This is a genomic window from Mesorhizobium sp. C264A (assembly GCF_040324515.1).
Classification (GTDB): Bacteria; Pseudomonadota; Alphaproteobacteria; order Rhizobiales; family Rhizobiaceae; genus Mesorhizobium.
In genome coordinates this window covers 959,791-1,073,674 of the sequence record NZ_JAMYVY010000001.1, presented here as the reverse complement: position 1 = coordinate 1,073,674, position 113,884 = coordinate 959,791, and the positions used below count along the sequence as shown (strand labels likewise).

Here is a 113,884-nt window from a genome sequence, read left to right as displayed (position 1 = left end):
GCCGTGTTGCCGGCCGGCATATTCGTCGCGGCTTTGCTCATCGCATGGAAAAAGCCGGCGCCGGCTCTGCAACCGGCGCCATGGACCGAGAAACTGGTGTGGCGCACCATCGCTTTTGCCCTGGCGATGACCATCGTGCTCGTCCTGGCGAGCGGGACGACGCAATTTCGCGATCGCTGGATGCTTCCCATTCTTGTGTTGCTGCCGGTCGCGCTGGCCTTGCGGATGGATGCCAGAGGCGACAAGGGAAGGAAGGTGCAGGACGTCGTCGTCTTTGTCGGCGCAACGCTTGCCATCCTCGTGCTGCCGGTGACCTGGTACACGCACCTCAATGGCGGCGACAGCCGCGGCAGCATCGTGCGTGTCGACTACCAGTCGCTCTATGGCCAGCTGACGGCAAACGGTCCGGTTCGCACGGCGATATCGAGCTGGCACTGGGTGGGAAATCTGCGTCTTGTCGATCCCGATCTGGTCGTGCTCGACGACGAGATGCCGGACTTCGGCCATTTGCTGATCGAGCCGGCGGTGCTCGTGATGGCCAATGACAAGGAACCTCCCGAGGGCATCCTGCGGGCCTTGAGCGAGGCCGGCTATGTCGCTGACGGCTCGCCGCAGCAGTTGGTCGTCCCGATGCTGTTCGACAGCGAGCCGCCCACCCGCACGCTGACGGTCACGCGGCTGAAGAAAGCGGCCGCGGGCGCAGCGCCACAGTAAGTCGGCAGGGAGGCGTCGGGTGGAGAAACAAGGGTTCGGCCGTCACCGCAAGATCATGCCGTTCGAGCCGGGCTCCGTCGAAGCCTTGCGCGACGCCTCGCGCCAGAAAGCGGCGTCGCTGAACCAGCATGTGCTGGGCTATGGCGCGCTGGCTGAAACCGAATGGCAAGCGGCAGGCATCGCCGCGCCCGATTTTGCCGCTATGCGCCAATACCGGCTCGAGCGCATCCGAGCCGAACTGAAGCGCCGAAACTACGCCGGCGCGCTGCTCTACGACCCCGTCAACATCCGCTACGCCACCGATTCGACCAACATGCAGCTGTGGGTCGCGCACAATCCGACCCGCCACTGCTTCATCGCCACTGAGGGACCCGTGGTGCTGTTCGACTATTTCTCCTGCGAGCATCTGTCCGACCATTCCGGCGTCGTCGACGAGGTGCGGCCGGCAGTGTCGTGGATGTACCTCTATGGCGGTGAGCTGACCGAGCACAAAGTCCGCCGCTGGGCGGCCGGCATCGCCGATCTGGTCAAGGAGCATGGCGGCGGCAACAGCCGCATTGCGGTCGACCACATCAACCCGGAAGGCGTCGAGGAACTCGCCCGGCTCGGCATCTCGATCGGCAATGGCGAAGCGGTGATGGAAAATGCGCGGCTGATCAAATCGCCGGACGAGATCCTCGCCATGCGCCGCGCAATCGTCGCTTGCGAAGCGGCGATGGGTGAAATGGAGAAGGCGCTGACGCCGGGCATTTCCGAAAACGAATTGTGGGCCGAACTCCACCGCGGCAACATTGCTCGCGGCGGCGAATGGATCGAAACCCGGCTGCTTGCCTCGGGGCCGCGCACCAATCCGTGGTTCCAGGAATGCTCATCGCGTGTGATCGAGGAAGGCGACCTCGTCGCCTTCGACACCGACCTGATCGGTCCCTACGGCTTCTGCGCCGATCTCTCCCGCACCTGGCTTTGCGGTGACGCCAGGCCGTCGAACGAGCAGCGCGACCTGTTCCGCATCGCCGCCGACCAGATCGCCCACAACACGCAATTGATGCAGCCCGGCATATCCTTTCGCGACCTGGTCGAACGCTCCGTGGTGCCGCCGGGAGATTGCTTCCCGACACGCTACGGCGTGCTCTATCACGGCGTCGGCCTGGCCGACGAGTACCCGACCCTGCCGCATGCAAGCGACTGGACGCCGGACACGCCCGACGGCGCGCTGGAGCCGGGAATGGTGCTGTGCGTGGAAAGCTATATCGGCCGTCTCGGCGGCCATGAGGGCGTCAAGATCGAGGAACAGATCCTGATCACCGCGACCGGTAACGAGCAGCTTTCAACCTACAAGCTGGATGCGAGGCTGCTCGGCTGATCCGGCAAGCGCCTCGCGCAGAGCCTTGAGCGTCTTTTCCGGCGTCGTCCTGGCGGTGATGTAGGGCAGGCCTTTGCGCCTTGCCGTCCAGCCGACGACCTTCACGGCGTTTGCCGCAGGTTCGAAACGCTGCGCCAGCGCCCAGCTCTCACAGTCGATGGCAGCTATATCCGCCTTGCCCTCGGCGACCGCGACGATCGAGCCGCGATGGCCACCGCTTTCGCTGCGCGAGGAAAAGATATCCAGGCTTTCGCCGGCGGCCTGCAGGTCGCGCGCCAGTGCAATGATGCCCGACATCGAATCGAGGCTGTTGTAGGTAAAACGCTTGCCGCGCATCAGATCGAGCGGCAGCGAGGCTTTGCCATCCGCGGGCGAGCTAACCTCCGGTCCCTCGCCCGTCCGCATCACCAGCGCGCTCGAATAGAGTTCGCCTTCGCCGCCCTCGTAAGCGTCGTAGCTCGGCTGGCCGACCACCTGCACATGCTTGCTCAGGCCGAGTTCCATCGGCCCCCAGCAGGTCTGCGCGAACAGCAGCGCCGGATGCAGCCAAAGCTGGTGATGGTCGAGTTCGTCCGGCGGCAGTGTCGCCGGATCGGGCGCGATCAGTCTGCCCTCGGCGTCGTGGATACCGCCCGGCACCGGCGGCAGGTCGCCATTGCGGCGCACGATTGTCTGCGGCCCATCGACGCCCTTGTGCCGAAAAGCATCACGCAACGCTGCCCATTGCGCGTCGACCTCGCCGCGCACTTCGGGCCAGTCATACATCGGCAATGCCGCAACCAAATCACTCATGCCGACACTCAATCATCATGGCTCGGGAAAGGATCGCAAAAACGCGGCGTCCAATCAGAATTGGCCGACACGGGTTCGGGAAGTCCGGGGATTATTCCTTCGGCGGCTCGGCCGGAACCGGCGCGCTGCCAAGCCCGCTGATGCTGCGCGCCCTGATGCGCGGCTTGAACGCCCTGCCCGGCTCGGGCTGGCGGCGCAGCACCGGGTGCACGATCGGCTCCTTGGCCTTGAAGGCGTAGGCTTTGATCAGTGCGAAATAGTTCGGATAGGCGTAGCCATTGTTCATCCGCAGCCACTCGTCGCGGCGGTCGGCAAACAGTTTTGGCAGCCTGTACCAGGCAACGGTCGGGGTCTTGTGGTGAACGAAGTGCAGATTGTTGTTGAGGAACAGGAACGACAGCGGCGAGCGCTCGATGATCACCGTGCGTCCTTCAGGGTGCTCGGACCACTGATGTTCGGCGAAAGTCCGGACCGCGATCAGCGACTGGCCGAGCCAGACCGGCACCAGAATGTAGAGCCATACCGGAATGCCGAAGCCGAACTGCACGATCGGCACCACGATGGCGAGGCCGATCGCATGCAGCAGCCATGCCTTGCCGATCACCTTGTCGCCGGCAATCACATGCCTGGCGTCGTCGACGAAGAAACCGATGCAGGACAGCCAGGGGCCGAGAAAGAAACGGCCGGCCATGGTGTTGTTGATCTTGAGCAGGAATTTCATCGTCGGCGGCAGATCGTCATGCATCCACAACGCCTGGTAATAGCTCTCTGGATCGTCGAGCGGATCGGTCAGGCGCTCGTCGGCGTGGTGGCGCAAATGGAGCGTCTTGAAGCGACGGAACGGCCATACCAGGCCGATCGGCAGGAAGACGAAGGCTTCGTTGATGAGCGCGCTGCGCGTCGGATGGCCATGCAGCACTTCGTGCATGATCGACGACTGCAAGGCCAGGATGAAGCCGAGGAGAAGAAGTGCCGGGGTCGGATAAGAGGGCCAGAGCAGGAGCCCGGCAGCGAGCCACATTCCGTAACAGAAGAAAGCGAGGACCACGGTCGGCCACTCGATGGCCGCTGCGTCGCGTCGCTTGATGCGCTTGCCTGTCATGCTATCGACCACTGTCCCTCAGTCGCCGGAATTGTTCCTGACAGCATAGTGTCAGGAGAAGCGATTCCGCTCAACGAGACAAAGTGTACAAAATGTTGCGATTGCGCATTTTTGACCGCAGATGTTATGCATTGTAAACAACCCTACGGATTCATTTACGCTGGAAGTGCTGATTCGACGGCTCGGGCGCAAATTTTTCCTAAGAGAGTGCGGAGAACGAACAGTGGACAAACGGGACCTTTCGGCAATCTTCCGGGAGCGCCTGAAGCTGCTCCTGACACGGTCCGATCTCAACCAGTCAGCTTTCGCGTCAGCAGTCGGCATCGACCGGTCGGCGCTGTCGCAACTGATGTCCGGCGCCTCGACGCGCCTGCCACGTGCCGAAACGCTGCTCAACATCGCCGCCGAATTCAAGATCTCGCTGGACTGGCTGCTCGGCCTCTCCCAGGATGAAGGCGTCACCGGCGAAATCCGCGAAAGCCTGGAGATCGAAGAGGCGCCCGACGGCTTCGACCGCACGCTGCTCGCCAAATGGTTCGCCGAGGCCGCAGGCACCAAGATCCGCTATGTGCCGGCCGGCATTCCCGATCTCCTGCGCACACGCCAGCTGGTCGACTACGAAGCCAACATCACCAACCGCAGCCGTCTGGCGCAGGCCAGCGAGACGCAGTACCGCATCGAGTACAACCGGCGCCCTGAGACCGACATGGAGGTCTGCATGCCGCGCCATACGCTTGAGATCTTTGCCCGCGGCCTGGGCGTCTGGGACCGCTTTCCCGAGGCTGACCGCCGGCAGCAGCTTGCCCATATGGCGACGCTGCTTGACGATCTCTACCCCACCTTCCGCCTGTTCCTCTATGACGGCCGCATGCGCTATTCCATCCCGCTGACCATCTTCGGCCCTTATCGCGCCGCCATCTATGTCGGCGACATGTATGTCGTGCTGAACGCCACCCAGCCGGTCCAAGCGCTGACCCAGCATTTCGACAATCTGATCCGGGCCGCCGACATCAACCCGCATGAGGCCGCCGCCTACGCGCGCAATCTGGCCGGCGCGTCATTTCCATCGGGTTCTGCCTGATCCCCAACGCCCCGGAAAGGTGCGCCGCGCGGCAATTGCAGGTCGCAAACACATTGACTGGACATAAAGACTTCTTTATATCCTTATTCCATTCAAATATCTGAAAGTCGATCCGATGACCGCGAACAATCCCATCGATGCTCTGCTGGCCGAAAAGGGCGTGCTGCTCGCCGATGGCGCCACCGGCACCAATCTGTTCGCCATGGGTCTGGAGGCCGGCGAAGCGCCGGAGTTGCTGAACGAGACAGCGCCCGATACCATCACCAGCCTGCACCAGAATTTCGTTGACGCTGGCGCCGATATCATTCTCACCAACTCGTTCGGCGGCACGCGCCACCGGCTGAAGCTGCACCATGCGCAGGACCGCGTGCATGCGCTGAACAAGCGCGCCGCAGAGATTGCCCGGGCGGTCGCCGACAAGGCCGGCAGGAAAGTCATCGTCGCCGGCTCGGTCGGGCCGACCGGCGAGTTGCTGGTGCCGCTCGGCGCCATGACCTATGACGAGGCGGTCGAGGCCTTCGCCGAACAGATCGAAGGCTTGAAGGAAGGCGGCGCCGAAGTCGCCTGGATCGAGACCATGTCGGCGCCGGACGAGATCCGCGCCGCGGCGCAAGCCGCTATCCGCGTCGGCCTGCCCTACACCTATACCGGCTCCTTCGACACTGCCGGCCGCACCATGATGGGCCTGCTGCCCAGGGATATCCACGGCGTCGCCGACGGACTTTCAGAGACGCCGCTCGGTGTCGGCGCCAATTGCGGTGTCGGCGCCTCCGACATCCTGGCCTCGCTGCTCGACATGACCGAGGCGAAGCCGGAAGCGACGGTGATCGTCAAGGGCAATTGCGGCATTCCCGAATTTCGTGGCACCGAGATCCATTATTCCGGCACGCCGGAGCTGATGGCCGACTATGTCCGGCTGGCGGTGGATGGCGGCGCGAAGATCATCGGCGGCTGCTGCGGCACCTCGTTCCAGCACCTTGCCGCCATGCGCAAGGCGCTCGACGCGCACACCAAATCCGAACGCCCGACCGTCGCGGGGATCATCGAGCGCATCGGTCCGATGCGCAACAAGGTGGCGACGGAAAACACCGCCGAGACCAGCGAAGCCCGCCGCGAACGCCGCCGCAGCCGGGCCTGATATCGAACTTATTCGCTGTTTTCAGCGTAACGCGATAGCGCCGTCGTGAAATCCAGGGCGGTGCTGTCGGCCCTTTCATTCATCGTCACCAGGTCACCCGACGACTGCGGATTGCCGATCTGCTCCAGCATGACGCGAAAGCGGTCATTGGTCAGCGCCGACTTTGCGGTATTCCGGGCTGCGTCGACGTCATCCATGATGCGCCTGGATTCTGGCGACAGCGTTCCCGACGCCTGCGTGTGTCTCACCGCCGGCGTCGTGTTTCCAATGTTCATGATCTGCAATTCCCGGCTCCCCAAGCCCAGTCCCGACCCCATGCAATAATAGCAGGGCATTGCGATGACGTTCCGGAAAAGCCGCGCAATTTAACGATCAGGCGGATCATCTGTGCGCTTCGGATCAATCGATCCGAAAAAAGGCCGGCAGGGTTTCCCCCGCCGGCCTGCCTCACCCGCCCGTAGCCGGTTCCCCGTATCAGAACGACCCCCGTCTGAAAGGAACCGGCTGTATTGCCACTACCGGTTACCGCCGAGCGCCGAGGCAAGGCGCACAAGCGAAAGGAACTCGGACCTGTACCCAAACGGGTCGGCTCCTCGGGCGGCGGTGGCAATCTCCATGATCTTGTCGTAGCCGAACTTCGCGGTCGCATCCTCGTCGCGCAGCTTCTGGCCGAAGGCGGCGACAGCGATGGAGAAACGCTGGTCGGTGCTGGCCTGGTCGAAGGACGCGACCTCGTTGGCCGACGTCACCGGCGTGGTGATCAGCTTCGAGACGTCTTCGTTCGGCAGCTTGTAGCGGATTTTCACGAAGGCATATTCGTCGGCATTGGCGACACCGCCATTGTTGACCGTCGCCTGGCCGTAGCGCAGCGGATCCATCTGCTCGCCGCCACTGCCCTTCGGCGTGATCTCGTAGATGGCGGTCACCGAATGACCGGAGCCGATATCGCCGGCATCGACGCGATCATTGTTGAAGTCCTCGCGGTTCAAGGCGCGGGTTTCATAGCCGATCAGCCGGTACTCCGAGACCTTGTCCGGATTGAACTCGACCTGGACCTTGACGTCCTTGGCGATGGTGAACAGCGTCGAGGAAGCATCCTCGACCAGAACCTTCTCGGCCTCGGCCAGCGTGTCGATATAGGCGGCGGTGCCGTTGCCGTTCTGGGCGATGGTCTGCATCATCTGGTCGTTCAGATTGCCGCGTCCAAAGCCGAACACCGACAGGAAGACGCCGGTCTTGCGCTCCTGCTCGATCAGTCGCTTCAGATCGTCGTCATCGGTCTGGCCGACATTGAAGTCGCCGTCCGTGGCCAGCATCACACGGTTGATGCCGTCCTTGACGAAGGACTGCTGGGCAAGCTTGTAGGCTTCCTTGATACCCGCCTCGCCGGCCGTCGAGCCGCCCGGCTGCAGATTGTCGATAGCGTTGAGGATCTTGTCCTTCTCGGTGACCTTGGTCGGCATCAGCACGGTGCCGGCGTCACCGGCATAGGTGACGATCGAGATGGTGTCGTCCGCCTTGAGCTTGCTGACCAGCAGCCGGAAAGCCGACTTGAGCAGCGGCAGCTTGTCCGGCTCATCCATCGAACCCGAGACGTCGATCAGGAACACCAGATTGGCCTTCGGCTGCTCGACCGGCTTGATGTCGAAGCCCTTGATGGCGACGTGCATCAGCTTGGTGTGCCCGTTCCACGGCGTCGGCATGACGCTTACGGTCGAGTTGAACGGCGTCGAAGCCGAGTCCGGACCCTTCCAGTCATAGGGGAAGTAATTGACCATCTCCTCGACGCGCACCGTGTCGGCCTGCGGCAGGTAGCCCTGCTTCAGCGAGCCGCGGACGAAGGAATAGGAAGCGGTGTCGACGTCGATCGAGAAGGTCGAGACCGGATCCTGAAGGGCTGCATGCACCGGATTGGTCTTGAAATCCTCGACGCGGTCGCGGTTTGGCTCCTGCGGCGCTATCTGGTCGGCCGGCATCGTCGAAGGCTGCGCCAGGTACTTGGACTCGGTCGCGCCGGCCATGCGGTCGACCCGCGCGCCGCCGGCCGGAGCAGCGGTGCCGTCAAGCGAAAACTCGCGGCTCCCAACTGGCGCAGGCTCGGCCAACACGCCGCGCCCCAGCGCATCCTGCTGCGCAGGGGCGACAGCAACGGTCGATTCGGGCTTCGGCGGCGCGGGCGGCGTAAGCGTCGTAGTGGTGTCGCGGCTTCGCACATCGGCGTCGGCCTTCTTGTCGCCTTCAGGCGCCTGCTTTTCTTTTACCGGCGCGTTGATCGCCGGCCCATTGGTTGCCGGCTTGTCGGCCAGCGTCTCAGTGATCTTCTCGTCGCTACCGAACGGCAACGGCTGTTCCCTCAGGATGTGGAAGGTGGCGTATCCGGCGATCGGCAGGGCGACGAGCCCGGCAATGGCTGGCGTGGCGATGAGTTTCTTTTGCATGATCTCGCTCCAGAGCTTTTGTGCTCGCTCTGTGAGACGAAGCCCGCCGACCGATCCTTGGGTGACGGCAGAAATATTTTCCTGATCATAGGCGCGCATGGCGGCTTCGAAGGCGCGTGTCTTCGCGCTCTCGCCCGGCGCCGGTACTGCTGCGTCGCGCAGCCTGTTGAGTTCGTTGTCGTCGACCATGGTCACACTTCCCCGGCTGAACGCATCAACGTCTTCAGCCGTTTCTTCGCTTCATGGATGTGCCAGGAAACCGTCGTCTCCGAGATTGCCATCGCCTCGGCGGCGGCCGCATGGCTCAAACCTTCGCCATAGACCAGAAGTACTGCATCGCGCTGCTTGTCCGGCAATTGCCGCACCGCTGCCCAGAGCGCCTCAGTCGGATCTTCGGGCTCGGCGGATGCCTCTCCCGATATCATGCTGTAGGCGCCGAAAGCCTCGGTCTTGACGTTTTCGCGCGTCGTCTTGCGCATCATGTCGCGCGCCGCGTTCAGCGTCACGGAATAGAGCCATGTCGTAAACGCGCCGCCGCCGCGGTAGTCGCGGATCGCCTTGCCGAGACGGACACAGACCTCCTGGGCGATGTCTTCGGCATCGGCCTTCTTTCCGCACCAGCGATAGGCGGCGCGATAGACGAAGTCGTAGTGCCGCTCCAGCAATTTGCCGAAGGCACCCCTGTCTCCGCCCTTCGCCCGCCCGATCAATTCGGCGTCGGAGGCTTCGCTTTCATCCAGCATCATCGCCATCATTTGCCTGTTGGACGAAGGCTAATGGCCAATCCTTGGGGTTATGGAAAGATTTTTTTCCGAGGCGACGGATGCACGCGCAACAGGTGCGCTGAGATTCAGGTGAGGCCGAGCCGAAAACGATGGATTTCGAGAACCGGAGTGGAGCGTACTTTTGGTACGCGAGCACCGGAAGCACTGAAAGCCGTCGTTTGCAGGCCGGCCTCACCTGAATATCAGCACACCTGGCCCGAGGCCCAGCCGGACGACCAAGCCCACTGAAAATTATAGCCGCCCAGCCAGCCCGTGACATCGACGACTTCGCCGATGAAAAACAGCCCCGGCACGGATTTCGCCTGCATCGTCTTCTGATCGAGCCCGTTGGTATCGACACCGCCAAGCGTCACTTCCGCCGTGCGGTAACCCTCGGAGCCGGCCGGCTTGATGCGCCAGTCGTTGACGGCGGCTTCGACGGTTTTCATTTGCAGGTCTGTCAAATCAGCGAGATTGCCATCGATCCCACTGCGCTCGGCGACTGCTTGCGCAAGGCGCTTCGGCAAATGGTTTGCAAGCACCGTCTGCACCGCTTGCCTGCCGTTGACGCGCCGGGCGGCGCGAAGCAGTTCCGCCACATCCCTCCCCGGCAGCATGGCGATGCGGATCTCGTCGCCCTCGCGCCAATAGGACGATATTTGCAGGATGGAAGGCCCGCTCAAGCCGCGATGCGTAAACAGCATCGCTTCTGAAAACCGCGTCTTGCCGCAGGCGACTTCGGCATCGACGGCATTGCCGGCCAAAGGCGCCAGCCGCTCCAGCGTTCTTGCGTCGAAGGTAAGCGGCACCAGCGCCGGCCGTGTTTCCACCACCGCAAGGCCGAATTGCGCCGCAAGCTCGTAGCCGAAACCGGACGCGCCCATTTTGGGGATCGACTTGCCCCCGCAAGCCACGACTAACGAGCTGCAAGCGACGCTGCCAGCGGAGAGCGTCAGCACAAACCCGTCCGCGGTCTTGCTGACGTTCCTCACCTCGGTCGACAACGCCAGTTCCACACCCCAATCCTGCATGTCGGAAACCAGCATGTCGATGACCTGGCGCGCCGAGCCGTCGCAAAACAGCTGTCCCAGCGTCTTCTCGTGATAGGCAATGCCATGGCGTTCGACGAGCGCGATGAAGTCGCCTTGCGTGTAGCGGCTGAGCGCCGAAATGCAGAAATGCGGATTGCCGGAGATGAAATTCTTCGGGCTGGTGTGGATGTTGGTGAAATTGCAGCGGCCACCGCCGGAGATGCGGATCTTCTCGCCGGGCTTTGCCGCGTGATCGAGCACCAGGACCGAGCGGCCGCGCTTGCCCGCCTCGATGGCGCACATCATTCCGGCCGCACCGGCGCCGATCACCACGACATCATAGGATTGCATCAGGCTGTTCGTTCCCGCTCGACTGGCGCTGTTTTAACAGGCCGCGCCAATCGTGCAGTCTCTACCCGTTCGTTGCGACTTCAGGCAACGCCTCGTTAGATCAGCGTCTCGGCGAACAGCGTCGTCAGTCGCTTCCAATGACGTTCGGCGCCGGCCGCGTTGAAGACGCTGTGGTCCGACACGCACCAGCCATGCGCCATGCCGGCATAGTTTTCGATGGCGTGGTCGACCTCCGCCACGCGCAGCGCCTCGACCAGCCGCGCCGACTGCTCCGGCGGAAAGCTGCGGTCGACGCCCGATGTCCCGACATAGACGCGCGCCTTGATCATTGCGGCCTTGCGGTGCGGGCTGTCGGCGGCATCGCTGGCCAGATTGCCGCCATGGAAGCTCGCCGCCGCCACGATGCGATCGGGATAGGTTGCAGCCGCATTCAAAGCCCGCGCCCCGCCCATGCAGTAACCGACGACACCGACCGGTCCGGTGACACCTTCAGCGGTAAGCGTGTCGAGGAACGCCCTGCTGTCGCGGATGGTCATGTCCTGTGTCGTGCCGTGGACCAACGCCGTCAGCGCGACCTTGGTCTCCTCGACGACGAAAGCGGTCTTGGGCTCGAACGGCCCGTAGGGTGCTTTGCGATAGAAAAGATCCGGCACCAGCACGGCATAGCCCTCGCCTGCCAGCCGTTCCGCCATTGCGTCGAGCGCCGGTCGCGGACCGAAAGCGTCCATATAGAGAATGATGCCGGCCCTGGACGAGGAAGCGGTCGCCGAGCGGAACAGCCCGGCTTTCGCCACGCCGTCCCCGGTCTTGATCTCAATGTCCTGCTTCGCCATGGCCCGCTCCGTTAAATGTCGTGCGATACATATAAGCAGGCACCGTCAGGGCAAGCCGTTCCCTGACAATCCCGTTCAACACTTTGTGCGGGCTTTCGACCCGGCTACAGGCCGGCAAACGCCGTCATGTGAAAGGCCTGAACCTCAGGCGGATAGCGATGGGCCGTGCCATACGGACAGGCGTTGCGGTCGAGGCAGCCGCCGCCGCGGCATGGTTCGCCCTTCGATCCCCGCACATGCGCCAGGCAAGCCTGATGAGCGAAACCATCCGCGGAATAGGCGTCAACCGGACAGGATTTCAGGCAAGGTTTTGCAACACAGGCGTCGCAAAGGTGAATCGCTTCGCGACGTTCAGGAAGCGCGATCTCATCCTCGAACAGCAACGCGCCGCGATAGGCATGCCAGAGCCCGTACTGCGGATGCATCAGGATGCCCAGCGGCGACGGTCTCAGCCCCTCCGCTCGCATCGCCCATTGCTGGAACGGCAGATAAGGTCTGTCCGAAGGCGAAACGGCGCGCGCGCCGAATTTCTCCGCCACCGCACCGATCACTGCGCGCGACCATGTGTCGAGCGGATTAGCAATGGTTTGCGGTTGCCGGTCGCGCCAGCGCAGGAAATGCGGCCAGGGTGCCGCTCCCGCCTGCCCCACCAACAGCACGGATTTGGCGGGGGCAACTGAAGGGCCATGCGGCGGCGTTTCGCTTGTTGCGAAATTGAAGCCGCCGCGCAGCATGAGGCCGTCGGCGGAAAGCGCGGCCGCTATCTCGTCAGCCCGGCGCCGCGCAATCATCCCTTCTTGTCCGGGTCGGAGAAAGCGCTCCGCCAGACTTCCTTGTGGATGATGTTGGCGACTTTAGCCCCGCCTGACTCGGGCTCCTTTCAGGTGAAGGCGTCAGCCATCGACGCCTTCTTCGTCGCGATGTAGTCCTTCAGCCCGTCGTCGATGCCCGGATCGAGATACGGCGCCTCATAGGTCTCCAGCCAGCGGCGGGCGAGTTCGTTGGCGCGCTGCGGCGCTGTCTTCTCGCCCTCGGCCAGCCACTGCTCGTAGGAATTGTTGTCGGCGATGCTGGAGCGGTAGAAGGCGGTCTGGAAATTGGCCTGGGTGTGGTCGCAGCCGAGATAGTGGCTGCCCGGGCCGACCTGGCGGATGGCGTCCATCGCCTGGCCGTTTTCCGAGAGGTCGACGCCTTCGGAAAACTTTTGCGTCATGCCGAGCTGATCGATGTCCATCATGAATTTTTCGTAGCAGGACGCCAGTCCGCCTTCGAGCCAGCCGGCCGAATGCAGGACGAAATTGGTGCCGGCAAGAATGGTCGAGTTGAGCGTGTTGGCGCTCTCGTAGGCGGCCTGCGCATCCGGAACCTTGGAGGCGCAGAGCGAGCCGCCGGTGCGGAACGGCAGACCGAGCCGGCGGGCAAGCTGTGCGGCGCCGTAGGAAACCAGCGACGGCTCCGGTGTGCCGAAGGTCGGCGCACCAGACTGCATGGAGATCGACGAGGCGAAGGTGCCGAACAGCACCGGCGCGCCGGGACGGATCAACTGCGTGAAAGAGGCGCCGGCCAGCACCTCTGCCAGAACCTGCGTCAGCGTGCCGGCCACCGTGACCGGGCTCATCGCGCCGGCAAGGATGAACGGCGTGACGATGCAAGCCTGGTTGTGACGCGAATAAACCTTCAGCGCGCCCAGCATGGTTTCGTCGAACACCATCGGCGAATTGGCGTTGATCAGGCTGGTCAGCACGGTGTTGTTTTCGACGAAATCGTCGCCGAACACGATCTTGGCCATGGCGACGGTGTCTTCGGCCCGCTCTGGCGCCGTCACCGAACCCATGAACGGTTTGTCAGAATATTTGATGTGGCTGTAGATCATGTCGAGATGGCGTTTGTTGACCGGCACGTCGACCGGCTCGCAAACCGTGCCGCCCGAATGGTGAATCGACGGCGCCATATAGGCGAGCTTCACGAAATTCCGGAAATCCTCGATCGTCGCGTAGCGCCTGACACCGTCGAGATCGCGCACGAAGGGCGGACCATAGACCGGCGCGAAGACCGTGGCGTTGCCGCCGATCTGCACCGAACGTTCGGCGTTGCGCGCATGCTGGGTGTAGATGGGCGGCGCGGTCTTCAGCAGCGAGCGGCAGAGGCCCTTGGGAAAATGCACGCGCTCGCCCTTGACGTCGGCGCCCGCCTCTTTCCAAAGCTGCAGCGCCTCGGCGTCGTCGCGAAAGATGATGCCGATCTCTTCCAGCACCGTATCGGTGTTGTTTTCGATAATCGCCAGGCCTTCCTCGTTGAGGACCTCATAGATGTTGATCTTGCGCTTGATATAGGTGAGCTGGGTGCCCGGTCCGCCGCCCGAGCGCGCCGCCCGCCTTGCAGCCGCGCCGCCGCTGGCAGCACGTCCACGTCGCGCATTGGACGCTTCCTGGTCGACTGACGCGTTTTCACTCATGATCGTTTTTCCCTAAAAACCGTTTGCGGCCGCGTAGGCGGCTTCTCGCCCGGATCGTAGCCATGCACCCTATTCGAAACGGCCCGCCAGCGCCAACGCCTGTCGCAAAATCGACAAGAATTCCAATAGATTTGCGGTCGCTTTCCTTTTGCGGGAAGTCGCAAATCAGCTATGGATACCTGCCCCCGCCGGGTTAGGTATTGACGCGATTATTTTAAGCCGCCGTGATCGCATCCGCGCGGCAAGGAGCCCGAGAAAAATGGCCGACGACGAGATCATCCTCTCCGAGCTTTCCGACGACGAGTTGGTGCAGCAGATGCACGACGATCTCTATGACGGACTGAAGGAAGAGATCGAGGAAGGCACCAACATCCTGCTCGAGCGCGGCTGGGTGCCCTACAAGGTGCTGACCGAAGCTCTGGTCGAAGGCATGCGCATCGTCGGCGAGGACTTTCGCGACGGCATCCTGTTCGTTCCCGAGGTGCTGCTGTCGGCCAACGCGATGAAAGCCGGCATGTTCATCCTGCGCCCGCTGCTGGCCGCCACCGGCGCGCCGAAGCAGGGCAAGATGGTGATCGGCACCGTCAAGGGCGACATCCACGACATCGGCAAGAACCTCGTCGGCATGATGATGGAAGGTGCCGGCTTCGACGTCATCGATCTCGGCATCAACAATGCGGTGGAAAAATACCTCGACGCCATCGAGCAGCACCAGCCCGACATTATCGGCATGTCGGCGCTTTTGACCACGACCATGCCTTACATGAAGGTCGTCATCGACACGATGAAGGAAAAGGGCATCCGCGACGACTATGTCGTCCTGGTCGGCGGCGCGCCGCTAAACGAGGAATTCGGCAAGGCCGTCGGCGCCGATGCCTATTGCCGCGACGCGGCTGTGGCGGTCGAGACCGCCAAGGACTTCATGAAGCGCAAGCATAACGTGCGCGCTTCAGCCTGATCTGTTACGCAAGGCGTCTGGGCCACAATCGAAAGCCGCGCCTTGCAGCGCGGCTTTTTTGTTCCAGCTATTGGAACGGATGGCTGCGTCAGGGTTTGGTGACGGTGTCGTCGACGGCTTTCGCAGTCGATTTGATATCCCGGCCGACACCACGGACGGTGTTGGCACAGGCCGTAAGCGCCAGGATGCAGGCAAGGATTGCAATCGGCGCAACGCGTAACAGTTTCATGGACGGTTTATCCCTCTCTCGATAGATTCGCCCCACAGCAACGAAGGCCGCTTCGACCGGGTTCCATGGCCAGAATGCAAAAAACGAAACCGAATCAGGACGACAGGCTGCTAGTCATCGCCTGCGGAATGATTGCGCGCGAAGTTTTGGCCGTCAAGGAGCAGCTCAAGCTCGACCATCTCGACCTGACCTGCCTGCCGGCGGAGTTCCATTTCTACCCCGACCGCATCGCACCGGCGATGGACAAGGCGATCGAAAAGGCCAAGGCGGAAGGCTATAGCAACATCTTCGTCGGCTATGCCGATTGCGGTACCGGCGGCATGCTCGACCGGGTCCTGGAGAAGCACGGCGTCGAGCGCATGGCCGGGCCGCACTGCTTTGCCTTCTACCAGGGCATGGACGCCTATGCGAAGGTCGCCGACGACGACATGATGTCGTTCTACATGACCGATTTCCTGTGCCGCCAGTTCGACGCCTTCTTCATGAAGCCGCTCGGCCTCGACAAGCACCCGGAGCTGATCAAGGACTATTTCGGCAACTACCAGAAGCTGATCTACATCGCCCAGACCGACGATCCGGAACTCGACAAGGTCGCCGAGAAGGCCGCGAAGATGCTTGGCCTCGCCTATGAGCGCCGCTCGACGGGCTATGGCGACCTGACGGCCGGACTGGCGCAGGCCGCCGCCCACGCCTGAAGCGGTTCTTGAGCCGGGACGCTGTCGAGAACAGATGACAGGCCGCCGCGAATGGTTAAGTTGTGAGCCAAAAGCAAACAGGCTGATTCAGCCATCCGAACACGGAACGTCCCGATGACCCCTCGCGTCCTGCTTGCCGCCCTTGGCCTCCTCTGCCTCGTCTTGCCCGCTCGCGCCGACGGCGAGGTGCAGAAGATCATCACGCCTGCCGACAAGGTTCGCCTCGACAAATATGGCGAGACCCGCAAGGCGGCGCTGGCCGAGGCAAAAGCGGGAGACCCGGCTGAGGTCAGCCAACTCGACGCGCTGCTGGCAAAGCCGATAGTGGCCTTTTCCGACAAGGACCTGAGCGGCAACTGGCAATGCCGAACCATCAAGGTGGGCCTGACCGGCCCGCTGGTCATCTATGGCTGGTTCAAGTGCAAGGTCACGGACGATGGCTCCGGCTGGCAGCTGGAAAAGGTCAGCGGCTCGCAACGCACCAAGGGCCGTTTCTTCGACGATGGCGAAAAACGCGCGATCTATCTCGGCTCCGGCTATGTCAATGACAACAAGCCAAAACCCTATGGCAGCGGCCCGGAAAGCGACCAGGTCGGCTATGCCTTCCGCACCAGCGCCAATGAATGGCGCATCGAATTCCCGGCGCCCTACTACGAATCGAAACTCGACATCATCGAGTTCAAGCGCTGATCCGTTGGTCTCTCGCTGGCCGGGCGGTCATCAAGATTTAACCTCGCCCGGCACAGAATTGAGCCGGGCAGCGCACGGCAAATGGTTGCGCGCCGGCAAGAAAGCGTGCCATGGCATCAGCGGTTGAAAAAAGTGCTGCGATCGTCATCGTCACCGAAGGCGGACCGCACATCTGGGCAATCGTCAACGCCATCGCCGACCAGTTCGGTCCTGTCAGCGTCATCCTCGAAAGCCCTGAATCCAAAAAACAATTGCTGCTCGGCCGGGCGCGCCGCCAGGGCTTGTTTTCGGCCATCGGTCAACTCGGCACGATGGTGTTGACGAGGCTCGGCAAGCGCTTCTTCGCTGGCCACGCAGAGCGGCTCATCGCCGATCAGAAGCTTGAGACCGAGCCGAAGCCGGGACAAAAGATCATCCACGTCTCCTCCGCCAACGCAGCCGATTGCCTGCAGGCGATCGCCGACATCCGCCCGGGCGTGGTGCTGCTCGCGGGCTGCCGGCTCTTGTCCCGGCAGACGCTGGCGCAAATGCCCTGCCCGGTGCTCAACTACCACGCCGGCATCGCGCCCAAATACCGCGGCATGAATGGCGGCTACTGGGCGCTGGCCTCCGGCGATCTCCAGAATTTCGGCACCACCGTGCATCTGGTCGACGCCGGCGTCGATACCGGCGGCGTGTTGAAACAGGCGCGCGGCAAGCCGGAGCCCGGCGACACTATTTCGAGCTATGCGTTGCGCCAGGCGGCGTTCTCGCGTGACATCTGCGTCGAGGCGGTCCGCGGTGCCTTGGACGGCAAGCTTGTCACGATCGACCCCGGCCTGCCGTCGAAACAATGGTACCATCCGACGATCTGGTTCTATCTCTGGACCGGCCTGACCAAGCGGGTTTGGTAGCCAGCCTTCCCTCGGAATCTCGCCTTTCTTTTTGCGACGTCCAATAGCGTCGCTTTTGAATGCGCGCGCGTCGTCCCATAACAAGCAGCCCCACTGCGCATCCGGCAATGCTCGCACCTGCTGGACAAAGTGGTGGAGCGTCGTTTCCCTCATGGACGCACGGCGCTCTACAGGGAGTGAGAGAATTCATGGCCGATCTGATCGTCGTCTATTGGCGCGACATCCCCGCCCAGGTCATCGTCAAGAAGGGCCGGCAGAACGCCAAGCGCGAACTGCCGCTGCGCTTCACCGAGGCGATCGATATGTGCGCCATGCGCACCGGCGCCGGCGGCACCGACGATTACCTCGCCGAATGGCGCAAGGCCGATCCGATCCCGGTCGGCGACGACCTCGAAGCCGAGGTCGAGAAGGCATTCAGCGACATCGACGCGAAATACGACCGCGAGCGGCTGGTCGCTCTGGTCAAGGCGGGCGGGAAAGAAAATGTCTGAAACGACTCCCGGCAAAGGGGGCCCGGCGGTGACCCAGGCCACGCAGGTCAAGAAGGCAGCGCCGAAATCCGACTACAAGCCGGCCGACGTATCGCCGCAGCGGCGCGTGCAGCGCTCGTTTGCGATCAGGCTGTGGTCGATCCGCCATTCGCGATTGCTCGAATGGTTCTACTCCAGATTCGCAGACATGTTCCTGCTGCTCCATCCGCTGTGGAAAGGCCTTGGCTACGGCCGCGTCGAAGCGCCGATCAAGTTCGTTGAAAAACGCGTAAAAGGCTTCATGTTCGACTGCCGCATGTGCGGTCAGTGCATATTGTCCTCGACCGGCATGTCGTGCCCGATGAACTGCCCCAAGCAGCTGCGCAACGGCCCGTGTGGCGGCGTGCGCGCCAACGGCAATTGCGAGGTCGAGCCCGACATGCCTTGCGTCTGGGTCAAGGCCTGGGAAGGTTCGCGGAACATGGAGCATGGCGACAAGATCCTGACCGTTCAGAAGCCCGTAGACCAGTCGCTGCGCGAAACCTCGGCCTGGCTGCGGGTGACGGCCCAGTCGGCAGCGGCCCGTGAAGCAGCGGCCAAAGCCAACACTGGAGCGGCCGCGTGATCGGCCGCCAGCGCGACGAAAACCCGGCCGGCATCCATCTGCCGCTCGATCCGCTGCCCGGCCACTCCTCGCGTGGCCGGCTGGAGCGTGTGCTGAGGCGCGGCGAATTCGCCGTCACCACCGAGCTCAACCCGCCCGACAGCGCCGATCCCGAAGACGTCTATAACCGCGCGAAAATCTTCGACGGCTGGGTCGACGCCATCAATGCCGTCGATGCCTCCGGCGCCAACTGCCACATGTCTTCGGTCGGCATTTGCGCGCTGCTCACCCGCATGGGCTACGCGCCGATCATGCAGATCGCCTGCCGCGACAGGAACCGCATCGCCATCCAGGGCGACGTGCTGGGCGGTGCCGCCATGGGGGTCGCCAACATGCTGTGCCTCACCGGCGACGGCGTCCAGGCCGGCGACCAGCCCGGCGCCAAGCCTGTCTTCGACCTCGATTCCATGTCGTTGCTGGAAACCTGCCGCATCATGCGCGACAACGGCAAGTTCCTGTCCGGCCGCAAGTTGACGACGCCGCCGCAAATTTTCCTCGGCGCCGCCGTCAACCCCTTCGCGCCACCCTTCGATTTCCGCCCGATCCATCTCGGCAAAAAGATCGCCGCCGGCGCGCAGTTCGTGCAGACGCAATACTGCTTCGACGTGCCGATGTTCAGAACCTTCATGCAGAGGGCGCGGGACTTGGGGCATACGGAAAAAGTTTTCATCCTGTGCGGCGTCGGCCCGCTGGCTTCGGCCAAGACGGCCAAATGGATCCGCTCCAACGTGCCCGGCATCCATATTCCCGATGCCATCATCAAGCGGCTGGAAGGTGCGCAGGACCAGAAGAAGGAAGGCAAGCAGCTCTGCACCGACATCATCAACGAGGTGAAGGAAATTCCTGGTGTCTCCGGCATCCATGTGATGGCCTACCGCCAGGAGGAATATGTCGCCGAGATCGTCGATGAATCGGGCGTGCTGAAAGGCCGCCAGCCATGGAAACGCGAGATCCGCCACGACGATCAGATGGTCGCCGACCGGCTCGAGAGCATACTGCACGACGACATTACCGAAACGCAGGTGGATATGGTGAAGACCGCGCACTGACAGCGCGGACGGCCAGCCATTCGCTTGAATGAAACCAGACAACGATATAAAGAAATCTTTATATCAGGCGGAGAGACTTCATGACCCGGACCATCGTCGCCTCGGCGACACGAGAGATCATCATCGGCTTCGACCAGCCTTTCTGCGTCATCGGCGAGCGCATCAACCCGACCGGCCGCAAGAAGCTGGCCGCCGAGATGATCGCCGGCAATTTCGAGACCGTCATCAAGGATGCGCTGGAACAGGCCGCCTGCGGCGCCACCATGCTCGACGTCAATGCCGGCGTCACCTCCGTTAATCCGAACGAAACCGAACCCGGCCTGCTGGTGCAGACGCTGGAGATCGTCCAGGGCCTGGTCGACCTGCCGCTGTCGATCGACTCGTCGGTCACCGCCGCCATCGAGGCAGCGCTCAAGGTCGCCAAGGGCCGCCCGCTGGTCAACTCCGTGACCGGCGAAGAGGAAAAGCTCGAAGCCATCCTGCCGCTGGTCAAGAAGTACAACGTTCCGGTCGTCGCGATCTCCAACGACGAGACCGGCATTTCGATGGATCCGGATGTGCGCTTCGCCGTCGCCAAGAAGATCGTGCAGCGCTGCGCCGATTTCGGCATTCCGGCGCATGACGTCGTCGTCGACCCGCTGGTGATGCCGATCGGCGCGCTCGGCGATGCCGGCCGCCAGGTCTTCGCGTTGCTGCGCCGTCTGCGCGAAGAGCTCAAGGTCAACACCACTTGCGGCCTGTCCAACATTTCGTTCGGCCTGCCGCACCGCCACGGCATCAACGCTGCCTTCATCCCGATGGTGATCGGCGCCGGTATGACGAGCGCTATCATGAACCCGGTGCGCCCGCAGGAAATGGAAGCCGTGCGCGGCGCCAATGTGCTCAACGGCACCGACGAGAACTGCACCAACTGGATCCGCACCTACAAGGATTACAAACCGGCCGAAGGCGGCCAGGCGGTCGCAGCGCCCACCGCCGTTAACGCTCCGGGCGAAGGCGGCGGCAATGGCGGTCGCCGTCGCGGCGGCCGTGAAGCCCGCATGGCCAGGGGATAAGCGCGCAATCGTGAACTCGCCTGCAAACATTACCGATCCGCTCGTGCTGTTCATGCCGTCAGGCAAACGCGGGCGGTTTCCCGTCGGCACACCGGTGCTCGATGCCGCACGTCAGCTCGGCGTCTATGTCGAGAGCGTCTGCGGTGGCCGCGCCACCTGCGGTCGCTGCCAGATCGAAGTGCAGGAAGGCAATTTCGCCAAGCACAAGATCGTCTCGTCCAACGACCACATCTCGCCCAAGGGCGCCAAGGAAGAGCGCTATGAGCGCGTCCGCGGCCTGCCCGAGCGGCGCCGCCTGTCCTGCTCGGCGCAGATTCTCGGCGACCTCGTCATCGACGTGCCGCAGGACACGGTCATCAACGCCCAGACCATCCGCAAGGATGCCGACACGCGCGTCATCGCCCGCGATGCGGCGATCCGCATGTGCTATGTCGAGATCGAAGAGCCCGACATGCACAAGCCGCTGGGCGATCTCGACCGCCTCAAGATCGCCTTGATGAAGGATTGGGGCTTTAAAAACCTCGAATTCGACTTCTACCTGATGCCGCAGATGCAAGGCATACTGCGCAAGGGTAACTGGACCGCGACCGCGGCCATCCACAAGGATGCCGAAAGCGACATCGCCCGCGTCATAGCACTCTGGCCCGGCCTCAAGAACGAGGCCTATGGACTGGCCTGCGACATCGGCTCGACCACCATCGCCATGCATCTGGTGTCGTTGCTGTCGGGCCGCGTCGCCGCTTCGTCGGGCACCTCCAACCCGCAGATCCGCTTCGGCGAGGATCTGATGAGCCGCGTCTCCTATGTGATGATGAACCCGGACGGCCGCGAAGGCATGACGGTCGCCGTGCGCGAGGCGATCTCGGGCCTGGTCGACAAGGTCTGCGCGGAAGGCAATGTCCAGCGCAACGACATCCTGGATTCCGTCTTTGTCGGCAATCCGATCATGCACCATCTGTTCCTCGGCATCGATCCGACCGAACTCGGCGGCGCGCCCTTCGCACTCGCCGTCTCGGGCGCGGTGCGCATCAAGGCCTCCGATATCGGCCTGAAGCTCAACCAGGGCGCCCGCCTCTATATGCTGCCTTGCATTGCCGGCCATGTCGGCGCCGACGCCGCAGCCGTGACGCTGTCGGAAGGCCCGCATCGCCAGGACGAGATGATGCTGATCGTCGACGTCGGCACCAATGCCGAGATCGTGCTTGGCAACCGCAAGCGGGTGGTCGCAGCCTCCTCGCCCACCGGTCCCGCCTTCGAGGGCGCGGAAATCTCCGGCGGCCAGCGCGCTGCCCCCGGTGCAATCGAGCGCGTGCGCATCGACCCCGATACGCTGGAGCCGAAATACCGCGTCATCGGCTCTGAACTCTGGTCCGACGACCCCGGCTTCCTGGATAGCGTGCAGGCGACCGGCGTCACCGGCATTTGCGGCTCCGGCATCATCGAGATCGTGGCCGAAATGTACCTCGCCGGCATCATCTCCGAGGATGGCGTCATCGACGGGTCGCTGGCCGAGCGGTCGCCGCGCATCACGGTCAACGGCCGCACCTTCTCTTATGTCTTGAAGGAAGGCGAACCCAAGATCACCATCACGCAGACCGACGTGCGCGCCATCCAGCTTGCCAAGGCGGCGCTCTATGCCGGCACCAAGCTTCTGATGGAAAAGCAGAACACCGAACACGTCGACCGCATCCATTTCGCCGGCGCCTTCGGCTCGTTCATCGATCCGAAATACGCCATGGTGCTTGGGCTGATCCCGGACTGCGACCTCGACAAGGTCTCGGCCGTCGGCAACGCCGCCGGTGCCGGCGCGCGGATGGCGCTGCTCAACCGCGGCTATCGCCGCGAGATCGAGGACACGGTCAGCCACATCGAGAAGATCGAGACCGCACTGGAGCCGAAATTCCAGGAGCATTTCGTCTACGCCATGGCGCTTCCCAACAAGGTCGATCCATTCCCGAAACTGTCGGCGGCGGTGAAATTGCCGCCACGCAAGACCGTCAGCGAGGATGGCGTCGCCGGCGACGCCGCCCCGCGCCGGCGTTCGCGCGAAGGCCATGCCGCCAGGCGCAGCCGGGAATAAGCCGCCTTACGAAGGCCGCCAATTCGACCAATTTCATTTGTATGCAAATGTTTCCAGATCGCACCGATCTGGAAACCGAGCCGCTGTTTTGGCGCAATACGTCCGATACAGACGTGAAGCATTTAACGGACATCGAATGGCGGACCGGACTATTCCGCCGCCACAATCCTCCAAAGGAGAATAGAGATGTTCGAGACCCTCGGCCGTTTTCGTGCGGCCATGAAGAATGCACAGGCCGTGCGCGCCATGAACAACCTGCCACCCGAAATCCAGAAGGACATCGGCTGGCCCGTGTCGCCGCGCATCGACGCCCAGACCAACCTGTCGCGCCTGATCCTGGGCTCGGGCCGCTGATGACCTTCGCCGACAAGTGCAAATTGCTGACTAAGCGCCGGGGCCGCCGCATGGTCCCGGCTGCGACCGACATCAAGCTGCGCGCCGCGCTGCTGCCCCGGCGCTGAGCCGCGCTGCCCAGAGCCGCGGACGTGGCTGATCAAACAACCGTGTTGGCTTGGGCCAGAATCTTGACATTTCGGCTGGAGGTACGATCTTCGAGATAGTGGGGAATTCTCTTAGTCGGCTGCTGCCGAGCTTGTGTATTCGAATGCCCAGTTTCAAAAGCCACCTCGTTTCCTTCATCCTCCGGCACAGCCGCAAGAAGGCATTTGCCAGCCCGGAAAACCTGCAGCGCTGGATCGCCTATGCCCGCAAGACCGAGGATCATCATCCCCCGGCATTGCTGCGGGAGCGGCTCGATATCACCGAGCGCAGCGTCGATGGCTTTCCCGTCTACGAGATCGCGCCGAAGGCGGGCGAACGCAGGCGCATCCTCTACATGCATGGCGGCGCCTATGTCTTCCAGATCACATCCTATCATTGGGGGTTGATCGCCGAGATGGCCGAGCGCTTGGGTTTCGGCATCACCGTGCCGATCTATCCCATCGCGCCGGAGCATGATTTCCACGCCATGTTCGGCATGGTCGGCGACGTCTACCGGCAGATGCTGGATGAGACCGACGCTGAAGACATCGTCTTCATGGGCGATTCCGCGGGCGGCAACATGGCCGTCGTGCTGACCATGATGGCGGCTGAGGAAGGCCTGCCCTTGCCGTCGCGCCACGTGCTGATTTCACCCGGCCTCGACATGTCGCTGTCCAACCCCGAAGTGTTCGAGGCGGAACGCAAAGATCCGTGGCTCGGCATTTCCGGCGGGCTGGAAGCGATCCGCATGTACAGTGCCGGCATCGATCGCAGGGACTGGCATATCAGTCCGCTCTATGGCGACCTCTCGGTGCTGCCGCAGACCCTGCTTCTGACCGGCTCGCACGACCTGCTCAGCCCCGACAATCTGATCTTCGCCAAAAAGGCACGCGCTGCCGGCGTCAACGTCGAGGTCGTCTACGGGGAAGGCATGTTCCACGTCTGGCCGCTGATCGAGATGCCGGAGGCGCGTCGCGCCAGGGACAGCATCGTCGCCTTCCTTGAAGGTGAGCCCACCAAGCGGCACGCAAGTGCGCGGCGCAGAGCGCGACCCGCTCTCGCGGCGCGCCCCGCCCAAGCAGCGGAATAGCAGAGCAATTCCAGGAAAAGTGTAAAACGGTTTTCCCGGGAAAGCGTGTAGCGCTTTCCCTTGGGAATTGCGTCAAAACAGGAGTTTGAGCGGCTCGCCGTTTCCGTGAAACGGTGAACCGCTCTAGAACTTGCCGGTTTCGCGAAACAGCTCGAACGTCGCGCGGATATGGTCGGCGACGGCCTTGACCGGCGCACTGGCGTCGGGCGACACCACCATCGCCAGATTGTAGGTGCCGATATCGGGCATGCCGTCCTTCGGGCAAAGCTCGACCATGTCGTTGCCCAGGAACGACTTCGGCAACGGCGCAACCGCGAGATCCGACATGATGGCGGCGCGCTGGCCGGCCGTGTGGGCGCTCATATAGGCGATGCGGTAATTGCGGCCTTCACGGCTCAGCGCATCGAGCGCGCCGGCCCGCCAGGCGCAGCCCTCTTCCCACAGCGACACCGGCAAAGGCTCGCGCAGATGCGCGCTGCCGCCCTTGGCGCCGGCCCAGACGATCGGCTCGGTGAGCAGCACCTCGGCGCCGAGCGCGCTGGTCTTGTAGGAATTGGTGAGCAGCGTGATGTCGAGCGCCCGGTCGTCCATGCGACGGCGCAGATTGCTGCTCTGGTCGATGGTGACGTCGACGGCGATCGACGGATGCGACTGCGCGAAACGCTTCAGCACATGCGGCAACACGCGCTCGCCATAATCGTCCGGCGATCCCAACCGCACCACGCCGACGATCTCGGGGATGATGAACTTCGACACCACCTCGCGGTTGATCGACAGCAGCCGGCGGGCATAACCGAGCAGCATCTCGCCATCGGTGGTCAGCGTCACCGAGCGCGCATCGCGCGCGAAGACTGAGCGCCCGAGAATGTCCTCGAGCTTCTTGATCTGCATGGAGACCGCCGACGGCGTGCGGAACACCGCATTGGCCGCCGTGGTGAAACTGCCGGTCTCGGCAATGGCCACGAAGGTGCGCAAAACGTCGAGATCGAGCAGCGGCAGCGGATGATTGAGTGGGGCGTTCATCGGGATCGACCTTCAATTTTTCTGATGTGAAGCATCATTCCATTTCGTTTGATTGAACATCAGATTGGGATGATAGTCAACTCCATCGAAGGCAGGACGTGCCATGGCTCCAACGCTCCTGACACGGAATTGCACTCGATGCGGAATATCCAGGCGACGGAACGCGTTCATGCGGGACGTGCCACAACCAAAGGAGAATGAAATGTCTATCCTGTCATCCATCGGTCGGCTTGCGACCGAGTTCAGCGCGGCCCGCGCCCGCTTCCAGACCGAACGTGCGATCCGCTCGCTGCCGATCGAACTGCAGAAGGATATCGGCTGGCCTGAAGCTGCCGACACCAAGACCGGTGCACGCCACGGCGTCGGATCCTGGGCTGGAGCAAAGTAAACCATTGTGTACCATGTGCTGAAGGCCTGCCGCGCAGACCAGCCCGGCAGGCCTTCTCTATTTGCCCCGCAGGCTTCTCCAACTTATTTGCATTCAAATGATTTTCAGAGCCGTGTCGCCGCTGCATGGCGCATATGCGTCACTTGCATGGCGCCTCAATGTCGCCGGTAACACGCTGTAAGTAATCGCAAATTTTGGGCACCATGCCCAATAATGTCGCAACCGATGTCGCATTTCCATTCAAGCGCTTCGCATTTGCGATTTAGTTTCTGCTCACGCAGGCCTATATCAACGCCAGCAAACGAGCTGCCCCACTCCATCAAGCGAAGGCGACCCGTCTGAGCAACCGATAGGAGATGATGATGAAGCTTTTTGCCCGCCTCTTTGCCCGCCGCGAAATGAACCTGACGACCGCTCTCGAGCGCCAGCGCCTTGCCAACACCATGCCCGGCCAGACCGGCGCCATGAATGCGGTGCGCCTCGGTTTCGTTGCCTGAGATAACGGCTAGCGCTCAGCGCTTCCCTGCCGCTGCCGATAGTCGATAACAGCGCCGCTTCGGTTTGACCGAAGCGGCGTTTCTCGTTTTTGGCACCTATGCCGCCACCACCATGCCCAATCCGTCGGCAGCCCGTCCCTGTCATCCCGGACGATTGCCCATTTGCGACCCATGTCGCAAATATAGTTTCCGCTTAGCCCCCTAGCCAATTGACAGGAATGGTTTTTCCTGATGTCGCTGTGCTGTTCGCGACATCCTGTTCGCGCCATGGCTGCGTGAGGTTCCCTTGAACGCCGTAAAGCATCCGATCAAGCGATCGTTTGTATTCTTCCTTGTCCCGGACTTCACCATGATCGCCTTTGCGACGGCGCTCGACCCGCTGCGCTCGGCCAACCGCATGCTTGGCTATGAGGCCTATCGCTGGCGCCTCGCCAGCATCGACGGCAAGCCGGTGCGCGCCTCCAATGGCGTCGAATGCGCCGTCAACACCTCGCTCGAGGAAGAGCGCAAGAAGATGGCCGGGCCGGATCGGCCGAACATGGCCATCGTCTGCAGCGGCATGAATGTCGAGCGCTACCAGAACAGGTCTGCCTTCGCCTGGCTGCGCGAGGAATATAACAGAGGCGTCGCCGTCGGTGGCCTGTGCACCGGCGCGCATATCCTTGCCGCCGCGGGCCTGCTCTCCAACAAGCGCTGCGCCATCCATTGGGAAAACCTGCCGGGCTTTTCCGAGGCTTTTCCGAAGGCCAATGTGTTTGCCGACCTCTTCGAGATCGACCAGAACATCTACACCTGCGCCGGCGGCACCGCCGCCCTCGACATGATGCTGAAGCTGATCGGCGACGATTTCGACGACAATCTGGTCAACCGCGTCTGCGAGCAGGTGTTGACCGACCGCGTGCGCAGCCCGACCGACCGCCAGCGCCTGCCGCTGCGCGCCCGCCTTGGCGTGCAGAATTCCAAGGTGCTGACCATCATCGAGCTGATGGAGGGCAACCTCTCCGAACCGCTGTCGCTGATCGAGATCGCCGACCATGTCGACCTGTCGCGCCGCCAGATCGAGCGCCTGTTCCGCACCGAGATGGGCCGCTCCCCTGCCCGCTACTATCTCGAGATTCGCCTCGACCGTGCCCGGCATCTGCTGATCCAGTCATCGATGCCGGTGGTCGAGGTAGCGGTCGCCTGCGGCTTCGTCTCGGCGTCGCATTTCTCCAAATGCTACCGCGAGCTCTATGCCCGCTCGCCGCAGCAGGAGCGCGTCGACCGCAAGCAATTGCTGGCGGCCTGATCCGAAAACGCACTCAGGCTTCGGCGGGCTGCGCCTCTACTGTCCGCATAGCCTCGACGCGGATATCCTCGGTCAGCCGCGCCTTCAGGCCTGAGAACTCCGGGCTGGTCTTCAGCGTGTAGTGGCGTGGATGCGGCAGGTCGATGGCGACATCCGACTTGATGCGGCCTGGCCGCGCGCTCATCACGATCACCCGCGAGGCCATGAAAATCGCCTCCTCGATGTCGTGGGTGACGAACAGCACTGTCTTCTTGCGCCGTTCCCAGATGCCGAGCAGCAGCTCCTGCATCAGTCCGCGGGTCTGGTTGTCGAGCGCGCCGAACGGCTCGTCGAGCAACAGGATCTCGGGGTCGTTGGCCAGCGCCCGGGCGATCGCTGTGCGCTGCTGCATGCCGCCGGACAGCTGCTTTGGCCAATGGTTCTCGAACCCTTTGAGCCCGACGAGATCGACATAGGAGGCGACGATCCCATCGCGCTCCTTGTCCGCCATGCCGCGTTCGCGCAGGCCGAAGGCGATATTCTGCGCCACCGTCAACCAGGGAAACAGCGTGTAGGACTGGAACACCATGCCGCGATCCGGTCCCGGCCGCGTCACCGCCTTGCCGTCAAGCAGCACACGGCCTTCGCTCGGCGCTTCCAGGCCGGCAACGATCCTGAGCAGCGTCGACTTCCCGCAGCCGGACGGCCCCAGAATGGTGATGAAGTCGTTGGCCGCGACCGCAAGGTCGACCGGCATCAGCGCCTTGACCGGCTGCCCGCCGCGCACGCCGGCGAAGGTTCGCGAGACGCCTTCGATAAGCAACTTGCTCATGCCAGGCTCCAGGGAAAGAGCCAGCGATTGAACGCCTTGAAGGCGAAGTCGGACAACAGTCCGATCAGCCCGATGACGATGATGCCGAATATGATCTGCCCTGTCGCCAGCCGCGACTGGCTGTTGATGATCATGTAGCCGATGCCTGAGGACGAACCGATCAGCTCGGCGACGATAACATAGGTCCAGGCCCAGCCGAGCACCAGCCGCAGCGTCTCGGCAATCTCGGGCGCATTGGCCGGCATGATGACCCGTTTGATGATGCCATTGTTGGTCGAGCCCAGCGTATAGGCCGCCTCGACCAGGTCGCGCCGCGTCGAGCCGACCTTGACCGCGACGATCAGGATGATCTGGAACACCGAGCCGACGAAGATGACCAGCAGCTTTTCCAGCTCGCCAATGCCGGCCCACAGGATGAGCAGCGGAATGAAGGCCGAAGCCGGGAGGTAGCGGGCGAAGGAGACGAACGGTTCCAGAAACGCCTCTATTGGCTTCCAGGCGCCCATGGCGATGCCGATCGGCACGGCGACGATCGACGCCAGCAGGAACCCGCCGAAGACCCGCCAGATGGTGATCAATATGTCGAGCCAGAAGCGATCCTCGACCAGCAGCCGCCAGCCATCCCGCAGCATTGACAGCGGATCGGCGAGGAAGATGCGGTTGACGTGGCCGCCAAGCGTGATCCACGCCCAGAAGGCGACGAACAGCACGAAGAAGGAAATGCCAAGCACGGTTCGAATGCCCGGCGACACCGGATGCAAGGGGCGCATCTTCAGATCGTCCGCATCGTCAGATCGTCCCCATGCTCAGTCGCGTTGCCCGGTAGAAAGCGGCGGCGCGCTGGCACCGCCGCATGATGGTCAAAGGCAGGACTATCAGTTCGCCACCGCGCTGGTATCGGCAAGCGCTGCAACATCTGGCGCTTCCTTGATCAACCCCATCTGCAGCAGAAGCTCGCCGGCGGTCTTGGAAAAGTCCTGGAATTCCTTGGTGAAGAACTGCTTGTTCTCCGCCTTGTCGGCCCATTTCAGGTATTTCGCCGAATCCTCGAATTCTTTCGCAGACTGCTTCACGTCGGCGCCCATGATCTCGTAGGATCTCTGCGGATCGCTCTTGATCAGCTCGAGCGCTTCGAAATAGCTGTCGGCCAGCGCCTTGGCGGCGTCGGGATTGGCGGTGAGGAATTCAGGCGTGCAGCCGACCGTGTCGAGCACCATCGGGTAGTCGAGCGTGGTCGCCAATATGTGGCCCTGATCGGACTTGTCGCGCACCGCCGAGATGAACGGCTCATAGGTGACCGCCGCATCGTTCTGGCCGGCGAGGAAGGCTTGCGCCGCCGCATCCGGTTCCAGGTTGACGACGGTCACATCCTTGGTCGACAGGCCGTTCTTGTTCAGCACCCAGGCCAGCATGAAATAGGGCGACGTGCCCGGCGCCGAGGACGCGACATTCTTGCCCTTGAGGTCGGCGACGGTCTTGATGTCGTTGCGCACGACAATGCCGTCGGCGCCATAGGATTTGTCGAGCTGGAAGATCTGCTTGGTGGTCACCCCTGAGGCGTTCCACACCAGCCAGGTCTCGACCGTGGTGGCGGCGCATTGCAGATCGCCGCTGGCGATGGCGAGCGGCCGGCTGGCCTGCGGCACTTTCTTCAGGGTCACGTCGAGGCCATGCTTCTCGAAGATGCCGGCCTGCTTGGCGAGCGTCAGCGGCGCAAAGCCGGTCCATCCGCTGATGCCGATGGTGACCGATGTGGCAGCCTCGGCCGGCACGGATATTGCAGCCGCAAGCGCCAATACCGCGGCAGCGACGATGGTCTTGTTCATGTCGGTTCCCCTTGTTTTTTCGGATGCCGAATTGTGTCACAGACGCCCATGGGCTTGTCAATGAAACCGGCCCTTCACGGCAGCGTGATGATTCGAACGCTAACGCGCATCGAACATCCAGCTGCGGTCGCGCCACATCTTTTCGCCGACCTGGCAGTCGGTCGGCCGGTCCTGCGCCAGCACCACCGGCGGATGCCCGGCCTCCTCGCGCGCCCGTTGCGGCGAAGCGGCGCCGGCCAGCTCCAGCACCAGCTTGCGGCGGATGGCTTCGGGAAACTGCGTCCAGTCATTGACCGGGATCATGAAGGATCCGGGACCGCCGATGACGCAGTCGCTGTAGTAGCGGTCGAGATTGTTGACGTCATAGGCGCCGCCGAACCCGCCGCGCGTCATCAGCGGCAGGCCGTTGATGATGATGCCTTGCTTGACCACCGCGTCGCGGGTGATGTCGACGGGCGCGCCCTGGTTGTTGGGCCCGTCGCCGGAAATATCGATGACGCGCTTTGTCCCCTGAAAACCGCTTTCGGCGAACAGATCGCTGCCGAATTCCAGCGCGCCGGAAATCGAGGTGCGCCGGGCGCTGGCCGGCGGATGGGCGGAAAGCTGCGCGGCCACCCGCTCGGCATCGGCCCGGCTGGCGATCACCGTCCACGGCACGACGACCTGCTGCGTGGTCGCACCCGCCCATTCGACATAGGTGACGGCGACCTTGCCGTAGGCGCCATCGGCGACAGCCTGCAGCACATTGTCGTGCGTCAGCGCCGCCGCATAGCCGTGACGCTGGATTTCGAGTTCGCCCGGCGACATCGACAGCGACACATCGACCGCCAGCACCAGCTCGACGTCGACCGGCTCGGCGGCTTGAACCGGCGGCACCAGCCAGAGCCCCAGCGCCAGTGCGACGCTGCCTGAAAGGAAATGTCGTGCGCAAGAAAAAGCAGACATACCCGAAGGTAAGCGAAAATCGGCTGCTGACAAAGCGAAAAGCCCGGCGAGGTGCCGGGCTTTTCGATGTGTTGGTTGGAACCTATGACGCTCAACTCCGCGGTTTCAAATTCTCCGGATCGTAGAGCGGCTTGTAGCCGACGGCAGCCACCTCGACCGGGTAGGTCTCGCCGAAATATTCGATGGCGAACTTGCGGCCCTCCTGGGCATGGGCCCAGGGCAGATAGGCGAGGCCGATGTTCTTGCCGATGGTCGGGCCATAGGCCATCGACGTGGTGAAGGAGCGGCGGCCGAGTTCGTCGACCAGCGTCTCGCCGGTCTTCGGATCCATCACCGGCATGGTGCCGACGGGATAGCGGGCAACACCCTTCGAATCGACGTTTTCCGTCATCACCAGTGTGCACAGGATCGCCGGCTGGTGCTCGCGGGCGCGGTATTCGACATGTTTGGCCTTGCCGCAGAAATCGTTCTCCTTGACCTTCGGTCGGGCAAGGTCGGCCTCAAGCAGATTATACTCGGTCAGAAGGTCGGCGTTCTGCAGGCGCAGGCTCTTTTCCATGCGCCGCGTGTTGGCATAGGTCTCGACGCCGAACGGCATGACGCCGGTCGAGCGCAGCGCGTCCCAAACGGCCAGGCCGTCCTCGTAGCGCATGTGCAGTTCCCAGCCCTGCTCGCCGACATAGGAGATGCGGAAGGCGGTGACGTCCTTGCCGCCGATCCTGACCGGCTTGATCGCCGCGAAGGGGAAGTTCTCCAGCGAGAGACCATCCGGATTTTCGACCACTTTCCGCAGTGTCGCCCGCGCATTCGGTCCCCAGATGCCGATGGTGACATATTTTTCCGTCACGTCGGTGATGGTGACGTCAAAGCCTTTATCCTGCGCGGTGCGCTGCATGTAGCGGAAGTCGCGCGGGCCGGCGTCGGCGCCGTCGATCAGCCGGCAGCGGTCGGCCATGCGGATGACGGTGAAGTCGGCGCGCACCATGCCTTCCTCGTCGAGAAAGTGGGTGTAGATACCCTTGCCGATATTGTTGTCGCCACCAATCTTGGCCGCGCACAGCCACTCCAGCAGCGCGACATGGTCCGGCCCTTCGATGTCGTACATCGAGAAATGCGAGAGGTTGACGATGCCGCAATCCTCGCTCATCGCCAGGTGCTCGGCATTGGACACCCGCCAGAAATGGCGATTGTCCCATTCGTTCTCACGTATGGGAACCCGGTTGCCATACTTCTCCAGCAGATGCTCGTTGGCGGCATAGCCATGCGCGCGCTCCCAGCCGCCCAGCTCCATGAAGTAGCCGCCAAGCTCCTTCTCGCGCTCCCAGAACGGCGAGCGGCGGATGTTGCGGCCTTTGGAGAACGGCTCGCGCGGATGCACCGCTGGATTGTAGACCTTCATCGCCGTCTCGGTGCAGCGATCCCAGATGAACTGCTCTTTCGTCTGGTGCGGATAGAAGCGCGCATAGTCGATGGCGTGATGGTCGATTTCCGTGCGGCCGTCCGTCATCCAGTCGGCGATCAGCTTGCCCATGCCGGGGCCGTCCTTGACCCAGATGGCGACGGCGTACCAGAGGCCCCTCACCTTCTGGCTCTCGCCCATGGACGGGCCGCCATCGGCGGTCACCTGCAACAGGCCGTTGAAGGAATGGCTTTCATTGTAGCCGAGTTCGCCCAGGATCGGCGTCAGTTCCATGGCGCGCTCAAGCGGCGCCAGGATCTGCTCCATGTCGAGATCGCGCTGCGACGGCGACAGCCGCGCCTGATCCTTTTCCAGCAAATCGCGCGGATGGCAAAGACGCGGATTGGTCTCTTCGTAGTAACCCCATTCGATCTGGCCGCCCTCGGCAGTCTTGGGATCGCCGGTGTCGCGCATATAGGCCGAATTGCCTTGGTCGCGCAGCAGCGGCCAGCCGATCTCCTTGCCGGTGCCGGCGAACTCGTTGTAAGGCCCGAAGAAAGTCAGCGGATGGTCGATCGGCATGACCGGCAGGTCTTCGCCGACCATTTCGGCGATCAGCCGGCCCCAGATGCCGGCGCAGACGATGACATAGTCGGCCATGATCGTGCCGCGGTCGGTGACGACGCCCTTGATGCGGCCTTCCTCGACAATGAGGGATTTGGCCGGCGTGTTGGCGAACGACTTCAACTTGCCGGACGCTTCCGCCTGGTCGACCAGCTTGCCGGCGACGGTCTGCGAGCGCGGGATGACCAGGCCGGCATCGGGATCCCAAAGGCCACCCTGCACCATGGACTCTTCGATCAGCGGGAATTTTTCCTTGATCTCGGCCGGTTCGATCAGCCGGGCGCGGGTGCCGAAGGATTTGGCCGAGGCGATCTTGCGCTTGATCTCGTCCATGCGGCTGTAGTCGCCGACGCGCGCCACTTCGAGGCCGCCGATGCGGGCATAATGGCCCATCTTTTCGTAGAAATCGATCGAGTAGAGCGTCGTCCAGCACGACAGGAAATCATGGCTGGTGGTGTAGCAGAAGTCCGAGGCATGCGCCGTCGAGCCGATGTCGGTCGGGATGCCCGATTTGTCGATGCCGACAATGTCGGTCCAGCCGCGTTCGATCAGATGATGGGCGATCGACGCGCCGACAATGCCACCCAGGCCGACGATGACGACCTTCGCCTGTTTCGGAAACTCTGCCATTGCCGCGACTCCAAGGGGATAAAGCGGGCGTGTCCGCGCCCGTTCGAATGGCGCACAATATGCAGAGGACGTGGATGGAGCTACCGCCTGTTTGCGACACGTCGCGGATGCGACGCGACCCGGCGCGCCGACGTGCCGCCAGTGGCGATCTATCTCAGGCGAAGGCCCAGATGTCCTCGGCCTGGAAGCCGACCTGGTAGCCTGATGTCTTGAGCTTGACCACTACCTCGCCGATTTCGGCCGCCGGCAGCGCGCCGACCTCGACCTTGATCATGCCCGGACGATAGCGCTTGAGATCGAGCTGTTCGAAGACGATCCAGTCGGCGCCCTCGCAATCGACCAGGAAGGCGTCGATATGCGTGATGCCGTTGCGGTCGAGCAGCGTCTGCAGCGTTTCCGACGGCACCTCGATATCCCTCACGTGCGGCGCGAACTTGTTGAAATTGGCGTCGTCCTCGCCCCAGGCATTTTTGCCCGACATCAGATTGGTGTCGGTGACCGACGAGCAGCCGATGAACTCGATCGGCAGCGTGCCGGCCTCGAGTGCCGCGGCATCGAAAGTGTGGACGGTGATCGTGCCCTTGGTCTTCGTCACCGCGACCGGTTCGATGACGAAGCGTTCCGTGTCGGGATAGTTGGCGCGCAACCGCTTCTGATTGTACGGGATCGGCTCGACCAGCACGGCCCGCGCCCGCGGAATGCGGTGCAGCCACGGCGTGACGTCGTCGAACAGCGCGCCGTCGCAAGCGCCGACATTGACCATCTGGAAGGCTTGCCCACCGCCAAACCGCGCCTTCAGCGCCGCCTTGGCCAGGAATTTCGTGCCACGCAACGCCGGCCCGCGATCGAGCAGGCCGGCGGGCAGGCCGAGCGAAAGGGCGATGCGCGCCAGCCCGGAAATGGAACTCATGGCTTACCTCCAGGTATGGCGATGGGCCGCCTTCCATTCAGGCTTGCCGACGCCCACAGCGCCATGATCGGGCCGACAAGCAAAAGGTAGGGCGGCAGAAGGTTCGGGAAGTAGATGCGGGTGTCGTGGATCGGAAAGACGGTGAATTTCGCCAGCACGCCGAGCACCAGTGCTGCAAGCAGGATGCCGGCGCGGCGATCGAGCCGGAAGCCGGCGCGGCCGAGCGCAAACCACGCGGCCAGCGCCAGAACCGAGACCCCGACCCAGCTGTTGATGCTGATAGCGCGAATGAAGGATGCGGCAAACGCCTTGAGATAGGCGCCAACCGAGAACGGCGGCTCGAAGCCATCCATATTGTAGTGCTGCTCGATGCTGGAGAACCACAGATGCGGCCACCAGCCGGGATGCTGGGCCCAGTGCGAAATCGCGAAATAGGCGACGAAGGACGCGGCAAAGCCGGCCAGCGCGCCCCACGCCCGCTGCCGGAAGACCAGCAGCAGCACGGCGAAAACGGCCAGGAACACGATGTTGTCCGGCCGCGCCATGAAGGCGAGGAAAAGCAGGACAGCGGTCGCTGCCTCGCGGCCGCGCATATAGGCAAGTAGGCCGCCGAGGAACAGGGCCGAGCACAACAGATCCGGGGTCGAGGCGCGTGCCGCGTCGCCGAAATCGGCCATGATCAGCACCGCGCCGGCCACCGGCGCCAGCGCCAACGCGCCTTCGGTTCGCAACCAGAGCAGCGTGATCATCCCGAACAGCAGCACCGAGACCACCTGCAGCACCCGCATCGCCTCGACCGGCGACATCACCGAACTCATCGTCGACAGCATCTCGGCATAGAGAAACTTGATCCGGTACATGCCGAGCAGCGAATGGAAGTCGGCGGCATTTTCAGCCATGTGGCTGCGGAAACCGCCGCCGTCGTCGGTCAGCGCCTTGTAGTCGGCGGCCGACACGCCGGCCTGGACCGTGCTGTAGGCGTAGTCATGCAATGCCTGCGCATCGGGATAAGCGCCCTCCTCGGCGACGGCGAGATAAGGCAGCATGTCCCAATTGGCATCGGGCATCGTCCAGGCCATGAACGCCGTCAGCAGGATATAGAGCGAAAACGCGATCGCGCCAACCGGAGCCGCCCATCGCGCATAAGTCCCCTCGCCCCACGCCAGAGCGGCCGCGGTCAGCCGGTCGAGTGTGTTTTGCGGGGCGGGAGACTTGCTCAGCATTGTCGGACTCGGGACTTCGCTCAACGGACTTCTTTTAACGGACTTGGCTTTTGACGAAATCCTTGACGATCCCCACGATGCCGCGCGACAGCAGGCTATCGAAGGCATCGACGAAATGGTCGACATGCTCGCGCTGGCAGATCAGCGGCGGCTCGAGACGGATGACGTTGCGGTTGTATTCGGTGAAGGCGACGAGCACGTCATAGTCGCGCAACAACAGCGCGCCGACGAAGCCCGACAGCGAGCCCTTCAGCTTGTCGTCGAGGACGCTGACGATCGGACGCAGCACCATCGGCAAGGTCTGCGAGAAGTCGTGGAACTCGAGCCCGACCATAAAGCCTTTGCCGCGCACATCCTTGATGATCTTCGGGTACTTCTCCTTCAGCGCCTGCAGGCGCTGAAGCAGATAGTCGCCGGTAGTGGCGGCGTTGTCGATCAGCCCCTCATCATAGAGCACGTTGATGCCCTCGATCGCGGTGACGCAGGCCTCGCCCATGCCGCCAAAGGTGGCCATGGCATGGATCATCGCCGTCTTCGGCGTGCCATAGGCCTTCATATAGACCTCGCGCCGGGCGATCATCGCGCCGACCGCCGCCTTGCCGGCGCCGAGCGATTTCGCCAGCGCCGTCACATCGGGCACGACGCCATAATGCTCGAAGGCATAGAAGCGTCCCGAACGGCCATAGCCGCACTGCACTTCGTCCGCCACCCACAGCACGCCATATTGGTCGCACAGCGCTCGCAGCTTCTGCCAATATTGCGCCTCTGCCTGGATGATGCCGCCGCCGCCCTGGATGGTCTCGAGCACTATGACGCCGACCTCCGGGTCGGAGCGGAACAGCCGCTCGACCGCTTCGATATCGGCGAACGGAATGCGCACGGTGTTCTCAGCCATCTTGAAGTCCGCGCGGTAGAGCTGGCCGTCGGTGATGCCGAGCACGCCCTTGGTCTTGCCGTGGAAGGAATTCTCGGCATAGACGACCTTCGGCCGCTTCGGCCCGGCGGCGCGCTCGGCGAGCTTCACCGCCGCTTCCATCGCTTCCGAACCCGACGAGCCCAGAAACACCATGTCGAGATCGCCGGGCGAGCATTTGGCGATGTTGTGCGCAAGGGCCGATGCATATTGCGACATGAAGGCGATGGCGATTTCCTGGCGCTTCTCCTCCTGGAATTTGCGCCGGGCCTCCAGGATGCGCGGATGGTTGTGGCCGAAGGCCAGCGAACCGAAGCCGCCGAAGAAGTCGAGAATCTTGCGGCCGTTCTGGTCGATGTAGAACATGCCTTCGGCACGCTCGATCTTGATCTTGTGGAAGCCGAGCAGCTTCATGAAATGCAGCTGGCCCGGATTGAGATGCGCCTTGAACAAGTCGGTCATGCGCGCAACATCCATCGCCTTCGCCTGCTCGACGCTGATCAGGTCGGGCTTGGCGATGGCGGTAGGCGACAACGCCGGCGCGCCGACCATGGTGCGCGCGTTCGTCTGCTCAGGCTTGGCCATGACGGTCATTTCGGAGTTCTCCTGGTCGTCCCACCTATTCGGCGGGGACATGATTTGCGGTGACGGCAAGCCCGTCTTTCTTGGCGCGGTATTCGCTGTAGGCGGCGATCAGCATGTCCTCGTCGCGATATTGCGGCACCCAGCCGAGCTGGCGCTCGGCCTTGGATACGTCGAGCACGCACTCCTCATCGGCGATCAGATATTGTTCGGGATCCATGATCGGCATGTTCATGAGATCGAGCAGGTCGAGGGTGCGCTTGACCGCCCAGCCCGGCGTCGGGATCAGCAGCGATTTCGAGCCGGCATGCTTGATCAGGTCGCCCAGCAATTTCTTCACCGGCGGCGGATTGAGGGAGCCCAGATTATAGGCCTGGTTGGGCACGCCTGCCTTCCAGGCCGCGCGGGCAGCTTCCGCGCAATCGAACACCGAGATGAACTGATAGGGGTTCTTGCCCGAGCCGATCATCGGCACAGGAAAATTCCAGTCGATCAGTTTGAACAGCTTTTCCAGGATCCCGAGCCGGCCGGGACCGATGATCAGCCGCGGTCGAAAAAGCGAGATCGACATGCCGCGCTTGCGCCATTGCGCGGCGAGCTCCTCGGTCTTCTGCTTCGACCAGCCATATTCGCCGAGCGGCGCGACCGGGTGCTCCTCGGTCATCGGCTGGGTGACCGTGTGGCCGTAGATCATGTCCGTGGTGTAGTGGACGAGCTTGGACGCGCCGGCCTTGTCCATCGCCTGCATGATGTGTTCGGTGCCGTGGAGATTCACCGGAAAGAAGAAGTCGTGACGCTTGGCCCGCACCTGGATCGGCGACAGCATTTTGGCCGACAGGTTGTAGACCATGTCGTCGGCCTTCAATCCGATGTTGGCCACCGAGGCCGTATCCGTGACATCGCAGGTGACGAAGCGAACGTTGCGATAGTGCGCCAGGTCGCTCTTGACGATGTCGGCAACGACAACCTCTTCACCATCGGCCACAAGCTTCGGGGCAAGATGACGGCCGACGAAGCCGTCGCCGCCGAAAATAACATGTCTCATCGAACGATCTCGCTGGTCTTGTTGGGGATGATGGAAGCGGTTTGGTCGTCATGCCCGCGCCCGCCCAAGTCTCGACCGCTTTGCGCGATCAGCACGGTGCCGACGCAGATGAAGGCGATGCCGGCAATGCGCCAGGCATTGAGGTCCTCGCGGAAGATGAAATAGGCGAAGATCGCAACCGCGACATAGGCAAGGCTGAGGAACGGATACGCAAAGCTGAGCTCGACCTTGGACAGCACATAGAGATGCGAAGCCATCGAGATGACGAAGGTGCACAGGCCGAGAAACACCCATGGGCTGAAAACGACCTGCAACAGCCTCAACAGCGGATTGGTGCCTTCGAACGAAATCGGCCCGAGTGACATCATGCCTTGCTTCAGCATCAGCTGCGCGGCGGCATTGGTCATGACCGTGAACAGAATGAAGACGATGTATTTCATATTTTGCACCCGCCACTCGCAACGGTCGTATTACGAACCTGCAAACATTTCATGAAGTCACGACAATGCTTTGAGTAAACCACGGAAATTACGATCTATTCACCATGACTTATTCGGATTGTACCTATTCAGCTGCCTCGACACGCCCTGGCCGGACGTTGAGCTTTTTCGCCGTCCGCAGCCAGAAACTGGACACGAACGCCGGGTCGCGCAGCGCTTCAAGCCGCTGCCAATTCGGGAAGGAGGCCGCGAAAGTATCAGCGCCCATGCGCGCATCCTTGTACGGGTTGACCGCGCCGCCGGCCGCGACCGTGATGCCGTCGAGTTCGCTGAGCAGGGCCAGCGTCCTGTCGCCGCGATTGGGGAAATCCAGCGTCAACGTGAAGCCTGGCCGCGGAAAAGACAGCAGCCCCGGCGAGCGGATCGAGCCGAAGCGCTTCAACACGGTGAGGAAAGAGCCCTGCCCGGCCCGTCGCGCCGCCTCGAGCAGCGCCGGCACGGTCTGGCGCGCGACATTTTCCGGCACCAAGCTCTGGTGCTGGTAGAGACCTTTCGGGCCATACAGCCGATTCCAGTCGCCGACACCATCAAGCGGAAAGAAAAAGCCCTGGTAGCCGGTTTGGCTCGGCCCCGGCGAGCGCCCCTTCTTCCACCGATAGGCGGCGTTGAAGGCGGTGAGGAACGGCCGGTTGAGCACATTGAACGGCGGCTGGAACGGCACTGAAAAACGGGAGCCGGCGCGAGACGCCGCATGCGAGCCATACTCGGCATGATTGCCTGTCAACAACAGGCCGCGCCCGCGGCCATGGCCGCCGGCAAGCTGGTCGATCCAGGCGACGGCATATTCATTGGCCTGGTCGGCGGCCTCGGCCAGTTCGAAGAATTCGCCGAGATCGGCAAACCGCGTTATCTTCTCGGCGATATCGAGCGAATGCACCCGCATCAGCCGGATCGAGGCCGACAGGATCAGGCCGGTCAGCCCCATGCCGCCGATCGTCGCCGCAAACAGCCTTGCATTGTCGGTTGCCGAGCAGGTGTAGGTCCGCCCGTCCGAGCGCAGCAGCGTGAACGACTCGACATGGCAGCCAAAGGTGCCGCGCCGGTGATGGTTCTTGCCATGGACGTCATTGGCGATCGCGCCGCCAAGGGTGACGAACTGGGTGCCTGGGACGACAGTCGGAAAGAAACCGTAAGGTGCAGTGTGCGCAATGATATCGGAGAGGAACACGCCGGCCTCCGCCTCGAGCAGGCCGGTCTCGGCATTGAAGGCGCCGATGCGGTTCAGCGGCCGCATGTCCACGACCGCACCTGGCCCGTTCTGGCAGGAATCACCGTAGGAGCGGCCATTGCCATAGGCGAGCAGAGCGTTCTTTGTCGCCTTGCCGCTTCGCATCAGCGCGATGGCATCGTCGGCCGCGATGGCTCGCTTTGCGGCCGGCGTGGCGAGGCCAAAACTCCGGTACCGTTCGCCGGCCATGCCCTACCAGCCTCCCGCGACCAGAAGGGCGGCGCCGATCACCACGACGATCTGGCTTCGCCAGTCGCGAATGATGAAGATGACCGGATCGTCATTCATCTCGTTGCGGCGCGCCAGGATCCAGACCCGCATGGTCAAATACAGCACGATCGGCGCCAGCGGCCAGACCAGCCTGGGATGCGGATAGAGTTCGCGCACGGAGACGCTGTCCATGTAGAGCGCCAGCACCAGCGCCGAGGAGAAGGCCGACGCCATGCCCGCCTGGGCGACGATCTCCTGATCTTCGATGCGGTAGCCGCGACCGGCAATGCGCTCGCCCACCGGAATGGCTGTGGTGCGCAGTTCGACATAGCGCTTCACCAGCGCCAGCGACAGGAAGAAGAAAATCGAGAAGGCGAGCAGCCAGAACGAGACTTCGACCCCGGTCGCCGCAGCACCTGCCAGCACACGCACTGTGTAGAGCCCCGCCAGCGTCAGTACGTCGGCCAGGAGCATGCGCTTGAACGACAGCGAATAGGCTGTGGTCACCACCAGATAGCCGGCGAGCACGCCCAGGAACTCGATCGGCAACAGAAGCCCGGCGGCGATGCCGATCGTCAGCAGAGCGGCCATCGCGCCGAGACCGAACGGTATCGACAGCGCGCCGCTGGCGAAAGGCCGGTTGCGTTTGGTCGGGTGCTTGCGGTCAAGCGCAAGGTCGAAGAAATCGTTGAGGATGTAGATGGCGGAAGCCACGGCGCTGAAGGAGACGAACGCCAGCAGGCATTGCCAGATCATGTTGATGTTGAAGTATTCATGCGACAGCACCATCGGCACCGCTATCAGCGAATTCTTCAGCCACTGATGCACCCGCAGCATCTTGACGAATGTCTTCAATGTCCTTTTCGGCGCCGGCATCCTTTCGGCGCTATGCGCGGCCTGCCAGCGCCTCGCATGGCGGTCGGGCGCCACGACGATGGCGTTGCGTGCGGCTCCGAAAACCTTGAGGTCGTGCCGGCTGTTGCCGGCATAGTCGAAACCGCCGTCGCCATAGGCGGCGATGAGCGCGTCGCGCTTACGGCCCGAGGTCATGTTGTGGGGACCGTCGGTCGCCAGCACATAGTCGAAGACGCCCAGATGCGCGGCGATCGCCTCGGCGAACTTGCGTGGCGTACCGGTCGCCAGCACGATCTTGCGTCCGTCGCTATGGTCGGCGCGCAGCCGCTGCAGCAGCGCTTCGCGATAGGGCAGCGAGGCCGGATCGATGTCGATGCGGTCTGCGATCGCTTGTTTCAGCCGCGCCGGGCCGGCGGCCAGCCAGAACGGAACCAGGAAAACATAGAGCGGATTCTTCTTGAGCAGGATGAACAGGCCTTCCCAAAGAAGATCGGTCGCAATCAGCGTGCCGTCGAGGTCGACCGCAAGCGGGATTGCGTTCTTGTCCGACCGCGCATCCATGTCCGTTCTGCCCTATTCATAACCGGTTGCGCCGTGTTTCGGCGTCTTCGCACCGGTATAGCGGCGGAACGGCGTATTGAACGTTAAAACGCACGGTTGCAGCCGGTAGGCGCCACGATATTTCCCGCGTCATTGTTAAGCAATCGCTACCGCGAACAATAAAAGGCCGGGCATTGCCCGGCCTCTACTACATCTGCCTGCCGACTTTACTTGATGCGGGCAACGCCACCCGAGATTTCGACCGTTTCCGAGCCGGTCAGGGCCTCGAGGTCACCATTGGGCAAGGTGACAAAACAGCCGTTCGGGCAGAATTCCACGGTTTCGCCAGCGGCCAGCGCCAACTCCGTCTTGCCGCCGCCTTCCGTCACGATCAGCGTACGGGTCTCAGCATCCTTGTTGACCGCGCTGGCGGCAAAGGCCGAGCCACTCGCTGCGGTAAGAGCGATGGCGACGACGAGCGACTTCCACATTTTGCAATATCGGTGTTTCCACACCGCCTCTGTTGCATTTCGCAAGGCATTCTCGCCTTTGCATGTGAGCTTATATGAGATGCAAGCTGAACCGCAACTGAATGCCGCATTCATGCCGCAATCGGTTTGGGAGGAGCTTGGGGCCTAGCTGGGATCGGGTTTGCGGGCCTTGCGACCAGTTTTGGCCAGCCGCTTCGCCTCGGTGGCGGCTCTGGCCTCCGCCTGCTCCTTCTCGGCGAACTCGACCTCGATCTTGTCGTCGTCGATCGGCCATGCGTCGGTCTGCTTGACCTTGACCTCGGCGCGCGGCGTCGAGGGGATTTCTATGTGCTCGGCGTCAAAAGCATCGAGAACGGCAAAGCGGATATCGTTCTGAACGATGGCGCCGTTCAGCACATCGGCCAGGAACACGCGGATCTCGAACTCGAGTGCTGCCGGCCCGAAATTGGTGAACAGCACGAAGGGTTCCGGGTTCTTCAGCACCAGCGCATGGCCGCGCGCAATCTCAAGCAGGACCGCGTGTACCCGCTTGACGTCGCTGCCATAGGCGACCCCGACCTTGATCTCCACACGTCCGAGCTTGTTGCGGTGCGTCCAGTTGCCGACGGCGTTGTTGATGAGGTTCGAATTGGGCAGGATCACCGATTGCCGCTGGAAGGTCTCGATTTCGGTGGCGCGCACGCTGATCTTCTTGACCGTGCCTGATGTGTCGCCGGCGACGATCCAGTCGCCGACCTTGAACGGCCGCTCGGCGAGAAGGATCAGGCCCGACACGAAGTTGGACACGACATTCTGCAGGCCAAAGCCGATACCCAGCGAGAGTGCGCCGGCAACGAGCGCCAAATTGGAAAGATCGATGCCCGCCGCCGAGATGCCGACCAGGCCGGCGAGCGCGACGCCGGCATAGCCGACCGCCAGCCGGATCGAGTTGCGCACGCCGGTATCGACCTTGCCGCGAGCCATAACCGAGCCGTCGAGCCAGCCCTGGAACCAGCGGGTCAGGAAATAGCCGATGATGAAGACGACGATGCCGGTGAGGATGCCGGTGACCGAAATCGTCACCGAACCGACGGTGACGCCTGTCGCCAATTTATAGCCCCAGGCCTGGATATCGCCGGGCTGGAAGCCCCACATCAACAGGATCAGCGGCAGGAACACCAGCACGATCATCAGGTTGATGGCGACGCTGACGACGAGGCCGAGTTGGTCGAGCGCGGTGTCCTCATAGCTGGAATTGGTCTTCAGCCAGCGCCCGATGGACGTGCCGGCGAAACCACCTTCCTCGCCGATCTCGCGCGCCGACAGGAAGCCGATATAGGCGGTGAGCAGGATGGTGCCAGTGACCACGACCTGCAACGAGACGAAGATGGCAAGACCGATATAGCCGAACAGCGCCGCCGCAATCGTGAACAGGCCGAGCGCGACACAGGTGTAGCGCAGCCAGGCCGGCCAGCGGCGCCAGCGCCCAGCGACGTCCTTGTAAGGCTTCAGCAGCGCCATCAGGATCAGGATGACCCCGACGATCACGGTGGCGACAAAACTCCTGGCCACCGTCAGCGACAGAGGCGAGCCCATCTTGTCGTTGACGATCGACAGGAAATTGTTGATGCCGATGACGACTGCCATGGCCGTCGTCAGCCGCACCAGCCAACGCGCCGGGCCGGTCTCGACCTGGATCAGACGCCAGTTCGGCATGCTGGGCGACAGAGCCGCATTGGTCAGGCGGTTGACACAGAACACTATGGCGATGACGGCTGCCAGAGCGTTGAGGAACACGCCTATGTCGCCGCGCAGCACATTGTAGTAGTTGTACAGGAACACCGTCGAGGCGAGGAAGGCGCTGACCGCCAGCGTCGGCAGCAAGGTCGACCAGAACGCCACCGACAGGCGACTGAGATACGTCGGATCTTCAACCGACGCGTCGGGCTCGAAGATGCGCCCAAACAGGCGGCGCCCACCGACCAGAAGCACCACGGCCAACGCAAGCGCCATGAGGGTCGCCGCGAGCATCGCCTGGAACTTGAACTTGAAGGCAAAGCTCAGCCACGACGACACCGCCCTGTAAAAATTGGCGTATTCGTCCCTTGCGTCGGAAAACACCTGCGGGCTCAGTGCATCGGACAGCACATAGCGCTTGGTTAGGCCGCTGCGAAACAGCTCGCTGCGCATATTACCGATCTTCTCGATCAGCGAATTGATGCGAATCGACAGGTTCTGCGCCCCGGCGATGACGGCGTTGATCTCCGCCTTTTCCGACGCCAGCGCCTGGCGCTCGCCGGTCACGATGTCCGGTTCAGGGGGCTGTCCGGCAGCCGGCGGGGCGCCAAGCTGCTCGAGCCTCGAATTGATCTCTCCCAGCCGCGAACGAAACGCCAGCGCGCTGTTCAGCGCACCGCGCGACAGCTCTTCCAGCTGCAGGCGGATCTCGACGAGGGTGGTGTCGTCGACGCCGTCCTCCTGGACTTTCTTCTCCAGAGCGTCGGTTTTCGTCGTCAAACCCTGCAGGATTTTCTGCTGGTCGGCGACCAGCCCGGCAGGCGCCTGGCCCAGCCCCTGCGCCATCGCGCCGAACGAATGCGGCGCCAAGGCAACGAGCGCGAGGACCAGGATCAGGCGAAAGAAGCGAAAAAGCATAATGGTGGCGACTCAAAGGGCGGCAAGGCCGCTTCTAAAGCGGTCCTTGATAGAGACGCTCATCCCGTGGAGCAAGTCGTGGCGAAGTCATGACAGTTGGGCGCCTTGCGGGAGTCGGCCAGTCGAAAAGCCATGGCGCAATCTTGGCTTTGCGCCCGCCGCCTGCTCTATAGTCTGCCGCATCGCACCCGAGCCGGATGGCTTCAGGTCTGTTGGACCTGAAATCATCCGGCTCTACAAATCAAAGATGTAGAGCATGATGTCGTCCGAAAACCGCTTCACACTTTTCGGCATCATGCTCTAGGGATGACATGAAGAATGGCGGAATATTCAGCCCTTTCGCTTCTCACGAACGCGCTCAAGGGAAACAAGGACTGGAAGCCGGCCTGGCGCAAGCCCGACCCCAAGGCTTCCTATGACGTCATCATCATCGGTGGCGGCGGCCACGGCCTGTCGACGGCGTACTATCTGGCCAAGGAGCACGGCATCACCAATGTCGCGGTGCTGGAAAAGGGCTGGCTGGGTTCCGGCAATGTCGGCCGTAACACCACGGCGGTGCGCTCCAACTACCTTTTGCCGTCCAACACCCGCTTCTACGAACATTCGATGAAGGTGTGGGAGAACCTTTCGCACGACCTCAACTACAACGTCATGTTCTCGCAGCGCGGCTGCCTGAATCTGGCTCACACGCCGGGCCAGTTCGACGACTTGGCAAGGCGCGGCAACGCCATGCGCCATCTCGGCGTCGATGCCGAGCTGATGAGCACCGCCGAGATCGCGCGCCTGGTCCCGGCGCTGGACATGTCGGCCTCCGCGCGCTTTCCCATCGTCGGCGGCCTGATGCAGCCGCGCGCCGGCACCGCCCGTCACGATGCGGTTGCCTGGGGCTATGCCCGCGGCGCCGACCGACGCGGCGTCGACATCGTCGAGAATTGCGAGGTCACCGGCTTCCTGCGCGACGGCGACCGCATCACCGGCGTGCAAACGACGCGCGGAGAGATCCGCGGCAAGAAAGTTGCCGTGGCCGTTGCCGGCAGCACCGGACGGGTGATGCAGCTTGCCGGCATCGACAGGATGCCGATCGAGAGCCATGTGCTGCAGGCCTTCGTGACAGAGTCGCTGAAACCGTTCTGCAACACGGTCCTGACCTTCGGCATGGGCCATTTCTATATGTCGCAGTCCGACAAGGGCGGCCTCGTCTACGGCGGTGACATCGACGGCTACAACAGCTACGCTCAGCGCGGCAACCTGCCCATCGTCGATGAGGTGATGAGCGAGATGCTGGCGCTGTTTCCCGGCCTTGCGCGTGTACGCATGCTGCGCTCCTGGGGCGGCGTCTGCGACATGTCGATGGACGGTTCGCCGATCATCACCACCGGCCCGCTGCCCGGCATGTATCTCAACTGCGGCTGGTGCTATGGGGGCTTCAAGGCGACGCCGGCCTCGGGCTGGTGCTTCGCATACACCATCGCCAAGGACGAACCGCACGCGTTCAACGCGCCGTTCACGCTCGACCGTTTTTATCGCGGCCTGGTGATTGACGACAAGGGCCAGGGCGCAACGCCCCGGCTGCATTAGGGTTCAAACAAATGCTTATCACTTGTCCCTATTGCGGCCCGCGCGACGTCATCGAGTTCACCTATCAGGGCGACGGCAACCGCGAGCGCCCGCAGCCCAACTCGCAGGACCTCGACGCCTGGAACGCCTATGTCTACGACCGCCTGAACCCGGCCGGCGACCACAATGAGATCTGGCAGCATTCGGGCGGCTGCCGCACCCATCTGAGGATGGTGCGCAACACGGTCACGCATGAGATTTCCAGCACCGGTTTCGCCCGCGGCGACCACAATGCCGCCGCCCGGCACAAAGCCGGAGGCAAGTCGTGAGCCCGCGTCGCACCGAGACCGGCGGCCGCATCGACCGGCTGCGCACCATCCGCTTCACCTTCGACGGCACGCCTTACTCCGGCCATGGCGGCGACACGCTGGCCTCGGCGCTGCTTGCCAACGGCGTGACGCTTTTCGGCCGCTCGTTCAAATACCACCGCCCGCGCGGCCTGCTCTCGGCCGGCGTCGAGGAGCCGAACGCGCTGGTCACGGTGCTGCGCGGCGAAGTGCGCGAGCCCAACATCGCCGCAACCATGGTCGAGATCTATGACGGGCTGGTCGCCGTCAGCCAGAACCGCTTTCCCTCGCTCGCCTGGGACATCAACGCCGTCAACCAGCTCGGCGGCAAGATCCTGGCCGCCGGCTTCTACTACAAGACCTTCATGGGCCCTGTCTTCGGCCCCTTGAAAGGCACCCGCTTCTGGATGTTCTGCGAGCATTTCATCCGCCGCGCCGCCGGCCTGGGCCGCGCCGGTATTGCCGCCGACACCTCGCGCTACGAGCGTATGAACGCGTTTTGCGACGTGCTGGTGGTCGGCTCCGGCCCGGCCGGCCTGTCAGCCGCCAAGGCCGCTGCCGACCAGGGCGCGCGCGTCATCCTGGCCGAACTCGAGCCGCGTTTCGGCGGCTCGGCCAACTGGTCCGGCGAGACCATCGACGGCGCGCCGGCCGCCGACTGGGCGGCGCGCACCGTCAGCCAGCTTGAGGGCCATGACACGGTCCGTCTGCTGCCGCGCACCACGGTGTGGGGCTATTATGACGGCAACACGCTAGCCGCGCTCGAGCGCGTCACCGACCACAAGGAAACGCCCGGCAAGGGCGAGCCGCGCCACCGCTACTGGGCGATCCGCGCCAAAACGGTAGTGCTGGCCACCGGCTCTTTCGAGCGGCCGCTTGTGTTCCCCGGCAATGACCGGCCGGGCGTCATGCTGGCGCATGCCGCCGAGCGCTATGTTAACGATTATGGCGTGCGGCCCGGCGACAGGATCGCGCTGTTCACCAACAATGACAGCGCCTATCGCTCGGCGCTGGCGCTGAGGAAGGCCGGCGCGGCTATTGTCGCCATCATCGACGTGCGCCCCGAACTGTCGGCCGAGATGCGCAGTCTCGCCACCGAGGCCGAAGCCGAAATCCTCTCCGGCCATGCCGTAGTCGCCACCGAGGGCGGCAAGGCGCTCTCCGGCCTCAAGGTGCAGCGCTTCGACATGACCTCGGGCACGCTCAGCGGTGACGCCCGCAGCATCCACGCCGATAGCCTGCTGATGTCGGGCGGCTGGTCGCCGACCATCCACCTCGCCAGCCAGGCTGGCGCGAGAGCCGAGTGGAATCCTGCCCGCCAGGCCTTCCTGCCGCCAAAGCAAACGCAACAGCGCTGGCCAAATCAGCAATGGATTGGTGCGGGTGCTTTCAACGGCAGCTTTTCGACCGTCGAAGCCATCACTGAGGGCCGTGCAGCCGGCCTGTCCGCCGCGGGCGGAGCGGCTGGGCCGGCAGCTTTGCCGGATGTCGAAGCAGCCCCGGGAAACCCCGATCCGGCGCCGGTGTTCGAGATCAAAGCCAAGGGAAAAAGCTTCGTCGACTTCCAGCATGATGTCACCGCCGAGGACGTGCGGCTGGCGCATCGCGAAGGCTTCGTCTCGGTCGAGCACCTGAAGCGCTACACCACGCTCGGCATGGCGACGGACCAGGGCAAGAATTCCAACGTGCCGGGTCTCGCCATCATGGCCGAGGCGCTGGGCAAACCGATCCCCGAAGTCGGCACGACGCGCTTCCGCCCGCCCTATTCCGCGGTGTCGATCGGCTCGCTTGCCGCCGAACGCTTCGGCGATCTGAAACCCGAGCGCCTGACGCCCATGCATGACTGGCACCTCGCCAATGGCGCAACGATGTATTCCGCTGGCCTCTGGTATCGACCAATGATCTACGGCCTTGCCGGCGAGACGGTCGAGCAGGCTTATGTCCGTGAAGCCAGGGCGACGCGCGAAAGCGCCGGCATCGTCGACGTCTCGACGCTGGGCAAGATCGCCGTTCAGGGGCCGGATGCGGGCGAATTCCTCGACCGCGTCTACACCAACATGTTTTCCACCCTCCCCGTCGGCAAGGCCCGCTACGGCCTGATGCTGCGCGAGGACGGGCTGGCCTTCGACGACGGCACCACCTGGCGGCTTGGCGAACAGGATTTCCTGATGACGACCACCACGGCCAACGCCGGCAAGGTGATGCAGCATCTGGAATATTTCCTCGACGTCATCTGGCCGGAGCTCAAAGTGCACGTCACCTCGGTAACCGACGAATGGGCGGGCGCGGCCATCGGCGGGCCGAAGGCGCGAGCCATCCTCGCCGCCTGTGTTACCGGCACCGCGGTCGACAACACAGCCCTGCCCTTCATGGGCATCGTGCGCGGCGAGATATCAGGCGTGCCGGTGATGATTTGCCGGCTGTCCTTCTCCGGAGAAATGGCCTTCGAGGTCTATTGCGGCGCCGGCTACGGCACCCATGTCTGGCAGGCCCTTGTCGAAGCCGGCAAGCCGTTCGGCTTGGTCACCTACGGGCTGGAGGCGTTGGGCACGATGCGCATCGAAAAGGGCCATGTCACCGGCGCGGAGATCGACGGGCGCACCACGGCGCGCGACCTGCATCTCGACTGGATGCTGTCGAAGAAGAAGCCGTTCATCGGCTCGGCGATGATGGACCGCGAAGGCCTGATCGCGGCCGAGCGGCTGCAGCTGGTCGGCCTCGTCTCGCTCGACAACCGGCCGTTCAATGGCGGCGCCCACCTCGTCGAGGAACTGGACGAGGCCAATCCGCACGATTCCATCGGCCATATCACCGCCTGCTGCTACTCGCCAGCGCTGGGCAAGCACATCGCGCTGGCCCTGGTCGAAGGCGGCAAGGCGCGCCACGGGACCCGCGCGTTCATCTCCGATCCGCTGCGCAAGCGGTTCGGGCCGGTCGAGATCGTCTCCAACCATTTCTACGACCCGGACGGGAGCCGCATGCATGGCTGAGCGCCAATCACCCGAACGCCAACTGCCCGAGCGGCTCTCGCCGCTCGAGCCGGTGTTCCATCCGGGTTCGCACGGCAACTTCGAGCATGGCGTCGATGTCATTCTGACCGAAATCAGGCCAGGCTCGATTCTGCAGCTGGCCGCATGGCCGAGCGCGGAAAAGCAGCTGATCGAAGCGATCCGCAAGGTCACCGGCCTAGATTTGCCCGATGGCGCCGGCGGCGGCGTTGCCAAGGACGGCAAGGCCGCGTTCGGTTTCGCGCCTGGAAAATTCACCGCCGTCGACGATGCCGAGGGCCTGGCGACGCGTTTTGCCGGGGACGTAAGCCCGGCAATCGGCACGATCACCGACCTGTCGCATGGCCGCACCGCTATCCGCATCGCCGGCCCTAAGGCCGAATGGGTGCTGGCGAAATTCTTCGCCATCGACTTTGCGCTGCCCGCCTTCCCGATCGGCTCCGGCCGTTCGACCACCCATCACGACGTCTTTGCGCAGATCCAGCGCACCGGCACCGACCAGTTCGACATCTATGTCTTCCGCTCCTTCGCCCGCTCGTTCTGGAAGGCGCTCTGCCATGCCAGCGAGGAGGTCGGCTACGAGGTTCAGTAGGGCCAAAAGCCGTTCTGGCCTCAAGGCCAGCCGGTTCTGCCGCTAGAGAATGCTCCAATGGAAGCCCATGGTGGGAAACGTGGCCCAACCGGCCCAGGGGATTAAAAAAATCCCGTCTCAGAGTCGGCATCGTCGTTTGGTTCGAACATCCCCATGACCGCAGAACTATCTGCCGGCGCCACGGATCGCGCCGATGTGTCGGCCAGAGCCTTGCTCCTGCTGCCGCTGACGGTCGCCTGCGGCGTGTTCATGACCAGCCTCGACCAGAATGTCGTGGTCACCGCCCTGCCCGGTATCAGCGACAGCCTCGGCCGGCCGCCGAGCCAGCTCGGCCTGTTGATCACCGTCTATGTCGCCAGCCTGATCATCTCGATGCCGCTCGGCGGCTGGGCGGCCGACCGCTTCGGCCTGCGCAACGTTTATTGCTTCGCCTTGCTGGTGTTCGCCGCGTCATCGGCGCTGTGCGGATTGTCCAACGACATCTGGACGCTGGTCGGCGCCCGCGCGCTGCAAGGCTTCGGCGGCGCCTTGATGGGGACGCTCGGCCAGGTCGTCATCCTGTCGACCTTCCCGCGCAGCCGCACGCTGAAGATCAACATGTATATTTCGCTGGCCGGCCAGTCCGGACCGCTGGTCGGCCCGCTGGTCGGCGGCGCGCTGACGACCTACATTTCCTGGCGCTGGATCTTCTTCATCAACGTGCCGTTCGCGCTGGCCGCGGCCGTTCTTGCCGCGTCGCTGTTTCCGGCCGTTACCAAACCGGTGCGCACGCCATTCGATTCCCGGGCTTCCTGCTGGTCGGCAGCGGCATGGTCCTGCTGGTCTTCGGCATGGATTCGCTTGCGGCCAAAGACGCCGCCGGCAGCATGATCGCGGCCGAGCTGGCGCTGGCGATCGTCATCCTGACGCTTGCCTCCTTCTACTGCCTGCGCGCCCGCAACCCCTTGCTTGACCTGAAACTCCTGCGCATCCGCACCTTTCGCATCTCATTCCTCACCGGTGGTGGGCTGGACACGATCGGCCTGAGCTCGGTCGTTTTCCTTTTGCCGCTGATGTTCCAGCTCGGCTTCGGCATGAGCGCGGTGCAGGCGGGATCGCTGACTTTCGTCGCCGCAATCGGCTCGCTGATCATGCGCGTCTTCATGCCGCGCCTGCTCAACCGTTTCGGCTTTCGCCGCGTGCTGGTCGTCAACACGCCGATCGTTGCTGCCATGGTAGCGGGCTTCGCCTTGATAGAGGCAACAACGCTCGTCTGGATCGTGCTTGCCTATATCTTCGCCTTCGGTGTCCTGCGCTCGGCGCAATGGGCTTCGACCGGCAATCTCGCCTATTCCGACATCGCGCCCGACCAGCTCGCCCGCTTCAGCGCGCTCTACTACATACTGTGGCAGTTGGGGGTGGCGATCAGCGTCGGCCTGGCGGCGGCGCTGTTGTCGTTCCTGGCTGGCGGCAGGCCGGCGGTGACCAACGATTTCCGCATCCTGTTCGTGGTCGAGGGCGTCATCACTTTGTGTGCGCTGTTCGCCTATCTAAGACTCACACCTCAGGACGGCGCCCATATCAGCGGCCACGGCGCGCAGATGAACGTGGAATGAGGCCCCGGTAGCCGAGCCCTATTCGCTGAATGTCACCCACTCTTCCAGCGGCACGCGGTCGGTGCGGAAGTCGTTTTCGGGTTTCGACGTATCCTCGAGGCCGAGCGCCATGCCGCAGACGACGATCTCCTCGTCGGGGATGTTGAGCACCGGCCGGATCTGCCGGTGATAGGGCGCGAAGGCGGCCTGCGGGCAGGTGTGCAGGCCCCTGCCTCGCGCCGCCACCATGATGTTCTGCAGGAACATGCCGTAGTCGATCCACGAGCCCTGGTTCAGCCGCCGGTCTATGGTGAAGATCATGCCGACCGGCGCGTCGAAAAAGACGAAGTTGCGGTCGTGCTGGGCGCGCATCTTGTCGACCTCGCGGCGGCCGATGCCGAGTGCCCCATAGAGCCCGAAACCGTTGGCGCGGCGGCGGGTCAGATAAGGCTCGAAGAACTGGGTGGGGTAATAGCGATACTCGTCCCAATCGGCCTTTTCGGCGCGGATACCGGAATTCAGGATGGCATCGGTGATCTGCTGCTTGACCTCGCCCTTGACAACATAGACCCGCCAGGGCTGCATATTGGTGCCCGAAGGCGCGCGCGCGGCGACGCCAAGAATGGCTCGGATCGTCTCGTCATCGACCATGTCGGGCAGGAAGGCGCGCACTGAACGGCGCGAGATGATCGCCTCGTCGACAACAGCCGCGTTATGCGCTGCCAGGCCGTTTTTTTCCAGCATGGGCCGTCCCTTTGCGCACACTTCGAAAGCCGAACCGGCTATCGGAGAAGACCTTGCGCAGATTTCAATCCTTGGTCGCCGACCCGCATTCCCACACCCGCCGCTCGTGCCAGAGCCTTTGCATGAACCGCCAAAATCGCGCAAGCAAATCTTGTGTGTCCATGAAAATTCGCTTGATTTTTTCACGGACATGAGCTCTCATGAAATTCATTTCCAGTTTTTCATCAAGTGAGCGTTTTGCCCCCAGCTATCCCCAAAACATTGCAGGGACCTGACGAGCGCCTGCTGGCGAGCGACATCCGTGCGCTGCGCAAGGCGCGTGGGCTGACGCTGGCTGAGATCGCGCTGAAGCTTGGCCGCTCTGTCGGCTGGGTCAGCCAGGTCGAGCGCGGCCTGTCGATTCCTTCGCTCGCCGACCTCAGGGCCTTCGCCGATTTATTCGGCGTGCCGCTCAGCCTGTTCTTCAGCCACGACGTGCCTATCGAGAAGGAGCGCGGCGTCATCGTGCGCGCCGGCAGCCGGCGCACGCTTGGCACAAGCGAATCCGGCCTAGTGGAGGAGCTTCTGTCGCCCGATCTCGGCGGTAGTTTCGAGATGGTGCGTTCGATCTTCGCGCCGGGCGCCGAGATGAAGAGCGAGCAGCTGCGGCCGACCGAGGAAGCCGGCTACATCGCCTCTGGCATTTTCGAGATCGAGATAGCCGGCGTCTGGCACCGGCTCGGCGAAGGCGATTCTTTCCGCTTCGAGCGCAAGCCGTACCGCTGGCGCAATCCCGGCAGCGAGCCGGCCGTGGTCATCTGGGTGGTTTCGCCGCCTGTTTATTGAATGCATGTCGCCCAAAGTGTGCAGCGGTTTGGGAAACGACATGCATCAAGCAAAAAGATAGAAGCGCAGCGCGCTTCAGGTTTGGGAGAAGAATATGGCCGGTTTGCCAACCACGGCACGCGTGGTGATCATCGGAGGCGGTGTCGTCGGCACCTCCTCGCTCTACCACCTTTGCAAGGCGGGCTGGACCGATTGCGTGCTGCTTGAAAAGAACGAGCTGACATCGGGCTCGACCTGGCATGCCGCCGGCAATGTGCCGACCTTCTCGTCGTCCTGGTCGCTGATGAACATGCAGCGCTATTCGACCGAGCTCTATCGCGACTTGGCTGATGCCGTCGACTATCCCATGAACTACCACGTTACCGGCTCGCTGCGGCTCGCCCACACCAAGGAGCGCATGCAGGAGTTCCAGCGCGCCAAGGCATGGGCCGCTACCAGGGCATGGACATCGACATTGTCGGCCCCGAGGAGATCAAGCGCCGCTATCCCTTCATCGAGACGCATGACCTCAAAGGTGCGCTCTACGATCCAAACGACGGCGACATCGACCCCGCGCAGCTGACGCAGGCACTGGCCAAGGGTGCGCGCGACATGGGCGCCAAGATCGTCCGCTTCTGTCCGGTGTCAGGTGTGCGTCGCGACAACGACGAATGGGTTGTCGAGACGCCGCAAGGCGAGATCCGTTGCGAGATCGTCGTCAATGCCGCCGGCTACCGTGCCGCCGAAGTCGGCAAAATGTTCGGCCGCGACGTCCCGATGATGGTGATGAGCCATCAGTACATCTTGTTCGAGGAGATACCCGAACTGGTGGCGTGGTCGAAGGAGCAGGGCAAGAAGCTGCCGCTGCTGCGCGACGTCGACACCTCCTACTATCTGCGCCAGGAAAAGAACGGCATGAATCTCGGCCCCTATGAGCGCAATTGCCGCGCGCATTGGGCAACCCACCACGACCCGATGCCGGAGGATTTTTCCTTCCAGCTCTTCCCCGACGATCTCGACCGTCTCGAGCACTACCTTGCCGATGCCGTCGCCCGCGTGCCGATCCTCGGCACTGGCGGCCTGTCCAAGGTGATCAACGGGCCGATCCCTTACGCGCCGGACGGCAATCCGCTGATCGGTCCAATGCCCGGCGTTCCGAACGCTTTCGAGGCCTGTGTCTTCACGTTCGGCATCGCCCAGGGCGGCGGTGCCGGCAAGGTGCTGGCCGAATGGGTGACGCAAGGCCAGACCGAATGGGACATGTGGTCCTGCGACCCGCGCCGCTTCACCTCATTTGCGGCCGCCCCCGACTATAGCGTCGCCAAGGGTATGGAGATCTACGGCAACGAATACGCCATCCAGTTTCCGCGCCATGCTTGGCCGGCCGGGCGCGACCGCAAGCTGTCGCCGATCCACGATCGCATCAAGGCGCTCGGCGCCCAGTTCGACGCCTATAATGGCTGGGAGCGTGCCACCTGGTATGCGCAACCCGGTGACGACACGTCGGAAGAAGCAACACTCACCTTCCGCCGCGACGGGCCGTGGCAGCACCGCGTGCGCGAAGAATGCCTGGCGGTGCGCGACGCCGCCGGCATTCTGGACCTGCCCGGCTTCTCGCGCTTCAACCTCGAAGGTCCTGGCGCAGCCGAATGGCTGGCGCTGCAGGTCACCGGTCTGGTGCCCAAGCCCGGCCGAATCGGCCTCGCCTATTTCGCCGACGACAAGGGCCGCATCGTCACCGAGATGTCGGTGGTGCGCCATGGCGAAGAGCAGATGACGCTGATCACCGCGGCGGTAGCGCAGTGGCACGATTTCGAATGGCTGAAGTCGCGCCTGCCGAAGGACGCAGCTTTCACCCTCACCGACAGGACCGAAGACTATTCGACGCAAATTCTCGCCGGTCCCAATTCGCGCAAGATCCTGGCCGAGGTCTGTGGCGCGGATCTCTCGCTGCCCTGGCTGACGCATCAGGAAACCACCATCGCCGGCCGCTGGGCGAAGCTGGTGCGGGTATCCTTCGCCGGCGAACTCGGCTGGGAAATCCACACCAAGGTGGGAGACACCGCCGCCATCTTCGACGCCATCTGGGCGGCGGGACAAAAACACGGTCTGAAACCGTTCGGCATGTATGCGCTGGATTCGCTGCGCCTCGAAAAGGGCTACCGGACCTGGAAGGGCGACCTGTCGACCGACTATACGGTCCTGCAGGGCGGGCTCGAGCGCTTCGTAAAATGGGACAAGCCCGACTTCCGCGGCAAGGCAGCCCTGCAGAACGAAAAGCAGCAAGGCGTAAAGAAGCGCTTCGTCACGCTGGTGGTCGAAAACCCCGGCGATTGCGACGCGCCGTCGGTGTCGACGCTCTGGCATGACGGCAAGATCGTCGGCGAGACGACGTCCGGCGGCTGGGGGCATCGCATCGACAAATCGATCGCGCTCGGCATGCTGCGCGCCGACCTGGCTGAACCCAATACCGCGATCGAGATTGAAATTTTTGGCGATCGTTTCAAGGCGGTCGTGCAGAAAGACGAGCCGCTGTGGGATCCGAAAAACGAAAGATTGAGAGCATGAAGAAAGTCATTCTCACCGATGGCGGCATGGGCCAGGAACTGGTCCGCCGCAGCAGCTCCGAGCCGACGCCGCTCTGGTCGGCCAGGGTGCTGATCGACGAGCCGGATCTGGTGCGTGACCTGCATGCCGAATTCATCCGGGCCGGCGCTCGCGTCATCACCATCAACACCTATTCGGCAACGCCGGAGCGGCTCGCGCGGGAAGGAGCAGAAGACCTCTTCAAGCCCTTGCAGAAGCGCGGCATCGAATTGGCAAGACAGGCACGCGACGAGGCAGGCGATGCAGCGATCGCCGGCTGCCTGTCACCGCTGTTCGGCAGCTATGCGCCGGCGCTGACCGTATCGTTCCAGGAGACGCTGGACATCTATCGCCGCATCGTCGCCGAGCAGACCGACGGCGTCGACCTGTTCCTGTGCGAGACCATGGCCTCAGCCGAGGAAGGCCGTGCGGCCGTTACCGCTGCGTCGGAAAGCGGCAAACCTGTCTGGGTGTCTTGGACGCTCGCCGATCACGGCGCGCCGCGGCTGCGCAGCGGCGAAACAATAGCGGCAGCGGCGGACGCCCTCGACGGCCTGACGGTTGCAGCGCGCCTGGTGAATTGCTGCCGGCCAGAAGCGATCGCCGCGGCACTGCCCGAATTGATTGCTCTCGGCGGCCCGGTCGGCGCCTATGCCAATGGCTTCACCTCTGTCGAAGCGCTCAAGCATGGCGGAACGGTCGAAGTGCTGCACGCACGCCACGACCTTGATCCGGATGCCTATGCCGACCAGGCGCTCGGCTGGGTCGCCGCTGGCGCCACCATCGTCGGCGGCTGCTGCGAAGTCGGCCCTGCCCACATCGCCGCGTTGCGCGACCAGCTGGAACAGGCCGGCTACGAAATCTCGGGAGTATCCTGATGCCCAGACCGTCATCGCGCATTTCCGGCATCGTGCCTTCGGGCAAGGATGGCTGGGAGGTCCACACCGAGGCCTGGGCCCGCAAGGAGGCCGGCCAGGACATCATCATGCTGTCGGTCGGCGACCATGATTTCGATACGCCGAGCCAGACGATCGAAGCCTGCGTGACGGCGGTTCGCGGCAGCAACCATCACTACACCCCGCTTTCCGGCGTTCCGCGCCTGCGCAGGGCGATGGCGGCGGCCTCGACCGCTTGCACCGGGGTCGAGACGGCACCTGACCAAGTTATCGCCACGCCGGGCGGCCAGGCTGCCCTTTACGCGGCCGTGCAGGCCGTTCTCGACCAAGGCGACCACGCTATCGTGGTGGCGCCCTACTACGCGACTTATCCCAACACCTTCAGCGCCGCCGGCGCCAGCTTCACCGTCGTCGAGACGCCGGCCGAAGACGGTTTCCAGCCGCACGCCGAGATGATCCGCGCGGCGCTCAAGCCCAACACGCGCGCCATTTTGATCAACACGCCGAACAACCCGACCGGCGCCGTCTATTCGCGCGAGCGTCTGGAAGAGCTGGCCGAGATCTGCCGCGAGCACGATCTCTGGCTGCTGTCGGACGAGGTCTACTGGACGCTCGGCGGCGGCGAGCACATCTCGCCGCGCGGCCTGCCCGGCATGGCAGAGCGCACGCTGGTCATCAATTCGATGTCCAAGAGCCATGGCATGACCGGCTGGCGCATGGGCTGGCTGACCGGCCCAGCGCAGATGATCACGCTGTTGACCAATCTCAATCTGGTGACGACCTACGGCCTGCCGGCCTTCATCTCGATCGCCTGCGCCGAGGCGCTGGAGAACCGCTATGGCGTGAAAGAGATCGCCGAACGCTATGCGGCACGCCGCACCGTCCTGCTCGACGCCGTGCGCGGCATGAACAATGTCAGCGTGCACGGCTCGGAGGGCGGCATGTATGTCATGCTCGACATCTCCGCCGTCGAGCCCGACGACGAGAAATTCGCCTGGGCCTTTCTCGACCAGGAGAGTGTCGGCGTCATGCCGGGTTCCAGCTTCGGCAAGGCCGCTGCCGGCCACATCCGCATCAGCCTCTGCCAACCGGAACCGGTGCTTCAGGAAGCCGCAAAACGCCTGCGCCGCTTCGCATCCGGCTATCGCCGCGAGGCCGCATGACCAGAAGCATTCCCACCAAGGCCCGCGCGGTTATTATCGGCGGCGGTGTCTCCGGCTGTTCGGTCGCCTACCACCTGGCCAAGCTCGGCTGGACCGACATCGTGCTGCTCGAACGCAAGCAGCTGACCTCGGGTACGACCTGGCACGCCGCCGGCCTGATCGGCCAGCTGCGCGGCTCGCAGAACATGACGCGGCTGGCCAAATATTCGGCCGACCTCTACGTCAAGCTGGAAGCCGAAACGGAAGTCGGCACCGGCATGCGCCAGGTCGGCTCGATCACCGTGGCGCTGACCGAGGAGCGCAAGCACGAGATTTACCGGCAGGCCTCGCTCGCCCGCGCCTTCGATGTCGATGTGCGCGAGATTTCGCCTGGTGAAGTCAAGGAGATGTACCCGCATCTCAACGTGTCCGATGTGGTCGGCGCCGTGCATCTGCCGCTCGACGGCCAGTGCGATCCGGCCAACATCGCCATGGCGCTGGCCAAGGGCGCCCGCCAGCGCGGCGCCACAGTCGTCGAGAATGTGAAGGTCACCAAGGTCCACACCAAGGCCGGTCGCGTCACCGGCGTGTCGTGGGCGCAAGGCGACGACCAGGGCACGATCGAGGCCGACATCGTCGTCAACTGCGCCGGCATGTGGGCGCGCGAACTCGGCGCCCAGAACGGCGTCACCATCCCGCTGCATGCCTGCGAGCATTTTTATCTCGTCACCGAGCCGATCCCCGGCCTTGGCCGGCTGCCGGTGCTGCGCGTGCCGGATGAGTGCGCCTACTACAAGGAAGACGCCGGCAAGATGATGCTCGGCGCCTTCGAGCCGGTGGCCAAGCCCTGGGGCATGGACGGCATAAGCGAGGATTTCTGCTTCGACCAGTTGCCGGAGGACATGGAGCATTTCGAGCCGATCCTCGAGATGGGCGTCAACCGCATGCCGATGCTGGCAACCGCCGGCATTCACACCTTCTTCAACGGCCCCGAAAGCTTTACCCCCGACGACCGCTACTATCTCGGCGAAGCGCCGGAGCTGTCGGGCTACTGGATGGCGACCGGCTACAACTCGATCGGCATCGTGTCGTCCGGCGGCGCCGGCATGGTGCTGGCGCAGTGGATCAATGACGGCGAAGCGCCCTTCGACCTCTGGGAAGTCGACATCCGCCGCGCCCAGCCATTCCAGAAGAACCGCCGCTATCTCAAGGAGCGGGTCTCCGAGACGCTCGGCCTGCTCTATGCCGACCATTTCCCCTACCGGCAGATGGCAACGTCCAGGAATGTCAGGCGATCGCCCCTGCATGAACACCTGAGGGCGCGCGGCGCGGTCTTCGGCGAAGTCGCCGGCTGGGAGCGCGCCAACTGGTTCGCCCGCGAAGGGCAAGAGCGCGAATACCGCTATTCCTGGAAGCGGCAGAACTGGTTCGACAACCAGCGCGAGGAACACCTGGCGGTCCGCAACAAGGTCGGCCTGTTCGACATGACCTCGTTCGGCAAGATCCGTGTCGAGGGCCGCGATGCCTGCGCGTTCCTGCAAAGGCTCTGCGCCAACGACATGGACGTGGCGCCGGGCAAGATCGTCTACACTCAGATGCTCAACCAGCGCGGCGGCATCGAGAGCGATCTTACCGTGTCGCGGCTGTCGGACACGGCCTATTTCCTCGTCGTACCGGGCGCGACGTTGCAACGCGACCTCGCCTGGCTGCGCCGGCATGTCGGCGAGGAATTCGTTGTCATCACCGATGTGACGGCGGCAGAAAGCGTGCTCTGCCTGATGGGTCCGGATGCGCGAAAGCTGATCCAGAAAGTCAGCCCTAACGATTTCTCCAACGAGAACAATCCGTTCGGCACCTTCCAGGAGATCGAGATCGGCATGGGCCTCGCCCGCGCCCACCGCGTCACCTATGTCGGCGAACTCGGCTGGGAGCTTTATGTCTCTACCGACCAGGCGGCTCATGTCTTCGAGGCGATCGACGAGGCCGGCGGCGATATCGGCCTGAAACTTTGCGGCCTGCACACGCTGGATTCCTGTCGCCTCGAAAAGGCGTTTCGGCATTTCGGCCACGACATCACCGACGAGGACAATGTGCTGGAGGCCGGCCTCGGCTTTGCGGTCAAAACCGCCAAGGGCGAGTTCATCGGCCGCGATGCGGTGCTGAAGAGAAAAGAAGCCGGCCTGTCGCGCCGGCTGGTGCAGTTCCGTTTGAAAGACCCTGAACCCCTGCTCTTCCACAACGAGGCGATCCTGCGCGACGGCAAGATCGTCGGCCCGATCACATCGGGGAATTACGGCCACCATCTCGGCGGCGCGATCGGACTGGGCTATGTGCCCTGCCAGGGCGAGAGCGAGGCGGATGTGCTGGCCTCGTCCTACGAGATCGAGATCGCCGGCGAGCGTTTTGCGGCGGAAGCATCGCTGAAGCCGATGTACGATCCCAAGGCGGAACGGACGAGGATGTAGCACCTTTTTACCCTCCCCCTTGTGGGGAGGGTCGACTCGCAGTCGGAGCGAAGCGGCGATTGCGAGACGGGGTGGGGGTGCGCCCTACGAGACCCCCCACCCCGCTTCGCAAAAGCCGCCTTGCGGCATTTGCTGCGCGACCCTCCCCACAAGGGGAGGGTGAAGAAGCTCAAAACCGCTCCAGCTTCGTCCGCACCTTCACCAGAAACGCCGCCCTCGTCCTTGGCGTCGAGGCGTCCATCAGGTAGTGCGCCAGGAAAAACGTCCGGCAGCGGCGGGCGCACAGCGCGCGCATACCGCGCAGCAAGGTCTTGCGGCCGGGCTGGCCGACGACGACGCTCCACCAGGTCGGCGCGCCGCAGGTGGTGATGACGCCGACCCTGGTGACATGTGTCATCAGCGACGTGATGCGCCCCTTGCCCAGCTTGAAGGCGACATCGGTCGCCCAGACCCGGTCGAGCCAGCCCTTCAGCATGGCCGGCAGCCCGTACCACCAGGTCGGATAGATGAACAGGATCGCCTCAGCCCAGGCGAGATGCTCGAAATGCGGTTTTAGGGCCGGATCCTCCGGCGCCCGCTCATTGTAGGCGCGTCGCTCTTCGCAGCCCATCACCGGATCGAATTTCTCCGCATAGAGGTCGAGCAGCCGCACCTCCCAGCCGCGTGCCTTCAGCACATCGACTGCGGCATCTCTGATGGCTGCGCAAAAGCTTTCGGGCACCGGATGGCAATAGACCACCAGCACGCGCATCAGAATTCATCCATCCCGGCCGCGACCTTGGCCATGAAGGCTGCCCGCGTCTCGTCGGTCGACAGGTTCATCGAATAATGAGCGAGGTAGGACACCGAGGCGCCGGGCCTGATCGTCGCGCGCAGCATCCGCTTGACCAATCTGCGTGGCGGATCGCCCATCAGCATGGCGCGGAAGCGGCTGCCGCCATAGGTGGTGACGGCGGTCAGCTTGCGGATGTTGTGGAGCGAAGGCTGCGCCTTGCCGTCGACCAGCTTGAACGACACGCCGGGCAGAAACACGCGGTCGAAAAAGCCTTTCAGTATGGCCGGGAAGCCGTAGTTCCAGACGGGATATGACAGCACCAGCGCCTCGGCCTTGAGCAGCCGCTCGACATAGGGCGCGGCCGGGTCCGCAGGGCTGCGTTGGTTATGATAATCCAGCCTCTCCCCGCGCGTCAGCCTGGGGTCGAAATCCTCGGCATAGAGATCGCAATCGTCGACCTCATGGCCGGCGGCCGTCAGCCGCTCGACGATCGTGCGGTGCAGACCTGCATTGAAGCTGGTCTCCACCGGGTGTGCGTAGAGGACGAGGACTTTCATGGGGAAATACTTGCGAGGTGGGCGCGAGGCACCCCCCTCTGCCCTGCCGGGCATCTCCCCCTCAAGGGGGGAGATCGGACTGCCGCATCGCTTTCACTAATTGTCAGCGTGTCAGATTGGCCGCGGCGTTCAGGCTGCCAATCTCCCCCTTGCGGGGGGTGAGAAGTGGTCGGCGAAGCCGATGGGAAGCCAATTGCTTGGCTTTCCAAACGACGAACGCCCGAAGCGGCAGCGTAGGGCCTGTGCCGGCAGGACAGAGGGGGGTGCTCAAGCTCAAACCTCTGCTCATTCTGCTTTCTGCAACCCCTTGAACAAAAAAGTCCGGCCCGAGCGATAGTCGTAATCCGGATTTTCCCAGGCGATCATCTTGCCGGGATTGAGCAGGCCTTGCGGATCGGTCTCGCGCTTGAAGGCGAGCTGGATTTCATCCGTCTGCTTCATGCCGCCCTCTTCCAGTGTGTAGCGGTGCGGGTTGAAGATCGGGCAGCCGTTCTCCTCATGCAGCCGGATGATTTCGTTGAGCCGCGCCTCGGTGGTGAATTTCACCAGCGGCAGGCCGAAGCAGGTGATGTTGCCGTCGAGGCGCACGAATTCGAGATGCGAAAAGACCTCGTTCGGAAACATCGCGTCCATCTTCTCCACCAGCGCCAGCTGGTTGGGAAACGGATAGAGCGATTGCAGATAGGTGATCGCGGGATCGACCCGCAGTGCCCTGAGCGTGGTGTGGTTCCACGCCAGTTCGAAGCCCGGCGGCAGGCCCTTTTTCTCTTCGTCCGTGGCCGTCGCCGCATTGAAGATGACTTCGCCGCCGGCGCGGCGGGTGAAGGCGAGGAACGCGTCTACCCCATGCCGGGCAACCATGACGACGCAGATGCTTTGCCCACCCCGGAAGTACTTCTGGTGGCGCTTGAAATAGAGCTGCGGCACGGGCGCGGCGACCGGCGTGATCAGCTTGGTCAGGATGCCGTCCTGGCGTGCCAGCGCGTTGCCGTAGCGGGCTGCCGGCATGAAAGCGTCGAAGCCGACGATCACGTCGATCCATTCATAGGCTGCAGTCAGCGGCATCTCGACCTCGGTGATGATGCCGTTGGTGCCATAGGCGTGGGTGACCTTGTGCAGGTCCTCGCCGGCGAGTTCGAGCGCCTTCGGCTCCGCCTCCATAGTGACGACGCGCAGGCGCAGCACATTGCCGAAATCACGCAGACCGCCGAAATTGATCGAGCCAACGCCGCCCGAGCCGCCGGCGATGAAGCCGCCGATCGAGGCGGTGTTGTAGGTCGACGGCGACAGCCGCAGTTCCTGCCCGGAATGCGCGCGCGTCGCTCTGTCGATGTCGGCGAGGATCGCGCCCGGCCCGGTGACGACGCGGCCCGGCGCTATGGCCTTGATCTCGTTCATCTCGGCGAGGTTCAAAACCACGCCGCCCGACAGCGGCATCGCCTGGCCGTAATTGCCGGTGCCGCTGCCGCGCGGCGTCACCGGAACGCCATGACGGTGGCAAGCGGCAAGCACGCGGATCAGTTCGGCCTCGTTCCTGGGCGTCACGATCAGGTCGCCGGTGACGTGGTCGAGCTGCTGCTTCAGCACCGGGCTGTACCAGTAGAAGTCGCGGCTCTTCTGCTGGACGATGGCCGGATTGTCGTCGAGCTTTATCCCGTCGAGATCGCGTTTGAGCGCCGAAACATCCATCATTCCACCATCAGTTCGTCGAGCTCGGCATAGTCGGGCAATTGCCTGTCGATCGCTCGGCCGTTGCGCACGACGATGCGATCCGATTCGGGCCGCGACAGCAATTCCGTCCAGCTCCGCCCTTTGAAGACGATGAAATCGGCGCTGCCACCGGCTGTCAGTGTCCCGACACCGTCGAGCCGCATCACCTTGGCCGGCGTCGCCGCCACCGTCTGCGGCCAGTCGCCGACCGGATGGTCGAAATGCAGGATGCGCGTCGCCATGCGGTAGACCTCCAGCATGTCGAGATCGCCATAGGCATAGAACGGATCGCGGGTGTTGTCGGAGGCGACCGCGACCGGGATGCCCCTCGCCTTCATCTCATGCAGCAAGGTCACGCCGCGCCAGCGTGGCGTGGTCTGGTCGGCGCGCCGGTCCTGCAGATAGAGATTGCACATCGGCAGCGACACCACGGCAAGCTTGGCCTTGGCGACCTTGTCCAGCGTGTCGAGCACGTCGAGGTCCGGCTGGCGCGCCAGCGAGCAGCAATGTCCCACCAGGATGTTGCCCTCAAAACCGTTCCAGAGTGCGGCCTCGGCAATCTTCTTCAGCGATATCGCCGCGATGTCGTCGGTCTCGTCGGCGTGGAAATCGAGATCGAGCCCGTGCCTGTTCGCCTCGGCGAACACCTTGTCGAGAAGCTCTTCGAGATCCGGCACCATATAGGTGACGACGCCGAGCACGCCCTTGGCCGCAGCCACACGCTTGGCCAGCCTCTCGAACCACTTTCTGTCGCGCACGCCTTCGATGCCGAGCAGGCAGGCTGCCTGCAATTCGATGCGGCCGCGCCATTTCTCCCGCATCGCCTCGAACACCGGCCAGGAGATTTCCTCCTGTGGCGGCACGCTGTCGAGATGAGTGCGCAAGGCCTTGGTGCCGTGCGCGTAGGCCGAGCGCAAAGAGAAATCCATGCGCCGCGCCACGTCCTCGGCGCTCCAGCGCGCTGCACGGTCGGCGCCGGTGGCATTGAGCGCGCCCATGAAACTGCCGTCGGGATTGGGTTTGCGCGGCCAGATCTGGCCCTTGTCGATATGGGTGTGGCAGTCGACGAAGCACGGCAGGATGATGCGGCCGGCAAGGTCGATGGCGGTGGCTGGCGCTTTTGATTTCTTGTGCGCGGCGATGCTGGAGAGCTTACCGTCGGCGACGGCGATGTCGGCCAGCGCGAAACCGTCGGTGTCGTAAGTGGGTGCAAGACCTGATGTCAGCGACCGGTGAAGGCGGACGTTGGTGAGATGGTACGAGCCAGAGGTCGGTATCAAGGACCGCCCCCCTCTGCCCTGCCGGGCATCTCCCCCTCAAGGGGGGAGATTGGCAGCTTTTCCGACAGCACCCGTCTTCCAACGTCGATAATTGGCGAAATCCCGGATGACGTCCAATCTCCCCCCTTGAGGGGGAGATGGCCGGCAGGCCAGAGGGGGGTGTTTCGCGCCAGCATCTCAATCACGTCACCCAACCCCCTACCGCTCCTGCTTCAGCGCGCTCTCGTGCCAGCGGCGCAGGATGAGATGCGACACCAGCGACAGCACCAGGAAGATCAATATGCCGGTGAGCGAGATCAGGATCAGCGCCGCGAACAGCCTTGGCGCGTTGAGGCGGTAGCCGGCCTCGATGATGCGCGACGCCAGCCCCGACGACTGCCCCTGCGCGCCGGCGACGAACTCGGCCACCACGGCGCCGATCAGCGACAGGCCGCCGGCTATCTTCAAGCCTCCTAGAAAATACGGCATGGCCGCCGGCAGTCTGAGATAGCGCAATTGCTGCCAGCGCGTCGCGCCGTTGAGCTTGAACATGTCGCGCAGATTGCGGTCGACCGAATTGAGGCCGAGCGTGGTGTTGGACAGGATCGGGAAGAACGCAACGATCCAGGCGCAAAGCAAAAGCTTCACCGTCTGGTTGTCCACATAGATGTTGATGAGCGGGAAGACCGCCACGATCGGCGTTACCTGCAGCACGATGGCGAAGGGAAAGAACGACATCTCCACCCATTTCGATTGCGCAAACAGCACCGCCAGTCCGACGCCGCCGACGACCGCGAGCAGCAGGCTGAGAAAGGTTATGCGCAACGTGACCAGCAGCGCGGAGAACAGGAGCCCGGCATCGCTATAGAGCGTCCACAGCACCACGCCGGGGCGCGGCAGAATATATTGCGGGATCGCGTTCCACACGCAAATGCGGTCCCACAGCCAGATCGCCAGGATCATGATCGCCAGCGGCAAGACCCACCGGCCGATCCGCTCCAGCCGCTCCTGGCGTACGCGGCCCGCCTCTTCCGCGTCGAGCGTTGCGGCATTCTGGTCAATGGCCGTCATGGTGCGGTCCGGCTGATGTGTTGATGGCGTTGACCAGGATGTCCGAGGCCTGGCGGCAGAGCGCGGCATAGTCGGGCGAGGTGCGAAACACCTCGTCGCGTGGATAGGCGGCATCGATTGCCAACTCGGCATGGACGCGGCCCGGCCGCGCCGCCATGACGACGACGCGGTTGGACAGGAACACGCTTTCGAAGACGCTGTGGGTGACGAAGACGACGGTGAAGCGCTCTTCCTGCCACAGCTCCAGAAGGTCGTTGTTGAGCTTGAAGCGGGTGATCTCGTCGAGGGCGGCGAACGGCTCGTCCATCAACAGAATGCGCGGCTTCGTCACCATCGCGCGTGCGATCGAGACGCGCATCTTCATGCCGCCGGAAAGTTCGCGCGGCACGGCGTTTTCGAAACCGGTCAGGTGCACCCGCTCCAGCATCTCCATCACCACCGGCGCCGCCTTGGCACGCGACACGCCTTTCAGCCTGAGCGGCAGCCAGACATTGTCGAAGACATCGGCCCAAGGCAGCAGCGTCGGTTCCTGGAAGACGAAGCCGATATTGGCGCGGTCGATCGAACCGCCCCAGTCGAGTTGACCGGATGTCGGCGTCGACAGGCCCGCGATCAGCCTCAACGCCGTCGACTTGCCGCAGCCGGACGGACCGAGCAGGCTGACAAAATCGCCCTCGCGGATGGCGAGATCGACGTCGCTCAATGCAGTCACGCCATTGGAAAACACCTTGCCGACATGGCGCAGCGTCAGCAGCATCGGGCCTTCACCCGATGCCGTCATGGGCGCCTGCGCCATCTTTTCCAGCTTCACGATTACTTCTTCAGCTCGATTCCGACACCTTTGTTGATGAAGGCCAGCGTATAGGCCTTCTCGATATCGATGCCCTCGGGCGTGACCTTGGCCTTGACCATCTTGTCATAAAAGCTCTTGATCCGGTCTTCGTTCATGGCGCCGATGCCGAGCTTTTCGGTGTCGCCGGAATCGGCCAGGCCGAACTTCTTCATCTGCTCGATCGAGAAGGCAATCTGCTCGTCGCTCATGTCGGGATTGTCTTTCTTGATCATCTCGTTGGCGGCCTTGTTGTCGCCGTAGAGGTAGTTGTACCAGCCCTTGGCCGAGCCATCGACGAAGCACTGGACCACCTCCGGCCGCTTGTCGATCGTGTCCTGCATCACCTCGATCGTCGTCGAATAGGTGTCCCAGCCATAGTCGGCGAGCAGGAACTGGTTGGGCACGAAGCCGCCTTCCTTCTTGACCGCAAAAGGTTCCGAGGTGACGTAACCCTGCTGGATCGACTTCTTGTTGGCCAGGAATGGAGCGGTGTTGTAGGTGTAGGGCACGCGCTTGGCGGCATCGAAACCGAGTTCGATGACCATCCACTGGAAGAAGGTCTGGACGCCCTCGTCGCCGAGAATGTACTGGTCGGCGTTCTTCAAATCCTCCCACTTGTCCAGCCCCTGCCCCGGGTGGGACATGATGACTTGAGGGTCCTTCTGGAAATCGGCGGCGACGACGCGCATCGGGATGCCCTGCTGGACGGCGTCGAAAGCCGACAGCAGATTGCCGCCCATGTAGAAATCGAGCTTGCCGGCCAGCAGCAGCGGCCGCCCGCTGACCTGCGGACCTCCCTGCGAAATCGTCACGTCGAGGCCACATGCAGCGTAGGTGCCGTCGGCGACGGCCTGGTAGTAGCCGCCATGCTCGGGCTCGGCCAGCCAGTTGGTGCCGAAGGTGACCTTCTCGTTTGCTGCCGCGCCGAACGTGCCGGCTCCAAGCAGCGCGACCGCAAGCGCTGAAATCTTCTGTTTTCCGTACATCGACACCACCCTTTGTTGGCTCCGGAGCGTCACGCGCCGGGCTCGACACCATTGATCCAAGAAGCAAGACACATGCCACCGCCCGGGCCGCCTGCTTGCGCGGCAGTCACTGCCAACACCGGACGGGTCATGCTGTGCGGGAGGCATCGTGCCTATTTTTTGGACGCCTGTCCACAATCGCCCTTGTGCCATGCACCACATCTTGAACGTACTATCGGTCACGTCTTAGGCTGCTCTCGCAGACAGGAGATTGCCATGTTCAGATACCTCGCGCCGAAGTCGATCAAGCCGCCTTTCGCCCGCTACAGCCACGGCGTCGAGGTGCCGCCAGGCAAGCGGCTGGTTCTGTGCTCCGGTCAGGTCGCCATCACGGCGGACGACCAGATCCCCGAGGATGCCGGCGCGCAGGCCGAGCTCTGCTTTCAAAACATAGCGGCGATTCTGGCTGAAGCCGGGCTGGGCTAGGCGACATCGTGCGCATAAACGCCTACGTCACCGACCGCGCCTTTCTGCGGCCCTATATGGACGTCCGCGACCGCTTGTTTGCCAGCCCCGCGCCCGCCTCGACGCTGATGATCGTGTCAGGCTTTGCGCGGCCGGAGTTCAAGGTCGAGGTCGAGGCGATTGCGGCTGGGTGATCGACAGACGACGTTTGGCGCGCTAGGTCTCCCTCACAGTCAAGAGGCATGACATGACCGTTGCAAACAGACGCGTTTGGTGGGGCGACTACCGGACCACCGAATACGCCGCGATCGATCCGGAGGCGACGATTGCCGTGCTGCCGGTGGCGGCGATCGAGCAGCACGGCCCCCATCTGCCTGTATCAACCGATACCTCGATCATGAACGGCATGCTGGAGACGGTCATCGCCCGCCTGCCCGGCGATCTCGACATCCGCATCCTGCCGGTCCAAACGGTCGGCAAGTCGAACGAGCATCTGCAGGCGCCGGGCACGCTCACCCTGCCGGCGGCCACCCTGGTCGATGCCTGGACCGAGCTTGGCCTGTCCGTTGCCCGCGCAGGCGTAAGGAAACTGATCGTCGTCAACTCGCATGGCGGCAATGAAGAGATCATGGGCATCGTCACGCGCGAGCTGCGCGTGCGTGAGAGGATGCTGGCGGTGAAGACCAGCTGGCAGCGCTTCGGCCGCCCCGCCGGCATGTACACCGAGCTGGAAGACCGCCATGGCATCCATGGCGGCGACGTCGAGACCTCGTTGATGCTGCATTTTCGCCCGGAGTTAGTCGACATGGCCAAGGCCGACAATTTCGCCTCCAAGGTCGCCCGCGCCGAAACCGAATTTGCGCTGCTGCGCCACACCGGAACGCACGCTTTCGCCTGGATCGCTGGGGATCTCAACCCCAACGGCGTGGTCGGCGATGCCAGCATTGCCACGGCCGAGAAAGGCCGACTGACGGCGGAGCATCAGGCCGACGGCTTCATCACCCTGTTGAAGGATGTGCGCAAGGCGAAGCTTGCCGACTGGCTGGCATAGCGGGCCGCCTTAGCCGTCGATCTTCAACACGAAAGGCGTACCCTCAAAAGCATCGGCGCCGCGTCCGATCGCCTCGATCGCTTCGATCATGCGGCCTTGTCGTGAGAGCAGAGCATCCGCGACGGCGATCAACCGTGGATTGGGTGTCGCCGAGGGCGAAAGCTTCCGCAATGTCTGCGCAAGTTCGACTTCGTCGCGCTTCGGGGCGAGCGCCGCCGCAATGATATAGGCCGAGGCGGTCGAGCGGCTGATGCCGGCATAGCAATGGACGACCATGGGTTTGGCGCGGTCCCATTTCCGGGCGAAATCGAGCAGATTGCGCACATGGCCTTCGCCGGGCATGGTCATGCCGTCCTGCGCCACCGCGATGTCGTGCATGACCAGATGCAGGTGGTTTTCCCTCGCGATTGAGGCCGGCCGCGTCACCTCGGTGCCGGCAGCGAGCAGCGACAGCACGCGCTCGGCGCCGCTTTTGGCCACCGTCTCCTCAAGCTTTGCCAGCGAACAGATATGGATCATGGCGCGATCTCCTTCGACCCATCGTCGCGCCGTGCGTGCCAGTCGGCAAGCGCCGATTCGAGCCGCTGCCATTCCTCCTGACTTCCAGGCAGCCCCGCGCGGAGCACCTGGGGACGCTCGGAAAAATGCCTGAGCAATATGCCGCGCTCACCGAGCGTCGAAAACAGCCCCGGTGCATCGGCAAGCCGGAGATAGCGAAACAGCGTCGTGCCGCCGGCGACAGCAACGCCAAAGCGCGAAAGCAGCGCATCGAGCCGCGCCGCATCCTGCGCCAGCCGCCGCCGCATGTCGGCCTGCCAGCCGCTGTCGGCAAGCGCGCGGATGCCGTATTCGAGCGCTGGGCCGGCGACCGCCCAAGGGCCGAATTGCGTTTCAAGCCTTTCGACCGTCACGGCATCGGAAAGTGCGAAGCCGAGCCGCAGGCCGGCGAGACCGAAGAATTTGCCAAACGAGCGCAGCACGACGATGCCGCCCCGCCCGACATCGCCGGCCAGGCTTTCCGCGTGCGGGCCGACATCCATGAAGGCTTCGTCGACGACCAGCAGACCGCCTATGGCGCGCAATGTCTCGGCAAGCCGAAGCAGCCTTTCCCGCGACACGACTCGCCCGTCGGGATTGTTGGGATTGACGACGATCGCAATTTCGGCTCCGGCAAGCGCCTCGAAATCGTCGACCTCCGCCACCGCATGGCCGGCAATCGCGGCGGCCCTGGCATGCTCGGCATAGGTCGGCCCGAGCACCAGCGCTTTGCCGGGGCTGACCAGCGAGGCGACGCGCGGCAGCAGGATCTGCGTGCCCGGGGCGACCGCCACATTCTCGGCCGAAGGCGCGCCATAGGCGCCGGCCGCGACCCTGGCCAGCTCACGCAGGCGCGCGGCCTCCGGCAATCGTGACAGGGCGGTGGCGGGCAGCTCGAAAAGCGGGTAGGAGTGCGGATTGATACCTGTCGAGAGATCGATGAAAGGTTGTGGCGCGTGAGGGAAGAGCGCCCTCGCCCGGCCAAGGGATCCACCGTGATCCACCACAGTAATCGCTCCATCAGAAAGCTTCATGTCGATCCTGATCGCTTTCCTGTCGCTCGCCATCGAACGCATCCTGGGTTACCCGGACTGGGTGTTCCGTGCCGTCGGCCATCCCGTCACCTGGTTCGGCAGGCTGATAGCCTTTCTCGACCTCAGGCTCAACCGCGACACTGATTCCGACGCGCTGCGTCGCCGCCGCGGCGTGCAGGCGCTGCTGGTGATCGTGCTGGTGCCGGCGGCAATCGCCTTCATCGTGCAAATCCTGCTCTGGCAGCTCTTTCCTGCCGGCATGATCATCACGGCAATCCTGGCCTCGTCGCTGCTGTCGCAAAAGAGCCTTACCGAACATGTCGAGGCGGTGGCCGATTCGCTGGATACCGGCGGGCTGGCGCTCGGCCGCATTGCGGTTGCGCGCATCGTCGGTCGCGATCCAGAGAAGCTCGACCATGCCGGCGTCAGCCGCGCCGCCATCGAAAGCCTGGCCGAGAATTTCTCCGACGGCATCGTTGCGCCCGCCTTCTGGACAGGTGTCTGCGGTCTGGCCGGCGGCGTGGCCTACAAGGCCGCCAACACCGCCGATTCGATGATCGGCCACCGCACCCCGCACCACGAGGCCTTCGGCCGCGCGGCAGCACTCTTCGACGACTGGATCAACCTGCCGGCGTCCCGGCTGACCGCGTTGCTGATCGTTGCCGCCGCCTTTCTCGTTGACGGCGCCGATCCCCGCAACGCCTGGCAAGCAGTGCGGCGCGACGCCAAAAAGCACCGCTCGCCCAATGCCGGCTGGCCGGAAGCGGCAATGGCCGGCGCACTCGGCCTGGCGCTCGCCGGCCCGCGCAGCTATGGCGGCGTCATCATCGAGGACGCCTATATGGGCGAAGGCGGTAGGCGCGCGGCGGAAAGCCAGGACATCAGGCAGGCGCTGAAATTGTACCAGGTGGCGGACTATCTGCTGATTGGGCTGTTCGGGTTGCTGTCGGCGGTGCTTATCGCGGTGACGTTCTGAGAGCTTACCGTCGCCCTTCCTTTACCCTCCCCCTTGTGGGGAGGGTCGGCGCGAAGCGCCGGGGTGGGGGACTGCGACCTACGAGAACCCCCACCCCGATCCGCTTCGCGGATCGACCCTCCCACAAGGGGGAGGGTAAAAGGTGAGGATAGCCCCTCAGAACTCGATCCCCTGCTGCGCCTTCACGCCGGCCGAAAAATGATGCTTGGTCACGCCCATCTCCGTCACCAGATCCGCCGCCTCGACCAGCGCCGGCTTGGCGTTGCGGCCGGTGACGACGACATGCAGACCTTCGCGCCGCGCTTTCAGCGCCGCCACCACTCTGTCGAGATCGAGATAGTCGTAACGCAGCGCGATGTTCAGTTCGTCCAGCACGACGAGGCTGATCGAGGGATCGGCGATCAACTCCAGTGCCTTGGCCCAGGCGGCTTCGGCCGCCTTAATGTCGCGCTTCAGATCCTGCGTCTCCCAGGTGAAACCCTCGCCCATCGTGTGCCAGACGACGCGGCCGCCAAACGCCGCGAAGGCATCCTTTTCGCCGGTGTGCCATTTGCCCTTGATGAACTGGACGATTCCGACGCGCTTGCCATAGCCGAGCATGCGCAGCGCCAGCCCGAAGGCAGCCGTGGTCTTGCCCTTGCCGGGTCCGGTGTTGACGATCAGCAGCCCCTTCTCGACCGTCTTTTCCGCGACCTCGGCGTCCTGCACCGACTTGCGCTTGGCCATCTTGGCGCGATGGCGCTCTTCGTCTTTTGTGTCGATATCGGTCATCTCATTTCACCTTGAGCGGCAGCCCCGCCACCATCAGAAGCACCATATCAGCTACGACCGCGATCTGCTGGTTGAGCCGGCCGGCGGCATCGCGGAACCGGCGTGCCAGCGCATTGTCGGGCACGATGCCTTGTCCGACTTCGTTGGAGACCACGAACCACGGTCCGCGCGGCCGCGAAAGCACATCGGCCAGCCGCCGGCACTCCCCCTCTAGATCATGATCGGCCAGCATATGATTGGTCAGCCACAGCGTCAGGCAGTCGACAAGCACCGGCTGGTTGTCCGGCAGCGCCTCAAGTGCACCGGCAAGATCAAGCGGGGCGTCGATGGTCGCCCACCCCTCGCCGCGGCGCGAGCGGTGCTGCGCGATGCGCTCGCGCATTTCGCCGTCATAGGCTTGCGCGGTGGCGATATAAGCCCATGGCGGCGGCAACGCCGTCGCCAAACTTTCGGCATGCACGCTCTTGCCGGAGCGCGCACCGCCGATGATGAAGGTCAAACTGCGATCAGGCAAAGCTGTCGCGCAGGCTGGTCGCGGTGCCGGTGAAGCGCGCGCGCACTATGCCGACAACTGCGCCGAGCACCACCCAGAACACCAGATTGGTCAGCGTCACCGCCACCACGAACTGATGATGCAGGCCCTCCGGGATCGGCGTTACAAAACTGTCAGGCTGCGGCGCGCCGACAATATGCGGGGCGACGATCAGGACGACGGCGAGCACGGTCAGGGGCGCCGACGTGCGGAAGGTGATAAGGGCAAGACCGATCGCCGTTGCCATCACCGTTGCCCACCACCAGATCTGGCGCTGCATGAGATCGGCCGCCGGCATTGCCGGCAGTTCCGGCGGTAGGCCGAGTCCCGGCGCCAGCGTGAACACGGCAAAGCCGGCCAGACCCCAGAACACGCCCTGGCGCCAGCTGCCGATGCCGCCGGCGAACTCGGAAACCGCCACCAGGACCAGCGCGAAGCCGATGCCGGTGACGATATTGGCGACGACACTGAAGGCGAAGCGCTCGAAGCCGTCGGCCGGCGCCCAGCCTTCGTCCTCCGCCGGCGCGGCTGCTTCAGCCGGGGCTGCGCTGCTCACGGCATTTTCCGCCGGCGCGGCGGTGCTCATGGCATTGGTGTCCGCAGCGTTGGCGGCGGGCGCCGCGGCATGCTCATGCTCATGGCCACCAGCCCTTTCGTAGACCTCCGCCTTGAGGATCAGCGGCACGGTGGCGTAGGCCTGCATGCAGGCGAGAGCGACACCGGCCACGAGCCCTGCGATCGCCGCGATGAACACGACGTTGCGAAACAGGTTCATGATGTCAGATCCTCGTCAGTGGCAGGGAAACGCCATCGAATGGCGATAGTCGTGCGCCGCATTGTGGACCGCATCGATGTGCGAGAAACCGACAACGCCGACGACGAAAATGCCCAGAAACGCGCTAAGCACGAGCTGCATGAAGCGCGACTGCGAGGAGACGGAAGCGCCGAGGGAGACGGAAGCGGTATTCATATCTTGTCCTTTCGCCCTCCACCCGAGGGCATCGAAGTCAGTTCCCTGTCGCCGGCAGGTCTCCTGGCTCGCGGATCAGCGCCCTTCCCCACCTTCCCGAAGAAAAAATCCTCAGTGGCTTGGAGAGGACTACCGCACACAGTTGCGGGGGCAGCCACGGCATTGGGCCAACAAGTCAGCCCTCACCGCATTCCCTCTTGGTCCCTAACGGAACCGACGACATGCATGACTATAGGCTGAAACGGCCGCATCCGGCAAACCAAATTCCGCCGGCCAACAGCGCGAATGCGCCATGCGGCGTTACGGGTTCAACGCGGTGATCCGCTCGGCAACCAGCCGCTGCAGCCGCCACAGATGGCGATCGTGAATGCCGCGCTCTTCAAGGTTTTTCACCGTATTGTAGAGATAGTCGGCGCCCGATCCCCAGTGCCCGCAGGACGTGGCCAGCCTTTCGACGACCTTGCCCTCGTCGAGCGGCCCTGAATAGGTCAGGCCGTTGCGGTTGATGACGAAGGCCAATGCCCTGAGCGGTCCGGCCTCGCTTGCAAGCTTCAGCATGCGCGGCCGGTAGCTTGTCGGCTTCAGCGTGACTTCGCGCCGGAAAAGCCGGCCCAACTGCTCGCGCCGGTTATTGTCGGTCAGCCGAAAGGCGACGCCCTTGCATTGTCCGCCACGGTCCAGCGCCATCATCAGGCCGGGGCTGTCCTTGGTGCCGCGCCAGCGCGTCATGTTCATGCAAAAGGACCGATGCCAGCCGCGCGCCAGCGCAACGCGGTCCTCGACATAATCTATTTCCGGTTTCCAGATCAGCGATCCATAGCCGAACAGCCATAGCGGTTCGCTGTCCGGGAGTTCGACCTGCAATTCATCCAGCAGCGCGTCATAGTCGGCTTCATCGAGATGCATCGCGTCCGGATCCGGCCCGGGGTCCCTGATCTCGCGCCAGCAGCGCGCGACCAGCTCCGGCGTAAGCGACATCTGTCGTGCGGCCACTTCCGAATCCCCCCAATTTCCGAATGTCCCGTGTCCACGACATGATTATGCGCCGCGCCTGCAACCGGCAATGCGGCACTCTGATTGACAAACGATTTGCCGGGGTGTCGGCTGACGCTTCATAGGAAGCCAGCCATGCATCCCAGCCCGAGCGAGCGCGACCCCTATAACGGCCTGAGCCGGGCCGAACCGACGCTACCGTCGTCGGCCTATTGGGATAGCGAGGCTTACCAGCGCGATCTCGACGCCATCTGGCACAAAAGCTGGCTGCTCGTCTGCCGCGAGGCCGACCTCGCCCAGCCGCTGGCGTTCAGGACATTCCGCGTCGGCACGCAGGAAATCGTCATTCTGCGGGACGAGACCGGCGAACTGCGCGCCTTCCACAACACTTGCCGGCATCGCGGCTCGCAGCTTTGCCAGAAAAGCGAGGGCCGGCTGAAAGCGCGGCTCATCACGTGCCCCTACCACGCTTGGTCCTACTCGCTGCGCGGCGATCTCGTGCGCGTTCCCTCGAAATCGCTGCCAGATGGTTTCGACAAGGCCGATCATCCGCTCTACCGGGTGGCGCTGTCGGTGTGGCGCGGTTTTGTCATTGTGAACCTTCAGCAGGCTGCGGCCGGCTCCGCCGGGACCTCCTTCGATCCCGCATCCGGCGACCTCGCCAACTGGCCGCTGGAAACGCTGGTATCAGGCCATGTCCTGCGCAAGGTGATGAACTGCAACTGGAAGATCTTCTGGGAGAACTTCAACGAGTGCCTGCATTGCCCGGGCGTCCACAAGGACCTGTCTCGGCTGGTGCCGATTTACGGCCGCGGCCTGATGAGCCGGCACGACGACCCCGACTGGGTCCGCCATGCCGACAATGACGCGCCGGAGTTTTCGGGTGGCCTGCGCGCCGGCGCCGAGACCTGGTCGCGCGACGGACATGCCCATGGCCCGGTCTTCCCGGGCCTGACGCCAGCCGAGCGTGCGGCCGGACAGACCTATGCCACCAGCCTGCCCTCGATGTTCATCGTCGGCCATGTCGATTATGTCAGGACGGTGCGACTGATGCCGCTCGGTCCCGAACAGACCGAACTCACCGCCGAATGGCTGTTCGCGCCCGAGGCGCTCGCCGAGACGGACATCGACAATGTCGTCGCCTTCGGCACCCAGGTGCTGAGGAGGATGCCGCGATCTGCGAGATCAACCAGAAAGGCCTGCGCTCCATGCGTCACGCGGCCGGCGTGCTGATGCCGGAGGAGTACGATCTGCACCGCTTCCACAACTGGGTGCGCGAGCGGCATGCAGCGCTTGAGGCAACCGCCTGATCGGCGACTAAAGCGACTTCGGCAGATAGCGCCAGGTGATAAAGCCGCAAACAGCGGCCAGAATGCCCAGCGTCACGAACACCGAGCCGAGGCCGAAAAACGCCAGCACCACCGAATAGACCAGCGGCGGCGTCAGCTCGGAAAAGTCGAGATAGGTGCGGTAGACCGCGGCCATCTGCGCCCGCTCATAGGACCGCACCGAGCGCATGAAGGCGGTCGAGCCCAGTGCATCGAGCGCGATGGTGAAGAAGGCGCCGCAGAGCAGGAAAAAGCCCGTAAGCAGCGGCGCGGTAGTGCCGACCGCGCCCGCCGCAAGCAGCGTCGCCGACATGGCGAAATAGGCGAAGGTCATGGTGCGCCGGCCGCCGAAGCGTTTTCCCGCTTTGCCCCAGAAGATCGCCATGAACAACAGCGCATTGCCGGCCGAAACCAGCAGGCCGCCGGCAAGCTTGCCCTCGCCGGTAATCACCATGAACAGCGGCCCGTAGACGAAGAACGTCGTCCAGAAGCAGGAGCGGCCGAAGGCGATCAGCCAGGCCAGCCTAAGCCTGGGTTGTGCTACGAAGCGGCCGATATTGGCCAGCGGATTGGCCGGCCGTGTCTTGCCCGGCCGGATCGACCGGTTGTCGCCCAGCCTGTAGGTCCAGAACAGCGCCAGCAAGGCCAACGCAAACACCGCGACCGCGCCATGCGCGGCATAGATGCCGTAGCGTGTGTAGAGGAAGATGCCGAGTGTCGGCCCGCCGGTCCAGGCCAGCATCGACCACGCCATGCGCAGCGATTCGGCCTGCATGAAATCGGTCTTGCGGATGTGGTCCATGATGTAGAGGTTGAGCGTGATCGACAGGGCGCTCGCCCCCATGACGCGGCACAGCATGCCTGCCAGTTGCCCGGCAAGCGTGTGGGTGACGAAGAACAGCGAGCCTATCGCCAGCAGGCAGGCGCCGGCGCTATAGACCCAGCGCCGGGCAAACCTGCGGATCAAGATCGGCATGAACAAGGTCACCGACAGGCCGAGCAGCGCCACGATGGTGTAGAGGATCGAGACGATCTGCTCGTTGTGCAGAATCTCATAAGCCTGGATCGGGATGACGCTCGACACCGTGGCACGGGCGAAGGATTCGACCGCATAGAGCGAGGCAAAGGTGCGCGCATCCGCCGGACGCAGGGCCGGAAGCCAGATCGGATGGCGCACATGGGTGGACATTTGATCCCCAAATCAGACTCGCGGCGTCAAATCTGCGCTGGCGCTTCCTCCGCCGGTAACAGGAAACCGACCCCTTCCCGGCAAAAAGCGAATTCGGCCAAAGGCTTTCCGGCTCTGGCCTAAAGCGCCGCCCGATGCAGCCGCACGGCGCGACCCGGAGCGTAGAGGGCGGCCTTCTTTTGTCCGGTGCAACCGTGATAGTCGTCTTTGGGGCTGAATCAGATCGCGAGACCATGAGCATCCATACCGCACCCCCTGGAGATCAACTGAAGCGAGATCAACCGAAGCGCATCGTCGCCATCGATGTCGTACGCGGCATCGCGCTGATCGCCATGGCGAGCTACCACTTCACCTGGGATCTCGAAAATTTCCACTACACCGACCCCGGCCTCACCGCCGTCGGCTGGTGGAAGATCTATGCGCGCTGCATCGCCTCGACCTTCCTGTTCCTGGTCGGCGTCAGCCTGTTTCTCGCGCATGGCAGGCAGATCCGCTGGACCGGCTTCTGGAAACGCTTTGCCATGGTTGCCGTCGCGGCGATGGCAATATCGGCGGTGACGTACTTCATCACGCCGGACAGCTTCATCTTCTTCGGCATCCTGCACGAGATCGCGCTGGCCAGCCTGCTCGGCCTTTTGTTCTTGCGGCTGCCGTCCTTGCTGACGCTTGTCGTGGCGGCGGTGGTGATCGCCGGGCCGATCTATTTCAGATCCGAAGCCTTCGATCATCCGGCGCTGTGGTGGGTCGGCCTGTCGGCGATCAACCCGCGCTCCAACGATTACGTGCCGCTGTTTCCCTGGTTCGGCGCCGTACTTCTCGGCATCGCCGCGGCAAAGTTTGCGTCCACCACTGGCCTGCTGGCGCGGCTGGCCACGCTGGGATCAGGAAGCTGGACCAGGCCGCTCACCTTCATCGGCCGCCACAGCCTGGCTTTTTACCTGATCCACCAGCCGCTGCTGTTCGGCTGCGTCTGGCTGTTCTCGCAGATTGCGCCGGCGCCCGTCGAAACAAGGGAAGTGATCTTCCTCAAGGAATGCCAGGTATCTTGCGAACAGCAGCGCGACACGGAGTTCTGCACCAGCTATTGTGTGTGCATGCTGGACACGCTGCAAAGCGAAGCGGCATTCGACCGGCTCTACAATGGCGACCAGACCCCGGAGTTCAAAGCGCATCTCGGTGAACTCGCCGGCATCTGCACCGCCAAGACGGAGGAGAGTCCGATGACGCAGGGAGGGCAACAATGACCGACAAGCTCACAAAACCCGGGCTGGCAAAACCCGATCTATCGAGACCACGGCTGATCCCGTGGCCGCCGCTGATCTACATCGCCGCCATCGCCATCAGCATCGTGCTCGGCCTGTTCTATCCCCTGCCCTGGATCGGCGACCTCTTGGGCGACCTTTTGTTTGCCGCCGGCTTTGTGGTGCTGTTTGCCGTCGCAGCCCTCTGGTTCACCGCTATCCGCACCATGATCCGGGCCAAAACGACGATGAACCCCAATGGCTTGCCGGAGCATCTGGTGACGTCTGGCCCGTTCGGCGTCACGCGCAACCCGATGTATCTGGCCAACACGCTGCTTTTGATCGGCGTCGCCTTCGTCTCGGGGATCGTATGGTTCCTGCCGCTGGCCCTGATCGCGGCTTTTGCAACGCAGAAGGTCGCCATCGAGAGCGAGGAGAAGGTGCTGTTCGCCAAATTCGGCAAGAAGTACCGCGACTATACGAAGCGGGTGCGCCGGTGGATTTGAGGCGGGTGTGATCGCTGGCAGGGTTCGCATGCCTTGGCGACTAGCCGAACGCCCATCTCTTCGTCATCCACGGGCGGAGCAAGGAGCGTAGCGACGCAGCATAGACCCGAGGATCCATGCCGCGACTCCAGAGCGTTGCTATGGTCCAGAATTCGCTACCGTTGCACTCCACGACCGATGTCACGGAATGGATTCTAGGGCCTCCGCGACGGAGCTTCGCTCCTGCTTCGCCCTAGAATGACGAAGTGTGGAAGGCCTCCGCTAATCGCGAACGTTTGCGACGGGCGCGCGCAAACGCTCGACGGTCCGCTCAGGTATTAACCCCCAGCTCCACCAGCCGCTCGACGCATGACTCCTCAGCCTGGTCGAGCTCCGCCAGCGTCTCCTCGAGATCGCGGCGCTTCTGGCGCAAATCCTCGCGCTTCTCCTCGATGCGCTTGATCATCAGGTTGAGTTGACCGACCTCGCCGGGCGGTTCCTTGTACATCTGGATGATTTCGCGGATTTCGTTGATCGAGAAGCCGAGCCGTTTCCCGCGCATGATCTGGCGGATCAGATGCCGGTCAGATGGGCGAAACAGCCTTGTGCGGCCCCGCCGGACCGGTTGCACCAGCCCCTCGTCCTCATAGAAGCGCAGCGTCCGCGTCGACACGTCGAATTCGCGGGTCAGTTCGGTGATCGAATAATATTCCCGCATCTTTGCTCCAAATGTCGGAACATCGGAAAACGCCCGGTCGCCCGGGATTTCCAACGCATTCCGATCAACCCCGTTCCAAGCCGGACTCGGCATGGAACCCCGCGCAAGCCTCGCACCACATTTACGTAAAAGTCAATTGAACCCGCAACGCCTCTTTCTCAAGGGATAGCGAACCACCAGGTGGCCAGCCCGAGGAAGGCAAAGAAGCCAACGACGTCGGTGACGGTGGTGACGAAAACCGCCGACGCCACCGCCGGGTCGATCTTGAACCGGTCGAGCAATAGCGGGATCAGGATACCGGCAAGGGCTGCCACGAACATGTTGATGATCATCGCCGCCGCGATAATGCCGCCCAGATTGGGATCGCGGAACCAGACGGCCGCGACGATGCCGATCAGCACGGCGAAGATGATGCCGTTGATGGAACCCACGCCCATTTCGCGGCGGATGATGCGGCCGGCATTGTAGATGTCGAGGTCCCTGGTCGCCAGCGCGCGCACCGTGACGGTCATGGTCTGCGAACCGGCATTGCCGCCCATGCCGGCCACGATCGGCATCAGCACGGCCAGTGCCACAATGTGCTCGATGGTGCGGTCGAACAAGCCGATCACCGATGCCGCCAGGAACGCCGTCAACAGGTTGACCAGCAGCCAGGGCACGCGCGAGCGCGAGGTCGAAAGAATGCTGTCGGACAGCTCTTCGTCGCCGACGCCGCCCATGCGCAGCAGATCTTCCTCGGCCTCCTGCTGGATGACGTCGACGACGTCGTCGATGGTCAGCACGCCGACCAGCCGCTCGTTCTCGTCGACGACAGCGGCGGACAGAAGATCGTATTGCTCGAAGTCCCGCGCCGCCTCTTCCTGGTCCATGGTGGCCGGAATGGCGTGCCTCGTCTCGTGCATCACGTCTCCGACCTTGGTCGTGCGCTTGGTGCGCAGGATCTGGTCGAGGTCGATGGCGCCGAGCAACTTGAAGCTTGGATCGATGACGAAGATCTGGCTGAAGCGCTCGGGCAGGTTCTTGTCTTCGCGCATGTAGTCGATGGTCTGGCCTATGGTCCAGAACGGCGGCACGGCGACAAATTCGGTCTGCATGCGGCGACCGGCGGTCTCTTCCGGGTAGTCGAGCGAGCGGCGCAGCCTGATCCGCTCGGTGAACGGCAGCTGCGACAGGATCTCGTCCTGGTCTTCCTTTTCAAGGTCTTCGAGAATGTAGACCGCGTCGTCGGAATCGAGGTCCTGCATGCCCTGGGCAATTTGCTCATTGGGCATATTGTCGACGATATCGCGGCGGATCGCCTCGTCGACCTCGGTCAGAGACGAGAAGTCGAAGTCAGCGCCGAGCAGTTCGACAAGGGCGCGACGCTGTTCGGGGTGCAGGGCCTCCAGCAGATCGCCAAGTTCCGACTGGTGCAGGTCGTCGACTTCGCGCTTCAGCGTCAGCGTATCGCGATCGGCGATCGCCGCCCCGATCTGGGCGAGGAATGATGACAGGACGGCGCCGTCCTCGCCATAGATGTCGGCGTGGGCATCGTCAGCGGCTTTGGCGCCGGTCTTCTGGTCGTCCTGGCGTTCCACCAGCGGCTCCCGCCATGGGAATTTCGGAAAAGGTGCCTGTCAGGTCTAGCGCGCAACGCACGGGAATATCAAACGAAATGCGCCCCGCCCTGCATATGGGGAGAGAGCGATTTCATCAGGATATGACGCCGCCCAGGATTCAGGCGGCGCGACAGCACATGTCGCTGGGGAAAGAGCACCCGAGCACGGTTGGGGCAGAATTGTCATGATGCAGGTCCTGCCATCTGCCGGACCCGCCCAGGCCAGGAACCAGAACAGCCGGAAGCCCTTGAAGATCAGGTCACAGACGCAGAAGGCAATCGAGGAACGGCGCGTGCGCGTGGTCGTCGCCGAACGCAATCCGCTCGTCATATCGGCGCTGCGCGACATGCTGGACTGCGACGGGCGCTTCGATCTCAGGGCCTGCGTGCAAAGCGGCAGGCATTTTCTGGAATTGGCAGCCGAAGCGGAATTCGACGTCGCCGTTATCGGCTGGAAGCTCTCCGACATGGACGGCGCCGATGTGCTGGCCGAGGTTCACAGCCGCAAGCTGGGCGTGCGCATCGCGGTGTTTTCCAACGACCACGACATCGGCATCCTGAAGCAGTGCGTGCGGCTCGGCGCCCAGGGCTACTGCTTCCAGTTCGACGATCCGGCGATCATCTTCGAGACCATCCTGGCCGTCGCGCATGGCCGCATCTGCATCCCCTACATCGACATCAACAAGGTCAACGACACACCCTTGTCGCTGCTCACCGTGCGCGAGCGCGAGCTGCTGGCGGTGCTGTCCGACGGCTGGACCAATCTGCAGATCGCGACGCGCACCGGGATTTCGGAGAACACGGTGAAATACCACCTCAAGAATCTCTACGACAAGCTCGACGTCCGCAACCGGGCGATGGCAGTCGCGCTCTACGCGCGGGAGAGGCGTACCCAGAAGCAGCCGTTGGGGTAGGCGAGCGACTGGCCGCGGGTAGGTCACCCGGGTAGGCAACCCCCACCCGCGCGCGGCAAGATGTTACCCCTTGAGGTGTTGTTGCCATTAGCCGTCGAGACGAAACTCCCCTCACCGCTTTGCTGGATCAGGAGGAGTTCGCGACATGGCCGGTTTCACCCATCTTTTCATTCCCGGACCGACCAACATCCCCGAACAGGTCCGGCAGGCGATGAACCTGCCGATGGAAGACATGCGTGCAGCATCCTTCCCCGATCTCACGCTACCGCTGTTCGAAGACATCAAGACGGTGTTCAAGAACGAGACCGGCCGCGTCTTCATCTATCCCTCCTCCGGCACCGGCGCCTGGGAAGCGGCGATGACCAATGTGCTCAGCCCCGGTGACCGCGTGCTGATGTCGCGCTTCGGCCAGTTCTCGCATCTGTGGGTCGACATGGCCGAACGGCTCGGCTTCGAGGTCGATGTCATCGACTGCGAATGGGGAACCGGCGTGCCGCTCGAGCTCTATGCGGAGCGGCTCAGGGCCGACAAGGCGCACCGCATCAAGGCAATCTTCTGCACGCAGAACGAGACCGCGACCGGCGTTACCAGCGACGTCGCCGGCTGCCGCGCCGCGCTCGATGACGCCAACCACCCTGCTTTGCTCTTCGTCGACGGCGTCTCGTCGATCGGCTCGATCGACTTCCGCCAGGAGGAATGGGGCGTCGATTGCGCCGTCAGCGGCTCGCAGAAGGGTTTCATGCTGCCCGCCGGCCTCGGTTTCCTCTCCGTCAGCAAGAAGGCGCTGGTGGCCTCGCGGAGCGCCACGCACCGCCGCTGCTTCTTCTCCTTCGAGGACATGATCCGCGCCAACGATGCCGGCTACTTCCCTTATACGCCGGCTACACAGCTGCTGCGCGGTCTGCGCGCCTCGCTCGACCTGATCGCCGAGGAAGGGCTGGAAAACATCTTCGCCCGCCACCATCGTCTCGCCGAAGGAGTGCGCAAGGCGGTCGACGCCTGGGGCCTGAAGCTCTGCGCCAAGGCGCCGAAATGGCACTCCGATACGGTCAGCGCCATCCTGGTGCCGGACGGCGTCGACAGCGGCGATGTGGTCAAGCGCGCCTACCAGAAATACCAGACCGCGCTCGGCGGCGGCCTCAACAAGGTGATCGGCAAGGTCTTCCGAATCGGCCATCTCGGCTGGCTGAACGAGGTGATGGTGCTGGCCTCGCTCTCGGCCGCCGAAATGGCGCTGCTCGACTGCGGCGTACGGCTGGCGCCCGGCTCCGGCGTCGGCGCCGCCATCCAGCACTTCCGCGCCTCGGCCGCCGTGCCGGTCGCCGAAGCCGCCTGAGGAGCCGACAATGAGCCACACCATCAACCACCTCAAGAAATTACGGCTGCAGCGCAGCGAGCTGGCGGTTCCAGGCTCCAGCCCGGAAATGATCGACAAGGCGGCCAACAGCGCCGCCGACTTCATCTTCCTCGACATCGAGGATGCGGTCGCCCCGCCCGACAAGGAACGCGCCCGCAAGAACATCATCCAGGCGCTCAACGACATCGACTGGCGCGCCAAGGGCAAGACCGTCTCGGTGCGCATCAACGGCCTCGACACGCACTACATGTACCGCGACGTGGTTGACGTCATGGAGCAGGCCGGTGACCGGCTGGACACCATTTTGGTGCCGAAGGTCGGCGTGCCGGCCGACCTCTACATGGTCGAGGCCATGGTCAACCAGATCGAGATGGCAAAGGGTTTCAGGACCCGCGTCGGCCTCGAAGCGCTGATCGAGACCGCGCTCGGCATGGCCAATGTCGAGGCGATTGCCGCGACACCCGGCCGGCTGGAAGCCATGCATTTCGGCGTCGCCGACTATGCGGCAAGCTGCAAGGCGCGCACGGTCAACATCGGCGGCCTCAACCCCGACTATCCCGGCGATCAGTGGCATTTCGCTCTGTCGCGCATGACCGTCGCCTGCCGCGCCTATGGCTTGCGCGCCATTGACGGGCCGTTCGGCGACTTCTCCGATCCGGAGGGCTACATCGCTGGCGCCAGGCGCGCGGCGGCGCTGGGCATCGAAGGCAAGTGGGCGATCCACCCCTCGCAGATCGCGCTTGCCAACGACGTCTTCTCTCCACCGGAAAAAGAGGTCACCCGCGCCCGGCGCATCCTCGAAGTGCTGAAGGAGGCGGAGGCGCAGGGCAAGGGCGCGGCCGCCCTCGACGGCAAGATGATCGACGCAGCGTCGGAACGCATGGCGCGCAATGTTCTGGTGGTCAACGAGGCAATCGAACGCGCCGGTCAATTCTCTAGTGAGCCGCGCGTCGCCACGCATTGACCGTTCAGGGAGGACAAAATGGACATCCACGAATATCAGGCCAAGGAACTGCTGGCACGCCACGGCGTGCATGTGCCGCGCGGCGGGCTGGCCTACAGCCCCGAGCAGGCAACCTACAGGGCGCGCGAGATCGGCGGCAGCAAATGGGTGCTGAAGGCGCAGGTGCATTCCGGCGCCCGCGGCAAGGCCGGCGGCATCAAGCTATGCGCCAATGACGAGGAAATCTCCGACGCCGCCGAAGCCATGCTCGGCCGCAAGCTGGTGACACAGCAGACCGGCCCGCGCGGCAAGCTGATTTCGCGCCTCTATCTCGAGGAAGCCGTCGACATAGCGCAGGAGCTCTATGTCGGCTTCGTCCTCGACCGCAAGGAAGAGCGCGTCATGATCGTGGCTTCGGCTGCCGGCGGCATGGAGATCGAGGACATCGTCGAAAAGGCGCCGAACTCCATCCTGCGCACATCGGTCGATCCCGGCGTCGGCATGCAGCGTTTCCAGGCGCGCGAAATCGCCTTCGGGCTCGGCCTCGACCACAATCTGATCGGCAAGGCGACCGAGACCATCTTCAGCTGCTACCAGGTGTTTCGCGACTACGACGCCTCGATGCTGGAGATCAATCCGCTGGTGGTGACCCGCGACGGCAATTTGATCGCGCTCGACGCCAAAATGTCGTTCGACGAGAACGCGTTGTTCCGACGGCCGGAAATCTCCGAGCTGCGCGACAAAAGCCAGGAAGATCCGCGCGAAACCTTCGCCAGCGATCGCGGCCTCTCCTATGTCGGCCTCGACGGCAACATCGGCTGCATCATCAATGGCGCAGGGCTCGCCATGGCGACCATGGACATGATCAAGATCGCCGGCGGCGAACCGGCCAACTTCCTCGACATCGGTGGCGGCGCCTCGCCCGAGCGGGTGGCGAAATCCTTCCGCGCCGTGCTCGGCGACAAGAATGTCGAGACCATCCTGGTCAACATCTTCGCCGGCATCAACCGCTGCGACTGGGTCGCCGAAGGCGTCATCAAGGCGATCCGCGAGGTCGGCGTCAACGTGCCGCTGGTGGTCCGTCTCTCCGGCACCAGGGCCGAGGAAGGCCGCCGCATCCTGGCTGATTCCGGCGAGGCGGTGATCGTTGCCGGCACGCTTGCAGAAGCCGCCGAAAAAGCCGTCGCCGCATGGCGCGCGGCCACCAAGAAAAAAGCAGCCTGAGGGAGGTCGAGAAAATGGCAATCCTGCTCAACCGCAGCACCCGCGTCATCGTCCAGGGGTTCACCGGCAAGATCGGCAGCTTCCATGCCGACGACATGAAACGCTATGGCACCAAGCTGGTCGGCGGCGTCACCCCCGGCAAAGGCGGCCAGAAGCATCTCGGCCTGCCTGTCTTCAACACGGTCAAGGGCGCGGTGCGCGAGACCCGCGCCGAGGCCAGCATCGTCTTCGTGCCGCCGCCCTTTGCCGCCGATTCCATCATGGAAGCGGCCGACGCCGGCATAAAACTCTGCGTCTGCATCACCGACGGCATCCCGTCGCAGGACATGATGCAGGTCAAGCGCTACATGCTGCGCTACCGCTACGAGGACCGCATGCGGCTAATCGGCCCGAACTGCGCCGGCGTCATCACGCCCGGACAGGCGCTGATGGGCATCATGCGCGGCAGCATCTATCTGCCTGGCCGCGTCGGCATTGTCGGCCGCTCCGGAACCCTGGGCTACGAGGCGGCGTCGCAGATGAAGTCGCTCGGCATCGGCGTCTCGACCAGCGTCGGCATTGGCGGCGACCCGATCAACGGCTCGTCCTTCAAGGACACGCTGAAACTGTTCGAACAGGATGACGACACCGACGCGGTGGTGATGATCGGCGAGATCGGCGGACCGCAGGAAGCCGAAGCCGCGATCTGGGCGCGCGATAATATGCGCAAGCCCCTGATCGCCTACATCGCCGGCCTCTCCGCCCCCAAAGGCCGCCGCATGGGCCACGCCGGCGCCATCATCTCGGCCTTCGGCGAGTCGGCGCAGGAAAAGGTGGAGATCCTCAAGGACGCCGGGGTGATCATCGTGCCGACGCCGTCGTCGTTTGGTGAGGTGGTTGCAGAGACGCTGGCGGGGATGAAGAAGGCCGCCTGAACAGCGGCCTTCGCGTTCGACCGCGCCTCATGCTGCCTTGTCGGCTGCCGGCTTCGCGACCTTGGTGCGGGTGGCGCTGCGGCGGCCGTCGACGCTGACCGGAATGTCGCCGTCGACCGTGGCGCGACGCACCACCCGGTGCTGGTCGCCGTAATCGTTGACGGCGTAGTGCTGCGTCGCGCGGTTATCCCAGATCGCCACATCGCCGGCCTTCCAGCGCCAGCGCACGGTGTTCTCCGGCGCCGTGACATAGGACTGGAACACCTCGTAGAGCTTCGCCGAATCGCTTTTGGAAAGACCGATCAGCCGTTGCACGAAATTGCCGAGCAGCAGCGAGCGCTCGCCTGTTTCGGGATGGACGCGGACAACGGGATGCTCGGTCTCGTAGATCGTCGAGGTGAAGATTTCCTCGAAGTGCTTCTTTTCCGCGGCGCTCGCACGCGGCCGCACCGCGGCGTAATCGTAGGCGTTGCTGTGCACCGCCCAGAGATTGTCGGCCAGCAGCTTCAACGGCTCGGGCAGGTCCTGATAGGCGGCCGCGGTGTTCGACCAGATGGTGTCGCCGCCGGCCGGCGGTATGACGACGCCGCGAAGAACGGAGAATTTCGGATAGGCGTCGACGAAGGTGACATCGGTATGCCATTGGTCGGCGCGACCGCCGCCACGGCTGGAATCGAGTTCGAGAATGGACGCCGTTCCCTTGACGGGACCTTGGGTCGGATGCGGGACGAGGTCGCCGAGACGCTGGGCAAAGCGCTCCTGCTCGGCATCGTCGAGATGCGCCTGGTCGCGGAAGAACACCACCTTGTGCCGCAACAGGATCTGGTTGATCGCCGCGACCGTCTGCTGCGGCAGGTCGCCGGAGAGCCGAATGTTCCTGATCTCTGCGCCGACGCGTCCGGTAAGCGGGACAATATCGGCATCCGGGATGATCTGCTCTACGGGGGTAAGTCTGGTCATGGGAACCTCTTCCTCTAAAGCCGCGGGCTGGTGGCAATGCTCCGCCGTCTGCCGGCCGCATAGCGATCGGCGGAGCAACTCCCTCATCGGGAGCCGACTTGCTTGGCAACGAGAGCACTGATCTCAACTCAGGAGGCGAAGGCCGCCAAGGCTTGCGAGCAGTACCGAGATCCCATTCAAAGCATAATTCTACAAATTCCATAGACATTTCTTTTCAAAGTTCGGCGGCCCTGAGAAAAATGCCTTCTGTCCAATTCGTTCGTGAGCGGCAGGCGGTGGAGCGCTGCGCGACGCGGCCCGCACCAGTAGTGACGCTGTCGTATCCCCTTCGATATTGGAGATGGCGGGTGAATTGCATGCCTGATATTGATGGCTTCCACGCATCACGCAGGCGCCGAGATGACAGACTCCGATAAGGCTGACGCTGTCGAGCAATTGCTCGATACGCCTGACCTCGCCACCGCGCTGGAAAGCGACCAGTTCAAGAAATTTCTCGACCAGATGCCGATCGCGATCGCCGTCTCGGAATTGATCGCGAAGGAACGTGTCGTCTACGCCAATCCCGAATTCGAGAAGCTCTCGGACCTCAAGGCGCCGAAGCTTGCGCGGGAAAACTGGGCGGCCCTTTCCGGCAGGGGGCTTCATCGGCAGAAGGACAGGCCGCTCGCCGAGGCTGTCGTTGAAGACACCGATTTCGTCGGCACGTTTCGCCTCGAGCGCGGCGAGGACAAGCCGGCAATCGTCGACGTTTATTCCAACGTTATCGAGGACGACAACGGCAAGCTCTGCTTCCGGCTGGTGGCGCTTGTCGACGTCACGGCACACGGTGAGACCGAGGACGCGCGACCCGCGGAGGAGCTCATCCGGGAGAAGGACACCCTGTTGCGCGAACTGCAGCATCGGGTGAAAAACAATCTGCAGATGATCACCGCTTTGATCCGGATGGAAACCCGCAACGCCACCGAACCGGACCAGAAGCGTTTCGAAAGGCTTGCCGGCCGGGTAGACGCATTGGCAATCCTCTACCAGACATTGTCGGCTGACCAGCAGAAGGATGAGGTGGATCTTGGCGTGTACCTTAGCCAGATCGCGTCCGCCGTCATGGCGTCGCACGCAGTCGAAGGTATCCGCCTCGACCTTAAGGTGGATACCTATCCGGTATCCATCAACGTTGCCATGCCGACAGGCCTGGTCGTCAATGAGTTGCTGACCAACGCTCTCAAACATGCATTCGTCGGGCGCGATGGCGGCACGATCACGCTGCACAGCGTCGTCAGCGGCGATGGTTGCCGGGTGACTGTCGCCGATGATGGGATCGGTCTGCCGACGGGTGAGACCTGGCCCAGGCCCGGCAAGCTCGGCTCCTTGATCGCGCGGTCGCTGACCGAAAATGCCAAGGCGCAATTCGACGTCAAGTCGAGTGCCGGCGAGGGAACCAGGGTCACCATCGTCTTCAAGCGATCGGCGGCGACGGACTGAGGCTATGCAACGGCGCGCCGGCAAATCCCGGCCGGACAGGTGCTTCGGGCGCTCGCGGGTGTGGCCTTAAGTCGCAAACGATTTGGCTGCAGAAGCGGGGCGCCGGGCTTCTTTGACGGTGCTATCAGCACCATATGTGGTCCACAGCCCTCCAAAACGAGAGAAGCTCGCTCCGACCGGTCGCATCGCGGCCGTCAGCCGGCAATGGCTATGAACCAGGAAACTGAAAACCATCATGCGTGAAAATATCAGACCAGCGTCGAGAGACGTCCCCCTCATTCAGCTAGGCCTGCACCAGTGCCGCTTCCCGGTGAGCGAAGACCGGTCGGTACCCGGTGGTTACCGGTTTTGTGCCGGGCCGACGTCGCCGGATCGCGTCTACTGCGATCACCACCACACCGTCGTGACGGCCGTTGACCCTCGTCGAGCCCGTCCGGGTCTCCATTTCCCGCAACGACGCGCCGCTTAGGTCAACCACATCCCCTGCCCCGCCACCGGCAAAGCCGGGGACTCAGGTGCAGGAGGCTGGCCGGTGCGAGCCAAGCGGCGTTCGCGTGCGGCTCTGCGACCTCTTGTTGCAACTCTGCTGCGGCCGGTTCAAGCGCCAAAGGCGATGATTTGGCGTCGACGGCCTGAGAAGCCGCAATGATTTCAATGGCCGAAAAATTATGGTGCGGTCGAGAAGACTCGAACTTCCACGGGTTGCCCCACAGCGACCTCAACGCTGCGCGTCTACCAATTCCGCCACGACCGCCCGTGGTAGGAGCCGGAACGAACCGGCTCGCGGCGTGTAGCAAATCGTTTCCTGCGAAACAAGGGCGCGGCGCGCAATAATCGCCGCGAATTGGCATATCGGCCTCTACAGCGCCGCGCGTCCTGTGGGACGCGCAAAGGACGCTGCAGCACTTTGATTTGGCGCATGATCCTTTCCGAAGATCGTTCCTATCTTCGGGGTCGTGCGCGAAGGCCGAAATGCGTGGCGAACTGGACGTTTCAGCCGGATACCGCCATATGAAGGGCAAATGCATTTGGCCCCAGAGCGCAAGGCGGTTTCGCCAAGCCGGCGTGCATCACGCGAAAAACGAAAAAGCCATGACCGAACGCAGCCAGATCGCCACGTCGTTCCTGCCCTTGCCGGGTTCGGCGCCGGTCGAATGGCGCATCGAGCCCGGCCTGACCGGCTACACCGATGCGCTGGCCCTGATGGAAGCGCGCGCCGAGGCGATCCGCGCGGGTGCAGCCGCCGAGATGGTCTGGCTGGTCGAGCATCCGCCGCTTTACACCGCCGGGACCAGCGCCCGCATCGAGGACCTGATCGACCCCGACCGTTTCCCGGTCTTTGCCGCGGGGCGCGGCGGCGAATACACCTATCACGGGCCGGGGCAGCGGGTTGCCTATGTCATGCTTGACCTGAAGCGCCGGCGCGAGGATGTGCGCGCCTTCGTCGCCGCGCTCGAGCAGTGGATCATCGGCACGCTTGCCGCCTTCAATGTGCGCGGCGAACGCCGCGAGGACCGCGTCGGAGTCTGGGTGGTGCGGCCCGAGCGCCCGTCCCTGCCCGACGGCTCGCCGGCTGAAGACAAGATCGCGGCCATCGGCATCCGGCTGCGGCGCTGGGTGAGCTTTCATGGCATTGCCGTCAATGTCGAGCCGGATCTCAGCCATTTCAGCGGCATCGTGCCATGCGGCGTGCCGGATCACGGCGTCACCAGCCTCGTCGACCTCGGCCTGCCCGTGACCATGGGCGATTTCGACCTGGCGCTGAAATCCGCCTTCGAGGATGTTTTCGGGGCAGCGAAGTCAACTTCTGCAGAACCGGCTCGCAAGGCCGGCTGAGTCTCGCCTCGACCAACGCTCAAAGCAACCGCGCCGAGGCCCACAACAGCCCGAAACCGTGAATGGCGAAGACGGCCAGCAGCGCGCCGGCCATGGCGAAACGATCGAAGATGCGGATCGGCTTCAATTCGTGGCGCGGTTTTACCCCGCTACCCACTGTCATCAGGCTGAGGATGGCAAAGACGGCGCCCGCCACCAGCAGAAAGCTTTGGGAAAAGCCGGCCAGCCAGCCAAGCCACAGCAAGGCCGAGAGCAGGGAAAACGAGGCGAGCGCCAGGGCGACCGGCCCCGGGCAGATCTGGCGCAGCACCTGGCCGCCGTCGAATTTCCACACCGGCACCAGATTGGCGATGTTGAACAGCGCGGCAAAGCCGGCAAGCGTCGCCAGAAGGGCCGCGGCGAGCCGATGTCCCTCGCCGGACGCGAGCCCGCTGGCGACGATCAGCAGCGGAACCAGGAACGCGGAAAAGCCGGCGCCCATCAGCGCCACGAAGGCGACCTCGAAGCGGCTGTCATAAGGCCGGCCACCAATGGCGATGCCGCCGAGCAGCGGGATAAAGATCATCCGCGCCTTGCGATGACCGGTCAGCCGGAAGGCCGCCATGTGGCCGAGCTCATGCAGGGCGACCACCGAGGTCAGGATCGCGGCCAGCGCCAGGCCGCCAAGATTGAGCCCGAAGAACGGCCAAAGGATGAAAGCCGACAGAACGGCGAAACCGACCTGGCTCAGCGGATGCTCGAACCAGCCGCCCTTGCGATACTGTCCGGTCCTCGCCCAGATCTCCAGCTTGCCGAGCTCGCGGCGCATGGCGAAGTAGCGGAACACCAGGAAGGCGACGCCGCGATAGCGATCGGTCTGGCTGAGCGTCACCCGCGTGCCGGCACCTTCCGAGGTGAGTTCAGTGGTCTCATAAAAATCCTTCCAGAACGACGCGTCGAGCGCGGTATCCTCGATGACCCGCATCGAAAAACGACTGCCTTCGACGACGTCCTCGAAGCGCGACCTTCGCTCGATCGGCTGGCCGTCCCGGCCCTCCCAGGACAGCAGGATGCGGGCCGTGCCCTGCCCGTCCAGCGGCTGGGCCGAGAGTATCTCGCCGGACCAGCCGGCATCGCTGCCGAGCGGCCACAGCGCCTGCCAGAGGCGCTGCCGGTCCACGGCAACCACGCGGCTCAGCCGCACCGTGCGCAAACCGAGCGGCGCAGTCATCAGAAGGAAAATCAGTCCGAGATTACCGGCCACGAGAAGGGCCGTCACGATCGGCGACACCTGAGGTTTTTGCTCCCTGTCTTGGCGGGGCAGCCTAGCGTCATGGCGGCAAGAAAGGCTTAACGGCACAGCGCCTTCCTGCCCGCCTAAAACAGTGCGGCGAACCGCAGTTGCATCACATGGCGCCGATCCAGACAGCCATGGAAACCAGAAACGCACTCATGCACACCAACGAAACGACGTCCTGAACAAGATCGCTCATAACTCTCTCCTGTTGTTGATATGTTCGTATTTTGTTCTAACTTTGTTCGTAAGTCAATGAGCGGAAAGCGGCAGGCCGACGAATCCTGACAGCCGGTTTGGGCAGGGTTAAGGAAAGGTTGACGGGGTGACGGCAGTGCTGACGCAGGGCGCATCGCATGCCTTTGCGATCGGGACACGCACCAATCACTTCGTGATCCTAGGGCGGAGCAAGGAGCGCAGCGACGCGGCGCAGACCCTAGGATGAGGAAGTTGGGGCCTACAACGGAACGACCTTGCCATCCGCCAACGTCACCCGGCGGTCCATGCGCGAGGCGAGTTCGTGATTGTGGGTCGCGATCAGCGCGGCAAGGCCGGACTGCTTGACCAGCGCGCCAAGCGCCTCGAAGACATAGGAGGCGGTGACCGGGTCGAGATTGCCGGTCGGCTCGTCGGCGAGCAGCAGCAAGGGCGCATTGGCGACCGCGCGGGCAATGGCGACGCGCTGCTGCTCGCCGCCGGACAGCTCCGACGGACGGTGCGACGCGCGCTTGCCGATCTGCATATAGTCGAGCAGCTGTGCTGCGCGCTCCGACGCCTCCTTGCGCGAAAGCCCTTTGATCAGCTGCGGCATCATGATGTTTTCCAGTGCCGAAAACTCCGGCAGCAGATGATGGAACTGATAGACGAAGCCGACATCGTTGCGGCGGATTGCCGTGCGTTCGTCGTCGGAGAGCCGTCCGCAGGCGCGGCCGGCCAGAATGACGTCACCGGCGTCGGGGCGCTCGAGCAGGCCCGCCGTATGGAGCAGCGTCGACTTGCCGGTGCCCGACGGCGCCACCAGCGCCACCATCTCGCCGCGCTTCAGCGAAAAGTCGGCGCCGTTCAAAATGGTGAGCTTGCGCGGCCCCTGGACATAGTGCCGCTCGACGCTCTTCAGCTCGATAATGATCTCGGACTTCATTCGTATCTCAAGGCCTCGACCGGATCGAGCCGTGCGGCGCGCCATGCCGGAAACACTGTTGCCAGGAAGGACAGGCCGAGCGCCATCAGGATGACATAGGTGGTCTCGCGCGGGTCCATCTTTGCCGGCAGCTGGCTGAGGAAATAGAGTTCCGGATTGAACAGCACCTTGCCGGTCATCCAGGAGAAGAACTGGCGGATCGATTCGATGTTGGTGCAGATGAGCACCCCGAGCAGCACGCCGGCGAGCGTGCCGGTTACGCCGATCGCAGCGCCCGTCATCAGGAAGATGCGCAGGATGGCGCCGCGCGAGGCGCCCATCGTGCGCAGGATGGCGATATCGTGGCCCTTGTCCTTCACCAGCATGATCAGGCCGGAGATGATGTTGAGCGCCGCCACCAGCACGATCAGCGTCAGGATCATGAACATGACGTTGCGCTCGACCTGCAGTGCTGAAAAGAACGTCTCGTTGCGCTGGCGCCAGTCGACCATGTCGATCGGCCGTTGCGCCGCCGCATCGACCAGCGGTTTCAGCGCGTCGACATTATCGGGATTGTCGACATAGATCTCGATCGTCTGCGCCCTGCCGTCCATGTTGAAATAGAGCTGCGCTTCGGAAAACGGCATGTAGACGATGGAGCTGTCATACTCCGACATGCCGACCTCGAAGATCGCCGCCACCTTGTAGCCCTTCAGTCGCGGCGTCGTGCCCATCGGCGTCACATCGCCATCCGGCGAGATCAGCGTAATGGTGTCGCCGAGCACAAGGCCGAGATTCTCCGCCATGCGCTTGCCGATGGCGACGCCCTCGCCGGAGTCGAAGCCCTCAAGCGTGCCTTGCTTGACGTTTTGGGCGACGATTGCGATCTTGCCGAGGTCTTCGGCCCTGATACCGCGCACCAGCGCGCCCATGCCGCCGCCGACATTGCCCTGCGCCAGCACCTGGCCGTCGATCAGCGGGATCGCGTATTTGACGCCGGCCACGCCGTTGATGCGGGCTGCGACCTGCGCATAATCCTCAAGCGGCGAATCCAGCGGCTGCACGATCAGATGGCCGTTGACGCCGAGGATGCGGGTCAGAAGTTCGGCTCGAAACCCGTTCATGACAGCCATGACGACGATCAGCGTGGCGACGCCCAGCATTATGCCAAGGAAGGAGATCGAGGCGATGACCGAGATCACCGTCTCCTTGCGGCGCGACCGCAAATAACGCCAGGCGACCATGCGTTCGAACATGGAGAACGGGCCGGCGACCGGAGACTTGGCGACCGGAGATTTGGCGACCGGAGACTTGCCAACCGGAGACTGGGCTACCGAAGACTTCGCTGCCGCGGCTTCGCTCATGCGGTTGCACCGAAGCGTTTCCTGGCCTCCGCGACCGGCAGCGTCTCGCGCTCGCCGGTCCGGCGGTTCTTGATCTCGATCTCGCCGGCGGCCACGCCGCGCGGCCCGACGATCACCTGCCAGGGCAGGCCGATCAGGTCGGCGGTGGCGAACTTGCCGCCCGGCCGCTGGTCGGTGTCGTCGTAAAGCACATCCTTGCCGGCGCCGGTGAAGGCGGCGTAGAGCTCGCCGCAGACGCGGTCGCACTCGGCGTCGCCGGCCTTCATGTTGATCAGGCCGATGTCGAACGGCGTCACCGCTTCCGGCCAGATGATGCCGTTATCGTCATGGCTGGCCTCGATGATCGCCGCCACCAGCCGCGACGGACCGATACCGTAGGAGCCGCCGGAAACGAAATGATCCTTGCCGCCGGGCCCGGTCACCTTGGCGCCCATGGGCTTGGAATATTTGTCGCCGAAATGGAAGATGTGGCCGACCTCGATGCCGCGTGCCGAGACCCGGTCGGCTTCGCCAAGCTTGTCCCAGGCCGCCTCGTCATGCATCTCGTCGGTGGCGGCGTAAGGCGTCGTCCACGTTTTGACGATGTCGGCGATCTCGCCGTCATTGCCGAAGTCGGTTTTCTCGCCGGGCACCTGGAGCGACAGATATTCGCGGTCGCAATAGACCTGGCTCTCGCCGGTGTCGGCCAGGATGATGAATTCATGGCTGAGATCGCCGCCGATCGGCCCGGTGTCGGCCCGCATCGGAATGGCCTGCAGCCCCATGCGCGTGAACGTCCTGAGATAGGATACGAACATGCGGTTATAGGCGGCCTTCGCGCCCTCGAAATCGAGGTCGAAGGAATAGGCATCCTTCATCAGGAATTCGCGCGAGCGCATAACGCCGAAGCGCGGCCGCACCTCGTCGCGGAACTTCCACTGGATGTGGTAGAGGTTTAGCGGCAAGTCCTTGTAGGACTTGACGTAGGCGCGCACGATCTCGGTGACCACTTCCTCATTGGTCGGACCGTAAAGCATGTCGCGGTCCTGCCGGTCCTTGATGCGCAGCATCTCCTTGCCGTAATCGTCATAGCGGCCGCTTTCGCGCCACAGATCGGCCGACTGGATGGTCGGCATCAGGATTTCCAGAGCGCCGGCGCGGTTCTGCTCCTCGCGGATGATGCGGCAGACCTTGTCCAGCACCAGCTTGCCCAGCGGCAGCCAGGAAAAGCTGCCCTGCCCCTGCTGGCGGATCATGCCGGCACGCAGCATCAGCCGGTGCGAGACGATCTCGGCCTCGCGCGGATTTTCTTTCAGGATGGGCAGGAAAAACTGCGACAAACGCATGGACAGGTCCGTGAGAGAGGAGGCTGCGCCGGAATCGGCGCGGCTGGCTTGCTTGCCCCGGCTTCATAGCTATTTCGTGACGGAATGGAAACCCGACCGGCCGCATCGGCCGGAAATCGCAAAAATCGATTCTTCTTCCAAAGACCTTCGCACCGAAAACGATAATGCTTTTGATACAAAATGATGACCTGACTCCGAAGTGCTCACACACGCTTTGCGCGTCCGTGCGACGCGGCACACCTGACCAGATTAAGGCGGCAGCCCCGGTGTTGTTCGTTTCGCAAGCAAAGCCTGCCGCACTATTGTGCACTGCAGCACAGATTGCCCGATTGCGGGCAAAATTCTGCGTGACAATTTCATCAGGGTTAGGCTAGTGTGCCCCGATAACCGAGAGGGTGGAGAAAAATCTGCTCTCCTACGCGGTCAAAGTCTTGGGAGGATGCGATCTAGGCGCGGTTACCCGCTGCCGCCGGAAACCGGAAAACAGATCGGAACGCGTTTAAATTGCAAGGCCTTGTGCCTTGCATTTTTTTGCCCGATCATCTGGTTAGATCAACCTGTTCCCAAATCACGTGAGCTTGCGTCAGCCTGATGCCCAGTCTTGATTCTAATACGGGTGGGCCATGCCTGGCCGCCTATTGCGCATTGCAGGCTGGTGAGACAAACCTTAGTTTGGCGCTTCGAAAACAGGCACGAACACCCCACCCGATCTGTCGGCGGGAAAGTGGTTAGTTAGCCGGTGCCCGGCTGGCTTCGGGGATGATGTGCGGGACTTCGTCGAGGCTGTAGCCCAGCCCGTGCGTCAGGCTGTAGAAAACCCCCATGACGACAGCCGTGACGATGGTGGTGCGGATCACGGCGCGCAGCATATGCGGTCCGCGCGGCGCGCTCGCAACCGTGCCCAGCGTCACGTCCTGGTCGTCATCCTGCGTCTTGACGCTGAACGGCAGCACGATGAACAGCATCAGCCACCAGGTGATGAAGAACAGGGCGGCAAACGAAATCCAGCTCATGCCTGCTCCAGTTCGACCAGCGTGCCGAAGAAATCCTTGGGATGCAGGAACAGCACCGGCTTGCCGTGGGCGCCGGTTTTGGGATTGCCGTCGCCCAGCACGCGGGCGCCGCTCGCTTTGAGGTGATCGCGCGCGACAAGGATGTCGTCGACCTCGTAGCAGACATGATGCATGCCACCCGAGGGGTTCTTCGCCAGAAAGGCCGCGATCGGCGACAGTTCGCCCAGCGGCTCCAGGAGTTCGATCTTGGTGTTGCCGACATCGACGAACACCACGGTAACGCCATGCTCGGGCAGCGCTTGCGGCGCGGTGACCTTCGCGCCAAGCGTATCGCGATAGGCCGCAATCGCCGCGGCCAGGTCCGGCACGGCAAGCGCTACATGGTTCAGGCGTCCGAGCATCGATGCTCCGTGGCTAGTGGGTGAATGGTGAATACCAATCTCGATCAGCGCAGCACGTCGACCCTTCACTATTCACTATTCACTATTCACTATTCACCATCCACTACCTCGTCACAAACACCGTCACCAGCGGCTTCTTGCCCCAGGCTTCGTTGGCGGCGCCGCGCACGGCGCGGCGCACCGCTTCCTGCACCAGGTCGAGGTCCTTGCGGCGCTGGCGAGGGATCGAGTCGACCGCGCCGACGGCCGCGTCGAGCATCAGATCTTCCATGTTTTCGCCACGGGCATCGGCCTCGGCGACGCCGATGGCGACCAGGTCGGGATCGCCGGCGAGCTCATATTTGTCGTCGAGCACGACATTGACCGCGACATGGCCGGCAAAGGATAGCTTGCGCCGGTCGCGTATGCCCATCGCCTGGTCGGTGCCGATCAGCCTGCCGTCCTTGTAGATGCGGCCGAACGGCACCTGGTCGATGATCGTGGCCGGACCCGGCGCCAGCCGCAGCATGTCGCCGTCGCGCACTTGCGCCACCTGGCCGATGCCCGACGTCGACATCAGCGACCCCTGCGCCACCAGATGCGCGGCTTCGCCGTGCACGGGAACGCCGATCTGCGGCCGCACCCATTCATACATCCTGCGCAACTCGCTGCGGCGGGGATGGCCGGAGACATGCACCAGCGCGTCGCCATCCTCGATGATCTTGATGCCGAGGTCGATGAGGCGGTTCTTGATCTCGAGGATCGCCTTCTCGTTGCCGGGAATGGTGCGTGAGGAAAACACCACCGTGTCGCCGGCCGTCAGCGACACCGACTTCATCTCGTCGCGCGACAGTTTTGCCAGCGCTGCCAGCGCCTCGCCCTGGCTGCCGGTGCAGATGATGACCAGGTTCTCGCGCGGGATGAAGCCGAAATCCTCTTCGGCGATGAACTCCGGCAGCCCGTCCATGTAGCCGAGTTCGCCGGCGACATCGATGACCCGCTTCAGCGAGCGGCCGAGCACCAGGCACTGGCGGCCGGCATCGCGCGCCGCCTTGGCGATGGAGACGATGCGTCCGACATTGGAGGAGAAGGTGGTGACGGCGACACGGCCGACAGCGCTCTGGATGACGCCCCTGAGGCCTTCGCCCACCGCCACTTCCGACGGCGATTCGCCTTCGCGCAGCGCATTGGTGGAATCGCAGACCAGCGCCAGAACGCCCTTGTCGCCATAGGCGCGAAACCGCGCCTCGTCGGTCTTGGGGCCGATCGTCGGTTCCGGATCGATCTTCCAGTCGCCGGTATGGATGACGGTGCCGGCCGGCGAGGTGATCGCCAGCGACATCGGCTCGGGGATGGAGTGCGCAACCGGAATGGCCTCGATCGAGAACGGGCCGACGGTGAATGTCTCGCCTGCCCGGTAGATCGTCACCGGAATTTTCTTCGGCGCGCCCTGCTCGCCCTGGCGCTTGGCGTCCAGCAAGCCGGCGCTGAACGGTGTCATCCACACCGGCGCCTTCAGCTTTGGCCAGATGTCGAGCAGCGCCCCGTAATGGTCTTCATGCGCGTGGGTGATGATGATGCCGCGCAGGCCGGCGAGGTTCTCCTCGATGAAGCGCGTATCGGGCAGGATCAGGTCGACGCCCGGATGCGCCGCGTCGGGAAAGGTCACGCCGACATCGACGACGATCCACTCGCGCGCGCTAGGCGGCCCATAGCCGTAAAGGGCGAAGTTCATGCCGATCTCGCCGACGCCGCCGAGCGGCACGAAGACGAGTTCGGCGTTTTGCGCTTTCGCCATCAATTTTCCCTTCCCGGCCCTTGCGACCAGCTCTAAATCTTTGCCGACGCGACGGCGCCGAAATGCACGTCGCCGGCGGCTACCGTCACGACCGACCCCTCATCATCGCGGATCACGAAACGGCAGTCCGCGTCAATGGTCTCGAAGGTACCGCGCACCACATTCCCGTCAATCCTGACAGCAACCTCGCCGCCAAGCCCCGCCGCGCGCGCCAGCCAGCGACGCCGGATGGCGTCGAGCCCGCGTCCGTCATCCCACAGCCGGGCATTGTCGGTCCAGGCATCGGACAGCGCCAAGAACAGCGTTTCGGCGTCGCATGTCGCGCCCAGCGCCTGAAGCGATGTCGCCGGATACGGCAAATCCGGCGGATGCGCCACCACATTGACGCCGATGCCCACCGCCACCGCGAAACGGCCGCCATCGAGAATGGCCGATTCCAGCAGGATGCCGGCCAGTTTGGCGCCGGAGGCAAGCACATCGTTCGGCCATTTCAGCTCGAAGCGGTTCTGCCCTTGGCTGGCGCCGTCGAGGCCGATGGCGATCCTGCCCTTCGGCACCACGGCGTCAAGCGCATCGGCCAGCGACAGGCCGGCGACGAAGCCCAGCGTCGCCGCCAGACGCAACTCACCGCCGGTGATGACCAGCAATGTCGCCGCCAGATTGCCCTCGGGAGATACCCAGGCCCTGCCGCGGCGGCCACGGCCGCTTTCCTGCTTCTTGGAAACGACCCACAATTTGCCGGGGTCGCCTGCCCTTGCATGGTCCAGCGCAAGCGTGTTGGTGGAACCCACGCTGTCATGGGCCTCGAGCCGGAACCCTTCCGTCTCAGAGGTTGGAGCCAGCCGAAATGCCATCCGGTCAGAAAAATGTCTTGGCGGCGGCTTCGGCGTAGGTCGCGATCGGACCGCCGATCAACACATAGAACAGCACGAAAGCGCCGGAGACACCAAGCACGAGGCGCAGCTCAACCGCCATCGGCACGAAGCCACCGGCCGGTTCGTCGAACCACATGATCTTGATGATACGCAGATAGTAGAAAGCGCCCACGACGGAGGCCAGCACGCCGATGATCGCCAGCGCATAGAGGTTGGCGTTGATGGCGGCGAGGAACACGTACCATTTCCCCCAGAAACCGGCGAGCGGCGGGATGCCGGCCAGCGAGAACATCAGGATGGTCAGGATCGTCGCCATGATCGGGTTGGTCGACGACAGACCGGCGAGATCGCTGATCTGCTCGACATTGCCTTCCTTGCGCCGCATGGCGAGGATGAAGGCGAAGGTGCCGAGCGTCATGACGAGATAGATCAGCATGTAGATGGCGACGCCGCGCACGCCGGCCTGGCTGTTGGCGGCTAGGCCGACCAGCGCGTAGCCCATATGGCCGATCGAGGAGTACGCCATCAGCCGCTTGATGTTGGTTTGGCCGATCGCGGCGAAGGAGCCGAGCGCCATCGAGGCGATCGAGATGAAGACGATGATCTGCTGCCAGTCGGAAGCGATCGGCTTGAAGGCGCCCATGGTGACGCGCACGATCAGCGCCATTGCCGCCATTTTGGGGGCAGCCGCCAGGAAGGCGGTGACCGGCGTCGGCGCGCCCTCGTAGACATCGGGCGTCCACATGTGGAACGGCACCGCGGAAATCTTGAAGGCAAGACCGGCCAAAACGAAAACCAGGCCGACGACGAGGCCGAGCTGGCGCTCACCGCTGCCAAGCGCCGAGGCGATTTCCTGGAAGCCGACATTGCCGGTGTAGCCGTAAATGAGGCTGATTCCGTAAAGCAGCATGCCCGACGACAGCGCGCCGAGCACAAAATACTTCAAACCTGCCTCGGTCGAACGCAGATTGTCGCGATTGATCGCCGCCAGCACGTAAATCGCCAGCGACTGCAGTTCGAGGCCGAGATAGAGCCCGATCATGCCGTTGGCCGAGATCATCAGCATCATGCCGAGCGCGCACAACAGGATCAGCACCGGGTATTCGAACTTGTCGAAATGCTCCTGCCTGGCGAAGCGCATCGACATCACCAGCGTCACCGCCGAACCGATCAGCGACAGCACCTTCATGAAGCGGGAGAACGGATCCTGGATGAAGGCGTTGCCATAGGCTGCGCCCTGCCCCGTGGGAAAGATCAGCCATAGGCCTGCGATCACCAGCACGGCGACGGCAAGGACAGTCACCAGAATGGCAGTGTTGGCGCGCGAATAGGCGCCGACCATCAACAGCGCCAGCGCGCCGATGGCGAGGATCAGCTCCGGCGTCGAGAGCGAAAGGCTGGAATAAAGGTCCGGCGTCATGGTTCGCAAAACCTCTGGTCAGTTCGCCGCCGCGGTCTGCGCGGCGCCGATGGATGCGGTGACATTGGTGACGAGCGCCTTGACCGACTGGGCCGTGGCATCGAAGACGGGAGCGGGATAAACGCCGAAGAAGATGACCAGCACGACCAGCGGGTAGATGATTGCCTTCTCGCGCGTCGACAGATCGAGCAGGCCCTTCAGGCTTTCCTTGGTCAGCGCGCCGAAGATGACCCGGCGGTAGAGCCAGAGCGCGTAGGCCGCCGACAGGATGACGCCGGTGGCGGCGAAGAAAGCCACCCAGGTGTTGACCCGGAACACGCCGAGCATGGTCAGGAACTCGCCGACGAAGCCTGACGTGCCGGGCAAGCCGACATTGGCCATGGTGAAGATCAGGAACACGGTTGCGTATTTCGGCATGTTGTTGACCAAGCCGCCATAGGCGTCGATCTCTCGCGTGTGCATGCGGTCGTAAATGACGCCGACGCACAGGAACAGTGCGCCCGAGACGAGGCCGTGGCTCAGCATCTGGAAGATCGCGCCCTGCACGCCTTCCTGGTTCATGGCGAAGATGCCCATGGTGACGAAGCCCATATGGGCGACGGAGGAATAGGCGATCAGCTTCTTCATGTCCTCCTGCATCAGCGCCACCAGCGAGGTGTAGATGATGGCGACGACCGACAGCGTGAACACCAGCGGTGCGAACATTTCCGACGCCAGCGGGAACATCGGCAGGGAGAAGCGCAGGAAGCCGTACCCGCCCATTTTCAACAGTATGCCCGCCAGGATCACCGAGCCCGCCGTCGGCGCTTCGACATGCGCATCGGGCAGCCAGGTGTGCACCGGCCACATCGGCATCTTCACCGCGAAGGAGGCGAAGAAGGCTAGAAATAGCCATGTCTGCATGTGGGCCGGGAAGTTGTGGGTCAGCAGCGTCGGGATGTCGGTGGTGCCCGCCTGGAAGAACATCGCCATGATGGCGAGCAGCATCAGCACCGAGCCGGCGAGCGTATAGAGGAAGAACTTGAACGAGGCGTAGACGCGGCGCTTGCCGCCCCAGACGCCGATGATGATGAACATCGGAATCAGGCCGGCCTCGAAGAAGACGTAGAACAGCACGATGTCGAGCGCGCAGAACACGCCGATCATCAGCGTTTCCAATAGCAGGAAGGCAATCATGTAGGCCTTGACTCGCTTGTCGATCGCTTCCCACGACGCCAGGATGCAGAGCGGCATCAGGAACGTCGTGAGGATGACGAACAGCATCGAAATGCCGTCGACGCCCATATGGTAGGAGATGCCGGAATCCAGCCAGGCAAACTTCTCGACGAACTGGAAGCCGGCCTGCGAATTGTCGAAGCCGGTCCAGATGAACAGCGAGATGATGAAGGTGGCCGCCGTCGTCGTGAACGCGATGGCGCGGATGTTGCGACGCGCATTCGGGCTGTCATCCCTGATGAACAGGATCAGCAGCACACCGACCAGCGGCAGGAAGGTGACCAGCGAGAGGATTGGCCAGGCGGTCATCAGAGCATCATCCAGGTGACGAGTGCGGCCACGCCGATCAGCATGGCGAAGGCATAGTGATAGAGGTAGCCGGTCTGCAGCTTGACGACGCGGTCGGTGACATCGACGACGCGCGCCGAAATGCCGTCAGGACCGAGCCCGTCGATGATGGTGCCGTCGCCGGTCTTCCACAAGAACCTGCCCAGCGCCTTTGCCGGCCGCACGAACAGGACGTCGTAGAGCTCGTCGAAGTACCATTTGTTGAGCAGGAAGGCATAGAGCAGCCGATGGTTGGCGGCGACGCTCCGGGGCAGTTCCGGCGAGCGGATGTAGAACTTCCAGGCGACTGCAAAGCCGATGACCATGGCGACGAACGGTGCCAGCTCGACCCACAGCGGCAATTCATGGATGTCGTGCAGGATGTGGTTGTCCGGCAGCGTGAACAGCGACGCCTTCCAGAATTCGGCATAGCCTTCGCCGATGAAGGCGCCATGAAAGATAACGCCGGCAAACAGCGCGCCCGCGGCCAGGATGAACAGCGGCACCAGCATCACCGGCGGCGATTCATGGACATGGTGCATGACGTCGTGGCTCGCCCGCGGCTCGCCGTGGAAGGTCATGAAGATCAGCCGCCAGGAGTAGAAGGAGGTGAAGCAGGCGGCGATGACCAGCAGGACAAAAGCGAGGCCGGCGACCGAATTGTGGCCGGCAAAGGCAGCCTCGATGATGGCATCCTTGGAGAAGAAGCCGGCGGTGCCGATGACGGTCACCGGAATGCCGACGCCGGTCAGCGCCAGCGTGCCGATCACCATCATCCAGTAGGTCTTCGGAATGAGCTTCCGCAGGCCGCCCATCTTGCGCATGTCCTGCTCGTCGGAGACGGCATGGATGACCGAGCCCGAGCCCAGGAACAGCAGCGCCTTGAAGAAGGCGTGCGTGAACAGATGGAAAATCGCCGCGCCATAGGCGCCGACGCCGAGCGCCACGAACATGTAGCCGAGCTGCGAACAGGTCGAATAGGCGATGACGCGCTTGATGTCGTTCTGGACCAGGCCGACGGTCGCCGCGAAGAAGGCGGTGAAGGCGCCGATGAAGGTCACCACGGTCAGCGCCGAATGCGACAGTTCGAACAGCGGCGACAGCCGGGCCAGCATGAACACGCCGGCCGTAACCATGGTGGCGGCATGGATCAGCGCGGAAACCGGCGTCGGGCCTTCCATGGCGTCCGGCAGCCAGGTGTGCAGCGGCACCTGCGCCGACTTGCCCATGGCGCCCATGAACAGCAGCAGGCAGACGATGGTCATGGCCGCCTGCTTGTCCAGCGCATAGCCGAGGAAGGTCAGCACGGCGGCGCCTTGTGGTGCGCCTTCGGCCGGAATGAACGTCGCGGCATTGGCGAAGATGGTGCCGAGATTGACCGAGCCGAACAAAACGAAGACGCCGAAAATGCCGAGCGCAAAGCCGAAATCGCCGACGCGGTTGACGACGAAGGCCTTGATCGCAGCGGCATTGGCCGACGGCTTCTTGTACCAGAAGCCGATCAGCAAATAGGAGGCGAGACCCACCCCTTCCCAGCCGAAGAACATCTGCACCAGATTGTCGGCCGTCACCAGCATCAGCATGGCGAAGGTGAACAGCGACAGATAGGCAAAGAAGCGGGGCCGGTTTGGATCGTGGTGCATGTAGCCGATCGAATAGATGTGGACCAGCGCCGACACCGTGTTGACCACCACCAGCATGACCACCGTCAGCGTGTCGATCCTGAGCGCCCAGGACGCGTCCAAGCCGCCGGATTGGATCCAGCGCAGTACCGGCACGGTGAACACCTCGCCTTCGCCGAAGCCGACGGAGAAGAAGGCGACCCAGGACAGCACGGCCGAGATCACCAGGAAGCCCGAGGTGATGTATTCCGATGCCTTGGCGCCGAGCGCATTGCCGAACAGGCCGACAATCAGGAAGCCGAGCAGCGGAAGGAAGACGATCGCTTGATACATGTTAGCCCCGTCAACCCTTCATCTGGTTCACGTCTTCGACCGCGATCGAGCCGCGGTTGCGGAAGAAGACGACGAGAATGGCAAGACCGATGGCCGCTTCGGCGGCCGCGACCGTCAGCACGAACAGGGCAAACACCTGGCCGACGAGATCGCCCAATGCCGCCGAGAAGGCGACGAAATTGATGTTGACCGCCAAAAGGATCAGCTCGATCGACATCAGGATGACGATGATGTTCCTGCGGTTCAGGAAGATGCCGAACACGCCGAGCGTGAACAGGATCGCCGATACGGTCAGGTAATGTGCGATGCCGACGACCATAGCCAGATCAAACCTTTCCCGGCATTTGTTGAATCATTGAACGCGCGGATACGATGGCGTCCAAAAGGCTGTCTATGGCAGAAGGCTCGAAGATAACTGTTGCATCATTCCGGCCTGCCCCCTGAACGTATGTGAAATCTTCGCTCTTGATGTTCAGCGTAAGATTCCCGTCGCGATTCCAGACGAATACCCAGGCCTTTTCAGTCGAATCAACCCGCCAAGAGGCAACCTGCTCTCCCCAGTATTTTTTCTTCAAACGACCGAACATCGTCAGAGCCCCTCGCCCGACTTGACCTTGCGGATTTCCATGCCTGTCGCCGGCGTGCGGCCGACCTGGGCTGCGATCGACTGCCGCTTGATCCCTTCCTTGTGGCGCAGCGTCAGCACGATGGCGCCGATCATGGCGACCAGCAGGATGAGGCCCGAAATCTGGAAGTAGTAGAGGTAGTCCGTATAGAGGATGTCGCCGAGTGCTGCGGTGTTTGTCCGCGCGGCAAGATCCGGGATGGGTTTGGAGACCGTCGAGGCCAGTTGCGGCGCGAAGGTGTAGCCGCCGAGCACCACGATCAGCTCGGCCGCCAGGATCAGCCCGACCAGCGCGCCGATCGGCGCATATTGCAGGGCGCCTTCCTTCATCTCGGCGAAGTCGACATCGAGCATCATGACGACGAACAGGAACAGCACCATGACCGCGCCGACATAGACGACGAGCAGGATCATCGCCAGGAACTCGGCGCCGGTCAGCATGAACAGGCCGGCGGCGTTAAAGAAGGTCAGGATCAGGAACAGCACGGAATGCACGGGGTTGCGCGACGAAATGACCATGAAGGCCGACGCCACCGCGACAAAGGCGAAGAGGTAGAAAAAGGCCGCCTCTAGTCCACTCAGCATTGGGGATCCCCCGGGTTCCTGTCCAAACAGGACATCCGTCCTGTTTGATTTCTGCGACCGCCTCCGGCCGGCAAGTTGCGTTGTCCTTAGACGAGGCCCCTCGCCCCGTCCATGCGTCAAATGTCAGCGGTAGGGCGAGTCCAGCGAGATGTTGCGCGCCAGTTCGCGCTCCCAGCGGTCGCCATTCGCCAGCAGCCTGTCCTTGTCGTAGTAAAGCTCTTCGCGCGTCTCCGTCGCGAACTCGAAATTCGGCCCCTCGACGATAGCGTCGACCGGGCAGGCTTCCTGGCAGAAGCCGCAATAGATGCACTTCACCATGTCGATGTCGTAGCGCACGGTGCGGCGCGTGCCGTCATTGCGGCGCGGGCCGGCCTCGATGGTGATCGCCTGCGCCGGACAGATCGCTTCGCACAATTTGCAGGCGATGCAGCGCTCTTCGCCATTGGGGTAACGGCGCAAAGCATGCTCGCCCCGGAAGCGCGGGCTGATCGGCCCCTTTTCGTGCGGATAGTTGATCGTCTCCTTCGGCGCGAAGAACTGGCGCATGGACAGGAAGAAGGCGCTGACGAAATCCTGCAGCAGCAGCGATTTTGCGGCTTGAGCAAGCGCACTCATTCGGCACCCCCAAAAATCTGTATTGCAGCGATGGCGCCGACAAACCCAAACAAAACAGGCATCAGGAAACGGTAAGCAAGTGTCGTCAGAGCAGCCAATTTCTGCTTGTCCCAGCTAAACACCGGGGCTCGATAGTTTGCTGCCAACCTTTGTTCCTGTTGCCGCAAGACGTAAGGAAGCACGACCAGATTGCCGAACAACGCCACGACTACGCCGGCAACTGCTCCCAAAAAACCAAGGGTGAAATCGCCCATCACGCCATCCCCGTGATCTTGAGGAAGGCCGCGGTGGCAACGACCATGAACAGGGAGATCGGCAGAAAGACTTTCCAGCCCAGCCGCATCAGCTGGTCGTAGCGGTAGCGCGGCACGAAGGCCTTCACCATCGAGAACATGAAGAACATCAGGCAGATCTTGAGCACGAACCAGATCACGCCGGGCACCCAGGTGAAGGGGGCGAAGTCGAAGGGCGGCAGCCAGCCGCCGAGGAACAGGATGGTGGCCAGCGCGCACATCATCACCACGGCGACATATTCGCCGAGGAAGAACAACAGGAACGGCGTCGAGGAGTATTCGACCATATGGCCGGCGACGAGTTCCGACTCGGCTTCCACCAGGTCGAAGGGCGGGCGGTTGGTCTCGGCCAGCGCCGAGATGAAGAAAATGACGAACATCGGGAACAGCGCCAGCCAGTGCCAGTCGAGGAAGCTGTTGGGCAGGCCAAGCTTGGTGCCCAGCCCATCCTGCTGCGACAGCACGATGTCCGACAGGTTGAGCGAGCCGACGCAGAGCAGCACGGTGACGATGACGAAGCCGATCGAGACTTCGTAGGACACCATCTGCGCCGCCGAGCGCAGCGCGCCGAGGAACGGGTATTTCGAGTTGGACGCCCAGCCGCCCATGATCACGCCATAGACCTCGAGCGAGGAGATGGCGAAGACGTAGAGGATGCCGACATTGACGTTGGCGATCCCCCAGCCCGCATTGACGGGAATGACCGCCCAGGCCGAGATTGCCAGCACGGCCGACACCAGCGGCGCCAGCAGGAACACGCCCTTGTTGGCGCCGGACGGAATGACCGGTTCCTTGAAGACGAATTTCAGCAGATCGGCGAAAGCCTGCAGCGTGCCCCACGGGCCGACGACGTTCGGGCCGCGGCGCAATTGCACCGCCGCCCAGATCTTGCGGTCGGCGTAAAGCAGGTAGGCAACCCCGATCAGCAAAACGACGATCAGCACGACCGACTTTAAAAGGATGATCAGCGTCGGCAGCACGTAGAAGGAGAAGAAGGTGTCCATGTCTACTCTGCCGCCTGCCTGAAGCCGTTTTTCGCCAGCGCCGAGCATTCCGCCATGACGGCGGAGGCCCGCGCGATCGGGTTGGTCAGATAGAAATCCGTGACCGGCGAGGTGAAAGTGCCCTTGTTCAGCCGCCCGCCGAGCTTCGCCACCTTGGCGACGTCATCGGCATTGCCGGCTTCGACATGATCGATGCGGGCGAGATGCGGGTATTCGCCATAAAGTTTGGCGCGCAACTGCTGCAGCGAATCGAAGGGTAGTTTCTTGCCCAGCACATCGGACAATGCCCTCAGGATCGCCCAGTCTTCGCGCGCGTCGCCCGGCGCGAAGCCCGCGCGGTTGGTCTGCTGCACGCGTCCCTCGGTGTTGACATAGGTGCCGGACTTTTCGGTGTAGGCGGCTCCCGGCAGGATGACATTGGCGCGGTGCGCACCGGCGTCGCCATGCGTGCCGACATAGACGACGAAGGCGCCGCCGGTCTTGGACATGTCGACCTCGTCGGCGCCGAGCAGGAACAGAACCTCGCTCTCCCCCAGCATGCCGGCAACGTTCTTGCCGCCCTTGCCAGGCACGAAGCCGACATCGAGACCGCCGACGCGCGCGGCCGCAGTGTGCAGCACGGCAAAGCCGTTCCAGTCGGCGCGCGCAGCGTTGACGGCCGTGGCGAGTTTCGCCGCCTGGCCGAGCACCGCCGCGCCGTCGGCACGCGACAGCGCGCCCTGGCCGACGATGATCAGAGGATGCGTCGCCTTCTTCAGCGCCTGGAAGAACTTGCCATTGCCGTCGGCCAGGTCTTTCAAGGACTCCGGACCGGCGCCGAGCTGTTCGTAGTCGTAACGCGTGTCGCCGACCTCGCCGATGACGCCGACCGGCAGATTGCCGATCCGCCAGCGCTTGCGGATGCGGGCATTGAGCACCGAGGCCTCGAAGCGCGGATTGGCGCCAATGATCAGCACCGCGTCGGCCTGCTCGATGCCCTCGATGGTGGGGTTGAAGATGTAGCTGGCGCGGCCGAGCGCGGGATCGAGTGCGGCGCCGTCCTGGCGGCAATCGGTGTTCTTCGAGCCCAACGCAGCCATAAGCTGCTTCAGCGCGTAGATTTCCTCGACGGCGGCAAGATCGCCCGCAATCGCGCCGATTTTCTCGGGCGCAGCATTCGACACCGCATCCCTGATCGCAACGAACGCTTCGGCCCAGCTGGCCGGCGCCAGCTTTCCGTCCTTGCGGACATAGGGGCGGTCGAGGCGCTGCGTTCGCAATCCGTCCCAGATGAAGCGGGTCTTGTCGGAAATCCACTCCTCGTTCACCGCTTCATTGACGCGCGGCAGGATGCGCATCACCTCGCGGCCACGGCTGTCGACGCGGATTGCCGAGCCGACGGCGTCCATGACGTCGATGGATTCGGTCTTGGTCAGCTCCCACGGCCGTGCCTGGAAGGCGAAAGGCTTCGACGTCAGCGCGCCGACCGGGCAAAGGTCGATGACATTGCCCTGCAGCTCCGAGGTCATGGCGCTTTCGAGATAGGTGGTAATCTCGGCATCCTCGCCGCGGCCGATCAGGCCAAGCTCGGAAATGCCTGCAACTTCCGTGGTGAAGCGGACGCAGCGCGTGCAGTGGATGCAGCGGTTCATAACCGTCTTGACCAATGGGCCGATATACTTGTCTTCGACCGCGCGCTTGTTCTCGTGATAGCGCGAGGAATCGACGCCGAAGGCCATCGCCTGGTCCTGCAGGTCGCATTCGCCGCCCTGGTCGCAGATCGGGCAATCCAGCGGATGGTTGATCAAAAGGAATTCCATCACGCCTTCGCGGGCCTTCTTGACCATCGGCGTGTTGGTGAAGATTTCAGGCGCCTCGCCATTCGGACCCGGACGCAGGTCGCGCACATTCATGGCGCAGGAGGCCTGCGGCTTCGGCGGCCCGCCCTTCACCTCGATCAGGCACATGCGGCAATTGCCGGCGATCGACAGCCGCTCATGGAAGCAGAAGCGCGGCACTTCCGCGCCGGCGTCCTCGGCCGCCTGCAGCAGCGTGTAGTGGTCGGGTACAGTGATCTCTTTCCCGTCGACCTTGAGCTTTGCCATCAATTGCCCCCGGCGGTCTGCGCCGTCTCATATGCCTGAAACAGATCGCTCAGCCTGATGCCATTGATCATCATGCCGGCGACTTCAGCGTTTTCTATCTTCAAATTGCTCATATTCACATTGCTGAAAAACGCGTCCGAGAGGTTCGCGTCGTCCACAACGGCCGCCGACAGGTCGACGTTGTGAAACTGCGTGTTCGACAAGTTCACATCGTCAAATCTGGAGTTGCTGACGATGGCATTGCGCACATCGAGAACATCGCTCCTGTCGTGGATCTCCATGCCTGCCACCCCTACTTCTTCGCCTTGGCGGCCAGCGTCAGCGCCGCGGCCTGGCGGGTCCACTCGTCGCGGCCGATTCGGCCGGTGAGCGACAGGTAGTCCTCGACCCAGGCGATCTCTTCCGGCGTCCACGCCGCGATCTGGGCAAAGGTCCAGATGCCGAGGCCGTTCAGCACTTTTTCCAGCTTCGGTCCAACGCCGGTGATCGCCTTGAGATCCGACGGCTTGGCCGGACGAGCCACGGCCTTGGGCTGTCTGAAATCCTCCGGCATCAATCCGATCGTCGCGCCTTCGGCGACGGCATCGGTCTTCTCCGGCTCGGCATCGACGGTGCGAGCGGCAATATCGGTCACATCCTGGGCAAAACTCTGCGCCTCGGCGATCAGGGTTCTGGTCGCCGCGCGCGCCTTGGTGGCCGGCGCGGTCTCGGAGAACTCTTGGGTGCGCTGCTCGAAATCGTCGATGATCGGCTGGAAAATCCGCTGCGATGCCTCGGCAGCACCCGACAAGGCGCCTAGCCACACGCCAAAGGCATGGTTGGCAAGGCCGAAGCCCAGCGCCGACATGGCGGCGGCACCCGCGACAGGATGCGCGAGAAGGTTGACGGCGCTGGCCATCTCCTTCGGCATCATCCTTGTCAAATCCTGGTTCATCTTCTCAAGCTGGTCCAAATTGGGCATCAAAGGGTTCGAATAGGGCGCCATAGACATCTCCTGGTCGTTTCTTCGTCAGCCCCGCCCCTATATTTCCGTCCGGGGCTTGCGCCCGATTTCAATCTACTCAGCAGCCACCATCACCGGTTCGGCCCGGTGCGCGTTGCGCGAAAACTCGTCGATGCGCCGCTCCACCTCGCCGCGGAAATGCCGCATCAGGCCCTGGATCGGCCATGCCGCGGCATCGCCCAGCGCGCAGATCGTATGACCCTCCACCTGTTTGGTGACGTCGAGCAGCATGTCGATCTCGCGCTTCTGCGCCTCGCCGCGCACCAGCCGCTCCATCACCCGCCACATCCAGCCGGTGCCTTCGCGGCATGGCGTGCACTGGCCGCAGCTCTCATGCTTGTAGAAATAGGAAAGCCTGGCGATCGCCTTCACGATATCGGTCGATTTGTCCATGACGATGACAGCCGCCGTGCCAAGGCCGGATTTCAGGTCGCGCAAAGCATCGAAATCCATCGGCGCATCGATGATCTGCTCGGCCGGCACCAGCGGCACCGAAGCGCCGCCCGGAATGACCGCCAGGAGATTGTCCCAGCCGCCGCGAATGCCGCCGCAATGGGTTTCGATCAGCTCGCGGAACGGGATCGACATCGCCTCTTCGACGGTGCACGGATTGTTGACGTGACCCGAGATGCAAAACAGCTTGGTGCCGACATTGTTGGGCCGGCCAAAGGACGAGAACCAGGCGGCGCCACGGCGCAAAATGGTCGGCGCGACCGCGATTGACTCGACATTGTTCACGGTAGTCGGACAACCGTACAAGCCGACATTGGCTGGGAATGGCGGCTTCAGCCGGGGCTGGCCCTTCTTGCCTTCGAGGCTTTCGAGAAGTGCTGTTTCCTCGCCACATATATAGGCGCCGGCGCCGTGATGCATGTAGATGTCGAAATCGTATCCGGACGTGTTGTTCTTGCCGATCAGCCTGGCCTCGTAGGCCTCGTCGATGGCGCGCTGCAGCGCCTCGCGCTCACGGATGAACTCGCCGCGCACATAGATGTAGGCGGCGACCGCGCCCATGGCGAAGCCGGCGATGAACGAGCCCTCGACCAGGGTGTGCGGATCGTTGCGCAGGATATCGCGGTCCTTGCACGTGCCGGGCTCGGACTCGTCGGCGTTGACAACGAGATAACTCGGCCTTCCATCGCTCTGCTTGGGCATGAACGACCATTTCAGCCCGGTCGGGAAGCCGGCGCCGCCACGGCCGCGCAGGCCGGACGCCTTCATCTCATTGACGATCCACTCTCGCCCCTTGGCGATGATGCCGGGCGTGTTGTCCCAGGCGCCGCGCGCCATCGCGCCGGCCAGTGACTTGTCGAAGAGCCCGTAGATGTTGTTGAAGATGCGGTCTTTGTCAGCCAGCATGACTTACCTCTTTCCCCGCAAGACGATCGAGACCCACACCAGCACGCCTATGCCGGTCGCGGCCATCGATTCCAGGGTATCCGAAAACGGCAATTCGACGAGGCGCCGAAGCCCCTCCAGAAGGATGTTGGCAGCAGCGATGCAGACAACGCCGATGACAATGCTGCGCAGCGACAGCAAAGATCCGGTGCTTTGCGCTTCAGCCATCAACGTGGCTCCTTGCCGAAGACGCGGATGTATTCGGCGACGCCGCCCTTGGCGAGCGCCTTGGCCTGCTTGCCCCAGTCGTCGCGCTCGATGCGGCCCTGGAAAGCGAGATATCCATCCACCCAGTCGCGCTCGGCCTTATTCCAGGATGCGACCTGTGTGAAGGTGAAGATGCCAAGCGAATGAAGGATGCCCTCGATCTTCGGGCCAATGCCCGAGATCAGCTTGAGATCGTCGACCGCAGCCGGCCTGTCGATTCCGGCCGGACGGTTCTTGTCCTCGAGCGACGGCTTTGCGGGTCTGGCTGTCGGCGCCTTGACGGTCGGGGCCACCGGGGCGTTGGCCGCTGGCGCCTTGAATTCCGGAGCGATGAAGGCAGCTGCCGGCGTGGAGGTGGTCTTCGGGCCATTACGCTGCTTGGCGACCTTCTCGACTTCAGGCGCCGCGGTGTTGGCGTTGGCGGCCGAATGCAGGGGCGCCGGGACGCTCGCCGCTTTTTCCGCCGCCGGTGCAACCTTGGCCCTGGAGGGCGACTTCAACGCCGAGCTGGTTTCCGGCGCATCGGTTTTCGGTTTGCCGGCGTTGGATGGCGCGACCGGGGCGGCCGCTGCAGGAGCGGCAGGAGCCGGAACAGGCGCCGCAATGATTGCGTCGGGCGCCGCGTGGGCA

General features: G+C 63.3%; 107 protein-coding genes, 1 tRNA gene, 3 pseudogenes and 1 riboswitch (2 of these 112 running past the window's edge). Of the genes and pseudogenes, 43 read left to right on the top strand and 68 right to left on the bottom strand.

The genetic code is table 11. The annotated features are described in order from the left end of the window. Both NKL04_RS05200 and NKL04_RS05195 read left to right on the top strand, forming a co-directional pair. On the top strand, positions 1–714 hold the 3' end of the coding sequence (locus NKL04_RS05200; protein WP_023700319.1) for an ArnT family glycosyltransferase. Its footprint begins 855 nt before the window's first position; 714 of the gene's 1,569 nt are visible here — the last part of the coding sequence; its start codon lies off the left edge, out of view; its stop codon occupies positions 712–714. Positions 715–769: 55 nt separating this feature from the next. Further along, positions 770–2,077 (top strand): M24 family metallopeptidase, encoded by a 1,308-nt coding sequence (locus NKL04_RS05195; RefSeq protein WP_023700320.1) that lies wholly within the window; start codon positions 770–772, stop codon positions 2,075–2,077. Here the strand turns inward: NKL04_RS05195 and NKL04_RS05190 are convergent. Both NKL04_RS05190 and NKL04_RS05185 read right to left on the bottom strand, forming a co-directional pair. Beyond that, a complete protein-coding gene (locus NKL04_RS05190) occupies positions 2,042–2,869 on the bottom strand; it encodes a phosphate/phosphite/phosphonate ABC transporter substrate-binding protein (RefSeq protein WP_023688126.1) in 828 nt (275 codons plus the stop codon). The two genes, NKL04_RS05195 and NKL04_RS05190, sit on opposite strands and share 36 nt — an antisense overlap. A gap of 91 nt (positions 2,870–2,960) precedes the next feature. Then, a complete protein-coding gene (locus NKL04_RS05185; RefSeq protein WP_031197693.1) occupies positions 2,961–3,971 on the bottom strand; it encodes a fatty acid desaturase in 1,011 nt (336 codons plus the stop codon). 223 nt (positions 3,972–4,194) lie between these two features. On the opposite strand from NKL04_RS05185, the gene NKL04_RS05180 reads away from it, so the two are divergent. Both NKL04_RS05180 and bmt read left to right on the top strand, forming a co-directional pair. Further along, positions 4,195–5,052, top strand: coding sequence for a helix-turn-helix domain-containing protein (locus NKL04_RS05180; RefSeq protein ID WP_023681768.1), 858 nt, complete (start codon positions 4,195–4,197; stop codon positions 5,050–5,052). 115 nt (positions 5,053–5,167) lie between these two features. Continuing rightward, positions 5,168–6,190, top strand: a complete 1,023-nt coding sequence (gene bmt / locus NKL04_RS05175; protein WP_023681769.1) for a betaine--homocysteine S-methyltransferase — start codon at positions 5,168–5,170, stop codon at positions 6,188–6,190. Positions 6,191–6,198: 8 nt separating this feature from the next. Here the strand turns inward: bmt and NKL04_RS05170 are convergent, their stop codons facing one another. From NKL04_RS05170 to NKL04_RS05140, 7 genes are all read right to left on the bottom strand, one after another. Further along, a complete protein-coding gene (locus NKL04_RS05170) occupies positions 6,199–6,465 on the bottom strand; it encodes a hypothetical protein (RefSeq protein WP_023700321.1) in 267 nt (88 codons plus the stop codon). Between the two features lie 240 nt (positions 6,466–6,705). Continuing rightward, positions 6,706–8,817, bottom strand: a complete 2,112-nt coding sequence (locus tag NKL04_RS05165) for a vWA domain-containing protein (protein ID WP_023700322.1) — start codon at positions 8,815–8,817, stop codon at positions 6,706–6,708. 2 nt (positions 8,818–8,819) lie between these two features. Then, entirely contained in the window at positions 8,820–9,380 is a 561-nt protein-coding gene (locus NKL04_RS05160; RefSeq protein WP_023696454.1) for an RNA polymerase sigma factor, read from the bottom strand. Positions 9,381–9,595: 215 nt separating this feature from the next. Next, entirely contained in the window at positions 9,596–10,774 is a 1,179-nt protein-coding gene (locus tag NKL04_RS05155) for a BaiN/RdsA family NAD(P)/FAD-dependent oxidoreductase (protein ID WP_023700323.1), read from the bottom strand. 95 nt (positions 10,775–10,869) lie between these two features. Then, positions 10,870–11,607, bottom strand: coding sequence for a dienelactone hydrolase family protein (locus tag NKL04_RS05150; protein WP_023691017.1), 738 nt, complete (start codon positions 11,605–11,607; stop codon positions 10,870–10,872). Between the two features lie 104 nt (positions 11,608–11,711). After that, positions 11,712–12,398 carry a hypothetical protein gene (locus NKL04_RS05145; protein WP_023700324.1) on the bottom strand — a complete coding sequence of 229 codons (687 nt, stop codon included), beginning with the start codon at positions 12,396–12,398 and terminating at the stop codon, positions 11,712–11,714. 89 nt (positions 12,399–12,487) lie between these two features. Beyond that, positions 12,488–14,062, bottom strand: coding sequence for a trimethylamine methyltransferase family protein (locus NKL04_RS05140; RefSeq protein WP_023670403.1), 1,575 nt, complete (start codon positions 14,060–14,062; stop codon positions 12,488–12,490). A 259-nt stretch (positions 14,063–14,321) separates the two neighbouring features. Here NKL04_RS05140 and NKL04_RS05135 point away from each other — a divergent pair, with 259 nt between their 5' ends. After that, complete coding sequence (locus NKL04_RS05135; RefSeq protein WP_023688118.1) at positions 14,322–15,020, top strand: cobalamin B12-binding domain-containing protein; 699 nt, start codon at positions 14,322–14,324, stop codon at positions 15,018–15,020. An 88-nt stretch (positions 15,021–15,108) separates the two neighbouring features. On the opposite strand, the gene NKL04_RS05130 is transcribed toward NKL04_RS05135, so the two are convergent. Next, entirely contained in the window at positions 15,109–15,249 is a 141-nt protein-coding gene (locus tag NKL04_RS05130) for an entericidin A/B family lipoprotein (protein ID WP_023688117.1), read from the bottom strand. Positions 15,250–15,314: 65 nt separating this feature from the next. Here NKL04_RS05130 and NKL04_RS05125 point away from each other — a divergent pair, with 65 nt between their 5' ends. The 10 genes from NKL04_RS05125 (at position 15,315) to NKL04_RS05080 (ending at position 24,415) form a co-directional block, all read left to right on the top strand. Beyond that, positions 15,315–15,944, top strand: a complete 630-nt coding sequence (locus NKL04_RS05125) for a DUF1638 domain-containing protein (RefSeq protein WP_023691015.1) — start codon at positions 15,315–15,317, stop codon at positions 15,942–15,944. A gap of 114 nt (positions 15,945–16,058) precedes the next feature. Then, complete coding sequence (locus tag NKL04_RS05120; RefSeq protein WP_023700325.1) at positions 16,059–16,634, top strand: DUF4893 domain-containing protein; 576 nt, start codon at positions 16,059–16,061, stop codon at positions 16,632–16,634. Positions 16,635–16,744: 110 nt separating this feature from the next. Then, entirely contained in the window at positions 16,745–17,527 is a 783-nt protein-coding gene (locus tag NKL04_RS05115; protein ID WP_023700326.1) for a formyl transferase, read from the top strand. 188 nt (positions 17,528–17,715) lie between these two features. Continuing rightward, a complete protein-coding gene (locus NKL04_RS05110; RefSeq protein WP_023670397.1) occupies positions 17,716–18,018 on the top strand; it encodes a virulence factor in 303 nt (100 codons plus the stop codon). Beyond that, positions 18,011–18,622 carry a methylenetetrahydrofolate reductase C-terminal domain-containing protein gene (locus tag NKL04_RS05105; protein WP_023700327.1) on the top strand — a complete coding sequence of 204 codons (612 nt, stop codon included), beginning with the start codon at positions 18,011–18,013 and terminating at the stop codon, positions 18,620–18,622. Before NKL04_RS05110 ends, NKL04_RS05105 begins: the two co-directional genes overlap by 8 nt. Beyond that, complete coding sequence (locus NKL04_RS05100; protein WP_023681780.1) at positions 18,619–19,710, top strand: methylenetetrahydrofolate reductase; 1,092 nt, start codon at positions 18,619–18,621, stop codon at positions 19,708–19,710. Before NKL04_RS05105 ends, NKL04_RS05100 begins: the two co-directional genes overlap by 4 nt. An 80-nt stretch (positions 19,711–19,790) precedes the next feature. After that, positions 19,791–20,765: a methyltetrahydrofolate cobalamin methyltransferase gene (locus NKL04_RS05095; protein WP_023670394.1), complete on the top strand. Its 975-nt coding sequence runs from the start codon at positions 19,791–19,793 to the stop codon at positions 20,763–20,765. Next, the gene (locus NKL04_RS05090; RefSeq protein ID WP_032997224.1) at positions 20,716–22,845 is read left to right on the top strand and encodes an ASKHA domain-containing protein; all 2,130 of its coding nucleotides are present in this window, start codon (positions 20,716–20,718) and stop codon (positions 22,843–22,845) included. The genes NKL04_RS05095 and NKL04_RS05090 overlap by 50 nt, the downstream gene beginning before the upstream one ends. Positions 22,846–23,031: 186 nt before the next feature. Continuing rightward, complete coding sequence (locus NKL04_RS05085) at positions 23,032–23,199, top strand: hypothetical protein (protein ID WP_196813564.1); 168 nt, start codon at positions 23,032–23,034, stop codon at positions 23,197–23,199. Between the two features lie 250 nt (positions 23,200–23,449). Then, complete coding sequence (locus NKL04_RS05080; RefSeq protein WP_023700330.1) at positions 23,450–24,415, top strand: alpha/beta hydrolase; 966 nt, start codon at positions 23,450–23,452, stop codon at positions 24,413–24,415. A 123-nt stretch (positions 24,416–24,538) separates the two neighbouring features. Here NKL04_RS05080 and NKL04_RS05075 read toward each other — a convergent pair whose 3' ends face one another. After that, a complete protein-coding gene (locus NKL04_RS05075) occupies positions 24,539–25,438 on the bottom strand; it encodes a LysR substrate-binding domain-containing protein (RefSeq protein WP_023670389.1) in 900 nt (299 codons plus the stop codon). A gap of 202 nt (positions 25,439–25,640) precedes the next feature. Between NKL04_RS05075 and NKL04_RS05070 the strand changes: the two genes are divergently transcribed. The 3 genes from NKL04_RS05070 (at position 25,641) to NKL04_RS05060 (ending at position 27,611) form a co-directional block, all read left to right on the top strand. Next, on the top strand, positions 25,641–25,826 hold the full coding sequence (locus NKL04_RS05070) for a hypothetical protein (protein ID WP_023700331.1): 186 nt from the start codon (positions 25,641–25,643) through the stop codon (positions 25,824–25,826). 362 nt (positions 25,827–26,188) lie between these two features. Next, positions 26,189–26,323 carry a hypothetical protein gene (locus NKL04_RS05065; protein WP_023681787.1) on the top strand — a complete coding sequence of 45 codons (135 nt, stop codon included), beginning with the start codon at positions 26,189–26,191 and terminating at the stop codon, positions 26,321–26,323. A 349-nt stretch (positions 26,324–26,672) separates the two neighbouring features. Next, positions 26,673–27,611, top strand: a complete 939-nt coding sequence (locus NKL04_RS05060; protein WP_348524244.1) for a GlxA family transcriptional regulator — start codon at positions 26,673–26,675, stop codon at positions 27,609–27,611. Positions 27,612–27,624: 13 nt separating this feature from the next. On the opposite strand, the gene NKL04_RS05055 is transcribed toward NKL04_RS05060, so the two are convergent. The 14 genes from NKL04_RS05055 to NKL04_RS04990 all read right to left on the bottom strand — a co-directional run bounded on the left by NKL04_RS05055 (position 27,625) and on the right by NKL04_RS04990 (position 44,977). After that, the gene (locus NKL04_RS05055) at positions 27,625–28,422 is read right to left on the bottom strand and encodes an ABC transporter ATP-binding protein (RefSeq protein WP_023700332.1); all 798 of its coding nucleotides are present in this window, start codon (positions 28,420–28,422) and stop codon (positions 27,625–27,627) included. Further along, positions 28,419–29,192 carry an ABC transporter permease gene (locus NKL04_RS05050; RefSeq protein ID WP_023700333.1) on the bottom strand — a complete coding sequence of 258 codons (774 nt, stop codon included), beginning with the start codon at positions 29,190–29,192 and terminating at the stop codon, positions 28,419–28,421. Before NKL04_RS05050 ends, NKL04_RS05055 begins: the two co-directional genes overlap by 4 nt. Positions 29,193–29,297: 105 nt before the next feature. Then, positions 29,298–30,248, bottom strand: coding sequence for an ABC transporter substrate-binding protein (locus NKL04_RS05045; protein WP_023700334.1), 951 nt, complete (start codon positions 30,246–30,248; stop codon positions 29,298–29,300). A gap of 99 nt (positions 30,249–30,347) precedes the next feature. After that, positions 30,348–31,193: a DUF1194 domain-containing protein gene (locus NKL04_RS05040; RefSeq protein ID WP_023700335.1), complete on the bottom strand. Its 846-nt coding sequence runs from the start codon at positions 31,191–31,193 to the stop codon at positions 30,348–30,350. A 91-nt stretch (positions 31,194–31,284) separates the two neighbouring features. Beyond that, complete coding sequence (locus tag NKL04_RS05035) at positions 31,285–33,846, bottom strand: GcvT family protein (protein ID WP_023700336.1); 2,562 nt, start codon at positions 33,844–33,846, stop codon at positions 31,285–31,287. A 154-nt stretch (positions 33,847–34,000) separates the two neighbouring features. Further along, the gene (locus tag NKL04_RS05030) at positions 34,001–34,756 is read right to left on the bottom strand and encodes an FkbM family methyltransferase (RefSeq protein WP_023688101.1); all 756 of its coding nucleotides are present in this window, start codon (positions 34,754–34,756) and stop codon (positions 34,001–34,003) included. Then, the gene (locus NKL04_RS05025) at positions 34,753–35,979 is read right to left on the bottom strand and encodes a glycosyltransferase 87 family protein (protein WP_023700337.1); all 1,227 of its coding nucleotides are present in this window, start codon (positions 35,977–35,979) and stop codon (positions 34,753–34,755) included. Before NKL04_RS05025 ends, NKL04_RS05030 begins: the two co-directional genes overlap by 4 nt. Positions 35,980–36,013: 34 nt before the next feature. After that, the gene (locus NKL04_RS05020) at positions 36,014–37,444 is read right to left on the bottom strand and encodes an aspartate aminotransferase family protein (protein ID WP_245271368.1); all 1,431 of its coding nucleotides are present in this window, start codon (positions 37,442–37,444) and stop codon (positions 36,014–36,016) included. Positions 37,445–37,511: 67 nt separating this feature from the next. Next, positions 37,512–38,519 (bottom strand): NAD-dependent epimerase/dehydratase family protein, encoded by a 1,008-nt coding sequence (locus NKL04_RS05015; protein ID WP_023700339.1) that lies wholly within the window; start codon positions 38,517–38,519, stop codon positions 37,512–37,514. After that, positions 38,516–38,959: an EamA family transporter gene (locus NKL04_RS05010; protein ID WP_023700340.1), complete on the bottom strand. Its 444-nt coding sequence runs from the start codon at positions 38,957–38,959 to the stop codon at positions 38,516–38,518. The genes NKL04_RS05015 and NKL04_RS05010 overlap by 4 nt, the downstream gene beginning before the upstream one ends. Positions 38,960–39,083: 124 nt before the next feature. After that, on the bottom strand, positions 39,084–40,436 hold the full coding sequence (locus tag NKL04_RS05005; RefSeq protein ID WP_023700341.1) for an FAD-binding oxidoreductase: 1,353 nt from the start codon (positions 40,434–40,436) through the stop codon (positions 39,084–39,086). A 3-nt stretch (positions 40,437–40,439) separates the two neighbouring features. After that, complete coding sequence (locus NKL04_RS05000; protein WP_023691000.1) at positions 40,440–41,873, bottom strand: UbiA family prenyltransferase; 1,434 nt, start codon at positions 41,871–41,873, stop codon at positions 40,440–40,442. Positions 41,874–42,079: 206 nt separating this feature from the next. Further along, positions 42,080–42,343, bottom strand: coding sequence for a hypothetical protein (locus NKL04_RS04995; RefSeq protein WP_023670370.1), 264 nt, complete (start codon positions 42,341–42,343; stop codon positions 42,080–42,082). A gap of 144 nt (positions 42,344–42,487) precedes the next feature. After that, positions 42,488–44,977, bottom strand: a complete 2,490-nt coding sequence (locus NKL04_RS04990) for a mechanosensitive ion channel family protein (protein WP_023700342.1) — start codon at positions 44,975–44,977, stop codon at positions 42,488–42,490. A 318-nt stretch (positions 44,978–45,295) separates the two neighbouring features. Between NKL04_RS04990 and NKL04_RS04985 the strand changes: the two genes are divergently transcribed. From NKL04_RS04985 to NKL04_RS04960, 6 genes are all read left to right on the top strand, one after another. Continuing rightward, complete coding sequence (locus NKL04_RS04985) at positions 45,296–46,555, top strand: sarcosine oxidase subunit beta family protein (RefSeq protein ID WP_023700343.1); 1,260 nt, start codon at positions 45,296–45,298, stop codon at positions 46,553–46,555. 11 nt (positions 46,556–46,566) lie between these two features. After that, a complete protein-coding gene (locus tag NKL04_RS04980) occupies positions 46,567–46,863 on the top strand; it encodes a sarcosine oxidase subunit delta (protein ID WP_023670367.1) in 297 nt (98 codons plus the stop codon). Beyond that, positions 46,860–49,871 (top strand): sarcosine oxidase subunit alpha, encoded by a 3,012-nt coding sequence (locus NKL04_RS04975; protein ID WP_352723360.1) that lies wholly within the window; start codon positions 46,860–46,862, stop codon positions 49,869–49,871. Before NKL04_RS04980 ends, NKL04_RS04975 begins: the two co-directional genes overlap by 4 nt. A gap of 22 nt (positions 49,872–49,893) precedes the next feature. Then, on the top strand, positions 49,894–50,481 hold the full coding sequence (locus tag NKL04_RS04970) for a sarcosine oxidase subunit gamma (RefSeq protein ID WP_023700345.1): 588 nt from the start codon (positions 49,894–49,896) through the stop codon (positions 50,479–50,481). Between the two features lie 153 nt (positions 50,482–50,634). Then, a complete protein-coding gene (locus tag NKL04_RS04965; protein WP_352723359.1) occupies positions 50,635–51,351 on the top strand; it encodes an MFS transporter in 717 nt (238 codons plus the stop codon). Next, positions 51,291–52,076 carry an MFS transporter gene (locus tag NKL04_RS04960; RefSeq protein ID WP_352723356.1) on the top strand — a complete coding sequence of 262 codons (786 nt, stop codon included), beginning with the start codon at positions 51,291–51,293 and terminating at the stop codon, positions 52,074–52,076. Before NKL04_RS04965 ends, NKL04_RS04960 begins: the two co-directional genes overlap by 61 nt. 18 nt (positions 52,077–52,094) lie before the next feature. On the opposite strand, the gene NKL04_RS04955 is transcribed toward NKL04_RS04960, so the two are convergent. Then, the gene (locus tag NKL04_RS04955; RefSeq protein WP_023700347.1) at positions 52,095–52,799 is read right to left on the bottom strand and encodes a nitroreductase; all 705 of its coding nucleotides are present in this window, start codon (positions 52,797–52,799) and stop codon (positions 52,095–52,097) included. Positions 52,800–53,060: 261 nt separating this feature from the next. On the opposite strand from NKL04_RS04955, the gene NKL04_RS04950 reads away from it, so the two are divergent. The 5 genes and pseudogenes from NKL04_RS04950 (at position 53,061) to NKL04_RS04930 (ending at position 60,692) form a co-directional block, all read left to right on the top strand. After that, the gene (locus NKL04_RS04950; protein WP_084568497.1) at positions 53,061–53,624 is read left to right on the top strand and encodes a helix-turn-helix domain-containing protein; all 564 of its coding nucleotides are present in this window, start codon (positions 53,061–53,063) and stop codon (positions 53,622–53,624) included. A gap of 94 nt (positions 53,625–53,718) precedes the next feature. Next, positions 53,719–56,171 (top strand): annotated as a pseudogene (locus tag NKL04_RS04945) (GcvT family protein). After that, positions 56,168–57,067 (top strand): homocysteine S-methyltransferase family protein, encoded by a 900-nt coding sequence (locus NKL04_RS04940; protein ID WP_023700350.1) that lies wholly within the window; start codon positions 56,168–56,170, stop codon positions 57,065–57,067. The pseudogene NKL04_RS04945 and the gene NKL04_RS04940 overlap by 4 nt, the downstream one beginning before the upstream one ends. Beyond that, positions 57,067–58,248, top strand: a complete 1,182-nt coding sequence (locus NKL04_RS04935) for a pyridoxal phosphate-dependent aminotransferase (protein ID WP_023700351.1) — start codon at positions 57,067–57,069, stop codon at positions 58,246–58,248. The genes NKL04_RS04940 and NKL04_RS04935 overlap by 1 nt, the downstream gene beginning before the upstream one ends. Beyond that, complete coding sequence (locus tag NKL04_RS04930; protein WP_023700352.1) at positions 58,245–60,692, top strand: GcvT family protein; 2,448 nt, start codon at positions 58,245–58,247, stop codon at positions 60,690–60,692. The genes NKL04_RS04935 and NKL04_RS04930 overlap by 4 nt, the downstream gene beginning before the upstream one ends. 169 nt (positions 60,693–60,861) lie before the next feature. Here the strand turns inward: NKL04_RS04930 and NKL04_RS04925 are convergent, their stop codons facing one another. The 7 genes from NKL04_RS04925 to NKL04_RS04895 form a co-directional block, all read right to left on the bottom strand. Then, positions 60,862–61,443, bottom strand: coding sequence for an NAD(P)H-dependent oxidoreductase (locus tag NKL04_RS04925; protein ID WP_023700353.1), 582 nt, complete (start codon positions 61,441–61,443; stop codon positions 60,862–60,864). Further along, positions 61,443–62,024: an NAD(P)H-dependent oxidoreductase gene (locus NKL04_RS04920; protein WP_023700354.1), complete on the bottom strand. Its 582-nt coding sequence runs from the start codon at positions 62,022–62,024 to the stop codon at positions 61,443–61,445. The genes NKL04_RS04925 and NKL04_RS04920 overlap by 1 nt, the downstream gene beginning before the upstream one ends. Positions 62,025–62,309: 285 nt before the next feature. Further along, positions 62,310–63,713, bottom strand: coding sequence for an FAD-binding oxidoreductase (locus NKL04_RS04915; protein ID WP_031201851.1), 1,404 nt, complete (start codon positions 63,711–63,713; stop codon positions 62,310–62,312). After that, positions 63,713–65,014: a cytosine deaminase gene (locus tag NKL04_RS04910; protein ID WP_023700356.1), complete on the bottom strand. Its 1,302-nt coding sequence runs from the start codon at positions 65,012–65,014 to the stop codon at positions 63,713–63,715. Before NKL04_RS04910 ends, NKL04_RS04915 begins: the two co-directional genes overlap by 1 nt. 198 nt (positions 65,015–65,212) lie before the next feature. Continuing rightward, positions 65,213–66,064, bottom strand: coding sequence for an ABC transporter permease (locus NKL04_RS04905; RefSeq protein WP_023670772.1), 852 nt, complete (start codon positions 66,062–66,064; stop codon positions 65,213–65,215). Continuing rightward, complete coding sequence (locus tag NKL04_RS04900; protein WP_023670773.1) at positions 66,051–66,875, bottom strand: ABC transporter ATP-binding protein; 825 nt, start codon at positions 66,873–66,875, stop codon at positions 66,051–66,053. The genes NKL04_RS04905 and NKL04_RS04900 overlap by 14 nt, the downstream gene beginning before the upstream one ends. A gap of 2 nt (positions 66,876–66,877) precedes the next feature. Further along, positions 66,878–67,882, bottom strand: a complete 1,005-nt coding sequence (locus tag NKL04_RS04895) for an ABC transporter substrate-binding protein (RefSeq protein WP_023733789.1) — start codon at positions 67,880–67,882, stop codon at positions 66,878–66,880. A 255-nt stretch (positions 67,883–68,137) separates the two neighbouring features. On the opposite strand from NKL04_RS04895, the pseudogene NKL04_RS04890 reads away from it, so the two are divergent. Next, a pseudogene (locus NKL04_RS04890) lies at positions 68,138–68,520 on the top strand (RidA family protein). Positions 68,521–68,573: 53 nt separating this feature from the next. Continuing rightward, positions 68,574–69,377 carry a creatininase family protein gene (locus tag NKL04_RS04885; protein ID WP_023670776.1) on the top strand — a complete coding sequence of 268 codons (804 nt, stop codon included), beginning with the start codon at positions 68,574–68,576 and terminating at the stop codon, positions 69,375–69,377. Positions 69,378–69,386: 9 nt separating this feature from the next. Here NKL04_RS04885 and NKL04_RS04880 read toward each other — a convergent pair whose 3' ends face one another. Together NKL04_RS04880 and cobD are read right to left on the bottom strand one after the other, a co-directional pair. Continuing rightward, a complete protein-coding gene (locus tag NKL04_RS04880) occupies positions 69,387–69,896 on the bottom strand; it encodes a tyrosine phosphatase family protein (RefSeq protein WP_023690280.1) in 510 nt (169 codons plus the stop codon). Next, positions 69,893–70,948, bottom strand: a complete 1,056-nt coding sequence (gene cobD, locus NKL04_RS04875; protein WP_023700357.1) for a threonine-phosphate decarboxylase CobD — start codon at positions 70,946–70,948, stop codon at positions 69,893–69,895. The genes NKL04_RS04880 and cobD overlap by 4 nt, the downstream gene beginning before the upstream one ends. On the opposite strand from cobD, the gene cbiB reads away from it, so the two are divergent. Beyond that, positions 70,947–71,924 (top strand): adenosylcobinamide-phosphate synthase CbiB, encoded by a 978-nt coding sequence (gene cbiB / locus NKL04_RS04870; protein WP_023700358.1) that lies wholly within the window; start codon positions 70,947–70,949, stop codon positions 71,922–71,924. The genes cobD and cbiB overlap by 2 nt on opposite strands. 156 nt (positions 71,925–72,080) lie before the next feature. On the opposite strand, the gene cobO is transcribed toward cbiB, so the two are convergent. The 5 genes from cobO to NKL04_RS04845 all read right to left on the bottom strand — a co-directional run bounded on the left by cobO (position 72,081) and on the right by NKL04_RS04845 (position 75,190). Further along, positions 72,081–72,695, bottom strand: coding sequence for a cob(I)yrinic acid a,c-diamide adenosyltransferase (cobO, locus tag NKL04_RS04865; protein ID WP_023700359.1), 615 nt, complete (start codon positions 72,693–72,695; stop codon positions 72,081–72,083). Between the two features lies 1 nt (position 72,696). After that, on the bottom strand, positions 72,697–73,209 hold the full coding sequence (gene cobU, locus NKL04_RS04860) for a bifunctional adenosylcobinamide kinase/adenosylcobinamide-phosphate guanylyltransferase (RefSeq protein ID WP_023700360.1): 513 nt from the start codon (positions 73,207–73,209) through the stop codon (positions 72,697–72,699). Continuing rightward, complete coding sequence (locus NKL04_RS04855; RefSeq protein ID WP_023700361.1) at positions 73,202–74,002, bottom strand: CbtA family protein; 801 nt, start codon at positions 74,000–74,002, stop codon at positions 73,202–73,204. The genes cobU and NKL04_RS04855 overlap by 8 nt, the downstream gene beginning before the upstream one ends. A gap of 15 nt (positions 74,003–74,017) precedes the next feature. Next, the gene (locus tag NKL04_RS04850; RefSeq protein ID WP_023670784.1) at positions 74,018–74,197 is read right to left on the bottom strand and encodes a CbtB domain-containing protein; all 180 of its coding nucleotides are present in this window, start codon (positions 74,195–74,197) and stop codon (positions 74,018–74,020) included. Between the two features lie 36 nt (positions 74,198–74,233). Next, positions 74,234–74,430: riboswitch (cobalamin riboswitch) on the bottom strand. 67 nt (positions 74,431–74,497) lie between these two features. Beyond that, positions 74,498–75,190, bottom strand: coding sequence for a gamma-glutamylcyclotransferase (locus NKL04_RS04845; protein WP_031196360.1), 693 nt, complete (start codon positions 75,188–75,190; stop codon positions 74,498–74,500). Between the two features lie 135 nt (positions 75,191–75,325). On the opposite strand from NKL04_RS04845, the pseudogene NKL04_RS04840 reads away from it, so the two are divergent. Continuing rightward, positions 75,326–76,500: pseudogene (locus NKL04_RS04840) on the top strand (aromatic ring-hydroxylating oxygenase subunit alpha). Between the two features lie 7 nt (positions 76,501–76,507). Here NKL04_RS04840 and NKL04_RS04835 read toward each other — a convergent pair. Beyond that, positions 76,508–77,707 carry an MFS transporter gene (locus tag NKL04_RS04835; RefSeq protein WP_023700363.1) on the bottom strand — a complete coding sequence of 400 codons (1,200 nt, stop codon included), beginning with the start codon at positions 77,705–77,707 and terminating at the stop codon, positions 76,508–76,510. 233 nt (positions 77,708–77,940) lie between these two features. Here NKL04_RS04835 and NKL04_RS04830 point away from each other — a divergent pair, with 233 nt between their 5' ends. Both NKL04_RS04830 and NKL04_RS04825 read left to right on the top strand, forming a co-directional pair. After that, a complete protein-coding gene (locus tag NKL04_RS04830; protein WP_352723350.1) occupies positions 77,941–78,951 on the top strand; it encodes an acetyltransferase domain-containing protein in 1,011 nt (336 codons plus the stop codon). Next, positions 78,948–79,454, top strand: coding sequence for a methyltransferase family protein (locus NKL04_RS04825; protein ID WP_352723347.1), 507 nt, complete (start codon positions 78,948–78,950; stop codon positions 79,452–79,454). The genes NKL04_RS04830 and NKL04_RS04825 overlap by 4 nt, the downstream gene beginning before the upstream one ends. Positions 79,455–79,764: 310 nt before the next feature. Here the strand turns inward: NKL04_RS04825 and NKL04_RS04820 are convergent, their stop codons facing one another. Next, positions 79,765–80,151 (bottom strand): MerR family transcriptional regulator, encoded by a 387-nt coding sequence (locus tag NKL04_RS04820; protein WP_023685221.1) that lies wholly within the window; start codon positions 80,149–80,151, stop codon positions 79,765–79,767. Between the two features lie 158 nt (positions 80,152–80,309). After that, positions 80,310–81,728 (bottom strand): magnesium transporter, encoded by a 1,419-nt coding sequence (mgtE, locus tag NKL04_RS04815; protein ID WP_023700365.1) that lies wholly within the window; start codon positions 81,726–81,728, stop codon positions 80,310–80,312. 313 nt (positions 81,729–82,041) lie between these two features. On the opposite strand from mgtE, the gene NKL04_RS04810 reads away from it, so the two are divergent. The 5 genes from NKL04_RS04810 (at position 82,042) to sucD (ending at position 87,100) form a co-directional block, all read left to right on the top strand. Next, complete coding sequence (locus tag NKL04_RS04810) at positions 82,042–82,662, top strand: response regulator transcription factor (RefSeq protein ID WP_031203282.1); 621 nt, start codon at positions 82,042–82,044, stop codon at positions 82,660–82,662. 145 nt (positions 82,663–82,807) lie between these two features. Next, the gene (locus NKL04_RS04805) at positions 82,808–83,998 is read left to right on the top strand and encodes an aminotransferase class V-fold PLP-dependent enzyme (RefSeq protein WP_023700366.1); all 1,191 of its coding nucleotides are present in this window, start codon (positions 82,808–82,810) and stop codon (positions 83,996–83,998) included. Between the two features lie 10 nt (positions 83,999–84,008). Next, complete coding sequence (locus NKL04_RS04800; protein ID WP_023690973.1) at positions 84,009–84,983, top strand: HpcH/HpaI aldolase/citrate lyase family protein; 975 nt, start codon at positions 84,009–84,011, stop codon at positions 84,981–84,983. Between the two features lie 18 nt (positions 84,984–85,001). After that, on the top strand, positions 85,002–86,186 hold the full coding sequence (locus tag NKL04_RS04795) for a malate--CoA ligase subunit beta (RefSeq protein ID WP_023700367.1): 1,185 nt from the start codon (positions 85,002–85,004) through the stop codon (positions 86,184–86,186). A gap of 14 nt (positions 86,187–86,200) precedes the next feature. Beyond that, on the top strand, positions 86,201–87,100 hold the full coding sequence (gene sucD, locus NKL04_RS04790; RefSeq protein ID WP_023700368.1) for a succinate--CoA ligase subunit alpha: 900 nt from the start codon (positions 86,201–86,203) through the stop codon (positions 87,098–87,100). Positions 87,101–87,127: 27 nt separating this feature from the next. Here sucD and NKL04_RS04785 read toward each other — a convergent pair whose 3' ends face one another. After that, complete coding sequence (locus NKL04_RS04785; RefSeq protein ID WP_023685215.1) at positions 87,128–88,060, bottom strand: TauD/TfdA dioxygenase family protein; 933 nt, start codon at positions 88,058–88,060, stop codon at positions 87,128–87,130. Between the two features lie 399 nt (positions 88,061–88,459). Here NKL04_RS04785 and NKL04_RS04780 point away from each other — a divergent pair, with 399 nt between their 5' ends. Both NKL04_RS04780 and NKL04_RS04775 read left to right on the top strand, forming a co-directional pair. Beyond that, positions 88,460–89,539: a sensor histidine kinase gene (locus tag NKL04_RS04780; RefSeq protein WP_023685214.1), complete on the top strand. Its 1,080-nt coding sequence runs from the start codon at positions 88,460–88,462 to the stop codon at positions 89,537–89,539. A 235-nt stretch (positions 89,540–89,774) separates the two neighbouring features. Further along, positions 89,775–90,008: a GcrA family cell cycle regulator gene (locus NKL04_RS04775; protein WP_081726058.1), complete on the top strand. Its 234-nt coding sequence runs from the start codon at positions 89,775–89,777 to the stop codon at positions 90,006–90,008. Between the two features lie 200 nt (positions 90,009–90,208). Here NKL04_RS04775 and NKL04_RS04770 read toward each other — a convergent pair. Next, a tRNA-Leu gene (locus NKL04_RS04770) sits at positions 90,209–90,293 on the bottom strand. A gap of 338 nt (positions 90,294–90,631) precedes the next feature. Here NKL04_RS04770 and lipB point away from each other — a divergent pair. After that, the gene (gene lipB, locus NKL04_RS04765; RefSeq protein ID WP_023690297.1) at positions 90,632–91,375 is read left to right on the top strand and encodes a lipoyl(octanoyl) transferase LipB; all 744 of its coding nucleotides are present in this window, start codon (positions 90,632–90,634) and stop codon (positions 91,373–91,375) included. 19 nt (positions 91,376–91,394) lie between these two features. Here the strand turns inward: lipB and NKL04_RS04760 are convergent, their stop codons facing one another. The 23 genes from NKL04_RS04760 to NKL04_RS04650 form a co-directional block, all read right to left on the bottom strand. Further along, a complete protein-coding gene (locus NKL04_RS04760) occupies positions 91,395–92,645 on the bottom strand; it encodes a peptidase M50 (RefSeq protein ID WP_023700369.1) in 1,251 nt (416 codons plus the stop codon). A 460-nt stretch (positions 92,646–93,105) separates the two neighbouring features. Next, the gene (locus NKL04_RS04755; RefSeq protein WP_023685211.1) at positions 93,106–93,789 is read right to left on the bottom strand and encodes an ABC transporter ATP-binding protein; all 684 of its coding nucleotides are present in this window, start codon (positions 93,787–93,789) and stop codon (positions 93,106–93,108) included. Then, positions 93,786–95,024, bottom strand: coding sequence for a lipoprotein-releasing ABC transporter permease subunit (locus NKL04_RS04750; protein ID WP_031209216.1), 1,239 nt, complete (start codon positions 95,022–95,024; stop codon positions 93,786–93,788). Before NKL04_RS04750 ends, NKL04_RS04755 begins: the two co-directional genes overlap by 4 nt. A gap of 104 nt (positions 95,025–95,128) precedes the next feature. Continuing rightward, positions 95,129–96,457, bottom strand: coding sequence for a proline--tRNA ligase (gene proS / locus NKL04_RS04745; RefSeq protein ID WP_023700371.1), 1,329 nt, complete (start codon positions 96,455–96,457; stop codon positions 95,129–95,131). Between the two features lie 728 nt (positions 96,458–97,185). Next, positions 97,186–97,470 (bottom strand): DUF1467 family protein, encoded by a 285-nt coding sequence (locus tag NKL04_RS04740; RefSeq protein WP_023698332.1) that lies wholly within the window; start codon positions 97,468–97,470, stop codon positions 97,186–97,188. Then, positions 97,467–97,871, bottom strand: coding sequence for a methylmalonyl-CoA epimerase (mce, locus tag NKL04_RS04735; protein ID WP_023700372.1), 405 nt, complete (start codon positions 97,869–97,871; stop codon positions 97,467–97,469). Before mce ends, NKL04_RS04740 begins: the two co-directional genes overlap by 4 nt. Before the next feature lie 103 nt (positions 97,872–97,974). Beyond that, positions 97,975–99,648: a ribonuclease J gene (locus NKL04_RS04730; protein WP_023690300.1), complete on the bottom strand. Its 1,674-nt coding sequence runs from the start codon at positions 99,646–99,648 to the stop codon at positions 97,975–97,977. 32 nt (positions 99,649–99,680) lie between these two features. Further along, positions 99,681–100,502: a biotin--[acetyl-CoA-carboxylase] ligase gene (locus NKL04_RS04725; RefSeq protein WP_023670806.1), complete on the bottom strand. Its 822-nt coding sequence runs from the start codon at positions 100,500–100,502 to the stop codon at positions 99,681–99,683. A 4-nt stretch (positions 100,503–100,506) separates the two neighbouring features. Then, positions 100,507–101,943 (bottom strand): NADH-quinone oxidoreductase subunit NuoN, encoded by a 1,437-nt coding sequence (gene nuoN / locus NKL04_RS04720; protein ID WP_023700373.1) that lies wholly within the window; start codon positions 101,941–101,943, stop codon positions 100,507–100,509. 18 nt (positions 101,944–101,961) lie between these two features. After that, positions 101,962–103,467 (bottom strand): NADH-quinone oxidoreductase subunit M, encoded by a 1,506-nt coding sequence (locus NKL04_RS04715; RefSeq protein ID WP_023670808.1) that lies wholly within the window; start codon positions 103,465–103,467, stop codon positions 101,962–101,964. Continuing rightward, positions 103,467–105,440 (bottom strand): NADH-quinone oxidoreductase subunit L, encoded by a 1,974-nt coding sequence (gene nuoL / locus NKL04_RS04710; protein WP_023700374.1) that lies wholly within the window; start codon positions 105,438–105,440, stop codon positions 103,467–103,469. The genes NKL04_RS04715 and nuoL overlap by 1 nt, the downstream gene beginning before the upstream one ends. Before the next feature lie 10 nt (positions 105,441–105,450). Then, entirely contained in the window at positions 105,451–105,759 is a 309-nt protein-coding gene (gene nuoK / locus NKL04_RS04705; protein ID WP_023670810.1) for an NADH-quinone oxidoreductase subunit NuoK, read from the bottom strand. 7 nt (positions 105,760–105,766) lie between these two features. Beyond that, the gene (locus NKL04_RS04700) at positions 105,767–106,027 is read right to left on the bottom strand and encodes a hypothetical protein (RefSeq protein ID WP_023670811.1); all 261 of its coding nucleotides are present in this window, start codon (positions 106,025–106,027) and stop codon (positions 105,767–105,769) included. Between the two features lie 2 nt (positions 106,028–106,029). After that, positions 106,030–106,650 carry an NADH-quinone oxidoreductase subunit J gene (locus NKL04_RS04695; RefSeq protein ID WP_023670812.1) on the bottom strand — a complete coding sequence of 207 codons (621 nt, stop codon included), beginning with the start codon at positions 106,648–106,650 and terminating at the stop codon, positions 106,030–106,032. 123 nt (positions 106,651–106,773) lie between these two features. Then, entirely contained in the window at positions 106,774–107,265 is a 492-nt protein-coding gene (gene nuoI / locus NKL04_RS04690; RefSeq protein WP_023670813.1) for an NADH-quinone oxidoreductase subunit NuoI, read from the bottom strand. Beyond that, complete coding sequence (locus NKL04_RS04685) at positions 107,262–107,519, bottom strand: hypothetical protein (protein WP_023670814.1); 258 nt, start codon at positions 107,517–107,519, stop codon at positions 107,262–107,264. The genes nuoI and NKL04_RS04685 overlap by 4 nt, the downstream gene beginning before the upstream one ends. Beyond that, positions 107,519–108,562 (bottom strand): NADH-quinone oxidoreductase subunit NuoH, encoded by a 1,044-nt coding sequence (nuoH, locus tag NKL04_RS04680; RefSeq protein WP_023670815.1) that lies wholly within the window; start codon positions 108,560–108,562, stop codon positions 107,519–107,521. The genes NKL04_RS04685 and nuoH overlap by 1 nt, the downstream gene beginning before the upstream one ends. 2 nt (positions 108,563–108,564) lie before the next feature. Beyond that, entirely contained in the window at positions 108,565–110,646 is a 2,082-nt protein-coding gene (nuoG, locus tag NKL04_RS04675) for an NADH-quinone oxidoreductase subunit NuoG (RefSeq protein ID WP_023700375.1), read from the bottom strand. Next, positions 110,646–110,927, bottom strand: a complete 282-nt coding sequence (locus tag NKL04_RS04670) for a pentapeptide repeat-containing protein (protein WP_023690954.1) — start codon at positions 110,925–110,927, stop codon at positions 110,646–110,648. Before NKL04_RS04670 ends, nuoG begins: the two co-directional genes overlap by 1 nt. 11 nt (positions 110,928–110,938) lie before the next feature. Then, positions 110,939–111,631, bottom strand: a complete 693-nt coding sequence (locus tag NKL04_RS04665) for a helix-hairpin-helix domain-containing protein (RefSeq protein WP_023690305.1) — start codon at positions 111,629–111,631, stop codon at positions 110,939–110,941. A gap of 72 nt (positions 111,632–111,703) precedes the next feature. Further along, positions 111,704–113,008: an NADH-quinone oxidoreductase subunit NuoF gene (nuoF, locus tag NKL04_RS04660; protein WP_023670819.1), complete on the bottom strand. Its 1,305-nt coding sequence runs from the start codon at positions 113,006–113,008 to the stop codon at positions 111,704–111,706. Positions 113,009–113,011: 3 nt separating this feature from the next. Further along, on the bottom strand, positions 113,012–113,215 hold the full coding sequence (locus tag NKL04_RS04655; RefSeq protein ID WP_023670820.1) for a hypothetical protein: 204 nt from the start codon (positions 113,213–113,215) through the stop codon (positions 113,012–113,014). Next, positions 113,215–113,884, bottom strand: the 3' portion of a protein-coding gene (locus NKL04_RS04650) for an NADH-quinone oxidoreductase subunit E (protein WP_023670821.1). The gene runs 662 nt beyond the window's last position; 670 of the gene's 1,332 nt are visible here — the last part of the coding sequence; the start codon falls outside the window, past its right edge; it ends in the stop codon at positions 113,215–113,217. The genes NKL04_RS04655 and NKL04_RS04650 overlap by 1 nt, the downstream gene beginning before the upstream one ends.

Coding starts and splice junctions, on each gene's coding strand:
- NKL04_RS05195 (WP_023700320.1), top strand. CDS start 770: ATGCCGTTCGAGCCGGGCTCCGTCGAAGCCTTGCGCGACGCCTCGCGC.
- NKL04_RS05190 (WP_023688126.1), bottom strand. CDS start 2,869: ATGAGTGATTTGGTTGCGGCATTGCCGATGTATGACTGGCCCGAAGTG.
- NKL04_RS05185 (WP_031197693.1), bottom strand. CDS start 3,971: ATGACAGGCAAGCGCATCAAGCGACGCGACGCAGCGGCCATCGAGTGG.
- bmt (WP_023681769.1), top strand. CDS start 5,168: ATGACCGCGAACAATCCCATCGATGCTCTGCTGGCCGAAAAGGGCGTG.
- NKL04_RS05170 (WP_023700321.1), bottom strand. CDS start 6,465: ATGAACATTGGAAACACGACGCCGGCGGTGAGACACACGCAGGCGTCG.
- NKL04_RS05165 (WP_023700322.1), bottom strand. CDS start 8,817: ATGGTCGACGACAACGAACTCAACAGGCTGCGCGACGCAGCAGTACCG.
- NKL04_RS05160 (WP_023696454.1), bottom strand. CDS start 9,380: ATGGCGATGATGCTGGATGAAAGCGAAGCCTCCGACGCCGAATTGATC.
- NKL04_RS05155 (WP_023700323.1), bottom strand. CDS start 10,774: ATGCAATCCTATGATGTCGTGGTGATCGGCGCCGGTGCGGCCGGAATG.
- NKL04_RS05150 (WP_023691017.1), bottom strand. CDS start 11,607: ATGGCGAAGCAGGACATTGAGATCAAGACCGGGGACGGCGTGGCGAAA.
- NKL04_RS05145 (WP_023700324.1), bottom strand. CDS start 12,398: ATGATTGCGCGGCGCCGGGCTGACGAGATAGCGGCCGCGCTTTCCGCC.
- NKL04_RS05140 (WP_023670403.1), bottom strand. CDS start 14,062: ATGAGTGAAAACGCGTCAGTCGACCAGGAAGCGTCCAATGCGCGACGT.
- NKL04_RS05135 (WP_023688118.1), top strand. CDS start 14,322: ATGGCCGACGACGAGATCATCCTCTCCGAGCTTTCCGACGACGAGTTG.
- NKL04_RS05130 (WP_023688117.1), bottom strand. CDS start 15,249: ATGAAACTGTTACGCGTTGCGCCGATTGCAATCCTTGCCTGCATCCTG.
- NKL04_RS05125 (WP_023691015.1), top strand. CDS start 15,315: ATGGCCAGAATGCAAAAAACGAAACCGAATCAGGACGACAGGCTGCTA.
- NKL04_RS05120 (WP_023700325.1), top strand. CDS start 16,059: ATGACCCCTCGCGTCCTGCTTGCCGCCCTTGGCCTCCTCTGCCTCGTC.
- NKL04_RS05115 (WP_023700326.1), top strand. CDS start 16,745: ATGGCATCAGCGGTTGAAAAAAGTGCTGCGATCGTCATCGTCACCGAA.
- NKL04_RS05110 (WP_023670397.1), top strand. CDS start 17,716: ATGGCCGATCTGATCGTCGTCTATTGGCGCGACATCCCCGCCCAGGTC.
- NKL04_RS05105 (WP_023700327.1), top strand. CDS start 18,011: ATGTCTGAAACGACTCCCGGCAAAGGGGGCCCGGCGGTGACCCAGGCC.
- NKL04_RS05095 (WP_023670394.1), top strand. CDS start 19,791: ATGACCCGGACCATCGTCGCCTCGGCGACACGAGAGATCATCATCGGC.
- NKL04_RS05090 (WP_032997224.1), top strand. CDS start 20,716: ATGGCGGTCGCCGTCGCGGCGGCCGTGAAGCCCGCATGGCCAGGGGAT.
- NKL04_RS05085 (WP_196813564.1), top strand. CDS start 23,032: ATGTTCGAGACCCTCGGCCGTTTTCGTGCGGCCATGAAGAATGCACAG.
- NKL04_RS05080 (WP_023700330.1), top strand. CDS start 23,450: ATGCCCAGTTTCAAAAGCCACCTCGTTTCCTTCATCCTCCGGCACAGC.
- NKL04_RS05075 (WP_023670389.1), bottom strand. CDS start 25,438: ATGAACGCCCCACTCAATCATCCGCTGCCGCTGCTCGATCTCGACGTT.
- NKL04_RS05070 (WP_023700331.1), top strand. CDS start 25,641: ATGTCTATCCTGTCATCCATCGGTCGGCTTGCGACCGAGTTCAGCGCG.
- NKL04_RS05065 (WP_023681787.1), top strand. CDS start 26,189: ATGAAGCTTTTTGCCCGCCTCTTTGCCCGCCGCGAAATGAACCTGACG.
- NKL04_RS05060 (WP_348524244.1), top strand. CDS start 26,673: ATGATCGCCTTTGCGACGGCGCTCGACCCGCTGCGCTCGGCCAACCGC.
- NKL04_RS05055 (WP_023700332.1), bottom strand. CDS start 28,422: ATGAGCAAGTTGCTTATCGAAGGCGTCTCGCGAACCTTCGCCGGCGTG.
- NKL04_RS05050 (WP_023700333.1), bottom strand. CDS start 29,192: ATGCGCCCCTTGCATCCGGTGTCGCCGGGCATTCGAACCGTGCTTGGC.
- NKL04_RS05045 (WP_023700334.1), bottom strand. CDS start 30,248: ATGAACAAGACCATCGTCGCTGCCGCGGTATTGGCGCTTGCGGCTGCA.
- NKL04_RS05040 (WP_023700335.1), bottom strand. CDS start 31,193: ATGTCTGCTTTTTCTTGCGCACGACATTTCCTTTCAGGCAGCGTCGCA.
- NKL04_RS05035 (WP_023700336.1), bottom strand. CDS start 33,846: ATGGCAGAGTTTCCGAAACAGGCGAAGGTCGTCATCGTCGGCCTGGGT.
- NKL04_RS05030 (WP_023688101.1), bottom strand. CDS start 34,756: ATGAGTTCCATTTCCGGGCTGGCGCGCATCGCCCTTTCGCTCGGCCTG.
- NKL04_RS05025 (WP_023700337.1), bottom strand. CDS start 35,979: ATGCTGAGCAAGTCTCCCGCCCCGCAAAACACACTCGACCGGCTGACC.
- NKL04_RS05020 (WP_245271368.1), bottom strand. CDS start 37,444: ATGGTCGGCGCGCCGGCGTTGTCGCCTACCGCCATCGCCAAGCCCGAC.
- NKL04_RS05015 (WP_023700339.1), bottom strand. CDS start 38,519: ATGAGACATGTTATTTTCGGCGGCGACGGCTTCGTCGGCCGTCATCTT.
- NKL04_RS05010 (WP_023700340.1), bottom strand. CDS start 38,959: ATGAAATACATCGTCTTCATTCTGTTCACGGTCATGACCAATGCCGCC.
- NKL04_RS05005 (WP_023700341.1), bottom strand. CDS start 40,436: ATGGCCGGCGAACGGTACCGGAGTTTTGGCCTCGCCACGCCGGCCGCA.
- NKL04_RS05000 (WP_023691000.1), bottom strand. CDS start 41,873: ATGGATGCGCGGTCGGACAAGAACGCAATCCCGCTTGCGGTCGACCTC.
- NKL04_RS04995 (WP_023670370.1), bottom strand. CDS start 42,343: ATGTGGAAGTCGCTCGTCGTCGCCATCGCTCTTACCGCAGCGAGTGGC.
- NKL04_RS04990 (WP_023700342.1), bottom strand. CDS start 44,977: ATGCTTTTTCGCTTCTTTCGCCTGATCCTGGTCCTCGCGCTCGTTGCC.
- NKL04_RS04985 (WP_023700343.1), top strand. CDS start 45,296: ATGGCGGAATATTCAGCCCTTTCGCTTCTCACGAACGCGCTCAAGGGA.
- NKL04_RS04980 (WP_023670367.1), top strand. CDS start 46,567: ATGCTTATCACTTGTCCCTATTGCGGCCCGCGCGACGTCATCGAGTTC.
- NKL04_RS04965 (WP_352723359.1), top strand. CDS start 50,635: ATGACCGCAGAACTATCTGCCGGCGCCACGGATCGCGCCGATGTGTCG.
- NKL04_RS04960 (WP_352723356.1), top strand. CDS start 51,291: ATGGTCCTGCTGGTCTTCGGCATGGATTCGCTTGCGGCCAAAGACGCC.
- NKL04_RS04955 (WP_023700347.1), bottom strand. CDS start 52,799: ATGCTGGAAAAAAACGGCCTGGCAGCGCATAACGCGGCTGTTGTCGAC.
- NKL04_RS04940 (WP_023700350.1), top strand. CDS start 56,168: ATGAAGAAAGTCATTCTCACCGATGGCGGCATGGGCCAGGAACTGGTC.
- NKL04_RS04935 (WP_023700351.1), top strand. CDS start 57,067: ATGCCCAGACCGTCATCGCGCATTTCCGGCATCGTGCCTTCGGGCAAG.
- NKL04_RS04930 (WP_023700352.1), top strand. CDS start 58,245: ATGACCAGAAGCATTCCCACCAAGGCCCGCGCGGTTATTATCGGCGGC.
- NKL04_RS04925 (WP_023700353.1), bottom strand. CDS start 61,443: ATGCGCGTGCTGGTGGTCTATTGCCATCCGGTGCCCGAAAGCTTTTGC.
- NKL04_RS04920 (WP_023700354.1), bottom strand. CDS start 62,024: ATGAAAGTCCTCGTCCTCTACGCACACCCGGTGGAGACCAGCTTCAAT.
- NKL04_RS04915 (WP_031201851.1), bottom strand. CDS start 63,713: ATGGATGTTTCGGCGCTCAAACGCGATCTCGACGGGATAAAGCTCGAC.
- NKL04_RS04905 (WP_023670772.1), bottom strand. CDS start 66,064: ATGACGGCCATTGACCAGAATGCCGCAACGCTCGACGCGGAAGAGGCG.
- NKL04_RS04895 (WP_023733789.1), bottom strand. CDS start 67,882: ATGTACGGAAAACAGAAGATTTCAGCGCTTGCGGTCGCGCTGCTTGGA.
- NKL04_RS04885 (WP_023670776.1), top strand. CDS start 68,574: ATGACCGTTGCAAACAGACGCGTTTGGTGGGGCGACTACCGGACCACC.
- NKL04_RS04880 (WP_023690280.1), bottom strand. CDS start 69,896: ATGATCCATATCTGTTCGCTGGCAAAGCTTGAGGAGACGGTGGCCAAA.
- cbiB (WP_023700358.1), top strand. CDS start 70,947: ATGTCGATCCTGATCGCTTTCCTGTCGCTCGCCATCGAACGCATCCTG.
- cobD (WP_023700357.1), bottom strand. CDS start 70,948: ATGAAGCTTTCTGATGGAGCGATTACTGTGGTGGATCACGGTGGATCC.
- cobO (WP_023700359.1), bottom strand. CDS start 72,695: ATGACCGATATCGACACAAAAGACGAAGAGCGCCATCGCGCCAAGATG.
- NKL04_RS04855 (WP_023700361.1), bottom strand. CDS start 74,002: ATGAACCTGTTTCGCAACGTCGTGTTCATCGCGGCGATCGCAGGGCTC.
- NKL04_RS04850 (WP_023670784.1), bottom strand. CDS start 74,197: ATGAATACCGCTTCCGTCTCCCTCGGCGCTTCCGTCTCCTCGCAGTCG.
- NKL04_RS04835 (WP_023700363.1), bottom strand. CDS start 77,707: ATGTCCACCCATGTGCGCCATCCGATCTGGCTTCCGGCCCTGCGTCCG.
- NKL04_RS04830 (WP_352723350.1), top strand. CDS start 77,941: ATGAGCATCCATACCGCACCCCCTGGAGATCAACTGAAGCGAGATCAA.
- NKL04_RS04825 (WP_352723347.1), top strand. CDS start 78,948: ATGACCGACAAGCTCACAAAACCCGGGCTGGCAAAACCCGATCTATCG.
- NKL04_RS04820 (WP_023685221.1), bottom strand. CDS start 80,151: ATGCGGGAATATTATTCGATCACCGAACTGACCCGCGAATTCGACGTG.
- NKL04_RS04805 (WP_023700366.1), top strand. CDS start 82,808: ATGGCCGGTTTCACCCATCTTTTCATTCCCGGACCGACCAACATCCCC.
- NKL04_RS04800 (WP_023690973.1), top strand. CDS start 84,009: ATGAGCCACACCATCAACCACCTCAAGAAATTACGGCTGCAGCGCAGC.
- NKL04_RS04795 (WP_023700367.1), top strand. CDS start 85,002: ATGGACATCCACGAATATCAGGCCAAGGAACTGCTGGCACGCCACGGC.
- sucD (WP_023700368.1), top strand. CDS start 86,201: ATGGCAATCCTGCTCAACCGCAGCACCCGCGTCATCGTCCAGGGGTTC.
- NKL04_RS04785 (WP_023685215.1), bottom strand. CDS start 88,060: ATGACCAGACTTACCCCCGTAGAGCAGATCATCCCGGATGCCGATATT.
- NKL04_RS04780 (WP_023685214.1), top strand. CDS start 88,460: ATGACAGACTCCGATAAGGCTGACGCTGTCGAGCAATTGCTCGATACG.
- NKL04_RS04775 (WP_081726058.1), top strand. CDS start 89,775: ATGCGTGAAAATATCAGACCAGCGTCGAGAGACGTCCCCCTCATTCAG.
- lipB (WP_023690297.1), top strand. CDS start 90,632: ATGACCGAACGCAGCCAGATCGCCACGTCGTTCCTGCCCTTGCCGGGT.
- NKL04_RS04755 (WP_023685211.1), bottom strand. CDS start 93,789: ATGAAGTCCGAGATCATTATCGAGCTGAAGAGCGTCGAGCGGCACTAT.
- NKL04_RS04750 (WP_031209216.1), bottom strand. CDS start 95,024: ATGTTCGAACGCATGGTCGCCTGGCGTTATTTGCGGTCGCGCCGCAAG.
- proS (WP_023700371.1), bottom strand. CDS start 96,457: ATGCGTTTGTCGCAGTTTTTCCTGCCCATCCTGAAAGAAAATCCGCGC.
- NKL04_RS04740 (WP_023698332.1), bottom strand. CDS start 97,470: ATGAGCTGGATTTCGTTTGCCGCCCTGTTCTTCATCACCTGGTGGCTG.
- mce (WP_023700372.1), bottom strand. CDS start 97,871: ATGCTCGGACGCCTGAACCATGTAGCGCTTGCCGTGCCGGACCTGGCC.
- NKL04_RS04730 (WP_023690300.1), bottom strand. CDS start 99,648: ATGGCGAAAGCGCAAAACGCCGAACTCGTCTTCGTGCCGCTCGGCGGC.
- NKL04_RS04725 (WP_023670806.1), bottom strand. CDS start 100,502: ATGGCATTTCGGCTGGCTCCAACCTCTGAGACGGAAGGGTTCCGGCTC.
- nuoN (WP_023700373.1), bottom strand. CDS start 101,943: ATGACGCCGGACCTTTATTCCAGCCTTTCGCTCTCGACGCCGGAGCTG.
- NKL04_RS04715 (WP_023670808.1), bottom strand. CDS start 103,467: ATGACCGCCTGGCCAATCCTCTCGCTGGTCACCTTCCTGCCGCTGGTC.
- nuoL (WP_023700374.1), bottom strand. CDS start 105,440: ATGTATCAAGCGATCGTCTTCCTTCCGCTGCTCGGCTTCCTGATTGTC.
- nuoK (WP_023670810.1), bottom strand. CDS start 105,759: ATGGTCGTCGGCATCGCACATTACCTGACCGTATCGGCGATCCTGTTC.
- NKL04_RS04700 (WP_023670811.1), bottom strand. CDS start 106,027: ATGTTCGGTCGTTTGAAGAAAAAATACTGGGGAGAGCAGGTTGCCTCT.
- NKL04_RS04695 (WP_023670812.1), bottom strand. CDS start 106,650: ATGCTGAGTGGACTAGAGGCGGCCTTTTTCTACCTCTTCGCCTTTGTC.
- nuoI (WP_023670813.1), bottom strand. CDS start 107,265: ATGAGTGCGCTTGCTCAAGCCGCAAAATCGCTGCTGCTGCAGGATTTC.
- NKL04_RS04685 (WP_023670814.1), bottom strand. CDS start 107,519: ATGGGCGATTTCACCCTTGGTTTTTTGGGAGCAGTTGCCGGCGTAGTC.
- nuoH (WP_023670815.1), bottom strand. CDS start 108,562: ATGGACACCTTCTTCTCCTTCTACGTGCTGCCGACGCTGATCATCCTT.
- nuoG (WP_023700375.1), bottom strand. CDS start 110,646: ATGGCAAAGCTCAAGGTCGACGGGAAAGAGATCACTGTACCCGACCAC.
- NKL04_RS04670 (WP_023690954.1), bottom strand. CDS start 110,927: ATGGAGATCCACGACAGGAGCGATGTTCTCGATGTGCGCAATGCCATC.
- NKL04_RS04665 (WP_023690305.1), bottom strand. CDS start 111,631: ATGGCGCCCTATTCGAACCCTTTGATGCCCAATTTGGACCAGCTTGAG.
- nuoF (WP_023670819.1), bottom strand. CDS start 113,008: ATGCTGGCTGACAAAGACCGCATCTTCAACAACATCTACGGGCTCTTC.
- NKL04_RS04655 (WP_023670820.1), bottom strand. CDS start 113,215: ATGGCTGAAGCGCAAAGCACCGGATCTTTGCTGTCGCTGCGCAGCATT.